Origin of the sequence: Caballeronia sp. LP006, from assembly GCF_031450995.1 — a bacterium.
GTDB lineage: Bacteria > Pseudomonadota > Gammaproteobacteria > Burkholderiales > Burkholderiaceae > Caballeronia.
Window position 1 is genome coordinate 115,343 of the sequence record NZ_JARTVW010000006.1, and the last position, 115,343, is coordinate 230,685.

A 115,343-nucleotide genomic window follows, 5' to 3' on the forward strand; every position below is an offset into this window, starting at 1 on the left:
ATTCCTCTGTCATCTGAATCCGCAAGCGTGATCACCTGTGGCGACGCCCAGAGACCTACGAATTCATCTAATTTGCTGTTGACCTGAGTTAGATAAGACACTTCGATGGTAACGACCCAGCGATCTGCATCGTGTTCATAGTCCAAGCCATGGACACATTCAGTCGGCAATAGCAACGCGCAAGGCCCATCGAAAGGAACGCTGCGACCTTCCAAATTCATCACGCCACGACCGTTTCGTACGAAGATTAACTGGCCGTACTCAGGATGTGCATGTGGTGCAGTTTTCCAGCGACCACGATCCGTCACGTGGCCTACATGTACAAACCACTGCTTTTCTTCGGGGCGCTCTACATAAAGACGAACTTTCGGAACAGTTTTGAGTTCGTGGTATGCGATGGCCTTCGGCTGATGTCTTACCTTCGCCTCATGTGTCATCGAAGTCTCCTTGATGGTTTGCTGCACAACCACCATATTGTTCTGCAATTGCGCATAACGCACGTTGTTAAAGCGGAGACTCGCTCCATCACATCGGGATCGGCCGGACCCGGATGTTCCCGCACAAGAGATGCACGGAATAATCTTGCCACATCGCAAGCGAACTAAGCTGATTAACCTTACAGTTCGCTCCTGCAATCTGCGTTCGCAGGATTGCTGCGACAGACATATGAGTTCTCGACGCTATTCACTTTAGGTTCCCATTCTCGCCGAAGCATCACGATAGTGTTTGTCGCGCCGATCAACAGAAACGCGAAAATCGCCAACATCGGAAGAGTGTAGCTACCGCCGATCTGCAACAGCCAACCGGACAGACTCGCTGATACGCCTCCCGCCAGACTTGTAGCGACCTGCTGCAAGCCAGTGTTAAGACCCACTGCTTGTTTGGGAATGAGGGTTAGCTTGCACAAGGCTAGGTTATTCGCCGTCACGAAACCGAGAAGGGCAAGCGACGTTACATTCCAAAACAGTGACATGCCTAACGTCGGTGCGTAGGCGCCGAGCAGAACCGTTGTGCCCCCGATAAAGCCGGCCACGATAAAGCACTTGCGCACGAATACGGCATCATGGCCGCGAGCAATCAACCAATCCGCGGCGCACCCCGCCAGCGCAGCCACCGTAGCGATTCCCGCAAAACTAAAGAAGGTATAAAGCCCAGAATCCGCAAGCGACAGTCCGCGTTGCTCAACTAGGTACGCGGGCATCCATGTCATGCAGTAAAAAGCGAAATAGCTGTAGCAGAAGTTATTGACAAGTCCGCCCCATACGACAGGACTTGCCAGAAGATTGCGCAATGGAACGGAAGACGCACGCCGACGCGCTTCGATGAGTTCGATATGGTCCGGAAAGTCATTCTTTACGGTCTTTAGCCACGGCAACAGCCAAAGAAGGCCGAGGAGCCCCGTCGCGACGAACATTGCACTCCAAGAGTAAGCAACGATCATCCACGCTGCGATCGGCGCGCCCAGCGCGGGACCCATTTTCCCACCGATCGAGAATATGCCGAGCGCGGTGCCTTTGCGATTCTCTTCAAAGTTATTCGCAAGAAAGCGGTAGGTGGCCGGCACCACCACGGCTTCTGCCACGCCAATAATCAAACGCATGATAATAAGCGCAGAGAGCGTGGTGACCAGACCTGTCGCTGCAGATGCAAGACACCATAAAAGGAAACAGAGCGTGTAGGGCCACTTTACACCATAGCGATCGACGAGCCAGCCCATCGGCATCTGACATGCACCGTAGGACCAGAAGACCGCCGAATTAAGCCAGCCGCGCTGCATGCTCGACAGCGCGAATTCGCGCACGAAGTGCCGGTCCGCCAATGCCGCTGACAAACTCGTTCGATCGACAAACGAGATCATCAGTCCGAGGGCTAGCAGCACCACGATAAGCCAACGATTCTCGGACTTCGGGCGTGACAATGCGGTGTCCTTTTTATTATGCGCCGGAACGTACGGTCGCGGCCAAACTGAGTTTTTCCGTACGCGCAAGCGTCGGAAACAATCTGAGCCACAGCGATACGGTGAGGATCGTCGCCGCGCCGCCGATAACCACAGATGGCACGGCGCCGAACCAGGCCGCAGTCAACCCAGACTCGAATTCGCCGAGTTGATTCGACGCGCCGATGAATATCGAGTTAACCGCGCTCACGCGTCCACGCATGTCATTCGGTGTCTGCAGCTGAACGAGTGATTGGCGCACCACGACGCTCACCATATCGAATGCGCCGCTCAGCGCAAGCGGCCCGATTGACAGCAGCAGATTGCGTGACAGCGCGAAAACCATCGTCGCTAATCCGTACATTGCGACCGCGCCGAACATGATCTTGCCGATCCGCCTTTCGACGGGGTGTCGCGATAAATACAGCGACACGAGCAACGCTCCGATCACTGGCGCGCTACGCAACATGCCGAGTCCCGATGAGCCGACATGCAATACCTCCCTCGCAAAAATCGGTAGAAGCGCGGTCGCACCGCCAAAGAGCACAGCGAATAAATCGAGTGAAATAGCGCCGAGTACTTCCTTTCGATGCCAGATGAAAGTAATCCCTGCAAAACCGCTTTTTATTGTGAGCGGCTCACGACCGACTCGACACCTCTCAGCGCTGATCGACGCAATCATCACGATTGCAAAGACGCTCATGCCTCCGCATGCGCTGTAGACAACCACGCTGCCTGCGACGAAAGCGAAACCCGCTATCGCCGGACCAAGGATATTTGCCAGTTGCGTCCCCCCGGAAGTGAGCGCGAGCCCACGTGGCAGGACGTCCAAGGGAATCAGCGTAGGAAGCAACGCCTGCTGAGCCGGTTGCTGAAACGCACGTACGGTGCCCAGACCGAACGATGCGAGCAGGATGATTCCGCGCCCAAGCCAGGCGCCAATAGTTCCTGATATGAGCAAGCCGCCGATGCTTGCCTGTACCACAAGACAGGCCATTAGCACGCGGCGCTGGTCGCACCGATCCGCGACCTGACCTACCACAAAGCACAATGCGAGGGCCGGAACGAATTGTGCAAGTCCTACCAGGCCGAGATCGAAGGCACTATGCGTGATGCCATACATCTGCCATCCGGCGATCACCATAAGCATCTGCGTGGACAGCGCCATTGCTATTCGACTCAGAAAGAAAAATCGAAAGGGCACGAACGCCCAAACCATTTTCATAGAAATCCGTTTGTTATGTCGGCCGGTACGAAGCCGTACCCTTTTCAATCGCGAGGTATTGCATCAAACCAGCGCCCCCGTCACATCGTCGAAAAGTTCATCCACTGTCAGGCGGTGCGGAATAATCTTCTGATCGAGCGCCCAGTCGATCGCGAGTTGAATGCCTTTGCGGTTCGCTTCGAGTCCGAGAGGGGGAAAGACGGCGGGCAGGTTATCCGCTAACGTGCGGCTCTCGACAATCATCCGGTACAACTCACGCACAATTTCCGGGTGACGCTTAGACATGTCCTGGTGCACCACGAACATGTGGTTGATCGGGACGACACCTTCACGCGCGAACCAGTCTTTCGCGGCCGCTTGCGCGTCAGGCACAAGCGTGCGGACCCTCGGATCCTTCGGCATATCTTCACCGAGTAGTGCAGCGCTAAGTTCTCCGGTCAGCATCATTTGCGGAATTTTTGAGCCGGCAGGCAGACGCTGGCAATTTTGGGGGTCACAATACTCAGCGAGGTGGCCGTCGCCGAGCGTCATCCATGTAACCTTGTCGAGATCGACTCCGTATTCGTGGCGCAGAATGCCGCGAATCCAGAGCGCGGTGGTTTGCGTATAAGTACGCACCCCAACCTTCTTGCCTTCAATGTTTCTGGGATCGAGTGGACCAAAGTCGATGTTGTAACCGGCGCAATGGTGTTGGAAGCGTCCCGATATCGGAGCTGGAAGGAGTACATATGGTTTTCCATATGCCTTTGCCTGCAAGAACGTGACAATGGCCAACTCGCCCGCGTCGAATGCATTTTCCCGCACCATCGCCTTGAAGCCGTTATGCGCGGGTGTCGGCCCGCAGTAATCGAGATTAACTAAATCGGATGTGACCCGGCCATCTCGTAGCGCCTTGGTTACGCCGTATTCGGCGAGGTTAACGCGTAGCGTTGGCGCTTCGGTTTGCGTCGTTGCCATAACGATGTTTCCTTTAATACGTGGAAGGTTTACAGCCTGACTTCGATAAGGCACGGACCGGCTTCTTTCACCGAAGCCCACATGGCCTTGTGAAATGCCTCGGCTGACTCGACAGCGACGGCAGGCACACCCATGCCCTTTGCCATTGAAAGCCAGTCTATACGTGGACGATCGATGTCGATCATCGCCAGCGCGCGTTCTCCCGGCGCGCCAGCGCCCATGTTCGCGTACTCGGCCTTCAAAATGGCGTAGCTGTTATTGGCGAAGATGATCGTCGTGACGTTCAGATTTTCGCGAGCCTGGGTCCACAACGACTGGATGGTGTACATCGCGCTGCCGTCGCCGACCATACAGAAGACGCGCCGGTCCGGACACGCAAGGGCCGCCCCGGTTGCCACCGGAGTGCCGTAGCCGATCGACCCCCCCATATTATTGATGAGGTCGTGAGGCGCCGCGCCGACAGTCAACCCCATTGTTTCGCGCCCGGTAGTAAGCGATTCATCGACCAGGATGCCGTTCTCCGGGAGCGCCGCCGCGAGTGCTTGCGCGATGCTCGTGCGATTAAGCGCGCCGATTGGGGGCGTAGCTTCAGAACGCACTTGCACGGCGGCTGTCTTACGCGATGCGTTAAGTGCTTCAACCAGCATTTCCAGAGCAGCAGTTCCGTCTTCGCCAAGTTCGGCCAAGGCCTGCACGCGCGTGCCTGGTGCTTTTAATAGACTCGGCTTGTCTGGATAGCTGAAGAACGCGACCGGCTCCGTCGTTTCCACTGTAATGATGTGCTTGAACGCCTTGAGATATTCCACCGCCTGACCGACGGCATAAGGAATGCGCTCAAGAGTGACATGTCCAGCGCCGCGCTCGATGCGTGCGCTGAAAAACTGCGTCGAGAGACGGCAATCGGTCGCTGCCTTGAGCTTGCCCGCGAGTTCCAACGCACGACCACGCGTCGCGCGCCCCGCTAGAACGATCACCGCGGGCTCTCCAGAGCGCAGGACCTGAGCTATTAGCTCGACGCGTGACGCGTCCGGCCGTTTTACCGCCTGTGTCTTCTTCGGAGGCGCCGCAGGTTCGCCTGCCTCCAGCCATGATGCATCGCCCGGAAGGATCAGCGTGGCTATCTGGCCGGTGTATTCGCTCGCCTTGGCGACAGCGGCTGTAACGTCCCATGCCACCGCGTGCGGCGACTCCACACGCCGCACCCAATGACTCAACGGCCGCGCGAGTCCCTCGATATCGGACGTCAGCGGCGGATCGTATTTGAGATGCAAAGCTGAATGCTCGCCGACGATATTGACCATCCCCGAGGACGCTCGCTTCGCGTTGTGAATGTTGGCGAGTCCATTGGCAAGACCCGGCCCAAGATGCAACAACGTTGAGGCAGGTATGCCCTTCATTCGATAGTATCCGTCGGCCGCGCCGGTACAAACGCCTTCGAACAGGCAAAGGACACTGCGCATTCGCGGATTCTCTAGTGCCTTGAGAAAGTGCATTTCCGACGTGCCGGGATTGGCGAAGCAGATATCGACGCCATGATCCGTTAGCGTCCGCACGAGGGTCTCAGCGCCGTTCATTCAATACCCCGCCATTTCGCGCGCCATGCCGACGACGCCGTAGCTCTTCAACGGTGCGGATATCATGAAGCGATAACCCTCCTCCAGCAAACGCTTGTGGTTTTTCGCGTTCACATGCGGATTGCCTACGACCACGTTGTGCTTGTGACAAGTATCGACGATCTGTCGCATGGCGTCGACGACGACTGGATGTTCGTAGTCCCGTGGATGACCGAGTTGCTGACTCAAATCTCCTTCGCCAATTAGAATGATTCCGATGCCCGGCACGTTAGCCAAAATGTCGTCGAGATTCTCGATGGCTTCCGTGCTTTCGCACATCAGACCAACGAGGATTTCCCCTTGCGGCGCGAGTGGCCAGACATCGGCGCGCTTGTAATAGTCGGCCATGCCAAGACCCCAGTAACGCGCCGCATTGGCTGGACCGTCTCCGCGTACGCCTTTCGGTTCGTACAACGGCGCGTCTTTAGGACGAGCGTAGCGGCAGGACGCGACGGCGTTGTACGCCTGCTCCACGGTCGATACATGCGGCCAAATCACTCCGTACGCGCCGCGATCGAGTACCTGCTTCGCGAACGACTGATTCATTTCAGCGCCGTTTGCTGGGATACGCGCGATTGGCGTGACGCGCGGCGCGACCGACCCTGCTTCCGCAATCTGCTTGCGGCTCAACAAATATTGCATGGCGTCGCCGAGCGCGGACACGTCGTAGGGGTTGTGCTCCATTTCGAAAATGACGCCGTCGTAAGGCGCGTCGCCCATCTCTATCGCGGTCTGCTTGTCGAGCTTGGAAAACGCGGCGAATGCGGGCTTACCCGATTCGAAGGCGCGGATGATGCCATTGAGGCGGTTGTCGCTCATGTTTTGGCTTCTCTCGATGTCGTGTGTGTGAGTTACTTGGTGGCACGCCAGTACATGAAGCCCATGCCTTCACCGGTGCCCGCAGGCGTGCGCCAGCACGGCACATAGTCCACCAGGGTCATTTCTGCTTCGGTCTGCTCGACCGCCTTCATCACGCTCACATAGAGCTTGATTTCCGATGTGCCCGACTGATAGGAGCGATCATCCACCGCTGCCAGCGCGTCATAGTCGTAGCCGGCCAGCATCTTCATGATGCGATGATCGAACTCCTCGTCGTTGACGAAGTGGGACAGGCCGCCCGACGCAAATATACCCACACGCACGTCCACTGGCCACGCGGCGATAGCATCGCGCAACACCCGTCCGAACTCGATGCAGCGCGACATCGACGGCTGGGTCGGAGGATAGAAGCAGTTCATAATGACGGGTACATGCGGCGGCGGTTCGTCACCCATGATCTGGTGATAGACGAAGCTGTACGCATGCGGCGCCACGGGATACTCCGGCAGCGGCTTCATCCATATGTTGTCGGGCCATGCGAAGAGGTCCGTCAGATCGAAGTTCTCACGTTGAAAGTATTCGATCAGAAACTTGGCCAGAGTCGGATGGCATGGATGTACCACGTGCTGATCCGGTGCATACACTGAACGCTGGGGCGGTCCGTTGTGCACTTCCGCGCCGCTGTAAATGGCGATGGAAGGCGAAAAGTCCGTGAAGATTTCCTTCTGATCCTTGCCGAGAATGATCGCAACATCGATCTTTGCTTCGCGATACGCTTCCGCCATCTTATCCAGTGCAACGCGGCAGCGCGCCGCACGCGCAGTACGTTCTTCAAGCGTCAGAAACGGCTCGAACGCTGCTTCTCGATGCGCTTCCAGTTCGGAATACGTCCAGGTGCGATTGCGAAACCAAAGCTCCGGATTGTTGCGGTCGCGTTCACCGTTTTTGAGCCAGTCTTCGGGTGCTTGGCCCAGCATGCCACTGTGCGGCACAGCCATTCCAAATACGATTTTTGCCATGAATTTGCGTCCCGTTGATTAGATCTATTTGAGTTCAGGCCTGGTGCAACTTACCCCGAGGTTCGGTTACCTTAGGCGCCCATTCCGGGCGATAGAGGAATGCTGTAGCCAGTGCACCGACAACCAGAAAGACAAGAATGATCAGCATCGGAAGGTGATAGCTGCCGCTTACTTGCAGAAGCCATCCCGACAGACTCGCAGTGATGCCACCTGCGAGACTGGTTGCGACGCCCTGAATGCCGGTCACGAGTCCGATGGCCTGTTTGGGAATAAGGGTGAGACGCGAGAGCACGAGATTGTTCGCGGTAACCAGACCGAGCAGCGAGAGCGACAGCACGTTCCAGAACAGCGCCATCTGGACAGTAGCCGCATAAGCGCCAAGCAGTACGGTGCACCCACCCAGAAAGCCCGTCACCGTGAAGACCTTGCGTACCAGAATAGGATTACGTCCACCCGCAATCAGGCGGTCCGCGATCCATCCAGCGAGTGCTGCGACGATCGCAATGCCCGCGAAACTGAAGAAGGTAAAAACGCCCGAACGCGATATCGACAGGTGACGCTGCTCGACCAAGTAAGCCGGCATCCACGTCATGCAATAGAAAGTGAAATAACCGTAGCAGAAGTTGGTGATGATGCCGCCCCACACTACTGGACTACCCAATATGGTGGCAAGCGTGACCGATTGTGTCGTGGAATTGCTACGAAGCACCTCGAGCCCCGATGTAAAGTCGTTGCGTACCATCGTCAGCCAAGGAACCAGCCACATGAGCCCGACCAAACCTGTTGCAAGGAACATTGCTTGCCACGAGTAGTTCACGATGATCCACGCACCGAGCGGTGCACCGAATGCCGGACCAAACTTGTTGCCCATCGCGAGAAGGCCGACAGCGAGACCGTTCTGGCTTTCATCGAAGTTATTGCGAATCCATCTGTAGCTGGCAGGAATCACGATCGCTTCAGCTGCTCCAATAATCAGGCGCATTGCAATCAGACTCGTCAGTGCCGTAACCGCACCCATCAATGCAGTGGCCACGCACCATAACCCGAAACTAATCGCGTACGGCCACTTAACCCCATAGCGATCTGCGATCCATCCCATCGGCACCTGGAACACGCCGTACGACCAGAAGAACGCCGCGTTGATCCAGCCGCGGTCAACGTCATCGAGTGCGAAATGCCTGATGAAGCCCGGGTGAGCAAGCGTGGCCGAAATGCTGGTCCGGTCGATGTACGCGATCAGAACGCCAAGCGCGAGAAGCGCAAGCACGCTCCAGCGATAAGCGTCTGACGACCGTCCGTTGTTGCTTGTCTCCATGCTTTTTCTCTTATGTTGGGTTGGATCACATGCGTCGATCGGGCAGAACGGCGCATCGTGCTATGAAAGCGCCGGATACAATAGCAACGCAGTTTTCCCGAAGATCCATTCCCGGTCTTCGTCGCTCAACGACGACAGACCCGCCCGCGCAGATGCGAGGATTTCCGCAAGCGTGCCGGGTGAAGTGGGAAAGTTCGATCCCCACGCCAAATGCTGTGCATCAAACGCTTCAACAACCGCCAAAAAAAAAGTTTCGGCACTTGCCTTGCCTTTCTTGACGTCGCCGAAGATGCGCGGCGTGAGTTTGAGATAGATATTGTCGAATGCCGCGAGATCAAAAAGACCTTGCGCTGCCGCGTAAGGCATGCCGTCTAGTACGTCTGGACGCCCCAGGTGATCAAGGACGATCGATACGCTCGGAAATCGCTCTGCGAGGCGCGCAACTTGAGGCAGACCGATGGGCCCGGTTTGAATGCACATCGGCAAGCCGAGTTCTCCACACAGCTCCCATGCAGGAAAGGAGCGTTCGTCGTCGAGCTCACTAGGGTCAAACTCCTTGGTACTTCCGCCCGTGAAAAGGCGCAAGCCGCCTAGCCCTTGCCCGACCCATTCGCGGATGCGCTTCGTCGCATCGGGCTCGAGGATATCGACCGAACCAACAGCGACAAGCCGGTCTGCAAAGCGTGCACAACCATCGACCACATAGCTGTTGTCAAAGCCATATGTGGTCGATGAGTGGACTACTGCGGCCTTTTCCACGCCCGCTGCATCCATCGCTTCGATCAGCGTTTCGACGGTCGTCGGGCGCTCCTTCGACCATTCCGAGCGCGTACCAAAAAGCGGCGCGGGCGGATATTGGCTTTCATCGTCAGAGATGATGTGCGGATGAATATCGACGATCTGCATTAGAATCCCTTGGCCTTAAGGCGCTTGTCCAGACGCGGATACACGCGCCGTGCGTTAGCTTCGAAGATCTTGTAGCGGTCTTCACCGCTTAACGCGCTACAGGCATCGACGTACCGCTTCGTGTCGTCGAAGTACTCGCCGGTATTTGGATCCCGACCGCGGACCGCGCCGATCATCTCAGAGCCGAACAATACGTTGTCGGCCGGAATGACCTTCGTCAGCAATTCGACGCCCGGTTGGTGATACACGCACGAGTCGAAGAAAATGTTGTTCAGCAAGCCTTCGAGTGGGCGCTCGCGCATATCCAAAGACATACCGCGATAACGTCCCCAGTGATACGGCACCGCGCCGCCGCCGTGCGGAATCACCAGACGCAGCGTCGGAAAGTCCTTGAAAAGGTCGCTTTGCAGAAGCTGCATGAACACCGACGTATCCGCATTTAGATAGTGCGCGCCCGTGCCGTGAAAACACGGGTTGCACGATGCGGCTACGTGAATCATCGCTGGCACATCGAGGTCGCAGAGCGCTTCGTAAAGCGGATACCACTCGCGATCGGTCATCGGCTTGCCGGTCCAGTAACCGCCGCTCGGATCGGGGTTCAGATTGCAGCCGACAAAACCGAGCTGCTCGATGCATCGGCGCAATTCGGGAATGGAATTCGCGGGCGCCGCGCCCGGCGATTGCGGCAATTGACAGACCGGCGCGAAGTTGTCCGGAAACAGTTCGGTCACGCGAAACACGAGATCATTCGATACTTCGGCCCATTCCAGGCTCGTGCGCTCGTTGCCGAGGTGATGGCTCATCAGGCCGGCGATGGGCGAGAAAAGCGTAAGGTCGCTGCCGCGCTCCTGTTGCAGCTTGAGTTGACCGTTGACGATAGCGTCGCGAATGTCGTCGTCGCTGACGTGCGCGCCTTCGCGCGACGGTGCGTCGGCCGGATCGTTCGCATGTTCGACCTGCTTAGCACGCCATGCGCGGAATGATGGTGGAACGGTCGTGAAGTGACCGTGGCAATCGATGATCATCTTGTCTCCCTTCTTTCAACACGCCTGCGGATCAACGAACAATTCCTCGATCGACATGCGCCGCGGCGTGAGACCTTGCTTGAACGCGGTGGATTCCAGCGTTTCGATTGTCTTGAGGTTTTCGGCAAGACCGTAGGGCAGCGGGTCATATCCCACAATTTTTTGCAGTTCGAGGTATTTCTTATCGCTTGCATTCGTGGCGTCGCCCGAATTGAGACGTTCGAGCCATTGTTTCTTCGCCTGGTCGAAGGCGTCGTAAATGGACTTCGCAATCCACGGATGTTCGGCAAGCACCGAATCCTTCAAGACGATCATGCCGTGCATAGGATAGACGCCAGTTCGCTGGTAATAGTCCGCTTCCAGTTCAGCCGCGTTCGGCAGGAGATCGGGGTAATCGGCTTCCACTTCCTGCCATCCGCCGGTCGGCGCGCCCTTGCGTCCGATGCCCGCGGCCGCGCCGAATCCCGCCGCGAGTTCGCCTTCCGCCATCATGTCGGCAAGCGAGCTTCCTTCAGGCGCGTGCATCACATTCGACGGCAACTTGAGTTGCGTGACGTGCTCTTCGTCATCCACGACCCATGTGACTTTCGACGAGTCGAGTCCGAATTCATCGATCAACACCTGGCGGGTCCATACGCCCGTCGTGACAGAATACGCACGCACCCCTACCTTCTTGCCTTCGAGGTCCTTGGGATTCCGGATTCCCGCATCCGGACGCACCAGCAAGCCGCCATGATGAAAGCGCCGCACGACGAAGATCGGCAAGCCGACAAACGGCGCGCCGTAAGCCCGCGCAATGATGTAAGTCGTCGGAGCCAGTTCGCAGACGTCGAACTCGACATCGCGCACCATACGGCGAAATGCGCCGATCTGCGGTCTCACTGTGATGAACTCGGCATCCACGCCATCGATAGGAATGGTTCCGTTGCGAATGGCAGAAGTGTGCGGATGCTCGGCGATCGCGATCTTGAGCTTGACTTTCCTGGTCAACTTCGTCTCCTTGGGTTTGAACGTCGCGGATGACTTAGAGCGGCACGGGCGACGCGGACAATTTGTCTCGACAGCAACCAGAATAAAAAAAGAACCTGATACTGTCCCTACACAAAAGTGAGTTTCAATGGCACTTTTCTTTGGCGTAGCGAAAAAAAGCCACAGTTGGACCAAGCGGAAAGTCCTGGCGAAACGCAACTTTGTCCAGAGACGTCCGGGCTCGAATCCTTTACCCTCCGCCAAACTGTTCTACCCGTGCCGTCGATATGAGTCGGCCGGCGCAAGCGCTACGGAGGCAGCGTTGTCCAAAAAATTACCGTTGAGCCATATTGGGGCTACTTCGCCGTTGCCGGATACGTCAACATTCGGCAACGGCGCGTCGCGGCGAAATTTCCTGAAACTGTCCGATCGGCCATCGCGCTCGCAGGCATGAACCAAGGGAAGGCGGCACAGGCAGCGACGCCCGCCTTGCAGCAAGCAAACTCCCGCGCCCTTCAAACGGCGCCAGAGACGCCGCCTTCCGGCTTGAACATTCTCTTCATCCTGACGGATCAGGAGCACTATTTCGATCGCTGGCCGTTCCCCGTTCCGGGACGCGAAGAAGTCGTGCGGCGCGGCACCGTTTTCGCCAACCATCAGATCGCATCATGCGTGTGTTCGCCATCCCGCTCGACGATCTACACGGGTCAGCACATCCAGCACACGGGCGTCTTCGACAACGCCGGACTACCGTGGCAAGAGGATATGTCTACCGACATCCGGACGGTTGCAACGATGCTTAAGGACGCGGGTTGCCATACCGCCTATCTCGGCAAATGGCATTTCGGCGCGAACATGCACAAGACACGCGCGCCGTACGGTGCACCACTCCCGACTACAACGCGACGATGAAACAATACGGTTTCGATGATTACTTCGGCGTCGGCGACCTGATTGGCGAAGAGTGCGGCGGCTACAACTACGACGACATCACGGCAGAGTCGGCAGTCACCTGGATGCGAACGCGCGCGCCTGCTTTGAAGCGCGAGAACAAGCCCTGGTTTCTCGCGGTGAATCTGGTCAATCCTCACGACGTGATGTTTCTGGACACCGACCCGCCGGGATCGAATTTGCAGAACACGCCGAGGCCTTTGTGCGGAAATCGACGCCCGCCCGAAGACCGCCTCTATGAAACGACGTGGGACGGAGTACCTCTCGCAGCATCGCGCCGTCAGCCCTATGACGAACCCGGCTGGCCCGAAGCGTATCGCATGTATCTCGCCGCTAGCAGCAATACGGTCGGTGCATTTACGTCCACGGACGAGCGGGTGCGTATCTGTCAGAACTATTACTTCAACTGCATACGCGACTGCGACACCCACGTCGAGAGACTACTCCGCGCGCTAAATTCACTGAATCTCACTGAGCAAACCATAGTTGTACTGACCTCCGATCACGGCGATCATGTCGGGGCACATCAGCTCGTGGGCAAGGGAGAGTGAGTACGTACCGCAAACAGAATCACGTGCCGTTAGTCGTTGCGCATCCGGCTTATCCCGGCGGCAACACGTGTCCCGCGCTCACGTCGCATGTCGACCTCGCCCGACGTTGCTGGGCCTGACGGGATTGATCCGTGCGGAGATCGCACGGATCGCGGGTTCCGCAGCGAAGGGTTCGAGTTTTGCACATCTCCTGCACGATCCCACCGCCGCGCATGCGAATGCGCTGCGCCAAGCCGCGCTATTTAAATATTAGATGCTGACGTTCTACGACAGTGAATGGATGTACGCCGAACTCAAGGTCCTACACGACAGCGCCATACCCGTAGACCAGCGCGAAGCCCGAGCCCGCGCGCTGTCCCCGGACTTCAGGCAGCGCGGCGCCATTCGCAGCGCGTTCGACGGCCGCTATCGCTTCAGCCGATATTTCTCTATGCTGAATTTGAATCAGCCGGAGACGCTCAACGCGCTACTTGCTTCGAACGATATAGAACTCTACGACCTGCACGACGATCCCGGCGAGATGCGCAATCTCGCGTTGGACCGGAAGCGCCATGCCGGATTGTTTGCGATGAACGCGAAATTGAATCGCCTGATTGCGGAAAAAGTCGGTTTCGATTCGATCGACAGTCTGCTCATTCGCGACGGCAAGATACGCATGCGCTTCCAAAAGCGAACATGAACAATCGGACGTTCGCGCGGTCACGCAACTTTGTCGATTCGAGCTATTTGCGCAAGCTAAATGTGCGCGTCACGTGCTTTTTCCCTGCGCGCTCCAGTCATAAGATGTCTCCATGTTTTTGCGAAGCGGATTCGATTGCTCTCGACAGCACTCGATCACGTCTGGCGCAAGACGAATCGATATCGATCCGGGAGACACCGAATGAACGCCCTGCTTGACGAACGCAGCCCGCGTGGGAACGCCACGCAATTTCGTGTATGCACGCCGGTGGAAGCGCGATGAAAGCATTGCGACGCTGGTCCTTGAAACATGCACGCGGCATGCGCACGTTATATGGCGTGTTCGAGCGTACGGCGCCTGCACTCGCGCCAATCGCAAAACTAATTGGACCGAACAGACTGGAAGCGGTCGTGCTCCCGATCGAACGCGCCGCGAAGACAGCCCTGTTCGACTGCCAGATGTGCGGGCAGTGCGGTTTGTCGGTCACCGGCATGGCCTGTCCGACAGGCTGCGCTAAGGGCATGCGCAACGGTCCGTGCGGCGGCGTTCGTCCGGACGGTCAATGCGAAGTCCGGCCCGAACGCCGGTGTACCTGGGTCGATGCGACTGAAGGCGACGCGCGCATCCGCGCCGGACACACGGAGAGCTGGTCACGGCGTGCATCACCACGGGACTTTCGTCTGAACGGAAAATCGACGTGGATGCCGATGATCGCAACTGCTATCCCCGCTACCGCTGGTACGCCCGCTCCCGTGCGCGCATCGGTTGCCGCGGAATCGTCCGCAGCGGACGATCCGGTCGCTAATGACTTCGCGGCATTGTGTCGCGAGCGAAGTCGGTTTATCGTCACTGTTGAAATTTCGCCGCCGGACTCGGCCGATCCTCAGGCGCTGCTGAAACGAGCCGACCTCTTTCGCGGCCTTACCGATGCCATCAACATTACGGACGGCGCAGGTGCGAACTGCCATATGTCGAGCGCCGCAGCCAGCGCGCTACTTATCTCGGCGGGCTTCACGCCGGTGACGCAAGCGAGTTGCCGGGACCGCAATCGCATTGCGCTTCAGGGAGACATACTCGGCGCCGCTGCGCTGGGCGTGCGAAACGTGCTGTGCTTGACCGGCGACGACGTCTCCAAGGGCGATCACGCAGGCGCCAAGCCCGTTTTCGATCTGGATTCGGTGAATCTTCTGCATACGCTTCGAGGCATGAGCGAGCGTGGTGAATACGCTTCGGGCCGCAAGCTGGAGCGTGCACCGCGACTGTTCCTGGGCGCGACGGCCAATCCTTTCGTACCGCCGTACGGCGAGCGGATCGCTAATCTGGAGCGGAAGGTAGATGCAGGCGCGCAGTTCATTCAGACGCAATTCTGCTTCGATCTGAATCTGCTCGAACAATTCATGCATGAGGTGCGTGCGCGTGGTCTTCACGAGCGCACGGCAATTATTGTCGGTGTTGGCGTACTGTCGACGGCGCGCGCGCTGCGTTGGATGGCGGACCATGTGCCGGGCGTGAACGTTCCGATGTCGGTCACCGAGCGCATCGCCGCGGCTGCCGATCAGCGGCTCGAAGGGAAGCAATTCTGCATCGACATGATTCGAAGCCTTCGGTCCGTCGAGGGCGTCGCCGGAGTCCACCTCATGGGTTATAAGAACGAAGAAGTGCTGGCGCAGATCATCGAGGAAGCAGGGCTGCGCGCGCCTGTTCGCGGCGTCGAATCGGTCACGTAAGAATCGGTGACTTCGCGCATGCCCGTTCCGACCGACCCTGCATGATAGGGATACCACATGACGAACGAGCGCCTGGCCGTGAGGGACATCATCGAAGCGTTCGGCATGGAGCGGCATCACTTGGCGGGGTGGTACGCACCGCATTACGCTGATCGCGAGGTTTCGGGACCGCCCCGGCTATCGTCCATGTACTACCTCCTGGCGGGCGATGAGCCGATTCCGCTTCACAAGCTAGAAGGCATAGAGGTGTGGCACTACTATCTCGGCGCGCCCGCAGAAGTCACTGTAACCAACGGAAGCCGTATGCGTGAAGTCAGCATGCTCGGCGTGAATTTGATTGTGGGTCAGCGGCCACAACTCGCCCTTCCGGCTCATTGCTGGCATGCGTGCCGTAGCCTCGGCGAGTGGACGCTGCTCGGCTGCACCTTGTCGCCGGGCTATTCGCCCCACAGTTCCTTCGTGCTCAACGCGGGCGACTGACCGCACTTATTTCGCTGTTTACAGCGGATGCGCGGCGAACCAGTCGACAACGAAATGCATCAGCAGCGAGACCTTCGCCGGCACGCCGCTGCCCGGTGCAATCGCCACATAGAGCGTCTGACTGAACGGAACCCACTCCGGCAAGACGGCTCGAAGTCGCCCGGCAGCCAGATCGTCCCGAATCAGCGGCACGGGAAGCAGCGACAAACCGAGATCATCGATCGCGGCATCGCGCAGTGCGGAGAACGTATTAGTGGAAAAAGCCGGTGTGGGTTGAAAGCGCTCTTCGCGGCCGCTCTGCTCGAATTGCCAGGTGTGGTACGCAAAATGAACTAGCGCGGCATGCTTGGCGATATCTGCCGGATGATCGAGCGCCGCCGCCGATTCCAGGTACGCGGGCGAAGCGCACAGGGAGTACGGGATGTCGGCAATGCGCCGCGCCACGATCCGGCTGTCAGGTATGGGCCGGGTGTGCAGCGCGATGTCGCAGCCCTGTTCGAGAAAACCGTAGGCTGTTTGCGCCACACCGCCAAGCACCAGACGCGGCCGGATCTCGGGATACTGCTTGGCCAAGGCGGTTAGCAAATGAGTCATCGCGGTTTGCAGCCATTTCGGCGCGAGCACGGAAATCTCGCCGCGCGCCTCCGCCGCTTCCGATGAAACCTGACGGTCCATTTCCTCCACGCGCGTCAGGATGTCGTCGCAGAAATGGTAGTAGCTCTGCCCCGCTTCCGTGAGTGACAACGATCGCGTAGTCCGGTTCATCAGACGTACGCCGAGTTCGTCCTCCAGCGCCTGAATATGACGACTGACAAGCGTCCGCGAGATCCCCAGATGCTGCGCCGCGCCGCCCAGACTGCGCTGCTTGACCGCTTCGACGAACGCCTGCATTGCACTCATTCGATCCAATTGTGTCTCCTGAAGGCACCTTGGCTGCGGCATGCTCCAGGAACCGGAATCGCGTCAGTCGAAAGACGGTGGGCAGCCGCCTTCTCTCCAAAAGGCGTCTTCCATGATACTAAAAGTATCGGCGCGTTTTCGCCGCGCGCCCCGCATCGCGCAAACGATGCACGACGGGCGCGTGGCGGCCATCACGCATGCGACCTGCTCAAGGTGACGCATGTGCCGGCAAGGCAGCCAGGCACCGCGCGCGGTTTAGCGATGCGCACCTCGGCCTTGAATACGGCGTCGTGAGCGAGGCACTTTTGCGCCAGCCTCATCGCGAATGTTTCGATGAGCAAGATGCGCTGCGCCGCAAGTTCGATCGCGCAGGCCCGGAAATATGTATAGTCGAACGTCTGAGAAAGTTCGTCCTTCGACGGCGGCACGATGTCCACCGCGACATCGATAAGCAGCGGCTGCGGAACGCCGATCTCAGCTTCATAGACACCGATATCGGCCATGACTTCGATGTTGTTCAGCCGAACCTGACACGAAGCGGAAACGAACGCCGCGAAGCCCCGCAAGTGCGGCGCAAACACGACTTCATCCATGAACCGATCTCCTCGCCGCTTTCAGCGTGTTACTCAGCAGACAGGCAATGGTCATCGGACCGACGCCGCCGGGAACCGGCGTCACCGCGCCCGCATGGTCCATTTCATTGGCGGCGCAATCGCCTACGAGAAGCGCTTTGCCGCCCGGACCGTCCTTTCGCGTAATACCCACATCGATCACCACCGCGCCCGGCTTGATCCAGTCTCCACGAACGAGGCGCGGCGCGCCCGCCGCGACCACGACGATATCCGCGCGGCGAACAATGTCCGGCAAACCAAGCGTAGCGATGTGCGTCACAGTCACGGTGCACTCCCGTTCGAGCAGGAGCAACGCCACCGGCTTACCGACGATATTCGACTTGCCGATGACCACGGCGTGCTTGCCGCGCAGTTCATCGATCACGGTGTCGATGAGCATCATGCAGCCGAGCGGCGTGCAAGGCGTCAGCCCGTCGCTTCCCGTCGAGAGGCGCCCGACGTTTACCGGATGAAAGCCATCGACGTCCTTGTCCGGCGCGATGGCGTCGAGCACCTTGCTGGGGTCGATATGATCCGGCAGCGGAAGTTGCACGAGAATGCCGTGCACCTTCGGGTCCCGGTTGAGGCGCGCAATGAGTCCGAGCAGCTCCGCTTCAAGCGTCACGTGGGGCAATCGATATTTCTCGGAATGAATACCCGCCTTGTCGCACTCGATGACCTTTTGCCTAACATAGACCTCGCTCGCCGGGTTGTCGCCGACGAGCACAACAGCTAGACCTGGCGCGAGATCATGCTCGCGTCTGAACGTGCTGGCTTCGTTCGCTACCTTCTCGCAGAGGTCTCGCGCGATCTGCTTTCCCTGAATGATTTTCGCCATGTCTGCCTCAATCCCGAAAGACGATGGTCTTGCTTCCGGACAGCAGCACACGGTTTTCAACATGCAGACGCACCGCTTCCGAGAGCACACGCCGTTCGATATCGCGGCCTTTGCGAACGAGATCGTCGGGCATGTCCGCGTGATTGATCGGCTCGACATCCTGATGGATGATCGGCCCTTCATCCAGATCGGCCGTCACGTAATGCGCCGTCGCCCCGATCATTTTTACGCCTCGTGCGTGCGCCTGATGATACGGTTTCGCCCCTTTGAATCCCGGCAGAAACGAGTGATGAATGTTGATACAACGGCCACTGAGAAATTGGGTCATCCTGTCGGACAAGACTTGCATGTAACGCGCGAGCACGACGAGTTCCGCACCGGTTTCCTCGATAATGGCGCGAATCTGCGCTTCCTGCTGCGGCTTTGTTTCGCGCGTGACCGGCAGATGATGATACGGAACGCCGCTGCTCAACGAGATGGTGACCGCCTCTCTCGGATGATTTCCGACGATCCCGACAACGTCCATCGCCAGTTCGCCGATACGGCGGCGGTATAGCAGATCGCCCAAACAATGATCCAGCTTGCTCACGAGGAACAGAACCTTGACTGGCGTATTTTTGGCTCTAATGCTCCACTGAATGCCGGCCGATTTCGCTATCTCGCCAAACGCTTTCCCGATCGCGTCTATCGACCCGACCGATGGAACGTCGATCTCCATTCGCATGAAAAAGTGATTGGCCTCACGATCGTTGAACTGCGCCGCGGCGACGATATTTCCACCGTGTGAGGCAAGGCAAGTGGTGACCGCCGCGACAAGTCCTTGGCGGTCTTCACACTGGAGGGTAAGGATGTAGGTTTCAGTCACATCATGCTCTTTCATTCGAAGGGATCAATGCAGCCGGCCGAACCGGCGAACGCGTGGCAGCTCAGGCACATTAGGCCGCCATGCGTCTCGCTCGGCTTACTTGCGATACACAGTGCGTGCGTGCGAGCCGTAGGGTGCCGGTGCGACGATTGCCTTGACCGAAGTCTGCTCGTGCGGCTCGACTTGCGGCTTGGTGGAAATCGGGTTCTCCCCCCACAGCACCGTAACTTCCGTGCCGGTTTCGGCAAACTCTTCGTCGATCACCGCCAGCGAGACGACAGCACGTTCGTTCGCGATATAGCCGCAGTCCATCGAGATTCCCACGCGCTTGCCGCCGATCAGGATTTCGTCCATCTGATAAAGGCCGTAACGCGCTTTCGGCATATTGAAATGCTTGTGCTTGGGCCCGTCCGTCCATGCCGACGACACGATGCGCGCCATGTCCTGCGCGTCCCATACCAGCGTGACCTTCTTGCGGCGTTTGCCTTTAGCGTGCTCTTTCAGCGCCTCGGCGCCAACGAAATCGTGATCGAACGCAACCATCCGCTCATAACCGAGATCGAACGGCGTGACGTAGTAATCGGCAATGTCCTTGGAATTGAGACTGCCTGCGAGACTGCCGGCCGCTTTTGCCGGAAGCCATTCGCGATAGGCTTTCAGTTCATCCTGGCTGAAGATCGCAGGCAGCGGCCCCGGAATCCAGCCCGATTCAAGATTGGCGGTGGAGTAAGCAATCGAGCCGACGCGCAGCAGTCCGAACTCCTGTCCGGCAGAAAGAATCGCATCGCGGATGGCGTCGCCCTCGGCCCACGGTCCGAAGATTTCGAAGCCGACCGCGCCCGCCATACCGTGACGCAGTGCGCGGACGCAATGACCGGCGATCTGAAAGTCCGTCATGCCGAAAAACTTGACGTCCGGAAGCTGCTGACCCGTCATCTTCTCGACGAGCGGCCCGGCGAACGGACCCTGAAGCTCGTAGCGATAGACGACCGGCGGACGTCCGCCGCGATCCATCGACTGCGGATCGCGCTCGGTCGTGACATCCCACTTACCCGTTTCGACATGGTATTGAACCCAGTCGAGCGCGGTCGGACGGCCAACGAGATTAAACAGTTCTTCTTCGAGATAGAAAAGCACGCAGTCACCAAGATAGTGACCGTCCGGCGTGGTAGCGATGAATTGCTTGGCCATGCCCGGCTTGAAATTTTTGAAGCTGTTCACCGCGAGGCTGGAGAGGAGATCGAACGCGCCCGGACCCTTGACATAGTGATCGACCATGTGATGCGACTGGTCCATGAAGCCGACGCCCTCGCGCCAAGCATTAACTTCGCTTTGCCAGTTCGTGAACTGACCGGAAACGGTGCCGTGCGAAAAGGCGCGGCGCTGACTGTTGCGCAACAGATCAACAGCGTTTCCAGCGCGCTTGATAGCGGATTCTAGACTCTCATTCGGTAAAGCGGTCATTTGATGAATTCCTATGTCGTGGTTTGATTTCGTCTCGATCGCTGGTTACCTGCAATCCGACGACGCAGTAGCACCGCGCTTGAAGTCATCTTAAGAGTAAGGGTCGTGCAGAAAAAGCACGTCAGACGCACACTAACTTTGCGGAAATCGCTCGAATTAGGGATCACCATGATGAGCAAGGACTCGAAGGAACGCCGGTGCGATCGACACTGACTTGGCGTACGACGCGTACTGGACAAGGGTTCGCGCGATACGTATTGTAGGTCTGCAGAACTGCGGCAGAGCTGCAGACGTCAGTCTTGATCGCCATACGAGCATGAATACCGAGACTCTTCAGCAAATTTTAAGCAAACTCGATACGCTGACCAATTGGGAACATCGCGCGCGCAGCACGATGAAGATGACGCTCGATCCCATGCGCGATCTCATGACGCGCTTGGGCAATCCCCATATCGGCTTTCGTGCGATCCACATAACGGGCACCAAGGGCAAGGGCTCGGTTGGCGCACTTCTCGAAGTTGCTCTTCTTAAAGCCGGTCTCTCTGTCGGACGATATGCTTCGCCTCATCTCGAACAAGTCAACGAGCGCGTCAGCCTGCAGTGCTCGCCGATTTCGAACGAAGCTTTGTCGAATAGCCTCGCGCTGGCACTCGACGCGCTTGAAGATGCGCGAAGCGCCGGTTCTCCTGGGGAGCATGCAAGCTGGTTCGATGTCTTCACTGCTGCCGCGTTTCTTGCCTTCAAGAAAGCCGAGATAGATGTGGCGGTAGTGGAAGTCGGTATTGGTGGGCTCAAAGATTCCACCAATGTGATTTCAAGCGATGTCGCCGTAGTTACGAATGTCGAACTCGAACATACCGAAGTGCTTGGCGCGACTCGAGCTGCCATTGCTCAAGAAAAGATAGGAATTCTGAAACCGAGAACCCATCTTGTGACCACGCTTTTGCCCACTGATGAAGCGGGCATGGTGCTGCACGATAGTGCGTGCGCGATGGCGTGTAGCGTGGACGTCATATCGATGATCACAGGTGAGCATCTCGAGGACATCAACGTGCGGGTTGCCGGCGCGGTGCTTGACTATCTTGGGCAAAAGAAAGGCTTTCGCGTTTCATCCAATCCCATTCGGTCGCAGCTGATTGACAGGTATGTTCGTGAGGCGGCTCGCCTTCCGGGCCGGATGGAACGTTTCCAGATTTGGGTCGGCAACGAAAAATTGGTCACCGTTGTCATGGACGGCGCACATGTTCCGTTCAACCTGAGCGCGGTGCTTCGCGAACTTAATAGAGACGTCGAACTTGCGGGCCCTTGCATCGCCGTTGTGGGGATCGGAAGGGATAAGGACGCGGAATCGTTGCTTGCGGTCCTCTTGGAATCCGTGTCTTACTGCATTTCTACGGACCTGCCGGGGCCTTCGCGCGGCGTGCCGTGCGATGACTTAAAGCGTATCGCCCAATCGGTAGGCGCGCGCGCCGAAGCTCAACCGGTCATCGCCGTAGCGGTCGATCTCGCAATGGCCACCGCATCAGCAGAATCCGGCTGGGTTCTGATTACCGGCTCTCTGTATCTTGCAGGCGCGGCTCGGGCGCTGCCCGAGTTTCGCCGGGTCTAGATGGACACGGCTATCCTACCGTGTCGGGCTACATATGAAAAATGCGTTTGTATTGCCGGCTCACCCGCTGCTGCGCCATTTGGAACGAGTCGGGATAGGTATCCGCATCGGCCACCGAGTCATAACCCACATTGGTGAGTGCCGCCAGCTCGCTCTTGACGCGCGCTCGCGTAGGATTTTCATCCTGTCCGAGCGCGGTGAGATCCTTGCACTGCTGCGGACTGGTCTGAGCTGCGAAGACCGTTGCAGCCGGCGGACTGCCGCATGCCATCAAAAAGCCAGAGAGAATCATGGTTCCAAGAGTCGCCCTCATCTTTAACTCCATGTTTTTAGAGGCTGGATGTAGTGGTCAACTAATCCCGGACACTGCGTTAAGTTTTTCTTCCGCAACAGCTGGTGCCAGTCCGTCGTTGAACTGATGCGGTCGTATCCAGTTGTACCGGTGCATCAGATAGTGGCTGATATCCCGGTGCGCTTCCTGCGCCGACATGCATCCCACTGACGGCAGCCATTCAGTCTTGACGCTGCGGAACAGCCTTTCCATCGGAGAGTTATCCCAACAATTTCCTCGACGGCTCATGCTCTGCTGTATCCGATAGCGCCAGAGGCGCTGACGGAATTTCCGGCTTGCATATTGGCCGCCTTGATCCGAGTGAAACAGCAAGCCTTGCGGTCGACCACGCTGCACATAGGCCATCTCCAACGCCTGTACGACCAGATCGGCATCAGGGCGTGTCCAGAACGACCAGCCAACAACCCGACGCGTGAACAGGTCGAGTACTACGGCCAAATAATGCCAACGGCCCTGCGCCCAGACATACGTGATGTCACCACACCAGACCTGATTCGGCGTACCAACCTCGATTTCGCGATTGAGATGGTTCGGGATATCGATCCGCTCGACCGTGGCTTGCTTGTAGGTATGGCGCCCCGGCTGCTTGCAGATCAACCCGAGCTCTTCCATCAAGCGGCTGACCTTGAAGCGGCCAATCGCCGTACCTTCCTCACGCATCATGCCCATGATGCTGCGACTGCCAGCAGAACTTCGACTATCGATGAACAGCTCATGTACTCGGCTACGCAGTGCCATGCGCTCGGCATCAACGCGTCGGGCTCGCTCTCGGTGAGCATACAGGCAGGACCGCGATACGTCGAATACCGCGCAGATCAGTGCGACCGATTCGCTTGCGCCAATCTGATCAATTACATCGTACGTTCGATGCCTTCCGACATCAAGAGCGCGGTAGCCTAATGGAATGGTCTGCCCCACCTCCTGCGCGATACTAAGCGCTACCATCTGGGAGAGCGACCATGAACGATCACCGCGTGCACGTAATTGGCATTGATCTCGGCAAGAATTGGTTCCACCTTATAGCCATCGACGAGCGAGGCGGCGAGATCTTTCGCAAGAAGCTCAACCGTGGGCAACTCGCGGAGTTCGCGACTACTGCGCCAAGATGCCTGATCGCGATGGAGGCATGCCCTGGATCTCAATTCTGGGGGCGACGGCTCCAGGAGGCTGGCCATGAATTGCGCATCATTCCGGCTCAGTTCGTGAAGCCGTACCTCAAGTCGAACAAAAACGATTTCAACGACGCGCAGGCAATTGCGGAAGCGGCTAGTCGCGAAAGCATGCGCTGCGTCCCACTAAAAACAATGGATCAAGTCGAACTACAAGCTTTGCATCGAGTACGCCAGAGATTCATTGTCGAGCGAACAGCCGTCGTCAACCAGATGAGAGCGCTGCTTCTCGAGCATGGCATCGTCATCCCGGTTGGACGTGCGCTCTTCGCACGGCGTCTGCCAGCAATATTAGCCGACACCGAGAGCGGCTTGTCGCCACGACTGGGCCTGCTCATTGCGCGGCTGCGTCAGCGATGGCTAGCCCTAGACGAAGAAATCGACACGGCATCAGCTGAAATTACGCAGATCGCGCGGGAGTCGGAGCTCTGCCGACGTGTCAGCACAATACCTGGCGTCGGACCGGTTGTTTCAACCGCACTCATTGCTGCTGTCGGCAACGGCACCGCATTCAAACGGGCGCGCGATATGTCGGCGTGGTTGGGTCTTGTGCCAAAGCAATACTCAACTGGCGGCAAGTCAAATCTTGGTGGCATCAGCAAGCGCGGCAACGCTTATTTGAGAATGATGGTAATCCAGGGCGCGCGAGCCTTGATGATCCACTTGAAGCGCGATCAATCCCGCATAGGCTTATGGCTCCGAGAGGTCGAGCAACGTCGTCACCCACACGTTGCCCTAATCGCTCTGGCCAACAAGATCGTCCGTATCTGCTGGAAGGTGTTGACCAGCCAGCAACCCTATCGGCCATTTGTGGAAACATCCGCAGTTGCATGAGCAACCCGAGCACTACCGTCCTGTTTTGCGAGCCCTGAATAGCTGATGACACAGAACCGTTGACCGGCATGCCGAAAGCCCGGCTAAAAAAGCAATCCTTAAAGACTGAAAGCTTTATTGGGGCATGGTGTGCGCGGATTCCATCACGGCCAGCAGTCTGCGGACTGCAACAACAGGCCGGATACATTGACGCAAACGTTGTTCTGTCGAAACCGCAAACCAGTGACTTGCAAATCTGGGGCAGACCATACATTTTTTAAAATGGCCTTCTCACGCTCGAGGCGTTCGATACGTGCCTCGAGTTCCTGAATACGCTGTTGATCCGGCGTGATTGCCTTGCCCTGTGGCGTGACGCCCTAGCGTTCCATCTGAAGTTGCTGCACCCAGCGGCGCAGCACCATCTCGCCGACGCCGACCGAGCGGCTTGCTTCCATATGGCTATAGCCCTGGTCGAGCATCAGACCGGCGGCTTGCTGTTTGAACTCCGGGGAAAACGTACGTCGTTGCTTGCTCATCAGACACCTCTTCATGGCGACCATTCTCGCCTAAATCAGCGTCCGGATTCATTAGACCACTACAGGACATCTCCTTAGCTTAGTCGCGTCAGCTTGCGGCAGGCTGACGGCAATCTGGCACGCGCGCCAGGCAAGAACGTGTTTCTTACGACCGAATCCCGACGCGACGCGGCGCTGTTACGCGAGAATCGCCAGTGCAATTAGGACTTGGACCAGCGAGGGCAAGACCCGTGTATTCCCTAAGGTAATCGAAAAGTACCAGCGAATCCGTGCTTTGTGCAGGGACCCAAGATGGCGCACCGAATACTCTGCATCTGTGCTCATTGTCGATGATGCACACGAAAGGCCTAACTTGGCGCCCTATTCAATCGATCGCATGATGCGAATTGATTACGATAAGAAGATCCGGAGACAAATGAAAAAGACTCTTCTCGCAGCTTCCGCAGCGGTGTCCTTCGGCACGTTTCATGGTGCCTATGCACAAACCTCGGTGACCCTCTACGGCGTCGTCGATAACGGCATTGAGTATCAAAACGGCGGCGCAAAAAGCGTGGTCCGTGCCTCATCCGGCGGTCTGTTCGCAACCGTCTATGGCATGATTGGTCACGAAGATATCGGCGGGGGCGTCCATGTCAATTTTCAAATGGAGCAAGGCTTTTCCGCCTTCAATGGAACCTCCCAAGTAGCAGGGGCCGCTTTCAACCGGCTCGCTTGGGTCGGCATGTCGGGAGCCTTCGGCGAGTTCCGGGTCGGCCGTCAGAAGAAGCCTCAGTACCTTTTTCTTGACGGCGAACTCGACCCGATCGCGGGCAAATCGATTGCTTCTTCTTTTAGCGATCTAGCGAGCGTTTCAGTTCGCGCCAGTAACGCATTGACGTACTTCACGCCCCGTTATCGCGGCTTTGAAGCGCAGTTCATGGTGGCCATGCGTGACTCCACCACAAAGCCGACGAATGGGCTTCAGCTCTATAACGCAGTCTTCAAGTACATTAACGGCCCGTTGCATCTTGCGGCGGGCTACGAGCGACAAGCGAATGCGACGGGCACTTCGGTTCAACGGAATTTCGTTCTTGCTTCTTCTCTGAGGTTCGATGCCGCGCGATTTCACCTCGTCTACACGACGGAAAAGCAATCTGACCATAGTCTGGATGTCTCCATCTACACTGCGTCCGCATCGGTTCTTCTAAATCCTGCGAATGAAGTTGCGTTGATGTGCGGCTACCTTCACGACCGCAGCGGAAGAGGTAACAACGCCCAACAGGTTGGGCTCGGCTATATGTATTTCCTCTCGAAGAGTTCTATTCTCTATGCATTGGCAGGCCTGGTTGACAATCGTAATCAAGCAACGAATGGACTCGAGGGCACCGAGTACTCAGGGATATCTGTTACGCCTGGAGCCACCGCGCGAGGAATCATCATCGGAATGACGCACAAGTTCTGATGCGCATGCACCATATTTTAATCAACTAGCAATAAATATATTAAATTTCCTTATTATTTAGCCCTTCCGTCACATAAAAGACGAGCGGTGATGATTGGGGCGGCGGAAGGACGATTTTAGGCAATCACCGTGGCCGTTATTGCTTTCCACTTTTACGAGATAAACTTCAACGGGTTGTACGGAAAGGCATCGTGGTGTCAACTGGTACTACTACATTATGCGCTCCCAAATGCTTTTAGCTCCTTCAAATTATGAGGCTCTGCGGCACGGGCATCGATCCTGACCATTGCGTGCGTGCGCGATGGGACGAAGGTCATTGGAAGAATTGCACAAACGATTCTTCGCAAAGGCTTCCAGTGAAATCATGTGGTCTCTGAAGATTGCCGCTCCTTCTTCCATCCGCACTGAACACAGCCATATCGGACAACTATTATCGCGAGCTCTGAAGCGTTGAATACATTGCAAACGTTTAGTTTTGCAAATCCGTTCGCCTCACAAGGCGCTATCGATTCACGGGTAATCCTCAGCCATTTCGTTCTCTACGGTGGTGAACAGGCAATCCGGAGGACTCCTTACCCGATGGCTGGCATTCTGCATGTACTACGGTCCGAAGTTCGCTGGTAAGGTGCTGGATGCGTGGGCTTATAAGGTGGGTGTCACGCTGTCGTTATCCGGCCCGGCAGGCCCGTGGACAACGCCTACATCGAGAGTTTCAACGGGCGATTCGGGACGAATGCCTGAACGAGCACTGGTTCGTTTCCATGCGCCATGCCAGGCATTTGATTGAGGAGTGGCGTATCGAGTACAACACCGAGCGGCCCCACAGCTCGCTCGGTTATCTTGCGCGATGCGATTCGTGCAGGCGCACGAAGCGAAGGAATTATTAACCTCGGACTCTAACTCCACTTCGTACTAAAACGGGGCAGGTTAATAACCGGCCACACCGTCGCGAGCGGCCGACGTCTTCTCGATGCTCATTGCTGGGGCGTTGAGTGGCGTCGGGGTGCCGCTCGTCCCTCGTCTATACGTCCAGCAGGAACTCGCCGAGGGACGCTTGATCATTCCGGTGGGGCGGTCAAAACCGTGGCCTTAAGCGCTATTGCTTCGTTTATCCGGAACATAAAGAGATGTCGCCCTCACTACGAGTGTTAGCTGACTATCTGCTCGAATGCGCTGCCCAAGCACGTACCGCGTTATTGACTAGCTGAACCGGACCCTGATCGCAAATTCTTCGCGTGACAAACCTAGCCCACCCTCACACAAGATTCGCGGCGCAAGCACTTCTACTTGGCACTCCCGCGGTCAGAATAAAACTTGCTAAAGTCCTCGGGCGGAGTAGTCACGCTGATATAAATCAAAGTCTCATTTCCGGAGTTAACTACTCCGTGAATGGCTCCCGCAGGCGTACGGACAACGTCTCCGGCGCGAATTTCTCGAGTAGCGTTATTGGCAAGAAGCAAGGTCCCTTGCCCCTTCTCGACGATCCACTCCTGCTCCGATATGGCATGGCTGTGACGTTCCGAAACGGCCTTGGGCTGCATTGTCACGCGAGTGATCGTCATCTTCGCTTCCGGAGAATTTTTATACCAAAGCAGTTGGACTGAATCTTTGCCCGGATTTTTCAGGGTCGTTGTCGTATTGCTAGGAAGGATTTCGACTGCTGGCACCGACTGATTCGCTGGTTTGTTCTCGGATTGGTTGGATTGCATAGTTTGCGATAACGCAGGGTTTGAACTGGCAAGCGAATAAGATATTGCGACGACGGAAGAACATAAGACGGCGAGGCGCTGTAAACGCTGCATGAGTGCTCCTTAATCTTTGGAGGTGGGGACGTCTTGTGCGTAGGTTTCTGGTTAAGACATTCGTCCGTGAACTTTGTGCGCCACTTGAGTCCAAGCTCAAGTTTCGGTTATCTTCACTGCGCATCCGACACGGGTTTGAGCGAAGGACTTTCGACTGGGCGTGCACTGGATTCGGCAGGCGAGGCTTTCTCACGTATGAAGAGCACGAGCCCGGCACAGATAACAAGGCACCCTGCCATGAGTGCAAATGCAGACCGGTAGCTCCCTCCGGTGGCGCTAATTGAGAAACCGATGACAATCGGCGCGAGGGATCCACCGATCTTTCCCGCTCCATTGATCACCGAGCTGAGAAAGCCCATTGCTTCACTCGGCATTTTTTCGGTGACTAGCGCCCAAAACGGGCCCTGCGCCATGAAGATGCCACACCCAGCCGTCACGGCCATCAATGCAATGCAAGCTTCTGCACTCGACGCCTCAAAGGCGGCATAGAGCGATACTGCGCCAATCATCCATATGGCGCTTAAGAAGTACGCCTTATTCCCACGGAAAATCTTCGTCCCGATGGTGTTTGCCAACATTAGGCCAACGAAACCTGCGAGGTACGGCAGCGAAGCATAGACCCCCATTTTAACCATGGCGAAATGGCGGACGTCTACCAGGTAGGATGGCATCCATGAGAAGAACCCCCAGTAGGTGACATCATAGACAAGGTAGATTACGCACATCATTAACAGCTTCGGCACCTTGAAGGCTTCAATTACGCTAATCTTTTTGGACCGCGCGGCAGCCGATTTGCCTTCATAGATCTCGAGCTTTTCTGCCTCCGTGATCTGTGGGTGTTCACTTGGTTGCGAATACAGATGTCGGTACACAAGGAACGCCACGAGCGCTCCTGGGATCGCAAATGCACAGAACATCACGCGCCAGCCGAAGTTGTGTACGAACCAGACAACAATCAATGGCGTTACAGCCGGAGCCAGCGCGGTAGCGCCAGACATCATCGACGTCGCACGCAGACGCTCCGCTTTCGGGAACCATACCGAAACAGTCTTATATGCAGCGGGTACCTGAAAAGCCTCACCCACACCAAAAAAGAAACGGATAGCAATCATACTCACTATGCCACTGGCCATGCCAGTCGCGGCAGTGAAAGCGGTCCACCAGGTCAGTGCAATCAACATTGTTTTGCGCGACCCGATTCGGTCCGCCATGATGCCTCCGATCACCTGAAACCAGCCGTAGCCGATGATGAAAGCACTCATCGCGAGACCAATTTGGCTAGCGCTCAAATTGAGTTCTTTGGCGATGAAAGGCGCCGCCACACTAAAATTGGCTCTATCGAGAAACGCTACGATGTAAACCAGCCAGAGCATTAACAATGTCCGATTTCTAACTTTCCATTTCTTTGCCACGTTTCCGTCTCCTCTTTATAATCTTGTCGGCCGCAGTAACGCTCGTATTTGACAAGCCCGCGAACCCGTGCCGTGCATTGCAATCAATATGAGTACATTGTCAAAGCCCGCGGCGACGCAGGCTGACTCAAGAAATCAACGCCTCGACCGCGAGGAAAAATCGCCTCTTCTAGGTCGGCACTTAAATGGCTTTCATCTTATTTGCGCGCTTTTCAAGGCGAGCGCTATATTAGGCCCGACGCTTCTTATAAGAAGGGTGCTAGGCCTGACGGGCTTCTGGCTTATTTCTTCGGAGACGAACCCATCTCAATGAAATGCAACATCGGGTTCGTGAGACACAGTGCGGCGACTTGAGAGCGCAATGAGCACCAACATGACAGCTGCGCCGGCAAAAAGCGCGTAACCCAAAATATAGAAGCTGCTTGCAGCGCTCGCGCCTTGAGCGAAATACCCTACTGCCATCGGTCCAACGATGCCTCCGCAACTAGCGAAGATGTTCATCAAACCAACAGCGGCGCCAGCTTGGTTTCGTGGGAACATGCTGATTGCCCAGCTCCACCACGTACCTGCGCCGGAATAGAGGCCCGCACCGGCTACGCTGAACATAACCACACTCCACATCAACGTTTGTGGACCGTAATGTTGAGCCAGCAAAGCGAATCCCGCAACGCTGATCGGAAGCGCTACAAACCAACCTCTCGATACGCGAGTGCGATCCGAAAACCGTGCGTTCAAGTACATCGAGAGCGCACCAAATACAAACGGGATGGCAGTGAACACTCCGGTCGATGAATATCCGTGCGGGAAGAAGCTTTTTATAAGACTCGGCATCCACAGGCCAAAGCTGAAGATAACCATGATCCAGAAGAAGGACGCCAACCCGAGCAACCAAACTGCGGGATGTGTCAGAACCGAAGCGAAGCCAGAGTTCTGGCTCGTGCCATGATTGCGACGACTCAGAATATATTCACGTTCGCGCTCACTGATGCGCTTGTCGGTCGCCGGATCGTCAGATACGTACCGGAGGAAAGCGAGTCCCATCACAATTGCGGGAATGCCCTGAAGAACGAACATCATCTGCCATTGCACCACGTCAATCATCCATCCGGCCAACGGAGCCATAACGACCGTCGAGATGGGCATCGCATACTGCGCGACACTCACAGCACGTCCACGCTCCTCTCCCGGAAACCACTGAATGAACAAGATGGCGAATGACGGCCAGATCACTCCCTCCGCGATGCCCAGAAGAACCCGCACAAAGAGCAAAGCATGAAGATTCGAAATAACCCCTGTCAGGCAGGCGGCGATGCCTGTTGTAATGAGCGCGAAGCCGACAACTCGCCGAGGACCGATGCGTTGAGCTACTGCGCCACCAGGTATCTGCGTTAGCACGTAGCCCCAAAAAAAGGCCGAGAGCAGAGTGCCGATGACTCTCATATCCAGAGCAAGATCTCGGGCGATAAGCGGAGCAGCGACACCGATGTTCGACCGGTCAGCGAATGCCACGAGGTAGCTGATGAACACGATCACGCCGATTCGAGTCCACCGCGATCTGCCGACGGGTCGGTCAACATCATAAGCCTGTGTTGTCATGCTTGTCTCCAGCTCTAATTGTGGTTGCACTTTATTTATGCGTATGGACTTCTTTATGAAACGGAATGCTGCCTCTTAAGCGTTCGGTTCCAATGAACGGGCGTCAGTCCGGGCACTGGACTCTCGAAAGCCCGCACACAATCGTCCAGTAAGCAACCGAGGTATGCGGTTTTCAAAGAAGGTCCTCCGAAAGCGAGACTGGAGATGTTCCCTAGTCGGGAGTTGCCTGCCGAACTCATGTCATGTTGCGTCAAGCTTCCCAAAATAAATTTTTCCTGTAACTCACGTGCGTAATCATCGTCTCTATCCTGTAATACCGTCTGGATTTGCCCGTCCGGGCGAATAACATAGAGTGTGTTGCTACCAATGCAGGTGACCCATGCGCCTCCGAAGGCATCGAACGTCAATCCGTCCGGAAAGTCGGCGTTATCGTAGGTCGCAAGAACCTCCTTCGGACCCACCGTGGCATCGTCATGAAGGGGAAAGCGGCTAGTACGCTGGTTGTACGTCTCATTGACATAAAGCCACTTCCCGTCAGGAGAGAACGCAATCTCGTTGGTGTAACCGAGCCCATCAGCAACAACGCGTACTCCCGTCTCGTCTGCCACCGCGATGTAACCATCGGCAACTTGATGAGTCCACGCAACTGTCCTCGGCCTCTGACGGGTGCTGATCGTGAACCACAGTCGTCCCGCTCGATCGTTGACCAGGTAATTGCTCGGCGGGAGCGGCTCGCCGTTCAAGCTCTCAATTAGTGGTTGTGCAACTCCGAGAGCATTAACCGAAAAAATGCCGCCAAGCTCCGATCCCAGATCGGCGAAGAGCACATCACCACTGATTGAGAGCGCTATGCCGTTCGGCAAAAACTTTCGCAATCTCTGGTCGCTAATGATCACATCCTGCGTGCCGCCCGTTGCACTTACAACTGTGTAGCCACCGTTTCCGTTGGCAACGATTAGATCGCCGTTCGAGAGTGCCAAGACGCACTCGGGACGTTTCAGACCACGGGTGACAACGCGGAGGTCGTCGAAATCAACGCGAAAATCGCGTGGAAGTGGATAATCCATTTGCCGCCTCTTTCTCAATCTATCCAACTGCAAAGGTAAGTTACGCCGGTCGTAAGTCTGCCATCCACTCGAATGATTCTTCGCTGGTGCGAAGAGGCAGGTACTCACACCCGATATAGCCCGCGTAGTTAGCGTCTTGCAAAGCCTTGAACACTGCCTCGAAATTGACTTCTCCCGTCCCCGGCTCATGACGGCCCGGGTTGTCGGCAATCTGGACATGAGCCGCAAAGGGCAGCGACCTCTTCATCCGCTCGATTAGGTTTCCTTCACCTCGCTGGAGATGAAAGAGGTCGAGCATCACTCGTAGGTTGGTCTTTCCGAGGGTTTCAATCGCTTCGAGGGCTTGCGCCTGTGTATTGAGTAGATAGCGTGGACGGTCGATGCTGTTAAGCGGCTCGATCATCACTGTGATACTCGCTTGTGCGGCAAGCAAGCACGCAAAGTCGATGCACTGCAGATAGTTTTCCCACGCCACTGTTCGATCGGCCTGGGGTGCAAGCAGTCCAGCCATGATGTGAACGTTAGAGCAACCTATTTCGCGAGCGTAACCGATCGCTTGTTCAGCACTAGTCTTGAACTCTTCGAACTTGCCTGGATCTGCCGCGAGGCCCCAATCTCCCGCCGTGACGTCTCCTGCGGGAGAATTAATACCCACGCATTGGAGCCGATGCTCAGCGAGCAGTATGGCGACTTCTTTGCTGGCAAGTTCGTAAGGAAACCACACTTCAACCGCATTAAATCCTGCGTGCGTGGCGGCGGCGAAGCGTGAAGCCAGCGGTAATTCTTGAAAAAGAGTCGAGAGATTTGCGGAGAAATTTAGCATGGTTTTTCGCCTAGCGGACATTCGCTTCAGGTACGCCGGTCCGCGCATCACCTGCGCACGCTACATCCCACTCACTGACTATGTCAGACAGGTGCGCACCCTTCTCCGGTGCCGGATGACGGACTACACATGGGGTCTTCGAGAGTTTGACGGGGAAGCCTAACGTCCGGATCGACCCATGCCCGGGATGGTCAACTGATATCACCATCTCGCGGTGCAGCGTCTGTGGGTCGCTGAGGGCCTCCGGGAGGTTCTGTACCACGCCGCAGGGCACGCCCGCTTCGTTGAGGTTTTTTACCCAGTTCGCCTGTGTATCGGTTGATATCTGCTCGTTGATCAGCTGATTGAGCGCATCTCGATTTTTTATCCGCAACACATTCGTCGAAAATCTCGGATCGTTACGTAGCCCTTCCATGCCCAACTGCTCAAGGAATCGATTGAGCACTGCCTCAGTACTTGGGGCGACGGCAATGTCGCCATCGGCCGCTGTGAACATTCCATACGGTGCCGTGATCGGATGATCGTTGCCGCTTCGCTTCGCAGGCTCGCCAGTCGCGAGATGATCAGACGCATACCAGGCGAAGAGGCTCATCAGTGAGTCAACCATCGCCGCTTCTACACGCTGACCCTCTCCGGTCATGTCACGCACGCGCAGTGCGTTCACGATCCCGAACGCAGCGTAGAGACCAGCGACCAGGTCACTGATGGGAATGCCGCTGCGAATAGGATCATCGTCGACCTTGCCGTTCAAGCTCATGAACCCGCTCATTGCCTGAGCGATGAAGTCGAACGCCGGCCGTTGCGCGTACGGACCTGTTGATCCGTACCCATTGATGGAAGCAGTCACGAGCCGTGGGTTAAGTTCCGACAGCCTTTTATCAGTCAAGCCCATCTCATCGAGGACACCAGGGCGGAAGTTCTCGACGAGCACGTCTGCTCGCTCAATCAACGACGAAAGCGTCGCTTTCCCGCTTTCCGTCCTCAAATCCAGCGTGATCGACCGCTTATTGCGATTGAATGAAGCGAAGTAAGTTGAAATCCCATTGACGATCGTTCCTTGACCTCGGATGGGGTCGCCCACGCCGGGCGGCTCGATCTTCACAACGTCAGCGCCCATGTCGCCCAGCAACATCGTGCAAAACGGGCCAGACAGTATACGTGTAAGGTCGACGACCTTGATACCAGCGAGCGGCAGTGTCATGTTTTACCCCGCAGCCGTCGCAACGGCATCGGTAGCGTGCAGCCGGAGTCTTGGCCCAGCCTTCATCACTTGGCCAACCAAGCCCTTGCCGAGGAAGGCCTCCATCTTCTTGGCAACCAAGATGGCTTTTTCCAAATCGACACCAGTTTCGTATCCAGATTCTTGCAACAGAAAGAGCAGATCCTCTGTGCAGATGTTGCCGGTCGCCCCAGCGGCAAACGGGCATCCGCCCAGACCGCCGACGGACGAATCGTAACGGGTGATGCCCTCCTCCAGGCCGACGATGACATTAGCCAGACCAATGCCACGAGTGTTGTGCAGATGAAGCGCCAACTCGATACTGGACGGCAATGCAGCGCGGATCGCGCGTACCAACCGGCGGATGTTCTCCGGGGTAGCCATTCCTGTCGTATCGGAAAGAGTCACTTCAGTCACGCCAACTTCCACGTAGCGCCTCGCAATTTTTTCGACTTGCTCGATAGGGATGTCCCCTTCGAATGGACAGCCGAATGCTGTCGCGACGGCTCCGATCAACGCCTTTGGTTGCCGAGACTCGGTTGGTGCAAGAAGCACTTGCGCCACCTCGTCGAGGCCAGCGAGCGACTCGTCGACACTGCGGTTGAGGTTTTTTCTGTTGTGGGTGTTAGACGCGGAGCACAGCAAGACCGCAGCATCGAGCCCGGTCTGGACAGCGCGTTCTGCTGCGCGGAGATTCGGAACGAGTGCGGAAAGACGAGTGTCGGGACGGCGTTCGATACCTGCCAGCACTTCTTCGGCATCGGCAAGCTGCGGAACGGCTTTCGGTGAAACGAAGGACGTAACCTCAATGTTCTTGATGCCCGCCGCGAGCATATCGTTGATCAGTTCGATCTTTCGCTTCGTGGGCACGAACGTGGGTTCAATCTGCAACCCGTCTCGCGTACCAACCTCGGTCACTGTAACGAACGGCTTATCCGAAAGGACGACGGGGGAGGAATTCTCTTGGATTTGCACTGATTTGTCTCCGACTTTTCGCCCCAGTGAGAGGGGCTCTGGGCGCCCGCCGATATCCGACGGGAGATTTGAGGACTATGATGAACGCCCTTAACAACCGCAAAAAGCGATCGTTCGAGTGCCCCTCCCTCTCGAACGGAGATGCCCCGACGATGCGACATCTGGATACCCGCACAGCACAAATCTTTTTGACGATCGCGCAAGAAGGAAGCATTGCAAAGGCAGCCACACGCGAAAACATGGTGCCATCGGCGGTAAGCAAACGCTTACAAGAGCTCGAGGCGGCAGTTGGCGTCTCGCTCGTTGAACGCAGTCAGAAGGGAATTCAACTGACGCCTGCCGGCGAGGCAATGGCCCACCATGCACGAGTGGTGGTTTTGGCGCTAGAAGCTCTGCAGGCTGAAATGGCCGATTACGTCAATGGCGTTCGCGGACACGTACGGGTGCGCGTCAGCGCCTCGGCCCTCGCGGCAGGCGTGCCGGCGCAAATCCAGAGCTTTTTAGAGAACCATCCCGACATTAAACTTGATCTCGAGGAACAAGAGACTCCCGTCATCGTGCGTGACGTTATCGAAGGCCGAGCAGACGTTGGACTCGGGCCGAACATTTTCGTCCACGAAGGACTCCAACTGAGGCCTTACGGACGCTATGATCTGGCCGTTGCTGTACCTCAGAATCATCCGCTTGCTCGTCATCTCTCGCTGCGATACGAAGAGACGCTTGCTTACGACCATGTTGAGCAGCCGAAGACCACCGCGTTGTCGCAACTGCTGGACTACGCCGCTAAGCAAGCCTCGATGATCAAGAAGACAAGAATCCATGTACGAGGTTTCGACGCGGTATGTCACATGGTTGGGCTAGGCATGGGAATCGGCATTGTGCCCTCGTTCCTTTCCAAGACATACGCCCCGACCTATAGCCTGCGCTTTATTCCACTGACAGACGCATGGGCTCACCCACTGATCTGCATCATGTACCGCGAGCGTTCCACCCTACCTGCGCCAGCACTTGCCTTGGTTGAACATCTCGAACAGAACGCTTCTCGGTGAACATTCGCAACTGCGCACAGCCTTCCACCATGTTCACTAAGCAGTCGCCCGGGCGGCAGCCAGTATCACAGCTGTCGCCAATTCGCTCACCAGCCCTTTAGTTCCGGGCAGCTAGTGGATGTCGCTCAGGCCCGCCTGCTACCGATGGCGCCCAGCGCGGAAGTCGATTGGACCGTTAGAAAGATGATTTCTTGCTCACCGTGTTGCCTCACGTCTTCTCCACTCGCGTTAGTCCAGGATTACGGTCGGCGGTGTATAGGGGAAGGACCACAGACTCGATCAGGCCGATCGCTTCCATCGCCAGATGTGACAACGTGTGCTGGCTGCTGGTTGCGATAGTCAGACGGCTGTGCAGCGTCGGTTGGCGTATACGCGTGACAGAAAACGGGCGCCTGAGCGGATCGGTGGCCGTTGCATTGATGGGCAACACCGCGTACCCATAGCCCTCGCAAACGAGGTCAAGAATTGCCCCCACGGCATCTACCTCCAGTGCGATGGTGAGCTTGACACCCTCCTCGGCGGCGCGTGCTTCTACAATCTGTCGCAGCGCATGCATGCGGCCGGGAATGACAAGCGGGTAGCGCGGAATGTCTTTCAGGCGGATCTGCTTTGGCGCCTCAGCGCCTTTCTCGCCTGCAATGCCAATCAGGAACAATTCCTCTTCGAATACTGCACGCTTCTCGACCAGTGCTGTGAGTGAAGTATCGTAAAGCACCGCTGCGTCTAGGCGGCCCATCATCAGCCACTCCGTCAGATACGTAGATAGCCCTTCGGCCACCGAGATGGTCGCCTCGGGGAACTGCTGCCTGAACTGCCGAATCAGCTCCTGCGTGGCTATCTTGGCAAAACTCGGCGCAAGCCCGACGCTAAAGTGGCCACCGACTGCTCCCTGCAACTGTCGAAGATCGTGCCGCGCACGCTCGGCCTGCAGCAGCATTCCCTTTGCGTGGCCCAACATGACCTGCCCCGCATCACTTGCTACCACACCGCGCCCGTGGCGCACGAGCAGGGTCTGTCTTAATTCGACCTCCAATTGCCGCACTAGGCGGCTCAAGGTCGGCTGATTGGTATCCAGGATCGTGGCTGCGCGCGTAAAACTGCCAAGTTCCACCACATGGACAAAGGCCTCAAGCTGCTTAAGCTCCATTCGACCATCCTATACACAAATCACATATCAGCTAGTCGGTTATATCGATTGTATGAAATAACCTGTAACCCCACAATGGGTGATCGGTTGTCCATCACCGCACCCTTCCGAGTGGAGCTTAATAGACATGAAGTCGTGCCTTCCGCCAGATCCGAACCCCGTCGAGCCCATGTATGCGCTGCCCGCGCTCTCATGCGACGCCCATTGCCACGTGTTCGGTCCCGCCGAACGTTTTCCGTATGCCGATGATCGCACCTATACGCCTCCCGACGCGCCGTTCGAGTCCTTAGTCGCCCTCCACGACCATCTGAGGCTCTCACGCGGCGTGATTGTTCAAGCAAGCTGTCACGGCACTGACAACACCGCAATGCTCGATGCGATCGCGCGTGGCAATGGGCGATATCGGGGTGTTGCAATTGTCGATGCAGGTGTGACCGACGAAAAGCTGAACGCCCTTAACGACGCAGGTGTACGCGGCGTTCGCTTCAATTTTGTTGCGCATCTGGGCGGGGCTCCTGACCTAGATGTGTTCGATCGCGTCCTCCTGCGAATTGAAGCGCTTCGCTGGCACGTCGTGCTGCACCTTGATGCGCAGGACATCGTCAGATATGCCGATCTCATCAGACGAATTCGTGTGCCATTCGTCATCGACCACATGGGACGCGTGCGCGCCGAGGCGGGTCTGGACCAAGAGCCGTTTCGTCAACTGCTCGAACTGATGAAAAACCCGCTGGCGTGGGTGAAGGTGTGCGGCTCCGAAAGAGTTTCTGCCGGCAAGAGGCCGTTCGACGACGCAATTCCTTTTGCGCGTGCACTCGTTCAGGCGGCACCGGATCGAGTTCTTTGGGGCACGGATTGGCCACATCCGAATATCTCGAAGGACATGCCCAACGACGGGGAACTCGTCGACCTACTGTTCCGCATTTGCGACGATCCCAGGCTCATTCACAAAATACTCGTCGAGAATCCTGAGCGACTTTACGATTTCGCCCCAGTCAGATAAAGACGGTCGCAAAGACCGCAAAGACAACATAACGGAGACAAGCATGACCCAAGCCGAAATTCGTTCGCGTATCACGCTTGCCGTGGGGTATTCGCGATGAATGTCGCCTCATCCCCGGAAGCCGTTCCGCGCCCGCGCGTTCCCTTTTATCGCCAACTCTACGTGCATGTGTTGGCCGCGATCCTAATTGGCGTATTGCTCGGTCATTTCGCACCGACGCTGGCGGTCCAGATGAAGCCTCTGGGCGATGCGTTTATCAAGCTCGTCAAGATGGTGATAGGCCCCATCATCTTTTGCACTGTGGTCTCCGGCATCGCAGGCATGGGCGACATGAAGAAGGTAGGACGCGTCGGCGGAAAAGCGCTGCTTTATTTTGAGGTGGTCTCGACGCTCTCCTTGATCATCGGTCTGCTGGCCGGACACCTGCTGCGCCCGGGTGCAGGATTCAACCTTGATCCATCCAGGATCGACGCCTCCGCTCTCTCCGGCTATGCGACTAAAGCTCATGAGCAAAGTACGGTCGAGTTCCTGATGCACATTATCCCGAACACCGTTGTGGATGCGTTCGCGACGGGCAACGTGCTGCAGATTTTGCTCATCTCAGTGCTGTTCGGCGCAGCGCTCGCCAAGTTCGGCGAACGAGGTAAGCCGCTAGCCGACTTCATCGGCGGCATCGCTAATGTATTTTTTGGCATCGTTCACATCATCATGAAGACGGCGGCCATTGGGGCGTTCGGCGCAATCGCCTACACCATCGGAACGTATGGCGTCGGATCGGTCTTGCCGCTCCTCAAACTGATTGGCGCTTTCTATTTGACGCTCTTTGTGTTCGTCGTCGTCGTGCTCGGCGGCATCGGCCGGGTGATGGGCTTCAATATCTTTCGCTTTATGAGCTACATCCGCGAGGAGCTTCTTATTGTTCTCGGAACCAGTTCGTCTGAAGCGGCCTTGCCAGGCATACTCGCAAAGCTCGAACGCCTCGGCTGCTCCAAGCCGGTAGTCGGGCTTGTCGTGCCGGCGGGCTACTCGTTCAATCTCGACGGCACGAATATCTATCTAACAATGGCGGTTCTCTTCATTGCGCAGGCCTTCAATATCCAGCTGACCTTCACGCAGGAAATGACGTTGGTCATTGTCGCGATGCTCACATCGAAGGGGGCAAGCGGCGTGGCTGGCGCTGCGTTCATCATGCTCACCTCGACGCTACTGGTGTTCCCCATCATCCCGGTATCCGGAATGGTGCTGATTCTCGGCATTCACCGCTTCATGGGTACTGGGCTAGCGATCGTCAACACGATTGGCAACGGCGTCGCCACGCTGGTGGTCTCGGCTTGGGAACGAGAACTCGACCGCGACAAACTCGACGCAATTATGAGAAGGCACGTCGTCGTGTAAGGCCCGACTTCGCATTGGAGACCGCCGCTTGAGCGGCTCTCCACCCCGAAACACAATCAAAACATAAGGAGACTGATCGTGAAGATCAGGGGAAACGTACGCCCTCAGGGTTTGGCAGCCAAGAGTTGTCGCTTACACGCGAGCACTTGCGCCGCATTCGTATTGTGCGCAACAAATGCGGCCGCGCAAGTGCAAGCCACGCCGCAGGTGCAAGGTGGCTCGCAGGTACAGCTTTACGGAATCATCGGCACCTACATCGGGAGTGTGAAGCGTAGCGACATGCCACAATCTGCAATACTCATGGGGAGCGGAGGCCTTACCACGTCCTTCTGGGGAATCGGAGGCAAGGAAGACCTTGGTGGTGGCGTCAGTGCCATCTTCGCCCTTGAGAGCTTCTTTCAACCGCAAAACGGAGCGCAAGGTCGCAATGCGACTGACCCATCCTGGTCGCGCAACGCGTACGTGGGCTTCAAAGGTGACTTCGGTCAAGTGACCTTTGGGCGGCACAGAAATCCGACCTACACGGCAGAAGCTCTCGTCAATCCATTCGCATCATCGACCGTCTTTTCGCCGCTCGTGGTCCAGACCTTTGTGGCCAACTATGGCGGCACGATCATCGGAGATACGGTGTGGAATAACACCGCCAAGTATACGACCCCGAGCTTTAAGGGCTTCGGCGCAACAGTAATCTACGGTCTTGGTGGCGTTGCGGGTTCGCCTGGTATCAGTAATCTCGGCGTTCACTTGAATTACCAAGGTCACGGACTTACGGCGGTGCTATCTGGCCAGCGCGTGCGGTACACAGCAGCAGGGCCTGTGGGCGCACAGTACGCCTATCTTGCGGGCGCAGCATACGACTTCAAGGTCGTGACGCTCTACGGGGCGTGGGCGATGACAAGTGATGTAAGCACGCTTACTGGCAGTCATACCTACGAAGCAGGGTTGTCAATCCCCTTCTCGCCCGCGGACTTCCTGCTTGCAGAGTGGGCGCGTACGCGGCGGTCCGGGTCTACGTCTTCGACCAGCAGTCTTCGCAACACTGCCGCGCTCGGTTACGACCATCTACTGTCCAAGCGAACGGATATCTACGCGATTTACTCTTTGGACAAGCTGAGCGACCACCCTATCGGCAACACTTTTGCCGTTGGCGTTCGGCACACGTTTTGACGATCACTTATAGGACGAGCAATGATGATCATCGATTGTTGATTTGGGGATGCGGCTATTTTCTTGGACTGTTTTATGTTGTTAGACCAAGGCTTTTACGGTACTCGATGGGGCTGAGATAGCCAAGGGAGCCCTTAATCCGTTTCTCGTTGTACCAGCGAACGTAGGCGTCCAGTATCTCAACAAACTCCGCGATGGTCGTCGAACGCCAGTCTCCTGGATAGAACATCTCGGTCTTCAGCCTGCCGAAGAATCCCTCGCAGGCAGCATTGTCAGGGGAACAGGCTTTCCGCGACATGGATCGAATCAGATTAGCCTTTGCAACCCGCGATAGCCAGCCCGGCCAACGGTAGTGGCCACCCCGATCGGAATGCACGATCGGCGTTTTATCTTCTTCAGTCACGGTTTCGATAGCCGCATCCAACATGGTATTCACGAGCTCTGCATCAGGGCTTGTGCCAATCGACCAGCTGACTACCATGCCATCGAAGCAGTCGATCATGGGCGACAGATATACCTTACCCGCAGGAATCTGGAACTCGGAGATATCCGTCACCCACTTTTCGTTGGGGGCGTCAGCACGGAAATCGCGATTGATGATGTTATCTGGGGCAGGGCTGATTTCCCCAATATAAGAACGGTATCGGCGCCGCCTGGGCCTGGCTGCATGGAGGCCGCCTTGTTTCATGAGGCGACGCACGACTTTCTCTGATAGAAACACACGTTGTCGGCCGAGCGCTGCCTGCACCCGACGATAGCCGTATGATCGGTGATTGTCCTCGAAGATCTCTGCAACGGTACGACGGACTTCTGCATATTTGTCGGCAATCCGCATGGACGACCGTTGGTAGAAATAGGTGCTGCGCGCGAGGTCCAACCGCGCAAGCAGCTCAGCCAAACTGTATTCGTCTCTCAGGGCGTCAACCAGCGTCGTCTTCTCCCGGTTGTTCAGGAGTGGCAGGTCTACGCCCAGGTCTTTTTTTAGGAGTTCATTCGCCTTCTTCAACAGGTCGTGTTCAAGCTGCAGATTGCGAATGTCGCGCCGGAGTCCTTCGACCTGTCGCTCCAGTTCGTCCCGATCCGTCTCTGCAGGTGTTCGCTTGTCGCGTTTCATGGATGCAGGGGCCTCCCGGCCAAGTAACTGGGTCTTCCAGTTGTACAGCGTCACCCTGTCGACGTCCAGCTTTCGCGCCAACGCCCGCGCACTTCCTTCACGTGTGCAGAGTTCGTACACAGCGGCCTGCCTGGACGCTAATGACGCGGCCGGTCGCCCTCGTTTGCCAACCACGTGTTTCCTGGTTTCCGGATAGCGCTCGCGAACCCACGCCGTCAGTATCTGGCGACAGGGATAGCCTAATGCCCTGAGAGTGAAGGCGACGCAGCGCCCGTGGTTGACGTAGTGCTCGAGTGCTACGTTCTTCTGTTCCTCTGAGTACTTCGGCTTTCCGCGAACATACTCATTCTGCAAATCGCCCCTCTTCTCGAATTCTTCGCACCACGCCTTGAGAGAATTCTTTGCGGGTAACCCAACTGGCGGATTGTCGCCTTGATGCGCTTGCCGAGTTTCAGGTACAGCTCAACCGCCCGAACGCGGTCTTCGTATGAATACATGGACTACCTCCTGGTAGTCCAAGATTTTGTCCGCACCCCCATCGAGAACATGGTGCGGGAGATCGCCGCACGGGACGACGAAATCGAACGCCTGAAGGCGCAGATCGACAAGCTCAGACGGATGTACTTCGGGAGCAAGTCCGAGAAACTGGCCCGGCAGATCGATAAACTCGAGGCGCAGCTGGAAGACCTGACGGCCGGTCAGGGCGCGGCCGAGACGCGAGGACACCGAGACAAGACGTCGACAGCGCCGCCCGGTCGAGCGCCCACGCGAGAGCCGCTGCCGCCGCACTTGCCACGCGATGAAATCGAACTCACGCCGAATCCGGCTTGCCCCAAGTGTGCGACAACGATGCAGCGACTCGGCGAGGATGTCTCCGAACAGCTCGCGCGCGTGGCGGCTGCGTTCAAAGTGATCCGCACGATCCGTCACAAGCTGTGCTGTCCTGACTGCGGCCACATCGAACAGCCCGCGATGCCCAGCCTGCCGATCGAGCACAGCATCGCGCATCCGAGCCTGCTGGCCGACATTGTGGTATCGAAGTTCGCCGATCACCAACCGCTGTATCGCCAATCGGAGATTGCGGCACGCGACGGCGTGACGCTGGATCGCGCCAGCATGGGCCGCTGGATCGGGCAGATCGCCGAGCTCTGCGGGCCGCTTGTTGAAGCAATCCAGCGCTACGTGCTGGTCGCCGGCAAAGTACACGTCGACGACACACCGGTTGCGGTGCTCGCGCCAGGCAACGGAAAGACGGTGACCGGTCGCTTCTGGGTCTACGTGCGTGACGATCACCGCTCGGGCTCGACTGAGCCGGCTGCAGTATGGTTCGACTTCTCGTCGAATCGCAAAGGCGTACATCCCCAGACCCGGCTCGCCGCATTCCGCGGGATCCTGCAGGCCGATGCTTACGCCGGTTTCGATCAATTGTATGCGAGCGGCGAGATCCACGAAGCGGCATGCTGGGATCACGCGAGGAGGTACATCTACGATGTTCACGCGCGCACACCGACTCCAGATACCCAGCAACTGCTCGAGATGATCAGCGAGCTCTACAGTATCGAAGCCGACATCCGGGGCAAGGCGCCTGACGAGCGGCTGCGCTTGAGGCAGGAAAAGACCAAGCCGTTGCTCACGAAGTTCGAAGCGACGATCAGGGCGAAACTCGCGACGCTGTCGACGAAGTCCGCGCTCGCCAAAGCAATCAACTACTCGCTGAACCACTGGGCGGCGCTCGTATTCTACTGCGAAGACGGTCAAGTCGAGATCAGCAACGTGCTTGCCGAGAACGCGCTGCGCTGTGTCGCGCTCGGACGCAAAAACTATCTGTTCGTCGGCTCCGACAGCGGGGGCGAGCGGGCCGCCGCGATGTATAGCTTGATCGGGTCGGCAAAGCTAAATGGGATCAACCCGCGCGCCTACCTCGAATACGTCCTGACCCACATCGCTGATCACAAGATCTCACGCATCGACGAATTGCTGCCCTGGAACGTGGCCGACAAACTGAAGCCGGCCACTCCGCCTACACCTTAACCGGATAGATCTGGAAGATTTGGATGGATCATGTCCACGATCGCCTGTGATCTAAATGATTTCCGGCACGCCATCAACATCACCATCATGCCTCACGCGCGCACGAATGAGGAACTGGCCCAGCCGAGTCGCTTACGACCAACCCGCCTCACTTTTATTTTCTGATATATTTCGCATTGCGAACTACCCTTAGGTTTATGTAAAATTCGCTAACAAGCGGTGGAATATTTTCGGGCTACCCGCTCTAGAGTAACAAGGCTGACCAGCAGCAGTGCGATCGAGCGTTCCGACTATTGCAGACCTATGTATGTGCCCGCGAGCGATCGAAACTTTCGCGCAAGAAAAGACGTGCGCGCACGTTCTTTAGCGTCCAGATACGAGCTGACCTCTCTAACCGCACGTTCCAACGTGAGGCTTCATCTTGCAAGCCGGCGTCGAGCGCGCGCCGGCGAAACAGCTTATTGAGCGTGATTGCCCCGGAGAGAAGTCGCGAAATCTCTGGAGTGCGTCCAGAAGCTTTCTCATCCAATGCGGAGGCAGCGTCTAATAGACCCAATCAAATTCTATTTCGGCTTACCATCAATGGATTAAGGGAGGCGGCCTCAAAAGCGAAGTGCAACACCTGTCTCGTATAAGGTGTTGCAATGCCCGACAAAACTTCGTACCAGCAGCTTCAACCTGAAGAGCGCCTCGCCATCGCAAGCTGCGACTGCAGGATGTGAGCATTCGGGCCATGGCCTGAATGCTCGGGCGCTCGCAGTCCACCGTGAGCCGTGAACTAACGCGAAACAGTTCTCCTGCTGGCTACGCATCAGTGCCGGCCGAAGCACTCAGCGCCGCCCGCCGTAGCGCGGGCTGCCGCCCCGCGAAGCTTTGCCTACAAAGCGTTTCCTGGCGGGTCGTGCTCACCCTGCTCGAATGGAAATAAACACCTCAGCATATATCGGGCGCACTGACGCGCATGTATCCGACCGACCAGACCCAGCACGTATCGCACGAAACCATCTACACGGCTATCTACGCTCAGCCGCGTGGCGAATCGCGCCGCCAGTTGATTGCCTGCCTGCGCCACGGCCACAACACCCGCATGTCCCGCACGCGCGGCACCGACCGGCGCGGGCAGATTCCCGACATGGTGAGTATTCACGTGCGCCCGCCCGAAATCGAGGACCGCCTGCTGCCTGGTCAATGGGGAGGCGACTTTATCAAGGGCGCCGGAAATCAATCGTCTGTCGGCGTCCTGGTCGAACGGACCAGCCGTCTAGTGCTGCTCGCCAAGATGGAAGACGACACCGCCGCTTCAGCGCTGGCGGGCTTCTCCGCCAAACTCAACTCGATTGCAGCACCGCTGCGACAAACCTTTACCTACGACCAGGGAAAAGAAATGTCGCGGCATCAAGAACTCACTGCAGCCACTGGCGTGCGCGTGTACTTCTGCTACCCACATAGCCCCTGGCAGCGCGGGACCTGCGAAAACACCAACGGATTGCTACATCAATATTTGCCTAAGGGCACCGACCTCTCGGTCTACACTCAGGACGAGCTCGATGCCATCGCCGACAGCCTGAACAGCCGGCCGCGCGCAACCCACGCGTTCCATTCGCCATTCGAGGTCCTCGCTGCGACACTTGCCTCAGCGAGCCAATCTCAAAGCGCTAAACATTAACCCCCCGTTGCACTTCGATTTGAAGCCGCCGGACGTTATAAAGTTATCGTCGCCAGACGTTGAGCGCGAGACGCGGGTTCACATCGAGCGTTTAGAAAGATCTTTCAGATCCGATCTGCACGTACCGACAAAGTTACAAGAAAAAAATCTCAGTGATTTACGAACTTAGGTGCGTTTTGTTAATAGCGATGCACGCCTAGTGAATGCTACTGCACTTCAACCCTTTGGAATGTGTCTGTCCCGGAGGAAACATGATTAGCTACCGCCCCCGTCATGCTCTCGCAAAGTAGCCACGTCGTAACGATGCGCTCGATGTTGCCGCGCTCAGCTGCTTTGTACTGTCCAACTGAAGAAGCGACAGCTGCATAGCGTCCCCAGTCAACAGAAAAGCAGATCCGATCACCGCTAACGAATCCGGCAACGCTGAACTCTTCCTCAAAACCCTCCCTACCAACTTGAGTTCGATATTTGCCGAGAACGGAACTCCCTGTGATTGATAGCTCCAACTCCGCGCTAGTTCCGCTTCGCCACCTGCCGTCGAAACGCACAGCCTTTTTTTCGGTGCCGTCACGACGCGGCCTTCCGGATTTCTTGCCATCTATGCGCGGTGGCTTAAGTAGGTCTATAAAGTTCTTAGAGGTTTCCATGATTCGTTTTTACTGCGGACTTGAACTGGTGTAACACAACAGATTGCACGGTAGTGTTGATGGAATTCTTGTTAGATTTCCTTCATTATGCGTCGACCGCCTTCATCATTTCCTCGACCACTTTCTTGGCGTCGCCGAACACCATCATGGTCTTGTCCATGTAGAACAGTTCGTTGTCGAGCCCGGCGTAGCCGGCTGCCATCGATCGCTTGTTCACGATAATCGTGCGCGCCTTGTAAGCCTCCAGAATCGGCATCCCCGCGATCGGCGACTTCGGATCGGTCTTCGCGGAAGGGTTCACCACATCGTTCGCTCCGAGCACGAGCACCACGTCCGTTTGGCCAAACTCGCTGTTGATGTCCTCCATCTCGTGCACCATCTCGTAGGGCACTTCAGCTTCCGCCAGCAGCACGTTCATATGCCCCGGCATGCGCCCCGCGACCGGGTGAATCGCGTAGCGCACCTCGATGCCCTTCTCCACAAGCTTGTCGGTCAGTTCCTTCAGCGCGTGCTGCGCGCGCGCTACGGCCAGGCCATAACCCGGCACGATCACTACGCTCTCCGCGTTGCCGAGCATGAATGCGGCATCATCAGCGGAGCCGGATTTGACCGGGCGCTGTTCCTGCGTACCGCCTGCCGACGCACCGCCCGCCTCGCCCCCAAACCCGCCCAGAATCACGTTGAAGAACGAGCGATTCATCGCACGGCACATGATGTACGACAGAATCGCGCCCGACGAACCCACCAGTGAGCCGGCGATGATCAGCATCGGATTGTTCAGCGAGAAGCCGATGCCTGCTGCCGCCCAGCCCGAGTACGAGTTGAGCATCGACACGACCACCGGCATGTCCGCGCCCCCGATCGGAATGATGATCAGCACACCCAGCGCAAACGCGATCGCCGTCATGACCACAAACGGCAACCAATGCTGCGTGACCATAAAAATGATGCCGAAGACGACCATCGCGATGGCGAGCAGCAGGTTGATCAGATGCTGGCCTGAGTACACGACCGGCGCGCCCTGAAACAACCGGAACTTGTACTTGCCCGAGAGCTTGCCGAAGGCGATCACCGAACCCGAGAACGTGATTGCGCCAACGAACGTGCCAATAAACAATTCGACGCGATTGCCATACGGAATTGGCTCGCCGAGCGCAGCGAGGCCAAACGCCGAAGGCTCAGCGACGACGCCATAGGCAATACACACCGCTGCAAGACCAATCAGCGAGTGCATCGCCGCGACCAGTTCAGGCATCTTGGTCATCTCGACCTTCGCCGCGATGTAGGCGCCTGCCGCTCCACCGACGACGAGCGCCCCGAACAGGAACGCCAGTCCCGTCGACAGGTTGGAACCCAGATAGGCCGCCTGCTTTACGATCAGCGCGAGCGTCGTGAGAATGGCGATGGCCATACCCGCCATGCCGAAGGTGTTGCCAATGCGCGCGGTCTTCGGATTGGACAGGCCCTTGAGCGCCTGAATGAAACACACCGAGGCAACGAGGTACAGGAGTGTGACGACATTTAGGCTCATTTACGCACCTACCTTTGCAGGCCTCTTAGGCTCTTTCTTCTTGAACATCTCCAGCATCCGCCGTGTGACCAGAAAGCCGCCGAACACGTTGACCGCCGCGAGCAGCACGGCAAACGTGCCAAAGAACTTGCCCGCCGCGCCTACCGTGAGGCCGACCGCCAGCATCGCGCCGACGATCACGATCGCCGAAATCGCGTTGGTCACCGCCAACAGCGGCGTATGCAGCGCGGGCGTAACGTTCCAGACGACGTGATAGCCGACGTAGATCGCCAGCACGAAGATAATCAGGTTGATCACCGTGTGATTGATGACATCCATGTTGTTTCCAAATTCAAGCAGTGGCACAGGCGACTTGGCGATCACGGCACTGAAGCGTGGCCGCGACGATGTCGTCTGCAAGGTCGATGTTGAGCGTGCCTTCCTTGGTGATGATCAGCTTCAGGAAGTCCAGAAGGTTGCGTGCATAGAGCGCGGACGCGTCGGCAGCGACCAATGAGGCGAGGTTCGTATGGCCAACGATATGCACGCCATGCTTCATCACCACTTGATCCACCTCGGTCAGCGGACAGTTGCCCCCCTTCCTGCCTTCAAACTCCGGCCCACGCCCGGCGGCCAGATCGACGATCACGGAGCCCGGCTTCATGTTCTTGACCGTTTCGACAGAAAGGAGCGTCGGCGCAGGACGACCCGGGATCAACGCAGTGGAGATGACGATGTCCGCCGCCTTGACACGCTCATGAACCTGCGTGGCTTGGCGCGAGAGCCAGCTTGCTGGCATGGGCCGCGCGTAACCACCGACGCCTTCAGCCGCTTCGCGTTCCTCGTCGGTCTCCAAAGGTACGTCAACGAACTCCGCGCCGAGTGACTCGATCTGTTCCTTCACAGCGGGGCGCACATCGGACGCTTCGACGACCGCGCCAAGCCGCTTGGCAGTCGCGATCGCCTGCAGGCCCGCGACGCCCGCGCCTAGTATTAGCACACGCGCGGCTTTGACGGTACCTGCCGCGGTCATGAGCATCGGCATGAAGCGTTGATAGTACTGGCAGGCCAGCAGCACCGCCTTGTAGCCCGCGATGTTGGCCTGCGAGGAGAGCACGTCGAGGCTTTGCGCCCGGGTCGTGCGCGGTGCTGCCTCCAGCGCAAAGGCGGTGACGCCAGCAGAAGCGAGGCGCGCCGTGTTTTCGGCGTTGAACGGATCGAGCATGCCGACGAGCACGGTGCCCGGTTTGAACAACGCCAGTTCGACTTCGCTGGGCGACTGAACCTTGAGGACAATCTCGCCGGAGAAAGCCCCCTCGGCATCGACAAGATCCGCGCCCGCCTGAGCGTACGCATCATCGATATAGCTCGCACTCAGGCCAGCACCACTTTGTATCGAGACTCGATGTCCTTGCCCAACCAACTTCTTGACCGTCTCAGGCGTGGCGGCAACGCGCGACTCGTTCGCCCGCGTCTCAGCAGGCACACTGATGTGCATAAGTTAAAGCCTCTATAGAAGAGAAGGGAGCTTTGCCGCAAGCTGACACCGGCACTCGCTCATTGCTTAATGTCGTTTCATACACGGCTGCATTAGACACAGCATGCCCTAGCCAGAGTTACGTAGTCCAGCCGCAATGCCATTGAGGGATAGTTGAATCCCCCGTTGTTGTCGAGTCGTGAGTTGCTCTGCGCGGAACCGTCTAAGCAATTCGACTTGCAAGTGGTTCAACGGATCTAGGTAGGGAAACCGATTTTTGATCGAGCGCGCGAGATGCGGGTTATCGGCAAGACGCTCACTTTTCCCAGTAATCTCGGCGAACGCATGGACCGTACGCTTCCATTCGGAAACGATTTTTTCGAAGATCACCAATCGCAACTTTTCATCCTCGACAAGCTGCGCGTATCGGGAAGCAATAGCCAGATCAGTCTTTGCCAGAACCATATCCATATTGGACAAAAGATTCTGGAAAAACGGCCATGTGATATACATGTAACGAAGCGTTTTGAGGCGTGTCATCTGTTCCGCTTCGGAGCCTGCTTCTTCTAGATATGTCATCACAGCGCTACCAAAACCGTACCAGCCCGTGAGCAACAGCCGGCACTGGCCCCATGAAAAGCTCCAAGGGATCGCACGCAGGTCCTCAATTTTGCGATTCTTCGGATCTTGCAGCTTGCGCGATGCCGGTCTGCTGCCAATGTTTAACCCCGCAATCTCGGAAATCGGCGTGGACGCGAAGAAGTAATCGGTGAAGCCAGGCGTTTCATATACGAGCGCGCGATACGCCGTCATTGCCGAGTCAGAGAGCATCTGCATCGCTGCTTCAAACTGTGGGAGTTGCGCGGGCGCATTCTCGTGTGGCAGCAACGAGGCTCCGAGCGTCGCCGCCACCACGGTCTCCAGATTCCGTCGCCCAATCTCTGGATTAGCGAACTTGCTCGCAATCACCTCACCTTGTTCTGTGAGGCGAATCTGACCGTCCACCGTTCCCGGCGGCTGAGAGAGGATTGCTTGATAGGTCGGGCCGCCACCACGCCCAACCGTGCCGCCACGGCCGTGGAAAAGCCGCAGGGTCGTAGCGCGCTTTTTGAAGAGCGCTACCAGCGCAAGCTCGGCACGGTAGAGCTCCCAGTTCGACGTGAGGAAGCCGCCGTCCTTGTTGCTGTCTGAGTAGCCGAGCATGACTTCCTGCTCGTTGCCTTGATTCTTGATGAGCTTGTCGACCCCCGGAAGCTTGAAGAACCCGCCCATAATTACTGGTGCGTTTCGCAAGTCGGGTATGGTCTCAAAGAGGGGAATGACCATTAAGCCATCGCGTAGTGCATCGTCACTGCTGCCCAGGCAGCCTCGCAATAGCCCCGCTTCCTTCTGTAGTAGCAAGACCTCCAGCAAATCGCTGACGGCTTCGGTATGGGAGATGATGTAATTGGTGACGGCACGTTCACCAAATCTTTCACGCACCGAGCGAGCCGCCTCAAAAACCCCTATTTCTCCGGTAGTGAGATCTGAATATTGGCTGTGCGGAAGACGCAGCGGGCGGGGCTGCGCCAATTCTTGAATCAGAACCCGCCGCTTGTCATCTTCAGAGAGGCCAGCGTAATCCACAACTACGCCCGCACGTTCGAGCAGCTCTGACACGACCGCTTCATGCATATCCGAGCTTTGTCGCAGATCTATGCTCGCCAGATGGAAGCCGAACACGTCGACCGCCCGCATGAGTGGGGCAAGCCGTTGTGTGGTTAGGGAAGCGCCGTGCTGTGCGACAAGTGAATGGAAAATGACACTCAAGTCCGCCCCGAACTCCGTTGCTGATGCGTAGGGTCGGTCAACGCTGTAATTCAGGCGCGCGGCGACTGCGCCTTTCCCGAGACGTTCGTCAGCGCTCGCCGCAAGCCGCGCATATACACCGATCAGCGCCCGACGATATGGCTCGTCGGTGCGATGTGGCGACGTATCCGGCGACGCGCTGGCCAACCCCTGAAGCGCTTCACTCGACCCTGCGAGGAGATGGGACACCGACAATTCCGCGCCAAGCTTGTGTATTTCCTCTAGGTAGTATTCAAAGAGGATCGCTGCCTGACGCGTGATCGCATTTTCAAGAGTGGACGCGTTGACGTTCGGATTGCCATCACGGTCGCCGCCGATCCAGCTGCCCATTTGAAAGAAAGGTGGAAGCCGTGTTGCAAGGCCGTGCTCTTCGAGCGCCGCTTCGATGTCGGCATACAGCTCAGGAATCTCACGCAGAAACGTCGATCGGTAATATGACAGCGCGTTCTCTATCTCGTCGGCCACGGATGGTTGCACTTCTCGAAGCATACGCGTTTGCCAAAGTGCAGTGACGCGCGCGCGCAGTTTTTCTTCGTTGCGCGCAAGTTCCCTTGCTGTTAGATTTCCGTCACGCTCGGCGAGCAAATGCGCAATGTCGTGCTGTGCGTCGAGTATGCTCTTTCGTGACACTTCGGTCGGGTGCGCTGTTAGCACCGGAACGACAAGGGCGTTATCGAAGAATTGCTGAAGGGCCCCGTGAGCCTCGCTAGTGTCCAAATGTTCCCGCACTTTCTCAATCGCGTGCGAGACAGTTCCCGGCTGTGGCGCAGATCCGGCTAATGCGTAGATACGTCGCCTGCGGATGTGATGACGATCCTCCGCGATATTCGCAAGATGAGAAAAGTAACTAAAAGCACGGACGACACTGACGGCGTCCTCTGCCGACAATTCGCGCAATTGTGAGCCGAGAGACGCCGCGACACCGTGATCGGCACCGCGACGATAGTTGACAGCAGTTTGACGAACTAACTCGACAAGGTCAAAGACGGCCTCACCTTCCTGCTCCTTCAGAACGTCACCAAGTAAGCGACCCAGTAACCGGATGTCTTCTTGTAGGGGCTTATCCTTATCCTGCCACGGGCCGGAGGCCTCCTTCTGGAATGTCGATGCGAACTGCGCAACGACCTCCGACATGTCATGCTCTTTCCCGACTAGGTCTTCCATATATCACCTTGGTGAAGTTCCGATACAGCAAGGGACGCGGGCTGCTCACTGTATAAATATCGTCAACAGCTCAAAATCTATCGTCCAGTAAATCAGTTCTTGCCGACAGCACACGCGTATATCTCAGGCGGCAGGCAGTGCAGATCCATCCAGTCGAAGCTTCGCACCGTTCGTCGCAATGAATGTCCCGAAGGGTCGCCTTCTTCGCGGCGACCCAGGCTTTCGCCGACGATTTCTTCCAGCGGGAACGACGTGCGATCGATCGCTTCCAGCGGTGCTTTCATAGCTCATGTCCTCGTGATTGAATTCGAATTCGATGCCTGGAAACGAAGGGTCCTGCAGCTGCCAAGCCAACAACGAACGTGAATCCCTCGTTACCATAACGTTAGAAGCTGTGTCGAAGTCCCACACCTTCAGTACTTGCGGAGCCGTGACCGCTTAACTTGTCGTAGGAATAAACCGCGTAGATGTCCGTTCTCTTCGACAAGAAATAGTCATATGCGATCGATGCGGTCGTCCGAGTCGTCGACACCCCTTTCGGTGCATTCGATTTCGTCCGTGCTCCTTCAATCAGGATGGAAGAGAAAGGGGAAATAGGCACGGTCGCACCCAGTTCGTAGGTGTGAGCATTCACATCCGCCCCGTGACTGTTTGTCGCCACGCCAGCTGCGAATAGCTTTAAGAATTCGAAGTCGTAGGTCAGGCCACCGAGATATGCGTATTGTTCGCTAACAGGGGCCGTCACCGGCGTGCGAACACGCTGGGCGGAGAACGCTGCACCAAGTCCCTTGTATGCGTATTGCAAATGCAGACCCGCGTTCGCTATGCCGTTTTGCCCTGGGACCCCTCCGACACCATAGATTGCCTGTCCAGTAACACCATAGAACGATGGAGATGCGTATTGGATTGCGTTATTCCATACGGTGTCTCCGATAATGGTCCCGCCGTAGGTAGTGACAAATGATTGCATTACCAGCGGCGAGAACACCACCGAGTACCCGAACGGGTTCAGCGCGGCCATGCTGTTGTAGGTCGGGTTGGTTTGACGCCCGAACATCAACTTGCCGTACGCGCTATCAAAGCCTACCCACGCGTTTCGCGAAAAAAAAAGGGTCGTTTGTGTTACGTCCCGCCGAGCCGTTGGCCGGTTGAAAGAAGCTTTCAAGACCGAATATTGCCGCGTAGCCACCACCCAGATCCTCACGTCCACGCAGTCCGAAATAGGACGTAGTAAGGCCGCCACTGCCCAGTTGCACGGCAGCCTGTGGACCGCCACTGCGTTTCGCACTATCAATGTAGGTGCCGACAACGCCGTACAGCGTCACCGATGACTGTGCATACGAGACACTTGAAATTTCCGAAATTCCCAAGGCCAGCACGCTGAGTTTGATAAGCCTCATCAACACCTTCATTTTTGTCTCCATTAGTTGTACTTAAGTACTTTATAAGTATAAGAATGCCAACGGTGTAAGTCCGTTGGCATCCGTTTTTTACGAGGCGATTTGTTCCAGGCGCTTTCCGCGCGTCTCGATCATTCCCAACCCGACCAAGCCACCGACTGCACAGACGGTTGCGAACACAATAAACGCCGAGTTAAGTCCCCCTGTTTGGACGATGACGCCCAACAACGCAGGGCCGGCCGCCGAAGCGCCGCGCAACCATGACGTTGCAAGAGCCGTAGCGATGGCGCGCATACGCGTCGGATAGATCTCCGGGGTGTAAAGATAAAGCAACGTGTTGGTCGAGCCGATGACAGCATAGGCGGTGGAGCAGAGGATGATCACAGTCCATACGTTGGCCGATCCCGTCAACCACAGCGCGGCAAGGATAAGACCTGCGACTACAAACGAACCAACTGTCCACGCCCTACGGCCAACACTGTCGACTGCAAATGCACAAATGATTGTCGCAACGACCTGTAGTACGTTAGTCAGGGACGCTGTGCGCAGTGCGTCGGCCAACGGCAGGTGAAACACCGTGTGGTACAACGACGGCAGCCAGTTGTTCAATCCATTCGCGACGAAGTAGGACGATGCCCAGAGGCCCCATACGATCAGAGTTCGGCTACGGAACGTCGATGACAAAACTTCGGTGACGCGTGTTTTTTGCCTAGGCGCATGGGTCGCTGCCTGCAGAGCGACGACCGGGCGCTGCATCGCAACCGGCTCCAGCGGTGTGCCCGAACGCAGCGCGCTCGCTTCCGCTTGCTGAACGATGCTTTCAGCCTCGTCCAATCGACCTTTATTGATAAGCCAACGCGGAGACTCAGGAAGCTTGATCACAAAAAATGAGATCAGCAAAGTCGGCACTGCGCCGAAGAGAAAGAGCGCCTGCCAGCCGAGCGCGGGAACGAGCCACACGGCGAGCTGGCCGGTCAGCATCAATCCGATTGGGAAAATCATCTCGTAAAGCATGAAGAACTTCCCGCGACGATGAGCCTGAGATAATTCGTTGATATAGGCTGCCGCAACCGGAACCTCTCCTCCCACGCCAATGCCCTGAAGGAAGCGAAAGGCGAGCAGCGCCCAGTAGCCGTTCGCAAAGCCGCAAGCAACGCCCATGATTGCCATCAACGCGATTGCTCCGGTTGCGCTTTTGACGCGACCCTTTTTCTCAGCAACGGCACCGAAAAAGATCGCACCGATCAACTGTCCGATGTAGCCTGCCGCGATCAACAGGCCGACGTCGGAGGCTTTGAGGTGCCACATTCCGATGAGCACCGGAAGGGCATAGGCAAGGGACAAGGCCGCGAAGGCATCAAAGAACGTCGCGCTTCCCATCACAATTCGCGCTTTCGCATGCCATCGAGTGAACGGCAGCCTTTCGAGTCTCGCAAGCAAATAGGCTTCCTTCGTGCCTAGGTCCGTCGTTGCTGAGGTCGCCTGCGATTCTGCTTCCACGGTGGATGGCATCTTGCCCGCGGTCATCTCGCCTTTCATGTTGTGTCTCCTACTGCATTGCGAATATGGTTGCAAACGCCACTCGATCACAAGAAAACCGTGTGTTCGATGGCGTTCACTCGGATAAGGCGGCCTTAGCAGAACTCGAGATGGCGCGACTTACAGGTAGTCAGGACCTCGTTCGGGTCTTTTTGCCACCAGTTTTCGGCGGAGAAGATCTCCACTTCATGGAAGCCGTCGTATCCGACCGCTTCTACCGCATGGCGCCACTTTCGAATATCGATCACGCCATCACCCATCATTCCCCGATCCAACAGGAGATCCTTGGTCGGTGCCAGCCAGTCGCAAATATGGAATGCGTAGAGCCGTTCTTTCCCTGCCCGCTTGATCTGTGCTTCCAGATCGGGGTCCCACCAAGTGTGGTACAGGTCGAGTGCGATCCCCAAACCATCACCTAGCTCGTCGCATAGATCGTTCGCGTGCGCCATGGTATTGACGCAAGCGCGATCTGCCGCGTACATCGGGTGCAACGGTTCGATAGCAAGAGGCATATGTTGTTGGCGAGCGTATTCAAGAAGCTCGCCGATGCCGTCTCGAACCTGGCATCTCGCATCTTTCAGGTCTTTTGACCCATCTGGCAGTCCGCCCACAACCAGGACGAGACATTGAGCACCGAGTTCAACTGCTTCGTCGACTGCACGACGATTGTCGTCTCGTGCCTCGACCCTACCTTCGTGCGAGTTGGCAGTAAACATTCCGCCGCGGCAATAGCCGGTCACGACCAATTCGTTCGCGCGGATGGCGCGTGCGGTTTCTTTCAGTCCGAGCGCCTTGACCTGGTCACGCCACGGGGAAATGCCGCGAATCTCGTGTCGAGCGCAGCCGTCGATGATTTCAGCGAGATTCCACTTTTGCCGGACCGTCGCGGTGTTAATCGAAAGCATTCTCGGCTCAGGATTGTGGCTTCCGATAGGCATCACTCAACCCCCTGCGTCGCCATGAAATGGCGCATCCGTGTGGCCGCCAGTTCCGGATCGTCGAACAGCGCAGCGTTGTCAGCCAGACGGAATAGTTCGCTGTAGTGGATCGCGTCCCGCGCGCTTTGCTGGCCACCGACCATCGTAAAGTGGCTTTGATGGTTGTTCAGCCATGCGAGGAAGACGACGCCCGACTTATAGAAGCGCGTCGGTGCAGCGAAGATGTGGCGGGACAGCGGTACAGTCGGAGCAAGAATCGCATTGAATTGCGCGTTGTCACCATTTGCGAGTTCCTGCAACGCGCTTGCTGCAGCAGGTGCAATTGCGTCGAAGATTCCAAGCAGTGCGTGCGAGCAGCCGACGCCATCACCCTGAATCAGCTCGGGATAGTTGAAATCATCGCCCGTATACATCTTTACCGTTGCGGGAAGCCGACGGCGCATGGAGATTTCCTTTTCCTTGTCGAGCAAGGAAATCTTGATGCCGTCGATCTTGTCGGCGTTTTGAGCAATGACTCGCAGACACGTATCCATTGCATCATCAACGTTACTGGAGCCCCAGTAGCCTGCCAGCGCCGGATCGAACATTTCTCCCAGCCAGTGAAGAATCACCGGCTCGCGTGCCTGGCTGAGAATTTTGCCATAGACGTATTCGTAGTCGTCCGCTGAGCGTGCGACCGCCGCCAGCGCGCGACTGGCCATCATGATGAGACGTCCGCCCGCCGTTTCGATTGCCGAAACTTGCTCCTCGTACGCACGCACGACATCATCGATCGTCAAACCCGGGGAAACTGGAAGATGATCGGTGCCTGCGCCCGAGGCGACCTTCGCGCCAGGGTAGTCACGGGCGAGCGTTACGGTGCGCTTGATGAGTTCGAGAGAGGTCGCCCAGTCGAGCCCCATGCCTCGTTGAGCGGTGTCCATTGCCTCGGCCACTCCGAGGCCTAAGGTGAACAGGCGTTCTCGATACTTCATCGTAGTGTCCCAATCGATCGCTGCGGTGAGCCAGGGATCGTGACTCGTACGCGGATCGGCTACGACGTGCGCCGCCGAGTACGCGATGCGATTGAAGTTCGGACTTGCAGCCGGTGTCCAGCTTCGAACTCCCGTCAACTTGAACGACTCTTGTCCGCCGGCCTTCGTCAGTAAGGTAACGTGGGCCATGTTCATGCCTCCAACGGCGTAACGTCGACCCAGCGACGCTCGCGCCAGCTCTGGAGACCGAGTTCGACCAACTGGACGCCCTTCGCGGCTTCGAGCAGATTCCAGCGGAAGTCGCCCTCGCCCCAAACGTGCTTCAAGAAGAGTTCCCATTGAACCTTAAATGCATTGTCGTTTGCACTCGTCTCAGGAACGGCGCTCCAATCGGCCATGAAGTCATGCGTATTACGCAAGTCCGGATTCCACACTGGCTTGGGCGTGTTGACACGGGATTGCGTGTAACAGTCGGTCAATCCCGCGACAGCGGAGCCGTGCGTACCGTCGACTTGGAAGGTGACCAGATCATCGCGGCGAACGCGCACGCACCACGAACTGTTCATCTGCACGATGGCGCCGTTCTCCAGTTCGAACGTCGCGTAGGCCGCATCGTCCGCGCTCGCCTTGTACTCGTTGCCGTTTTCGTCCCAGCGCGCGGGAATATGCGTCGCACCCAAGCACGAAACGCTTCTCACTTTGCCGAATACATTATCGATGACGTAACGCCAATGACAGAGCATGTCGAGGATGATGCCGCCGCCGTCTTCCTCGCGATAGTTCCACGAGGGGCGTTGAGCCGGTTGAAGATCTCCTTCGAAAACCCAGTAACCGAATTCGCCTCGCACGGACAGCACTTTTCCGAAGAAGCCAGCTTCATTGAGCAGTTGGAGCTTCTTAAGTCCTGGCAACCAGAGCTTGTCCTGAACGACACCATGCTTCACCCCAGCCGCTTTGGCAGCGCGATAGAGATCCATCGCCTCTTGAAGGTTGGTCGCAACCGGCTTTTCGCTGTAGATATGCTTGCCTGCTTTCACCGCGCGCTTGAGCAAGTCGGGACGAGCCTGGGTCGTCGCCGCGTCGAAGAAAATAGTGTCTTCCTTGTTGGCCAGCGCCGCGTCCAGATCCGTCGTCCAGCGCTCGATCCCATGCGCCTTCGCCAGCGCCGCAATCTTTTCTTCGTTTCGACCCACCAAAATCGGATCGGGCATCAGACGGTCGCCGTTGCTCAGCGCGACGCCGCCTTGCTTGCGGATGGCAACGATGGAGCGAATCAAATGTTGATTCATACCCATCCGACCGGTTACGCCGTGCATTACCAGTCCAATACGGTGAGTCGTCATAGCTACTCCTTGAAAATGAAATTCTCTGTACGGTGCGTTGATCGTTGTCTCGGAAGCGCTGTGTCGAGGGTCCGCTCTTCCGGTGACTGAATAATTCCACAAACTCTTCTACAATTCACGCTATGGTTAACACTTATCGCTCTTATATCCCGATATGTGAGCTTATATCAAAATTTGTAAGGGTTTATCCGCTGAAGTTCCGCCTTCAGTTTCGCATTGGTTATGGTTTAATGTTACCGAACCGATAGTTACGCAGTTTCCCCAAGGCGTCCTTGATAGGAGCGCACAGGGAAGTAGGACAGCGGGGTGTTACGACGCCTGATCGCTCAACGCATCTGGGTCGCATCAGCGTCCGTGAGTCGCGCCATGTGAAGCTGGTCGCTGCTTCTTGTCAGCTTGCGTCGTTCCGTATGCTGGGACTACGGCTGTCTTGACGCGATACGCTGAGAGCGCTTTATAACTTGGAGGGACAATGAATACGTCGAACAACAATCGAGATCAAGACGAAGGAAATTTCGCCGCCGGTGGTGCTGTGGACTTTGCCAAGCCTTGGAAGGTCGCATTTGAGGAGCACTTCCTCACGCCAAACTTCAGCGATTTGCCCTCCGGCATCACCGCTTCTGGCGTTCCGAAGGTGTATCGAGCCCTCCTTGAAACGGGAGATGGCCGGATAGAACTGATGGATCAGGCGAAGATTCAGTACGCGATCCTCTCGCTCAATTCGCCTGGCCTGCAGGCGGAAGTAGACGGCACGATTAGCCACGATAAGGCACAGCGGGTAAACGACGAACTGCGGCGGATCATCGACGCGCACCCTTCTCGACTTGGTGGCTTTGCTGCCTTGCCGACCCAAGACCCCAAAGCATCAGCGGGAGAACTTGAGAGGACAGTGAAAACGCTAGGTTTCCATGGCGCTCTAATCAACAGTTTCTCCAACGTGGGAGACGCTGATTCGGTACGTTATCTGGATGATCCGTCCTATGACGTCCTCTGGGAGCGTGCGGAAGCGCTGGGCGCCCCTATCTATCTTCATCCACGTAATCCGCTGCCGAGCCAGCAGGGGATGTTCGCTGGACATCCTGAACTTTTGGCTGCGACATGGGCTTTTTTGGTTGAATGTTCGACCCATGCGCTGCGGATGATCACGAGCGGAGTTTTCGACCGCTTCCCGAACCTGACAATCTGTCTTGGTCATCTAGGTGAGGCTTTGCCCGCGTATCAATGGCGGATCACGAAGACCTACTCGCAGAAAGTGCCCCACAGCAAACTGAAGAAGGCCATCGTGGGATACCTGCGGTCAAACTTTGTCTACACAACCTCAGGCTTCTTCGACACCAAGGCAATGATGAACGTAGTGGATATCGTCGGTATCGAGCAGGTTTGCTTCTCGTCCGATCATCCGTGGATGAACATGACTGACGGGGGCGAATGGTTCGACAACGCATCGATTACCGAGCGTGAGCGTTTGCAGATTGGTCGCGACAATGCGATCAAGCTTTTTGGCTTGCCTTTGTGATCGATGGGCTGCCCTGGTCTCGTCGCGAACGAAAAAAGGGCAGCTCCGCCTTACAATTCATCTTTCCCTATGAGACGACGAAAATGATTGGCAATGAAGCTGTAGTGCCTGCGAAGCTTGACAAGGCTACGCGCAACGCGGACCGTACGCGCAGTCTGATTCTGGAAGCAGCCACGCAAGAGTTTGCCGAACTTGGTCTCGCCGGAGCACGGGTGGAGAAGATCGCCGAAAAGGCGGGCACGAACAAACGCATGCTGTATTACTACTTCAACAGCAAAGACGAGTTGTTCATTGCTGTCATGGAACGGGCTTATTTTTCGATCCGCGAGGCCGAAAAAGAGCTTCATATGCATGATCAAACGCCTATCGAAGCAATCCGCAGCTTGGTAAGCTTCACCTGGAACTACTTCTTGGAGCATCCGGAATTTATGGGGCTGCTTAACACCGAAAACGCACACGGTGGAGTACACGTCAAGAACTCCGAGTCGACGGCATTGAATATGCCGCTCATCGACATGATCGGCGAGGTTCTTCATCGTGGGCAGCAAGAAAGCATTTTTCGCGCCGGTGTAGATCCGGTTCAGCTTTACATCTCGATCGCTTCGCTGACCTACTTTTATCTTTCGAATAAGCACACGCTAAGCACAATTTTTTCGCGCGATCTCATGAGTTCGAAGGCAAAAGTAGAGCGTCTGCATCATATGCTAGACGTCATTCTCGGGTACCTCGTTATAAATTAATCAGGCGATGGTCGTTTCTGCAGCTTGTGCAAAGGAGGTTTACACTGAAGCAGTGAATCGCGCGGCAGGAGTGTATGGCAAGAGTAGATTGCACAACCTCCCAACTGTCCTCGGAGAAAAACCATGCGTTGTTTTACCAAATTCGGCGTGCTTATACTAGCCCTGCCACTCGCGCATACGGCGTTCGCCCAAGCGACATCGTCTGGCCTCACCCGCGCCCAAGTCAAGGCGCAACTCATGCAAGCCGAAAATAGCAACTATGACCCTACCGTCAACCATATTTACTATCCCCGTGGCAAGATTAAACGCGCGGTTCCTGGCACAACGCAGCCTGATTCGCCCCGTACTCAATCAACACCGGTTAAGTAACGGCTTTGCTTCCTTCATAGATATTCATTAGGCGATCAGTCAACACCGTTGCACGAGCCATTGCATTCTCGGCACTTGCATACCGAGCGGCACTACTCGCCACGATGCGGATCGAGTCTTGTACGGTTCGTGCTACCAAAAAATATCGGTCGGAATCTATCTCATGACACGCAACAATTTCAGCAAACGCGTCCAAGAGCTAGGGGCCGAGATCGCTCGGCTAACGGGAACTGAGTTATCGGTTTGGTTCACGGAAATCATTTAAATCACCAGACAATCGGCGAAGTTGTCTTTAGAGTGGGGCTACGGCACAACTCAAGCATACTGTCAGTGTAAGCAATTAACGCTATGGTTAACACTAAGAGCCCGTATTTCGCCCGAGCTAATGATAAAGGAGCTGTTCGCGGCCAGGAAATAGATTCCAAGACGCTGAACCATGCCGCTCAGAAGCTCTCCCAATCGAAATTTTCGAATGGAACGTATTTATCCATCCAATCGTGCGGCGAGTGCGGATGTAGAACTCGAGGCCGATCAACGGCAGTCTTGAAAATCCTCTTGTCCGCCGTAGCTTCCTTATAAATATGGCCATCAGAATCCAGCGCTGTATCCCGAGAATTCATGCGTCGACCGCCTTCATCATTTCCTCGACCACTTTCTTGGCGTCGCCGAACACCATCATGGTCTTGTCCATGTAGAACAGTTCGTTGTCGAGCCCGGCGTAGCCGGCTGCCATCGATCGCTTGTTCACGATAATCGTGCGCGCCTTGTAAGCCTCCAGAATCGGCATCCCCGCGATCGGCGACTTCGGATCGGTCTTCGCGGAAGGGTTCACCACATCGTTCGCTCCGAGCACGAGCACCACGTCCGTTTGGCCAAACTCGCTGTTGATGTCCTCCATCTCGTGCACCATCTCGTAGGGCACTTCAGCTTCCGCCAGCAGCACGTTCATATGCCCCGGCATGCGCCCCGCGACCGGGTGAATCGCGTAGCGCACCTCGATGCCCTTCTCCACAAGCTTGTCGGTCAGTTCCTTCAGCGCGTGCTGCGCGCGCTACGGCCAGGCCATAACCCGGCACGATCACTACGCTCTCCGCGTTGCCGAGCATGAATGCGGCATCATCAGCGTGCGTATTTCGGCGAACGTGACCGCCGATTTCGGGAACGTGACCGATTCGGCAAGGTCGGGCGTTGCGCGGTTTCGATTGTAGATTTCCTCGCTAGTTTTGGTCGAGTTCTGGTTCGAGCCCGCCGGGTTTCGGAGATGGTTTTCTGAGAGATTCGCCCGTCAGTTTGATGCGGTGATGTCGCTGCATAAGGCGATCTAGCATTGCGTCGGCGATCGTCTCGTCGCCTATCCAGCCATGCCAGTGTTCGATTGGTAGCTGGCTGGTCACGATCGTGGCTTTGCCGGCAGATCGGTCGTCAATCATCTCGAGCAAATCGTTTCGGACCATCGCGTCGAGCGGAGCCATTCCCCAATCGTCCAACAGGAGAACATCAACGCGAGCAACCTGCAGCAGCCATTTGGTGAAGCCACCGTTGCCGTGGAGGACGCGCAGTTCCTCGCCGAGACGCGGAACGCGCAGGTACAACGCGGAGTGCCCGCGTCGGCAGGCATACTGCGCGAGGGCGCAAGCGAGCCATGATTTACCTGCGCCGGTTGGGCCGCTAATGAGCAGGCTGTATCCAGATTCGACCCAGTCGCCGAGAGCCAGGCTTGTGAGCGAACGCGGGTCCACGCCTCGACCAGCGCGGGTGTCGAGATCTTCGATGGCGGCCTGCGGATACTTCAGGCGTGCTTGCTTGAGCAGTCGGGTGCGGCGACGATCATCGCGCCAACTTGCTTCCCGGTCGACCAGCAACGACAGGCGCTCCTCGAAGCTCAGAGCCGCAGTGCCGGGCTGGGTCAACTGCTCTTCCAATCCGTCAGCGAACCCATCCAACTTCAGGGTGCGTAGTTGCGTCAAGGTTTGGTGCATCATCATGGCGGGTTCTCTTTATTGGTAGTAGCTGGGGCCACGGACATGCGCGTGACTCGGACTGACCCATTCGACAGGCGTGGTCGCTGCCGCGCGGTCGCGGTTGTTGATGAGGATGTCGCGCACGTGGCGGTAACGATGTACACCCAATTCGAGCGCCAACGCGCACGCCGCTTCGAGACGGTCGCGACCATAGCGACGTGAGAGCGAGAGCAAGCCAAGGCACGCCCGATAGCCGTGCTCGGGATGGCGTTGTTCCTGCAGAAGCCGCGCGACGAGCGCGCCGGTGGCGCCGCCAATCTGCTGACCCCAGTGGATAAGCCGCTGCGGAGTCCATTCGAGATGGGCGCGGTGTGCCGCCGGCATGTGCTCGACGGCGGTGGTGTAGCCTCCTACGCGATCATTGCGAGCATGGCTGGCCACACGGCGACCGCGATGCAACAACTCGACAGCGCCCGCAGTGATGCGCGCATCGAGCTTGAGTCCGACAAGCGCGTGCGGGACGCTGTAGCGATGTTTATCGATCTCGATGTGGTAGTCGATGTGGACCGTCACTGCCTTGAACCGCGCGAGCTCATACGGCTGCACCGGCAGTGGCTGTAGGGCCGGCGCGTCTAATTCGGTGAACGCGCTGGCGCGGCATCCAGGCAGCTTCTGAAACGGGCGCTCGTTCAAGTTCTTCAGTAGCGGGCGGATCGCGTCGTCCACCGACTGGACCGACTCAAACTGGCGATGACGCAGGCGCGCCATGATCCAACGTTCGACCACCTGAACCGCCACTTCAACCTTCGGCTTATCCTGCGGGCGATAAACGCGTGCAGGTAGAAATGAGGTGCCGTAGTGACGCGCGAAGTCCAGCACGGTGTCGCCGGCGCGAGGCTCATAGCGATCGGGATCGGCGATCATCGCGCGCGGGTTGTCCGGCACGATCAGTTGGGGAACGCCGCCGTAGAAGGTCAGCGCGCGGGCGATACCACTCAGCCAGTCCTCCATCGTCTCGGCCGGCGTGGCGCATGCGAATGTATAGCTCGATGCGCCCATGGCGGCCACGAAGATGTGCGCGCGGCGCCCTGTGGTCAACGGCAACGTGGGACCGGCGAAGTCGACGAATAGCTTCTCGCCAGCACGGTGGATCTGCCGCATCGAGCGCTTCAGCCGTTTCGCGAACGCCTTATAGTGCTCGCAGAACTGCGTGTAACGGTAAGTCTTCCGATTCGCGAACTCCGCCTGATATTCCTCCCACAACAACGTCAGCGTCACGCCCTTGCGGCGCAGCTCTTGATGAATGCGACCGTAGTCGGGCTGTGCATAGGCTGCGGGTCCGGTGGGCTTGCCAAGAAGCCGTCGCTCGAGCTCGCCTTCGTCCATATCACAGGCGATCGCCCAATCCAGCCCGGCGGCACCCGCCAGTCCGACGTACTTCGTGACCACGCCCTTGGAAATGCCCAGCGACGCGGCGATTCGATCATGCGAGAAGCCGCCGTCGAACTTAAGTCGTAAAACATCCTTGATCATGCGCATGTTCATCCGGTGCGCGGGCATGCTCTCTCCGGCAAAAGCCGGCGAGCATAGCTCGCGTGGTTGATGTCATGCGCAACGCCAGTCCTGCCGTCCGGTTCGTTCGGTCACATTCCCGAAACGGCCGGTCACGTTGCCGAAATCGCCGGTCACGATCCCGAAACGGCCGGTCACCTTCGTCCGAAATACGCAATCAGCAGAGCCGGATTTGACCGGGCGCTGTTCCTGCGTACCGCCTGCCGACGCACCGCCCGCCTCGCCCCCAAACCCGCCCAGAATCACGTTGAAGAACGAGCGCTTCATCGCACGGCACATGATGTACGACAGAATCGCGCCCGACGAACCCACCAGTGAGCCGGCGATGATCAGCATCGGATTGTTCAGCGAGAAGCCGATGCCTGCTGCCGCCCAGCCCGAGTACGAGTTGAGCATCGACACGACCACCTGTCAACGTCGGACCTAGTTTCCCCAAATGAGGAGTATCTATCCGACGCTGACACCACCGGCATGTCCGCGCCCCCCGATCGGAATGATGATCAGCACACCCAGCGCAAACGCGATCGCCGTCATGACCACAAACAGCTGTCAACGTCGGGCGCAATTCCCTCAGAAGGGGTGCTTCTGCACTCGCCCTTCGGGCTCCTTCCGACGCAGCCGATACCTGGCAATTGGCACCTCCGCCAGTCGTCTGTCAGCGTCGGATAGATACTTTCCCGCGCGAAGTAAAGCTGAGCCACCTTTCAATACAGTCGGTCTTTTGGTCTTTTGCGCGCAGAGGCCGGCGATGCTCCAGAAGGAACAGTGGATGCAAATCCATGTGCTCAAAGCTCAGGGCGTAGGCGAACGCGAGATCGCACGTCGCCTGGGCATTTCACGCAACCCGGTGACGCGGTATTTGTCGGCAGAAGAGGTGCCGCGCTATAAGCAGCGAGCTCCCCGGGCTACCAAGCTTGATGCGTTCGAGACGTATGTCGTCGAGCGCATGCGAGCCGCCGCGCCTGAGACGATCGCAGCGCCTGCCCTGCTTCGAGAGTTACGTGCGCTGGGCTACGACGGGCAGTTGCGCAGTCTTCAGGCGCTGATGAAGCTTCACAAGACGGTGGCGAAGTCCGACCCTGTCGTGCGGTTCGAGACCGATCCGGGGCGCCAGATGCAATGTGACTTCGTTGTGTTCCGCCGAGGCGCGCAGCCTCTCTACGCCTTCACGGCGACGCTCGGGTTCAGCCGCTGGCGTTGGGCGCGTTTCACCACGAATGAGAGGGCCGAGACCCTGGTCGCGTGTCACCACGCGTTGTTCGATGCGTTGGGCGGTGTGCCGCGCGAGATCCTGTACGACAACGCCAAGACCATCGTGGTTCAGCGTGATGCCTACCGCGCGGGTCAGCATCGGTGGCACGCTTGACTTCTCGACTTGGCCAGGCGGTACAACTTCATGCCCAGCTTGTGCCAACCGCATCGACCTAGAACAAAGGGCAAGGTTGAACGATTCCACCGATATCTGCGAGGCAACTTCTATGTGCCGCTAACGAGTCAGCTCAAGCAGTCGGAGCTTATGCTCGACGTCGACACCGCCACGCAGAAGTTGGCAAAATGGCTGCGAGACGTTGCCAACCAGCGCGTTCATCCGGTGACAGGCTTTGCGCCCGCAGTTTGGCTGGAGCAGAGGAGCAGAGCGAGCGTCCGTACTTGCAGGACTTGGTTGGCTTTAGCGGAGTGCAGAGGGTTGCGCTTCCCGTTACGCGAGCCCAGGTTGATTCCTCGATGTCGAAACAGCACCCGCCGTCGGTCTATCAGCAACTGCTCACCGAGGTGCGCGCATGAGCTTGCAACAAGAACAATCGATACGCCGTCGACCACCATTGGCTCCGGCTCCCGGGAATTGTGCAGGATTTGCGGCTGATACCGTACGATCCATCGGCGCAGCTGATTCGGATTCACGTCGTGATCCATTGCCGCACGAGCGATCGATACGCCAGGCCTTAGACACAGAGCGACAAGTTCCCGAACGGCATCCTCGTTGAATTCGCGATGTCCGCCCCGCTTCTGGCCAACGACCAGTCTGCTGCGAAGGTCTTGATTTTCGTTCATAAGGTCTGAGTGCTTGTGTCCACGCGGACACTTAGGTTCAGACCTTCAGCCACTCATTGGAAGGACGTTGTTCCTCGACCGCTTACGAATAATCTGGCCTTGCCTGATTTTGAGCATCAGGCCTGGTTGCGTTCCGCCGGTCGGGCAAACATCAATGCGATGGCGGAGACCGCAAGTGCGCCCATTACATACAGTGAGATGAATAACGTCGAGTTGAAGCGCGCATAAAGGGTCGATATCACCAACGGCGCGAACCCGCCTCCCAGCACACCTGCAAAGGTGTATGCGAGAGAGGAACCCGCGAATCTCACACGAGCATCAAATTGCTCAGTTACAAGCGCTGCCTGGACGCCATACATGGCAGCATGTGCGGTCATCCCGAGCACCACAGCAATCGCAATCAATGAAGCATCGCGAGTATTGAAGAGCGTGAACACCGCGAACGACGCGAGGACTCCAGCCGCAATTCCCGCAAAATAGAGGGGCCGTCTGCCAAATCTATCGGACAGCGCTCCGAAGGCCGGAATCAGGAAAAGCTGCGCGGTGGCACCTGAGAGAACGCCAGCAAGTGCAATCGACCTCGGTAGCTTGAGAACTTGAGACACGTAGGTCAGGCTGAATGTAGCAACTACGGCGTACAAGACATCACTACCTATGCGTACACCGCCTGCTACCAGTAAGCTTCTGAGATGCAATCTGAACACTTCTCGAATGGGACTACTTGAGCGCCTCGTTTTCTTTAACGAGCCGGTGGTCGATGCCGGTTCCGCGACAGCTCGTCGAATCCACATTCCGACGAACACTAACAGCACGCTGAGAACAAACGGGATGCGCCAACCCCAGATCGCGAATTCCTCCGAGGTCAATATGGTGGTTACGAGCCACAGCGTCGCGGTCGCGAGCAATGTTCCTGCAGCAGGGCCTGTCTGAGCAAACGAGGCGTTGAATCCCCGCTTCGATGCGCTCCCACTTTCTGAGGACAGAAGCACAGCTGCGGCCCAATCACCTCCAAGCGCCATGCCCTGAAAAAAACGAAGCGCAACCAGCAACAACGGCGCAGCCACCCCAATGGTGTCGTACGTCGGAAGCAGTCCAATAACCAGACTGGACACGCCCATCATCAGCAGAGTCACCAGCAAGACTGCTTTGCGCCCATATTTGTTGCCGGCCCACCCGAAGACAACCCCTCCAATCGGACGGGAGATGTATCCAACCGCGTAGGTCGAAAACGCTAGGATGGTTCCAACAAGCGGGTCGAATTGCGGAAAGAAAAGCCGATTGAACACGAGCGCAGCCATCGCGTTGTACAGCGTGAAGTCATACCACTCGAGCGTCGCGCCAGCCATACTTGCGATGGCAACCTTTACCATCGAGTCTCCGCTGCGAGCAGTCGAAGCTTGGAGCGAGCTCTCGGCTGCTCGAGGGTGTGCGTTCTTCGTGCTTTCCATTCTGTTACTAGCAAACTGAGTGTGAATTGATTGGCACGCTGCCTTCAGTGAAGCTTGACTCGTGGACTCGCTACGCGGCGCAGCGAATGTGCAAGGAGCGCGATGGCCGTATGGCGTAGCCCGGACACTGCTGCCAAGTGCTTCCGATACAGCGCGGCGTACATTACCTTCGCGACTAGACCTTGGACAAAGATGCTCCTGCTCGTAGCTCGGTTCGACAAGCTTCCGACCGCAGTGGATGAACCTAGCGAGATGAGCGACCCGTGGTCCCTATACGCGAAGACCCCCATCGGGCGTCCGCGGATGCGAGCTGTCAACGCTTTGAAAAGAAAGACCGCTTGTTGATGGGCGGCTTGAGCACGCGGCGGCACCATACGGTCATCGGTCCAAGCGCAGCTTGCGCAATCACCCAGTGCGAAGATATCGCCATCAGCGACGCTTTGAAGGGTTTGGGTAACCTTCACTTGATTGATTCTGTTGACCGTAATCCCATCGAGTGACGAAAGAACGTCGGGCGCCTTGATGCCAGCTGCCCAAATCGTGACGTCCGCGGCAATTGAACGACCACTCTTTGTTTTGACAAAGTTTGCTGCAACGTTGTCGACAGGATCCGCGACGGAAACCACGACGCTCATCCGCTCAAGGAGGCTTTGCGTGGCATTTGAAACCTTGTCACTCAGCGCGGGAAGGATACGGCCGCCGGCCTCGAGTAGCGTGATGCGCATCTGGTGCTGCTTTTCGCCGGACAACAATCCGAACTGCCGAAACGTGTCTTCCATTCGACGCAGTTCGGCTGCGAGTTCAACTCCCGTTGCACCGCCGCCGATGATTGCAATGTCGACCGCTTGGTCGCTACTGCCCTGGTTGAACGCACGCTTTCTGAGACAGGCTTGGAGCAAGCGCTTGCGGAGTAACTCGGCCTGCTCGAGTGTATCAAGCGTTATTGCATTTTTCTGAGCCCCGTTAACTCCGAAGAAGTGCGTACGACTTCCAAGAGCTAAGACGAGTGTGTCGTACTGGAGTGTCCTCGCAGGGATAATCTCGACGCCGTCATTGTCGTAGACCGGCGCGACAGAAACTTCTTTATTGGCTCGGCTCAGACCGGTCATCTCACCCTGAACGAAGCCGAAGTGATGCCAATGTGCATGCGCTGCAAACGTAATCTGGTGGGTATTAGTATCGAGGCTGCCAGCAGCAACTTCGTGCAGCAAGGGCTTCCAGACATGCGTCGGCCATCTGTCAACGAGTGTGACCTGCGCACGGTTGCCTGCGCCCAAGCGGTCCCCAAGGCGCGTTGCCAGTTCCAGTCCGCCGGCCCCGCCACCGACGATTACGATGCGATGCATTTCGACCTCGTCTCAGTTGTAACCAAGAATAGCTGCGAACGAGACGTCGGCTCGGTCGGCAGCATTGCTGGCGAGTAAAGACATTGGGGCAGTCAGCAACGTCGCATATGCCGAGAGCGCTACCACTTTCTGTGCAGCGGCATCGGAACCGTGCTTCGGGCCGCGCGGCTCTGCGTTGGCGTGTGCGGAGATGGCTTGATACGTATTCATTTGCATGCCTTCAGAAGTTCGTTGAGAGAGGTTTGTGTATCAATGCCTCGCTCGTACTGATGTCACGGCAGAGGCATGAGAGAAATGTACGAAACCAAAATAAGGAAAAAAAGACGACACATTCTGACTGCATAGGAAACAATAAATTTCCTTTCAAACTGCGTTTTAGGGAGTAGTAGAGCGGAACAGCATGGTATTCACGGCAAGCTGTAGCGTGCGAGAGGGGATGGGCGAATGCGCCCGGAAACAACGGCGGTTGTGGGTCACAGACCCGATGGCCTATGAAATGCAAGGGGCCGCCGTCCAGCATGCTGTGCATGCTTGGCCGGGCAGCTTGTCGCTATCGGAGGGATGAGGGGTGGAGGCAGTGACCCCACTCGGCTTCGGCGTCCAGCGCAGCAAAATGCTGCGCCGGAACCGGCGCTCATGGAGCGTTACTTGAATGCAGGTGCAATGATGGTGGAGATGAGCTGCACGACGGCGTAGTGAGTAGCCTCCGGGATGCCATCGACGTTCCCGTCGATGACATTGGCAACCGAGTTGATAAGACCAACATCGACTCCACGACGCAGCAATGCAACCTCCAGTTGCGGCGTGTGGGCGAGCGACGCTCTGCCCATCCGAGCGGCAAATGCGCCAGCGATGGCATAGCATCCCCAATTCGAGCATGCGGCGGTAACCAGAACATCGGTCCCCGTGACCGCACCGATGCCAGCACTGCCGTCAGGTCGTTTGTCGCCAAACTTCACATATTCCTGCACCGCCTCTGCGACTACGCCCATCCCGATTTCGTTACCGCCGTCACCGACAGCCACTGTCGGCACGTTTTGCGCGATAGCTTCGTCGAACAGGAAGTCGATGCGTGCGCGGCCCATACCGTAGTCGATGCCGCGCATGCTGCAGTAGATACCATCGACGTTGCGGCCAACGCGTTCGGTCGAGAAGAAAAGTGCGGGCTTGTACTTCTCGAGGAGCGACTTCGAAACATCTTTGGCGCCCCCCTCGTCGAGCGGAAACGGTTCGACGCAGACAACGGCCAAGCATCCGTCGTCGCGCGCAATTTTGGCTTGCTCGTACGGCAGCACGGTGAGACCAGCTGTCGTCAAGATGGCCGAAGTAGTTTCAATCAGCGTTTCTTCGACGAACGTAATGCAAAGCGCCTTCTTTGCCAACGACAGCGCACGAACAACGGCCGCAAGACCAGCAGGACCGTCGTTTTCGCCAATAGTGGGGGAAATCCACGCGCGCGACACCGAACCTGTCGTCACAAAGACGTTGGCTTTCTCGGGGATGGCGGCGAGTGCGTCGGCGGCAGCCCCGACCAACGGACCGCCTTGACGCTCTCGCGCCGCGGCGTAGATTTGCTCGACGCCACGGCCGCCCAGGTCGAGAGAAACAAGCGCGTCGAGACGCTCGTCAATTGCAGAGAATTTTGAGTCCGCCATGTTCACTTTCCTACAACGAGACGCGCGATTGCATCGCGGTCGTGGATGATTGCGGCAACTTTCTCGAGCGACTTCTCCACGGCCGAGACTACGGCGTCGAAGCCGCCTGTTCGTCCGAGCGCGTCGAGCGTCGGCTTCAGACGCAGGGACACGCGGGCACCCGGCTGACCATGGGTGTTCACCGTCAAAATGCCGTGGTCTTCGAGAAGAACCATGCCGAGTGCCGATGTAGCCTCACACGGCACGACGACTGGTGTGTCGTTCTCGCGGCCTGCCATCTTCAAAAGGACAGTCAACACTGCGTCTTCGTCCACCATCGGCCCGAGGTCGCTTCGCTTCACCAGGTCCTTACCCATTTTCAGCTCGAGTGCATCGGCGAGCTTCTGTCCGGCGGCCGACTCTTCTCGCAAGTCGCGGGGCTGGTATTTCTGCAAGGACCGCAGCACCGCTGCTGCGATAGGTGCGCGTGCCTCCATGCCGAACTCAGCGCCCTTGGCCGCCGCTGCCGTGACGAATTCGGGACGCCCAACGAGGACACCCGCACGAGGACCAGACAAGCCGGCCTTGTCGCAGTTGGTCACGGAAACATCAGCGCCGAGCTGAAGGCTCAACGCGCCACCGTGTAGGACTGTTCTCAGGCGCGCTCCGTATGCTTCATCTAGGAAGACAATTGCGCCGAGAGCGTGTGCGTATTGGGCAACTTCTCGAGCCACATGGTCTTCGAGCCGCTCAAGGCTGCTCGTGACTGTTGTTATGACAACAAGTGCAGGCCGAGCAGAATCGATAGCCTTGCGCCAGTCCTTATCACCCTGAACTTCTTGGACTGGAACACCGGCGATTTTCGAACCGCGGACAACGGATGCGTGCGAGCGACCACCCGGGGGAACCACGGAAACGACAGGCTTGTCGCCTGCCAATGCAGCGATAGTCGCGATGATGCCCGCGCTTGTCCGGTTGAACACCGCTACCGCGTCATCGGTCTTACCACCCATATGGCCGATGGCAACCTGGCGCAATTCCTCGGCGCACAGGCCCGGGCCCACCCACTCTTCACACAGCGTCGCGATATCTTCAGCCCCAATTGGGAAATCGCGTTGATTTCCCGTGAACACACCAATCGACTCCGCACCCAGCATCTTCACGCGCTTGGCGGCAACAGCCTGCCCGTGACGAAGCCTCAGGGCCTCATCAATACTTGAGCGAATAATCGAGCCTCTCGCAAACCCCACCGTCGGGTCAATCGCGTTTCCGAAGCTATCGACCTTCGCGCCAGCAGCTTGAGCTTTCTTTCCTTCCGCAACGCTACTCATTCAAACCACCTCTTCAAAATTTGGCTTCAAGACTTGGTCGCTTACAGCGCAACCGTAACGATGCTTCGGAGCATCTCGACGAATGCCGTATGTCCTTCCCAGTTGATTCCGTCCACTGCTACTTCTGCGCGTGACGTTGCTCCGTCTCGAGCTCCAGCAGCGACGGTCGCCTCAATCATTCGATGCTCGAGGCTAGGCGTGTGCAGCACGCTGAGGTTGTTCTCTCTTGCAGCAACGGCAGCAGCGATTCCGTGGGCGCCCCAGTTTGATACCGACGCGCTTACGACAACATCGGTCGCGGTGACGGTAATCACGCCAGACGCATGTCCAGCGAGCGACTTGGCGCCAAGCGGATGGACTGCCGCGATTTTGTCGCGAATCGCTCCGAATCCGACTTCGTTTCCGCCATCGCCGATGCCAACGGTGAGTACGCCGCGTTTGCGAGCAAGGTCGGCAAGCAGATAGACGTGACCGACGTCCTCGGGATTGCGGCAGTCGCCACGAACGCCGTGGAAGAAGCCTTCTTTATTAGGACCATCGCGCTCGACGAATACGACTGCAGCAGGTCTGTACTCGCTCATTAGCTCTTCAGCCTTCTCGTGACCTTCCTTAAGACCAAGATTGAAGGAGACGGTCGACAATGCGCCTTCGCGACCCAAGTCATCGTTGATAACGGCGGCGACTGCGCGAACGGGCGCGGCATGAGCTTCTTCCGTAACGAGCACCACGCGCACGCCATAGGCGACCACGAGTGCTCGCGCCAGAGACGCGGCTCCGACCGGCCCATCCGTCTCCCCGAATGGGAGCTTGGGAGCCACGCCGGCACCGGTTGCGATGAAGACCGTATCGCCCTTTGACAATGCCTCGGCCAACCGGCGAGCGGCTAGGGAACTGAGTGGCTCACCGTGATGGGCGCGACATACCTGATACACGGGTACAACAAAGCCCGCAGGTACACCACCCGTAAGCGGCCTCATTTCAACAGTCATCAGTCGGTCGATGCGCTCGCCGGTAATTTGTTCATTTGCTGGTGTCATGGCGAATCCAATCAACGGTCGATAGGTTCGCGGTACGTCTCCTTCACGAGGAGCACGCAGACAAGCGAGATGATTGCTGCCACGACGACGTACCAAGACACGGACATCGAATTGCCGCTTCGTGCGACCAACCAGGCGGCAATCATCGGCGTCGGAGCGCTGGAGATGATGCCGGAGAGCTGGTATGCGGTCGACGAGCCGCTGAAGCGATAGCGCGTCGGATACTGTTCCGCATAAATCACGCCGTGCAAGGAGCCGGTCGAAGCGTGACCAATTCCGAGACCGAGCGACAGCGCAATCGTGATGAGTACGGGATTGCCAGTGTCGAGGAGCGAGAAGAGCGGGAAGGCGTAGACCGCAAAGAAGATAGCGCCGAAGCCATACACCACACGGCGACCGACCTTGTCCGACAACCAGCCAAAGACCGGCTGCATGAAAAGGTCAACCGCAGCCGCGACGAGCAGACCCGTCGAGGCAACGCTGCGAGGCAGATGCAGCGTGTTGGTGATGTAAGTCAGTGCGTAGACTGTAATCAGAAAGTAGCCGACGTTCGCTACTGTCTGGAAAAAGACCATGATGAGAGTCTTCTTCTTCTCGTTCTGCCAAACCTCAAGCAGCGGAGCATTCGATACGTTGCCAGCAGCTTTTGCTTTTTCGAAGTTCGGTGGCTCGCTCACTTGAAGGCGGATATACATGCCGACGAACAGAAGGGCCAAGCTGAAGATGAATGGCAGACGCCAGCCCCAGGCGAAAAACTGCTCATCCGGTAACGCGGAGACAAGTGCGAATGCGCCAGTTGACACTAGCAAGCCGGCGGGCACGCCCATCTGCATCGTCGCGCCGAATAGGCCGCGCCTTCCATCCGGCGCATGTTCGACCGACATCAGCGCTGCGCCACCCCACTCACCACCGAGCGCGAAGCCCTGAACGACTCGCAGCAGGATAAGCAGTCCAGGACTCCAGTAACCAATGGAGTTGTACGAGGGCAGAAAGCCAATCGCTGCTGTACAGAGGCCCATCACGAGCAAGGTAAAAACAAGCATCTGCTTGCGGCCCATGCGGTCACCGAAGTGACCAATAACCATGCCGCCAAGCGGTCGCAGGATAAAAGCGACAGCGAAGGACGCCATCGACGCGAGCGTTGCCAACTCCGGCGTCAACTCGTTGAAAAACACTTTCGGAAACACCAGTGCTGCTGCGGTACCGTACAGAAAGTAGTCGTACCATTCCACCGTGGTCCCAATGAACGAGCTCAGCGCGGCGCGAGCGGGCGAACCGTGCGCTTCGTGTGTGGTCTCTTCGTTGGAAGCTGTGACTTGCTGCGTGCTCATAGTTCCTCCTACCCGTATGCGACGACTCGTCGGCCCGGTCGAACGCCGGGCCAACTTTTACTGCTACTTGCGTTTAGACGTTGATAGTCACGCTCTTACGCGCCGTATAAGCCTCAAGCGCACCTTCGATGGAGTACTCAGCGCCGATGCCACTCTGCTTGGCACCGCCGTACGACATACCCGGAATCTGACCGCCAGCACGGTTGACCTGGAGCCAGCCGGCGTCGATTTGCTCGGTGGCCTTCAGTGCCTTAGTGATGTCATTCGTGAACACGTAAGCCGCGAGACCATAAACAGTGTCGTTCGCCCACTGAATCACTTCCTGTTCGTCCGACCATGGAATGGCGACCAGGACCGGACCGAACACTTCCTCGCGACACACGCGCCAGCTGTTATCGACGCCAGCGAAGATGACCGGCTCGGGGAAGAAGCCTTTGGCGTCTTCGAGCGCCGGCGGCACCGAACCGGTGAGCACTTGCGCGCCGGAATCGATGGCTTCCTTGATGAAGTCACGAACAGCGGTGTAGCGCTCTTCGTTGATGATTGCGCCGATGTCGTTCGATTCGTCGAGCGAGTCGCCCGTCTTCAGTTCTTTGACCTTGGCCACAACCTTGGGCATCACGACATCCCAGACATCCTTATGGACGAAGAGGCGCGAGCCTGCCGTGCACGATTGCCCCTGACGGGCGAAGCGCATTGCGTTGATGATGCCCGTGACCGTAGCGTCGATGTATTCGGGCGTTGCTGCATCCGGATAAACGATGCAAGGGCTCTTGCCGCCCAGTTCCAGCGTCGAACGACCGATACGGTCAGCAACAGCGTGCGCGACGAGCTTGCCGACTTCGAGTGACCCCGTGAACGACACCTTCGCGACATCAGCGTTTTGCGACAATGCCGCGCCTGCTTCAATACCGGTGCCAGTCACGAGATTGAACACGCCAGCCGGGAACAGGCCTGTTGCGAGTTCCGCAATCTTGATAACGGCGAGCGGCGCATCTTCTGCAGGCTTAAGCACGAGCGTGTTGCCGGTGCCGAGAGCCATACCGATTTTTACTGCAGCCAGAACGACCGGCGAGTTCCACGGAATGATTGCACCGACAACGCCCAGCGGCTCACGCGTCGAATAGCTGAAGAGGCCCGGACCGAGCGGGAGGGTCTCGCCCTTCTGCTCAGCGACGACACCACCGTAATAGCGCAGCACTTCTGCGGCACCCAGAACTTCCGGACGGCTTTGCGTGCGCAGTGCATTGCCGCTTTCAGCTGCCAGCACGCGTGCGATTTCTTCAGCGTTCGCCGTAACGCGATTGCCCAGTTCCGTCAGCAGCGCACCACGTGCGCGCGAGGCCATACGGCGCCACGTCGGGAATGCTGCCTTCGCGGCGGCGACGGCAGCTGCCACGTCATCCGCGTCGCTCCCACCAATCGTAGCCAGCTTTTCACGGCGCGAAGGGTTTTCGATGTCGAGCGTCTTGCCCTTTGCCGGGGTACGCCATTCGTTGTTGACGAGCAGACCGGTGATGCCGGCTTGCGGCAGTACAACCTCTGCATTCATAGTTTCGGTACGGGAATTCACAATATCTTCCTTAAATCGAGGGCGAATTACTGCGCAGCGGGCAGGCTCAAACGAACACCGAGCAGCTCTTCGTACAGTTCGTTGACGCTGGTCGAGTCCTTGTCGCCCAAGCCTTTGGCACGAGCTGCGTTGTAGGTCTGCAGAACCAGCTGACCGAGGGGCATCGAATAGTTCGAGAATTCATCGAGGCACAGCTTGATGTCCTTGTGCATGAGGTTGATGGCAAAGTTGCCAGGGCGCTCTTGCGTGAACAGGGTCTTCGGCAGGTAGTCGAGCATCTTGCTGCCAGCCAGGCCGGCGGTCAGCACGTCGCAGAGCACGTCGAGCTTCGCACCAGCCTTGACGCTTGCGGTCAACACTTCGCCCAGGGCAACCGTGTTGATAGCGGTCAACAGGTTATGGCTGAGCTTGGTGAGTTGGCCCGCGCCGACGTCGCCGCAGTGGACAACGCGGCCTGCCAGCACGTCGAAAACCGACTTCAAGTCAGCCAGGGTCTTTTCCGCACCACCGACCATCAGAACGAGCTTGCCGTTCTCGGCACCAGCGACGCCGCCGCTCACCGGCGAGTCAACGAACTCGACCTTTTTCTCTGCCGCTGCGGCGGCGATTTCTTTTGTCGTTGCCGGGTCAACGGTGCTGAAGTCGACGATGATTGCGCCTTCGGATGCGGTCTTGAGAACGCCATCGTTTCCGGTCACTGCGTCGCGCAGCGTCTTCGGGCTCGGCAAGCTCAACAGGATTCGCTCCGCATCCTTCGCAGCGTCAGCCGGACTGGTCGTCGCGATGGCACCCTTGGCTGCGAGCGCGTCCATTGCAGCTTGGCTCGGGTCATAGACGCGGACCTGGTGACCTGCCGCTACCAGGCGCGCGGCCATGCGACTACCCATGCGACCAATACCGATAAATGCAACCTTCATTTGAACTTCCTCCGACGAATTCCGTTGAGTTGAGCCAGCACTTCTCTTAAGTGACTGTTATTTAAGGTTTTTCCCGAGTCAATCGGCTCGGCTAGTGCCAGTGACTTGACTATAAGAAGCCAAATTAAGAAAAAAAAGACGACACTTTTTGACGGTATGCGTAAGTTTTGATTAACATACGCTTGTGGGAGGACATTCCAATGCTGAATTTGAGCCGTTTGCGGTTGCTGCATGAGCTTTCTGTTCTGGGGACGATTTCGGCCGTCGCAGACGCAGTTCACTTGACGCGTCCGGCGGTGTCGCAGCAGCTTGCCCAGTTGGAAGACGAGCTTGAGACTGTGCTCATCGAGCGGTCCGGCCGAGGCGTCCAGCTGACGCCGGCGGGCAGGCGCTTGGTGGCGAGAGCGACCGACTTGTTTCAGATGGTCGAAGAAATCGAGGCTGAAGTCGCGGCCGCCAACGTCGAGGTGAGCGGCGAAGTCCGCATGTCGGCATTTGGCTCCTTGGCCAGCAGCGTCGTGCCGCTCGCTGTCCAGTATTTGCTGGAACAGCATCCGCAGTTGAACGTCATCTTCACGGAGTTGGAGCCGTCTGAAGGGCTTCGAGCGGCGGCGGCTAAGCAAACTGACCTTGCCATCGTTGATGACCTGGTGAGCGCAGAAGCGCTGGCGAACGTGCTTGAATTCCGCCCTCTGTGCGTGGACCACTTTGACGCGGTGGTATCGTCGAGCCACAAACTTGCAGGCCGGAAATCAATTCATCTCTCGGACTTGGCTCACGAGCGCTGGGCGCTGAATCAGTCAGCCGCCACTTATCACACGTTCTTGCTGAATGCCTGTTATGCCGGAGGATTCACACCAAAGGTCACGACCAGCAGTAGAAATATGGCAGTTACGCTTGAAATGGTGAGAACGGGCGGCGCCGTCGCTGTTCTGCCGCGACTCGCACTGCGGCACGCAGAAAAGGACCCTGACTTTTCGGTTCTTCCTATCGACCCCGTGCTCAATCGTCGTGTATTCGTTGCATTGTCTAAAGGGACTGCGAAGCGGCCTGCCGTGGCAGCTGTGCTGGACGCGCTAGTAGACTGCGCTAGAAGGCTCTGAGAGACCGCTCCCTTGGGCAACACAGCTGCCTCTGCAAGAAGACTCTTTCTTGATATTGGAAGAAGCTCGACTACTGTCGAAGAACTTCTTTTATAACTTTAGCGAGTCGCGCTTATATATCGTCTGCGCGCCGATACCGAGAGTCTCATCACATTGAGCCCCTCGAATGAACCGGCATCACCGCCCGCTACACAGCGGGCGGCGTCTTAGTCGAGCTGCATGGTGATTGCCGACAGTTCTTCTTTCTGCCCTGCGCGAATAACCGAGATGAGACGCTCGACATCCTCAACGCTATTGAACATTCCCAGCGATACGCGGATGCCTCCGCGCTCCGGAGAGACACGAACGTCATTGCGTGCGAAGAAATCCGCCCACTCAGTAACAGGCAGGTTTAGAACGTAGATGTGGTTTCGCTTCCCACGCTCGCGCGGCCCAACGACAGTAATACCAAGTTGGTCCAGCTTCCTAAGCAAAAGGTCGCCAAGCTCGTTGACGTGTCCATAAATTGCATTCACGCCGACGCTCTCGATGAGCTTGATGGCGGCATCGAGGGCGTGCAGGTCAGGCAAATTGACGTTGCCGAATTCGAAGCGCTGTGCGTCCCGACGCACCGCCAGGTCCTTTGGTCGCGCAATGTAGTCCGCAGGTGGGTTAAGCATACTCGACATCGCCAGGTAGGCCGGGCGGAGTTCATCGAGACCGTTCGCCACGTAGAGCACTCCAAGCCCTTGCGGCACCAGCAGTCCCTTGTGGGTACCAGCAGCCAGCACAGAGATGTGGAGCGCCTTCACATCAATCGGAATCACACCGACTGACTGCATGGCGTCGATGATTAGGTAGATACCTCTGCCCTTGCAAAGCGAGCCGATGTCCGCAAGGTCATGCACCTGCCCAGCGTGGAAGCTCACGTGCGAGAGTGTGATGACCTTGGTCCGGCCGTCAATGTACGGTTCGAACGTTTTCGCCGTTGCGACCTCGTTGTCTTTTAAGGGCGCGAATCGAATTTCTACGCCCTTGCGCTTTAGATTCAACCAGGCATAGGCGTTGTTGGGATGGTCTCCTTCGATGAGCACGACGTTGTCGCCCGCTTCGAGTGGCACCGCATTGGCCGCGATATTCAGACCTTCGGAGGTATTCTTGGTGAATGCAATCTCGGCCGGCGACGTATTGAACAACCGCGCAACGCTTGCGCGCGTGTCTTCGACTCGACGAACCCACACTGGCTTCGGACCAGCCGTCTCGTAGCCTTCAGTCAAGAATGAAACGAGAGCGTCTCGCACTGGTCCTGACAAAGGCGTTTGATGACTAGAATCTAGGTAGAGCTGGCGCTTGGTCACGGGAAACAGGTCACGGATTGACGCCAGCTTTTCTCTGGGAATCATTGCGTATCTCAATCAAGGTAGCTTCACAGGCACACGCCGGCACGTCTATCCGCTCCGTCGAATAAGGGAGAGATGCACTTCCGGCAAAATTCACGCTTACGCGTGCGACAGGACTTGGCCAAGAAAATCACGCACGCGCGGGTGCGCGCTGTCCCCAAAGAACTCGGCAGGCGTGACGTCCGCGAGAATCTGGCCGCCATCCACGAAGATGATTCTGTCGGCAACACGACGAGCGAATGACATCTCGTGCGTCACGCAGAGCATCGTCATCCCCTCAGCCGCCAGCGTAACCATCGTGTCCAGGACCTCTTTCACCATTTCGGGGTCGAGCGCGGAGGTAGGTTCGTCGAACAACATCACATTCGGGCGCATGCAGAGCGCTCGAGCAATTGCGACGCGCTGCTGCTGTCCGCCGGACAACTGAGGCGGGTACTTTTCTGCCTGGCTCGAGACTCGTACCTTGTCGAGGAGCTGCATCGCCAGCATTTGAGCTGCCTTCGAGTCAACACCATGGACTTTCATTGGCGCCAGCATGCAGTTCTTGAGTACGGTGTAGTGCGGAAAAAGGTTGAAGCTTTGAAAGACCATGCCGACATGCCGCCGCACCTCAGCTGCGCTATACGCTTGGGCCGACTTCAAATCGCGCACAACGACTTCTCCCTCATCTATATCCTCCAGCCCGTTAATACATCGGATGAGAGTGGATTTGCCGGAGCCGGACGGTCCGCAGATGACGACCTTCTCGCCGGCGTTGACCGTCAAATTGATGCCATTCAGAACCGTGTGCCGCCCAAAGCGCTTGACAACGGACTTGAGCTCGACGATGGGGGTAGTGGATGAATTCATGAGTTTGCCTTCACAATCAAATGGGTCGTCAATTTGCTGCTGTCACCGCGACAGGTGCGGCCACGCGCACCGTTTGTTTGAGCTGTCGACGCTTCCTGAGGTGGTCGGCCAACTCAGCAAATCCTGAGCACACGATGAAGTAGACAATCGCGGCGAAGGTGTAGAGCTCGACTAGCTTCCCGTCTCGCTGGGCAATCTTTGCTGCGGCGCCCATGAAGTCGGTGAGCGACAGAACGTAGACCAGTGACGTGTCTTGAAAAAGAATGATGGCCTGCGTCACCATGATGGGCACCACAGCCTTCAGAGCCTGGGGAACAATGACCAGCGAATACGACTGCCACACCGAGAAGCCGAGAGCTTTGGCTCCCTCAAACTGTCCTCTCGGAACGGACAGCAGGCCGGACCGAATGATTTCGCAGAAGTAGGCAGCCTCGAACAGCGTGTACGTGACGAACGCCGTTAGCTGCGGACTGATTGACACTGACATGCCGTCCGGTGAAAACTTCCTGAGCAATAGCGGAACAAGGAAGAAGAACCAGAAGAGCACCATGATGAGCGGTATCGACCGCATCACCGTCACGTAGGCCCAGACAATGCGGTCAAGCACCGGAATGCGAAGGTGCCGGACGATAGCAAGCGCCGTCCCGATGACGAGGCCGCCGACGAATGCCACTACCGTGAGCTTGAGTGTGTACACCATGCCCTCGCCGAGGAACGGCAGAGCTCTTTCAATTGCAGGGAAGTCGAACGTCATTGCAGTCACCACTTAACTTGTCAGCATCAAGATTTCGACACCGTCGCGTGCCTGCTGGTTACGCCAACGGCGCCCCAATAGATAAGCAGCGACAGCACAAAATAAGTCAGCGTCACGACTCCGAACGCTTCAAACGTTCGGAACGTAAATTCGTTCATCTGCTGAGCCTGTGCGGTCAGGTCGAGCAAACCAATCGTCATCGCGACCGACGTGTTCTTCAGCAATGCAAGCGCTTCGCTGGTCAACGATGGGGCCATCGTCCGAAGCGCTTGAGGGATAAGTACGCAGGTATATTGGTTCCACGATGACAAACCGAGAGCGTGTCCCGCTTCACGCTGCCCTTTCGGGAGCGATTGGATGCCGGCTCGAACCTGCTCCGCGACGCGTGCTCCTGTATATAAGCCGATTGCTATCAAAGCAGGTACGAAGCTCGCCCAGGGCGGAGCCATGCTTTTGAGTGCATTGCCCAGCGACGCCGGCACTATCTCTGGGAACACGAAGTACCAGAGGAAGGCTTGCAAAAGCAGTGGGATGTTTCGGAATACCTGGACATAAGTGCGGCTCAGTCCTCGGACGATGCCATTGTTCACAGTCCTTCCGCAGCCAACCAGAACGCCGAAGAACGATGCAATGAGCGCAGCGCCGAACCAGAGCACCACTGTCCACATCAGCCCCGAGAGGAGCCAGTTGATGTAATGGTTGCCATCGACTGTGGTTTCGAACAGCAAGTTCATGGCTTGATGCCTCCATGAGGGGGCGCCACACCGGCGCCCCGGGGCTTAACTTATGAAGGCACCTTGTCGCTCGGATTCTTCACGCGTTCCTTCAAGTCATTGCTCATCGGGAAATCGAGCTTGATGCCGCGGGGAGGAATCGCATCGACGAACCATTTCTTGTAGATTTGGTTGAATTCGCCCGAGGCCATCAGCGACTTGAGTGTTTCATCGACCACCTTTTTGAATGCAGGGTCGTCCTTTGCAATCATCAACCCGTACGCGAGCGAGTTATAGGACTCGGGGAGAAAGGCGAACCCTGCAGGATTAGACGCGTCCGCCTTCTTGGCTGCGAGCAGGATGTCGTCTTCGATGAACGCGGCGGCACGGCCATTGTCGAGGGTAAGCATCGACTCGCCATGGTCGTGGGCCGGGATGAACTTCAGGTCAAGACCGTTCTTTTCGCTAATTTCCTTCGCGAACTGGAGGGCGTTCGAGCCCTGCGTGTACACGACCGTTTTGCCTTTCAGGTCTGCCGCGGTCTTGATACCAGAATCTGCCTTCACGAGCCATTTCGTGTGGCTGATGAACGTTGCGACGGAGAAGCCGACTTGCTTCTGGCGCTCGATGCTGTTGGCAGTGCTCGCGCATTCGATGTCGACGTTGCCATTGTTCACCAGAGCAATGCGGTTGGCCGACGTCACGGGAACGTCCGTGACCTTCAGGTTGGGCACCGATTGCTTCAGCTTGTCCACTACTTTCATGCACAGGTCGACAGAATAGCCGACATATTTCTGGTTCTGGTCGAGATACGAAAATGGCACAGACGCGTCACGCACGCCCAGCCGAATCTCTCCGGTACTTTTGATTTTGGTCAGCGTGTCAGCAGCCTGAGCTTGATGACTGAACAAGAAGCCGACGGACACGAAAAGCGCCGCACGTGAGAGGAAGCGATACAGCATGTTCTAACTCCTTAATCGAACTGCTTGCAAGGGTCTGGTCTCCCGGTGACCGGGTGCGTTTGCGCCGGTGACGAAGCGCGCAGGAAAAATGTAGACACGCAAAAATAATTAGAAAAGACGACTCTTTCTTTCCAAATAGGAAAGTTAATCTAACTATAGGAGTGTCTGTTCGCGCTGAATGAGGCAGACGTGGGGGGCCGTCGCGTGTCGAAGTAAAGAAGATCGAGCCATGCGCCGAAGCGATTTGGATGAACGAAAATTCGAGACCGTCGGATAGCGCTGCTTACTAGAACAGCTATGCGGTAGCGGATTGACCTGACGAGTGGCGAGTGGGGTCCGTCAGGACTTTCGTGTGTGAGGCAGCCGCAATGGAGACGGAGCCGTGATGCCACGGTACCCGAGACGTCCACACTTGAACTGCCGTCGACCCCTAAAGCCTCAATCGACCAATCGACTTTTCATCCGATGACGCCAGGGTTCGACCGACGACCTGTCCGGAGCATTAAAGAAGGCACTTATCAAGCGCGGTCTGGCCGCACAACTCGGTCAGCACCTAGGCTCCGAGCCCCGGGCTGAGAAACCAGCGGCGGCCATAAGTCAGCGCAACGAACACACGCCCAGAATGTCCTGACTTCAGACGCCCCGCTGCTTTGAAGACGCACGAGACCGCAATTCAACGTGAATGGGTATTTCCGATTAGCGGTCAGCGCGACCGTTGCAGGCTCGATCTCAACGACGAAGCGAAAGGGGCCGCCCTCCAGACCCGCCACAGGGAAACAAGTGCTCTGGCTAGGTTCGTCAAATGGTCGATCCGCTCGGTGCAAGCCTGTGGCGCGCGCGTTCGTAGATCGCAAGGTCATCCCCATCGATGATCTAAGCTGCGGCTTGCTGCATAGCACGAACCCTCAATTCCATTGAACCGATATCGTTGATGATGCCCTTGAGGCGGTCGCCGCCCGCGAGTTTCGACACGCTTGCAGATGTGCCTGTTGTGTTCAGTGTGCCCGGCTTAAGCGTTGTCACCGTCGACAGGGAGCCAATCAGTTCGCGTACACCGTTGATCATGTCCGCCGTGTGCGCTCGTATCACCGCCCGGCCGCTTTGCTGCACGTCGATGTGTAGACCCTGGGCTCGCTAATCTCGTCACGTGTGACGAACCACGGACCTGCGCCGCAGAACCTATCGAAGCCCTTGCGGATGTTACGCGTGAAATGGTGCCGGCCCCACGGGTCGCGCAGATTGATGTGGCAGCACATCGTGCAACCGTACACGTGGTCGAGCGCATCGTCAGCATTCATCCTTCGCATGCTTCCGATTACCACACATAGCTCACACGCGAAAGCCACAAGCGTGACAATTCTTAGCAGTATTCCATCAACGATGACTCGCTACATGCACATTGCCGCCGCGCTGGCGACCTGCAGAGCAATTCGGCACCACTTCGTTAGGGCGGTCGTCCACCTTGCGGTGTTTATCAGCCATGGGCTAGTGACCAAGATTCATTTGCTTAAGCTGTGCTGTCGATGTATCGCGAATTCCCGGCATCAACTTCGCACGCGCAGCCGTCGGTATCGGGCTTGATTATTTTTAATCCAGGAGTCGGTCCCAAGACCGTGACAGCGATCATCGCGGCAGTACAAGTTTCGGAGACTTCGAAAACGGCCGCCACGCTTCGCTAGGTCTTGTGCCACAAACACTAGCATGCAGAGCGAACGGGAGCGGGACAGCGCCTCGAAGTTGTAAAAGCACTCCCCAATCTACGATGTCTGATGTCTTCCAAGGCTCCGTATCGATTGCCCGTACCCCCGATTTTTCCTCTGTTGGAAGGTACCCGCCTATCTCGGACTGAGGGTATATACCGCTGTACAAATTAAATGGCGATTTCTACACTCCGGACGTCTGACAACTGATGAGGCAAGTGCCACGTTTAGTTTGAATTTGGATCTGCTTCCGAATTGCACTTCACTTATCGAATTTGCCTGACAAATAGGTAGGCTCACCGAAGTTGGAGATGACAGGTTTCGAGCGGCGTCCCTAGCCGCATCGATCGAGGCAATCGGCAACCTCCCCATAGCGAGTTCTCAACAATGTGCCAATTAACAACCAATTTTCCCTCCGAATTTGTTTGATCACTAAGTCATACTAATAAACTCGGCGTTCCGCATCAGACCGAGTGACGCCGCAAAGAATATAGGGTCATCGTGAAAGCGGCAGCAGTTTGGGTGTTTCAGTTACCAAAACCCGTTTGGTCGGCATGTGAGCGGACATTGCTCTGCTCAGGGTACATAGGGCGGATCGTCAATCGTTGAGGGTTGGCCTTTGCGTCCGTGTGGTTCATCGGTCTAGCGATGTTTGTAAGAGCAGAACGACCAGATTGGCGCAGCGTTTCAACTGGCTAGCATCAGCGAAATGACGTTTGTTTGCTACTGATGTCTTAACCGGGTCTGCCGAACATGACCAACGAACACCAGTTCTATGACTGCAGTTCCGGCTGCAAACTTGTGTTCCATCACTGCAAAGAATTTCTACGCGTTTTAGGAGACGATACGGTATGGACACTTTCAAAAGCAGCATGCTCGTCGCGGCAGCGATATCTTTGCTGCTGTCTGCCTGTGGTGGGGATAGCAACGTAGAGTCAGAGCTCGACCAAGCCAAGACAATGGCTCACCCGTGGATGGACGCGAAGCTAACTGCTGACCAACGCGCTTCTTTATTGGTGTCTGCATTGACACTCGCCCAAAAAGAGCAACAGCTTGTAACGTCAGGTGCCACTATTGTTCCGGAAATTCCGTCCTGCCTTGGAGCCCGCCACGTGAACGGTATTCCCGAACTGGAAATACCGTCGCTACGGATTACCAATGGCCCGGTTGGTATTGGACAGAATGACTGCGTTCCCACAAGCGTTGATCCCAATAACCTACAAGCAGTGCTGGGAAATCCTTCATCTGCAAAAGCTACAGCGCTGCCCTCCGCCATCGCGATGGCTGCGTCATTTGATCCGGGCGTCGCAACGGAATTCGGCAATGTTGTCGGCATGGAAGCGAATCATTTGGCACTACAGGTATTTGAAGCACCCGGTATGAACCTGGCTCGCCTGCCTGTGTTGGGCCGCAATTTTGAATACTTCGGTGAAGACCCATATCTTAGTGGGACGATGGCCGTTGCGGAAACGCTTGCCGTGCAGAGTAACGGCGTCATTGCAATGGCAAAGCATTTTGTCGCTAATGAACAAGAGACGAATCGCACCGGCGGCCTTGCCGAGAACATTGACGATCAGGTCCTGCACGAGTTGTACCTGCTGCCGTTCGAAATGGCAGTAAAAGACGCCAATGTTGCGGCTGTGATGTGTTCGTACAACTCAGTGAACGGTTACCAGTCCTGTCAAAATCCTGACAACCTTACCGGCGTTCTTCGCAAACAATGGGGTTTCAAAGGTTACGTCCAGTCAGACAACGCCGCCGCCAAATCAACGGTGAACACGATGAAGGCTGGCATGGATATGGAAATTTTCCTAATTTCCCAATGGACGCCTGCCAAGCTGAACGCTGCTCTGGTCGCCGGCACGCTCAACGAGACCGACATTAACAACGCGCTCCTGCCTCGTTATACACAAATGTTCCGGATGGGCATCTTCGATCGTCCGCTCGTTCAGACCGCCATCGACTTCACTGCAGGCGGCACGCATGCGCAATCAATCGGCGCAAAGTCGGCAGTGCTTCTTCAAAACAACGGCGCGCTCCCCTTCCCGAACACCGCTCAGAATATCGTTGTGGTGGGCAAGAAGACACAGGTTTACGCGCAGCAGGCAGTGGCAGGCGGTGCTAAAGTAGGCGTGGCTTTCGGCTTCGGTGGCGGCAGTTCTGACGTTGTGCCAACTTACACTGTCACCCCAGTACAAGGTGTGAAAAACGTCCTTGCCTCGCTTGGAAACACCACGGCATCTGTTCGTCTGATCCTGGTTGACGATGCCAACTCGATGGCCACGATAGACGGTGTGCCTTCGAGCTATAAGGCGGCACTATCTGCCGCAGCTAGTGCGGATCAGGTTATTATTTTTGCTGGTACGATATCTGAGGAAGGCGCTGATCGTGCCTCGTTCGCGACGACTGCTGGTACGGCGCTCTCTGCTGTAGGAGACAACCTAGATTGGTACACGAACACCGCCACTTCAGCAACCACGGCTGCCGCAGCCGGTAACAGCAACACCGTCGCGATGATCCAAGGCGTAATGGGCATGTCGTCCACCACCGGCCGGTCAATGGCGGCCAAAACGGCGTTGGTATTGAAAGATGGAGCCGGCGTCACAATGGACGCGTCACTAGTCGGCAGCTCAGGACCAGCCATCGTTGAAGCTTGGTTCCCGGGTCAGGAAGATGGGAACATCGTTGCTGAAGTGCTCTACGGAACGACTAATCCAAGCGGCAAATTGCCCGTAACCTTTCCCCTCGCGGGCAAGGCATTTATGGGCCAGGTAACACCGTATCAGTTTCCGGGAGTCCTCGAAGGCGGCAAGCCGACGGTCAGCTACGACGAGAAGCTGAACATCGGATATCGCTGGTACAACACCAACTCGATCACACCCGCGTTCCCGTTCGGCTTCGGTCTGTCTTATACCAACTTCGAACTAAAATCCACCTTCACGCCGGCCACAGCTTCGGATTCGAGATACTACGTTAAGACCTCCGTGAGAAACAGCGGGCCACTGGACGGCTCGGAAGTGGTTCAAGTCTACCTCGGTATCCCAAGCAGCGATGCCCTCACGCAGCCGCCGAAGCGGCTAGTCGGCTATCAGAAGATCGCTGTGGCGCATGGCTCTTCGGCTGACACGACAATCGCGATCGACCCGGCAGCGTCCAACCATCCGCTAGGTATTTGGGACAAGACTAGTCAGCAGTTCATAACCCCGCCGGGAACTTACACGGTTTACGTTGGTAATTCATCGGCAAACCTGACGACCCTCGGCACATTTACACGCTAACGCCTGAGCGCTAAAGTCTACACACCACGGCCGATCGCGTCGTGGCGTCTTTCATCTGGAATTCAACCCTATGAAACCCGCTGCCCGAATTTTGATTGCGACTCTAGCCGCCGCTGCATGCAGCGGCGCGAATGCTGGCGATGAAGCGTTTATGACGATCAATGGAGTGCCCATATCGCAAACCACTGCGTCTATGTATGCCGACCATCTGCGCGCTAGTGGGATAAGTGATGTAAGGGCAATCCAAAGCCAAATCCGGGAAGTGATAACCCGTCGGGAATTATTGTTTGAGGCAGCTCATCAATCCGGATTCGACATGAAGCCCGATGTCATCGCTGAAGCGAACACGGCGTATCGCAAAGCCCTCGCCGAAGCTGAGGCGACAAGACAAACCATCATCGTTCGCCGTTATGTTGAGAACTTTCTGGACACTCATCCTGCCACCGACGCAAATCTTCGTGCAATCTATGACCGCATGCACGCAGCAGCCGGGACAGGACAGGAATATAAAGTAAGAGAAGTTGTGGTAAAGAACCAGGCTAAAGCGAACGCCGTTGTTCGCGAGATTAGGGCGGGAGCGAAATTTGACGATGCCCTCAGGGATGCAGGATTATCAGGCCCGGGCTTTAATAGACCTGAGAGTCGCTGGAGTTCCCCGGGCCGCTTCATCAAGCCGGTAGCCGATGCAATCCTAAGGCTAAAGAGTGGAGGAGTGACCGACCCCGCGATAAACGCTGACGACGGATACCATGTTTTGCAGGTAGACGCGACCCGCCCTTTGAAAATACCTCCTTTCGAGGAAATGAAACCAATGCTTGCGATCCAAAGCCAACAGGAGCAAGTTATGTCGATTATCGACAATATGCGGCGGTCGGCCGTCATTCGACAATAGAAATTGCGCGCTGCAGGCGTGCCGTCGGAGCTTCTCCGCGTTCTATGTGCGTGTCGCGCGACTGTTCGAAGAACTGAAAATCGCGCAGCGACGGCAGCTTCATACCCAGGCTTGCGCAATTCGTGAAGCTTCGAGGTGCTGATCCCGACGACCGTGGCCTGCAAGATCTCGACCAGGCCGCGCCCACCACACTGCGTGCACCTCCCGGCGGATTCGGGCAAGTGCGTCTGGATCTTGCGCGGCAGATGTTCGGGCAGTGGCTTGCGCGGTGTCTGTTCCACAGCCGTGCGCGGCGTCTTCGGGATTTCGACCGGTGCCGCGCCAATTGGGGCGTTTGGACCGTCTGGATTGCGCAGCGTTGTCCACTATAGCGTCCACCATTCATGAACTGACCCCCGAAGGTTGGACGGTGTGACAGCTATGCTGTTGCGAGCTGAGACCGGTATGCGACTGGGCTCACGCCTCCTAGCTTCATCTTGATACGTTCGTGTTTGTAGTGAATTTAGTTTTTCAGTCCGGCGTGCAGTTCATCAACGTCTCGAAACTTGTTCAGGTGGAAGAATTCTGACTTCAGTGTGCCGAAGAAGCTTTCCATCGCCGCGTTGTCGAGGCAATTGCCCCGGCGCGACATGCTTTGTTTGACAGAATGCTTGTCCAAAGCCTTCCGATAGACCGGCATTCGGTATTGCCAGCCTTGATCCGAGTGGAGTATGGGTCTGTCGTTCGGTCCGAGGCGCGCGAACGCTCTCTTGAGCATGGTCCTGACCATGTCGAACAGAGGTCGTCGGGCTATCTCGAAAGCGATAACCTCGGCGTTGTACAGGTCGAGAACGGGCGAGAGATACAGCTTCTCGCCACCGACATTGAACTCGGTTACGTCAGTTACCCATTTGTCGTTCGGACGCTTCGCATCGAATCGCCGTTCAAGAATGTTCGGCGCCGCAAGGCCCACCTCGCCTCTGAATGCACGGTACTTTTTCAACCGGACGTACGACTTCAGCCGAAGTTCACCCATCAGGCGCTGAATTGTCTTGTGGTTGATCTTGGTGCCTTCTTGCCATATCACGGCAGTGATGCGGCGATTGCCATACCGCCCCTTATGCTCGTCAAAGATCGAGCGAATCCGGACCTTCAGGCTTGCATACTTGTCGGCAATCCCGAGCGCCTTCTTCTGATAGTAGAAGGTACTCCGTGCCAGGCCCGCCACCTTGAGCAAGCCAGCGAGTGGATATTGTTGCCTTAGTTCAAGCACGATTCGCGCTTTTACTGCTGCGCTTCTTGCTTCTTCGCTTGAACTAAGGCGTCGAGTTTTTTAGGTATGCGTTCTCCATTCGAAGATGATCCAGTTCTGCCAGCAACTCTTTGCGGCTAGGGGAGCTGCCATCATATGACTTCGGCTAAGGCTTTTTAGTTGACGGCTTTTTCATTCTTGGGCGGCGCACGGAAGCGTACGGCGACAAGCCGGCCATGCCGCCTTCGTCGTATGCGTGTTCCCAGTTGCCAATGATGTTGAAATTTCGGATATCAAAGAGGGCTGCAACTTGGCGGTAGGACAATTCGTCATCTCGCATACGTTGCAAAACCGATAGCTTGAATTCTAAGCTATAGGTCGCTCTACGCTTCTCCTGCACACCTTCAGCGCCATGTACGCGGTAAAGCGCTGCCCATCTACGCAGCGATTCTACGTTGATGCCATGACGTCGCGCGACGACCTTGAGCCCGTGATGGCCAGCGCAATAATCCTTAACTGCAGCGAGCTTCGCTTGTTCTGTATATTTTCCCAAGACATTCCCCAAAGATAGGTGCAACCTTCGGGGGTCAGTTCATTCATTTGGTGGACACCAAAGTAGCCAAACTCAACGAGGATATCTACACGGTAATGCAGACGCGCTTACGATGGAGCTGCAAACTCCACTACACGACGATCAAGTCAAAGACGGGTAGACGCCGGGTAAGCGTGGCAGCAGCGACGTCTTGACTGGGATCGTGATTGTCAGGCTGGACTGCGGAGCTGCTCGGCGACGACCCACGGTGTGAGTTCGCTAACGCGATTGATCGCATGGTCAGCGATGCGTGCGAGCGCGTAGCGCAGATACGTCTCAGGATCGATGCAATTGAATTTTGCGGTGCCAACCAGGCTGTAGATGGCGGCGGCACGTTCGCCGCCAGAGTCTGCTCCAGCGAACAGATAGTTGCGACGCCCCATGGCCACCCCGCGTAGCGCGCGCTCGACTGGCAGGTTATCAATTTCGAGCTGGCCATCATCGCAGTAGCGTGTGAACGCTTCCCATCGGTTCAACGGATACCTGACGGAACATAACGTCTTGCTCCTCGCCATGGAGTGCACGCCAGTCACGAATACGACGCTCCAGTGTGCGCCGCACGTTGCTCGGAAGTTCGGGGTGGCGCCGAAGCATCTCGTCCAGTACGGCTATCGGCCGGATGCCGGGAGCGGACTGGAGCAGCGGCACGATCTCGGTGTTTAAGATTGCCGCTAGAAGGTCGGGACGCCGACGCCCACGTGGTGCCTTTTTCTGCGATGGCGGTCGCCGATCGTGATAGATGTGATAAGCCGTGGCGGCGCTGAACCCGGCGCGCGCAGCCGCTTGAGCTGGTCCTTCCTTGAGCGTGTACTTCATGTAGAGCCTCATCTGCTGGTCGTTGATGTGTCGGCCGGGCAACTCAGCCTCCCTTCGCTACATGGAAGCGCTGTTCATACCCGATTTACCGCGACCACCGACAAGGCACCCCGCAGCGGGGCAGACTCCTCGGCGCGGCTCTCATCCTGATTGACGCGCTGCTCTCACCTTGTTTGACGCGCGGCACTCAACAGCCCGTTCGTATTCTCGTTAGAGCCGCGTTGCCACGGATGTTTTGGGTCACAGGAATACACGGCAATGTCAGTGGCAATGTTAAACCGCTTGTGCCCCGCCATCTCGGTGCCTCGATCCCGGGTAAGCGATTTGTAGAGCTCTTGCGGAAGCTTGCCGACGTGTTTGATGAGCGCCTTAGCCACAGTTTCACTGTCCTTGCTGTCAATCTTGACTAGCATCACATAGCGTGTGTGTCGCTCGACAAGCGTAGCAATTTGACTGTTACCGCTGCCGCACAAAAGGTCGCCTTCCCAGTGCCCCGGAACGGCGCGGTCTTCAACCGCGGGGGGACGTTCGCTGATCGAAACAGCATCGCGTATATGACCGTGATCTTCGGTCTTCTGCGTGTGATGACGTGAGCGACGCATGGCACGGGTGCGCCGCAGATGCTCCAGCAGCTCTTTCTTCAGCGCGCCGCGTGCTTGAATAAAGAGCGTCCGATAGATCGTTTCGTGAGACACGTGGAAACCCTCGTTGCCCGGCCAAGTTCGCTTTAGCCATCCGGCGACCATTCCAGTTGCAGCTTTGCTGCCACAAGATTTGCCAGCACCGGTGTCGCGACGAGTTGCATGTCTTTGGGCGCAGCGCCCGCTGCCAGGCAAGCTCATCAGCGGGTCGGCCCGATAGCCTTTCTCGCCGCTGTAGCGCTTGATCTCGCGGCAGATCGTAGACGGCGCTCGCGACAGGCGCCGTGCGATCGATTGAATCGACTCATCCGCTGCGAGACCTATTGAGATTTCTTCGCGCTCGGCAGGCGTGAGCGACCGCTTCGATCGCCGTCGCAGTGGAGGCTGAATTACTCCAGTTTGCCCCAGTTTTCCCGCTACGGATGAATGGTTACGATCGAATAGCTGCGCAATATGCTGCAGCGACTCGCCTGCACGCCAGCGCTCCCACATTAGCGCCTTCTGACTCTCACTCTAGTAAATTTGGGGGTCTCTGTTTCATCGCAACACTCCCGCCGCTCACATGGCGTTATTGTGTTGCATCGACCCGTTGAATCCGCCCCCGACAGCGGGCATTCGCAACAGGTTGGTTGCACGACCGAAACCGAAGTCTTGCCAAACAAAAATGCAGATCGTGGACGACTATTTTTAAGACAAAGACCCCGCAGTCACGCCGCACCTCCCTTTCCGCTTCATGCACGCTCGAACTCAATCGCCTTCCGACACCCACTTAAGGGTGGCCAGCCACAGATCATGACCTCGGTGCATCAGGGCTTCATTGTTCTCTCGCAACTTCTTGGCATCGGCTCCTTTGCCAACCTCATCCATCACTACACGGCAGCCACCGCCCTGCGGTTTCAGATACCAGGTGTGATAAAAGCTCGGGGCGGCGCCGGGAGCATAGCCGTACCAGCCTATTCTTGAGTGAGGCGTGTATTCGTTGATCCGACTTTCCAGACGCAAACCGAATGTTGTCCACCGGAACACGCTCTCTGCTCCGAGCGCCGACGTCTTCGGATTACCGGTTTGTCCCATGATCTGCACGTCGTGTGAATTCGGATACCACTCGGGCCAGTCATTTGCGTCGATGATGTGGTCCCACACGCGCTCGCAAGATGCGTCGATATAAATCTGGTTGTGCGAAAAAAGATCGGCGTTCACTGGCTCGAAACCTTTGGGCCAGTGAATTTCGGTGGAACGCCTTGTGAGGTCGTCACTCATGGTCCTTGCGGGAGAGTGATTCGCTGCGGCCGTTGCGGTCTGCTGGCCGATGGCAAATGCGCTGCCCGGCAGTGCGCCAAAATTCAAAAGTACTGCAGCGGAGACAGTCGCCGCGATTGGGCTGTTAAAAATTGAACGGCTAACGTGGAACCTTTGCGATTCTACCTTTTCGTCTACGTTGTCCAATTTCACGTGCGTTGCTTGATTTAATGACATTTTCCTAGCTCCTGCTCTGGGCAGCTTCGCGCTTTCTAGCTAAGCGTCGATGCGCCGGGTATCGGGTTAAATCGAGCCCATTCGATTCGGGACGGTTGCACGCCTTGAAGCGGCATGTGTTCATTTCGCATCCCAATCCGGCTCGAATGGCGGCCGTACATAGCGTTGATTCTTGGGCAGGGCGGCAATTTTCTGACGGTCTTCGTCGTCGAGATTTAGACGGGTCGCGTTGAGGTTCGACTGCTGGCTTTCGAGCCGCTGCGCTTTGGGAATCGCGACGACACCATCCTGTTCCAGCAACCAGGCAAGCGCCACCTGTGCCGCGCTAGCGCCGTGCTTTTTGCCTATTCGCTCGAGCGTTTCATCTTTTGTGGCACGTCCTTGAGCTAGAGGTGCGTACGCGACCAATGGAATGCCTTGACTTCGGAGGTATGTCAGCATTGTCGATTGATCGAGAAACGGGTGATATTCCAATTGCACCGCCGCTATTGGGGCACCCACGATACTCACCGCTTCGCGGATCATCGGCAGGTTAAAGTTGCATACGCCAATCGCTCGGGTTCGGCCCTCCTCGCGTAACGCGGCCAGCGCTTCCATCGTCGCAGCCATATTCATGTCTCTTGCGGGCCAATGCACCATGTACAGATCGATGTAGTCGAGCTTCAGCTTGGCCAAGCTCGCGTCGAATGCTTGCCGCATGGCCTCGGGGCTCAGCTGGTCGTGCCAGACCTTGGTAGTAACGAACAATTCTTCTCGGCCAAGTCCCGAGTTGGAAATAGCAGCGCCTACCGCTTCCTCGTTGTCGTACATGGCGGCGGTGTCGAGATGGCGGTAGCCAATACTTAGTGCGCCTTCGACAACCGGCTGACAGCCACCTCCTGGCATCCGGAAGGTTCCAAAACCAAGATGCGGAATCTCGATACCTTGTGTAGAAATAGTTTTCATGATTGATCCTTTTGGTGAAACGGACCCCATCGGCCTCGTTTGATGCAAGGATTGCATCGTCTCGCGTTAGAATAAAGTAGGTCATAGTCAAATTATTTTTGACTTTATTCATTAACGTGCGCTTGGGAGATAGTGCAATGACCTTTGACGGACAGCTGTTTGCCGGCATCACAGTACTGGCCGCGGTGGCCGAAAGTCAGAGCTTTACACGTGCTGCAGATGCGCTCGGTCTATCACCCTCGGGCGTCAGTAAGGCGATGAAACGCCTTGAGCAACGCATGGGCGTTCGCCTGATTGAACGAACTACCCGTTCGCTCAAGCTTACTGATGAAGGGCAGCGTCTTTATGACGAGGTCGGTACCCATCTGGTCGGCATCGAAGACGCCGCGGCCAGGGCCTCGGGTTCCAAGAACTCCGTTCGCGGAAGGCTACGAGTGAACGTCGACCCGTTTTTTTCGCGGATCGCTTTGGCGCCATCGCTCGCGGGCTTTTTGCAACAATACCCGGACCTTTCGATTGAGCTGATTATGCGCGACGACGTCGGTGATTTAGTTGCTGACGGCTTTGACCTCGCGATCAGATTTGGCGAGCCTCCAGCGGGGTCTTTCGTGGGTCGGCGGCTGAGCGAAACCCGCGTATTGACAGTCGCCTCACCTGCTTACATTAAGGCGTTCGGCAGACCAGAACACCCGTACGACGTGGAGCGTCACCAGCGAATCTTGTTTTATAACGCCGCAGCGGCACGAGCATTCGAATGGCAGTTTTGCCGTGCCGACGAAGTTGTTGAAGTGACGCCCGCAGGTCATCTGCTTGTTTCAGATGTCGGCACCATGCTCGGGGCCTGCGTGGCCGGCGCTGGCATCGCTCAAGTGCTAGAGCTTGGGGCCGAAGACTTGTTAAAGAGCGGTCAGTTGATCGAGCTCTTTCCGGACTGGCCCAACGAACGTTTTCCGCTTTATGCGTTATATCCGTCTCGTCAGCATTTGCCAGCCAAGGTACACACGTTCATTGACTTCTGCCTTGCTAATTTGGTTGCCCGCCGGCAAAGAACTTAATGACGTACATGTCCTGGCAGTGCCACCAGGAAAGCAAACGCTCGCTGCGTAAATGCATGAAAGTCTGCGTGAGTGCTTGATCGCGCGGGTGTCGGGTCTCTACAAAATCCCAGCAGCCGCCTAGGTCCAGACTAGACGCGCAATTGTTGACGATCTGGGTAAGCGTGTCGAATGTCCCAACTTTACCAATTGGGTTAAGGTCGCCAACGTTGACGTGCGGAAGGCCGGAAAGCGGTGGTCAGCTGCCAGTCCACAGCCGGTGCTCGAATGACGGCAAAGGCCGATGATCCGACGTCGGCGGCAGCGAGCGAATGACCGTTGCACTCAAAAAATCACTTAACGCAGCGGCTTTCGCACGGCCGAGTTGGGTGAGAACTCGGCCCCAACTCCAAAAAATCCGACTTTCAAACGACGGCGTGCCAACGCCCGTTGGAGCGAGGTTCGTCAAGCTTTCGCATCGGGCAGCCAACGTTCCCTCGTCTATAATCCGGCTGATGGTCAATCCGCGTCACTGGAGCCTAAGCTATGAGCCAAACCCGCGGTCGCAGTGCGGGGTACCGAGACAAGGCAAATGGGCGGCAGCCTCACCACCTGTCTAAATCCACTTCTTCGCCCCGCAGCCGTACGCCCTCTCAGTTGCCTTCGAAAGAGCCTACTTCAACGGCGTCAATTATTAAGACGCGATCGTTTCAGTTTCTCGTGAATGCGGTCGGCGCAGAGAATATTGCGTTGGCGCTGGACTCCACGCTGCCACGGGTAGCGGAACTGATGAAAGGCGAAAGATTCACGCCCGAGACTGCTTTCCACATGGAGACCACACTTGGTCTGCCTCATGGGTATTTCGATCAGCCTTACCCCGCTCTTTCGCCCGAACTCCTTCTTCGCTTGAAATCGCCTCTTGAGTTTGCCCGAGCGGACGACGACGCGGACGATGACGTCAAGACGCAGACGCCACCGATGGCGGCCATCCCAGTTATACAAGACCAGCTGTTTGTTGCGGACAGTTCATCCGAGGATGCAAAAATGCCATCTCAGAAAACGAAGAGCTCGCACAGCAATGCGAAAGCCGGTCGAGCTCAACTCGCCAAGCAGCCAGCCGATAAAACTGCTGCAAAAGTGGCTTCCGGTCGACGCGTAGCAATCGAAGCAACGGCGCCTCAGCAACTCAGTCTGCCCGAAGGCGCCACGGTCGAGAACATCCGACGCGCTAACCTTCATCTGCTCACTAAGCGCAACGGATCGAAAGCCAAACTTGGTGTTGTAATGGGAATGAGCGGGTCGAACATGGCGCATCGACTGTATGGCAAGAAGCGCATGGACGAGGCAGAAGCGAATCGCTTCACCAAGCAGCTTGGCTTGCCAGCTGGCTGGTTGGACCAGCCGCGCTCTGAAACGGAGATACCCAAGTCCGTCTCGGCTTTACTCGCGCCCGCATCACGCGTTCGTGCAAACGCTGAAGGACAAGCGTCTCGCGCTGCCACGCTTAATGTCGACGCACCGGATGGATCGGCTCCAGCTGCGTTGGCAAGCGAGACATCGTCCGCTACTGCCAAGCGCGCAAAGGCGCCTGTTGTACCCGAACCTCAGCTCAACAGTGTCGTGGCGGCGGCTGCTCCAATGAACGAAACCGAACAGCCTGATGCAATCGATGTACATACGATCGAAGAGAACAGCCAGCGCGTACCGGCACCTGCGCTTGCAAATGCTGAATCTCTACCAGCTTCGGCAACAACTCTGCAAAGTCTGGACGGTATCTCGCCAATCGCCGAAGCGCTGCTCAAGACATTGGCGGGTAAAGCACGAACAGGTCGACTCGACGAGTTGACGGCACTCGAGCTCCTGCACAAAGCCGTATTGCTTTGACTTGATCCGCGTCGGTTTCAAAAAGCAGTCGTCCGTTTGTCGCGTCCGTCGCGCCTGGATCAGGCCAATCGCGCTGCGGGCGCTATCGCGATTAACGAAGAGAAACCCCGATAAGTGGTCGCCCGTACGCCTGCAGTCCGTCATCCAAACGCTCAATTGCCGTGAAAGCTAGAAGCGTTTGCACCCTTAAGCGTCGAGCACACCGTCTGCGCCGCCTGGTAGCCGTATCCGGCATCCATGCATCGCAAAGTGCACAATCCACAAGCCATCGCGAATGGCGCCCGCTCCACGGAAAACGCGTAGCGGGCGCGTGATCATGATCATTTGGGACTGTCGGGTGTTAGTCGGACGCAAAGGCGCGACATGCAGCAAGCCCGCAACTTTCACAGCGGCGAGCTATGCTGCTGAACAATGTCGACGCTGATGGTGTCGTTGAAAGTGCAAGGTCTCTTATCCGGTTGTAATGATCTGGATAACGCCGTGGCCGCTTCGTGCAGCGGCATCTAAACCGCCGCGCGTGCGAGTGCCGTTCAAACTGCCAACATGGTGCCCCGGCAGCCTGCCGCGCCGCATCGGCAGGCATACAGCTTTTTCAGCGCTAATGTCTTCCGGCCTTCAACGAATAGTCGATAGTTGATGAAAAGCTCCTCGCCCGGCTCAATATCTCGCAACGCTTGGAAGAAGACGCGACTGCCTTGTCGATTGGCTTCACAGTTTGGTTCACAGCTATGATTCACCCAACGCGCTGAGTTGCCGCCCTGCGCCCCGTCGATCACGCGTCCATCTTCCAGATCGAAATAGAAAGTATGGCCGTCTTCCGCCGCTGAACGTTCATAGCGCCGCTGGGCTGTCGCCCAGGAGATGAGCTTGCCTTTGTACTCAAGAATTGTTGCGCCCGCGTTGATTGTGACCAAGGCAAAGACGCCGCGCCCGTCCACGGGCGAGCGACGAGCAAGGAAACGACGTATAGGCATTTGACGATGGAATAATTGTGGCCAGGCAGTCACGACTACACGCGGCCGACTAAGAGCTTGGCATAATGAGATCGAAGCATCCTACTATTTCGTTCATGCTCTCATCGACCGGCCGTCCCTCAAAGCGAAAAGCGTCGCGCGGAACACTCGCCCGCTATCAGGATCGCATTGTTGAGATTTTGGGCGAAGCCCGCGGTCAGCGCGTGATGATTCGATCCATCCACCCCGATGGGCGCGAACGGCTGACGGCGGTGAAGATGACAAATCTCCTACCGCTAGAGAGTCAGCTGTTTTGATTTAGCCTCGCAAGCGTCGCTCGTTCAGCTTTGATTGACGGCATCCTTGAAGCTCTTTCCCGCCGTGAACTTGACGGTCTTGGCTGCCGCAATCTCGATTGCCGCGCCAGTTGAAGGGTTGCGTCCGGTGCGCGCAGCGCGTTCGCCGCTGCCGAAGGTGCCGAAGCCGATCAGTTGTACGGCGTTGCCCGCAGCGACCTCTTTTGAAATTGTGGCTAACACCGCATTAACTGTTTCCTCCGTGGCACCTTTGTTCGTCCCTGCCTGTGTCGCGACGGCATCGATCAATTCCTGCTTGTTCATTGCGATTCTCTCCAAAGTGGTTGAGCGTCATCATACCGAACCTTGAAGGCGGGCGAACCATAGCTCGCGTATCAATCGATACACATTGGTGAGACATCCACGAGATGTGGCGTGCTTTTGAACAGCAGTTGGTGCCTCCCTCTGCGCCTAGCTAACGGCAACGGACCTCTAAATTGGCTTGCCGCCGAGCCTCGTTCATTGCAAGCATAGCCTTCAGGCGTCTGGCATACCGCTTGACTACGTTGGGAAGTTCGGTATTTAGCCACGCGACCCACAAATGGGCGCTCAATCCAAATTCAATGGTGATAAGTCGTATTATCACGCTTGCATTTAATGGCGGTGGTTTGCCGCAGACATCTAGTGTCGTGGGAGCGAAGCCATTCGGTAGTCCAGCGATCATACTCATACATGATGCGAATCGGTCTTTCCTCGTGACTCAATGGGTGCCGCGAATCTACGCCACGCGGAGTTCGTCGCTCGCGCCGACGTCCACCTGTTTCTGTGCGAGCTCTTCGACATCAAGCTCAAGTGTAGACAGCCGGGAAACTTGGACGGGAAGCAACGCGTAGGCGATGCGAAGCTCATGAAGGCGTGCCTTCCAGTAACCAACGCTTATCGGCAAGGGAGCTGATGCTGTACGTACTGCCCCATCACCACTTCCCGCAAATGAGCGAGTTCACGGTCAGCTTCCAGAGAGGTTCGCTTGAGCATGCCGGGCGAAGGAGCGGGGACGTGATGTTTTTGGTCAACTGCGATTGTCTTCATACGCTGTGCATCTCCTGATTCATTGAGACCATCGTATCGAGGCTCTCGAAAAGTCAAGGAAGGATGCGGGCGCGTAACCGGCCACACTCCACTGCGAACCTGGTTCGCAGCGAGCCCTGATCGGAAGGCAAGTGGTTCGCTGCAGCGCCGCGCGGATGAGCGTTTTCGATCGGTGTGACTTGGCTGGATAGCGGGACCGCTTGATCGAAGAGGTCAGCGTCTTTTGCAAAGATGGCTTCCTGCGATCTCTGGATATTTTGATCGACACCAATCGACACATACGCCTTATACACGGGTCCTTGCGGTGCTCGGCGCCTTGGGCACGATCGTCAACGACCAAACTTCTCGAGCGGCATTTCCCATCGCATCGCCCCTATTGTTTAGCCACCCCCATGTAGCCGCTTTCGCGCGGCCGGTTGTGTCATCCTGCGTTCGTTGTCGTTAGCCGCGCGCATCTTCCGGGAAGAATTGATGGGGCTGCGCTCACGATGCGTGGACCGCTGGACTCAAATCGGCGGAAGCCGACGCCTGACGGCGGCGGCAGACAGAGGCTTAATATTCAGCGAACACGACGCGCTCCTGTGACACTCTAATCCTGATAACTCGTATTATCAGGATTACGTTTAATGGGTAAAATTAGGGGGTAAGGCGTCTACGCCCCGTCCCGACGGCCCTCCGAACCACGATAAGAAGCCGCCGCCATGGCTAACCAGCCGCAAATCGTCACGAAAAGCCGCGCCGCGTACACGCGCAATCACTTCGCCGCGTTGCGGGCGTTCGTCCAGCGCGTGCCCGCCGCGACGATCACGCGGCTGTACTTCTCCGAGGACGACGATGGCAACGAGGCGACGCCCGGCTGGGTCGAGTCATTTCTGCGTCGCATGCAGGCGGATTTGGTCGAACTGGCGCTCGAGCACGGCTCGTCGGTGCTGGCCGATCACCTGAAGTCCTCGGCCAAAGCGCACGGCAGCGCGAAGCTGACGGCCGTGACGCTCAAGATGGTCGAACAGGCCGCGCTGTTGGCCGTTGCCAAGCCCGAACCGACGCACGGCGTGGGCATGTGGTTCCGGCCGCTGGTGGCGCGACGGCTGAAAGACGCGGGTATCGGCACACTGGCCGAACTGGTGGACTTCTGTAACCGCCGAGGCGGCAGTTGGTGGCGGGCGGTGCCGCGCATCGGACCGGGCCGCGCACAGCGGGTCGTCTCGTGGCTGCAACGGCATGAGGCCGAACTCGGGCTTCAAGTCGTACCGGACGTCGTGCTGGACGATCCGCTACGCGCGTCCGAGGCGGAGCTTGTCACGCTCGATACGGATTCGCGCGCCCTCGTCCCCCTTGAACGGCTGAGCCTGGCGCACGACCTGGCGGGTGCGAACGGCGTGAACCGCCACAGCAGCTTTCCGTACATCCGAGCGAGTCACGATCTCGACGCCGTCCGGGCGTACTTGCATCACTACCGCGATCAGCCGAAGACGCTGCGGGCCTATACCAAGGAACTCGAGCGTTTCCTGCTCTGGTCGGTCACCGTGAGGCGCAAGCCCCTGAGCTCGCTGCTGGCCGACGACTGCGAGGCCTACAAAGACTTCTTGCGCGCACCTGCGCCCGACTTCGTGGGTCCCCGCGCGTCGCGCGTCAGCGGCCGCTGGAAGCCGTTCGCGACCACGGAACTGAGCTTGGAGAGCCAGCGGTATGCGGTGCGGGCGTTGCGCGCGGCTTTTGCGTGGCTCGTCAACGTGCGCTACCTCGCCGGCAATCCGTGGACGGCCGTCTCAGACCCGATCGTTGTACAGCGTGAGGACCTGATCAAGGTGGACCGCGCCCTGCCGCCCGCGCTGTGGCAGCGCATCCGCGCACACATCGACGCGCAGTGCGGGCGGGAAGACGGCGCCTACTGGCGGTCAATCCGGGTCGCGCTCCTCCTGAGCGGCGACTCGGGTCTGCGTCGAGAAGAGCTGGTCAACGCCAGGCGCGACGCGATGTCCCCGACGCATCATGGCGACGACGAAGAAACGGTCTGGCAACTGTCCGTCGTGGGCAAGCGCAACAAACAACGGACAGTTCCGGTCAGCCCCGCGACGATTGCGGCGCTGACGGCGCATTGGCGCGATCGCGGGCTTGAGTTCGAAACGGCGAAAGACGGCCCGCTCTTATCGACGCTTTTCATTCCTCGAACGACCCTAGGCCAAAAGAAGTACGCCAACGGCACCGCCCTCGCCTACCACGTCGACGGCATCAATAAGATGATCGAATGGGCGATGAGGCGGCTGATTGCCGAGACGAGCAAAGACTTGTCAGTGGACGAAATTAAGCTACTGGCGGGCACGTCGCCACATGCTTTTCGCCATACGTTCGGCACGCACGCGGCAGCCGAGGACGTCCCTCTCGACGTCGTCCAGAAGATCCTCGGACATGCGTCGCTGCAGACCACATCAATCTACGTTCAGGCAGAAAAGCAGCGCATGCTAAGGGAAGCGGCCTCCTTCTACAGCCGCCCTAAAACTCCGACTTCGGTTCAATGACATCGCCCTGGGCGGCGGAACGAGCCCCACTTTCCTGATAAGACGAGGCAGCGATTGATAGAGATCCAATACCTAGAAAGTACTGATAATCTAAGGCGCGCCATCGAGAAGAATCATGGCTGGCGGCCGAACTTGGAACAGGCGCGCGGTATCGCAGCATGTCTCCGGCAAGGCCGACTCTTTTTTGAGGCTGCTAGGCGCAGTCCACTAGAAATACGGCCGCTGGAGCTTTATTACGGCTCATCAGCCTACGCGAAGGCACTCGTACTTTCGAGCGACCGGACGCTAAGACTCGACTCTCTCGAGCAGTCACACGGGGTTGCCGACAAGTCCCCCCACAACGCTCGACTAGGTGATCTTGTCGTACAGATCAACGGGAAAGGTACGTTCGCCCAGTTTAATGATTGCCTCCGACAGTTCCGCCCGTCCGTCCAGACTCTAGGGTTACGGTATAACGGCACGGGTTCGTCCAGTCTTTCTGGAACGCAGATTCGCCTAAAGGACATCCTCGGGCGGATTCCCGGCATCGAAGGAATTTACGGCGCAACGTTTCATGAGCCCGCGAACGTCGACTTCTTGCAGGTGAATGATCGCGATAACAACAATAACGAAGTGTGGGCCATCGCTGCACCAGCGCCTGCTTGGCAAGCCCTCCATTACTTGAAATGGCGGAAAAACGTAGAAGACTTCCTGGTGAGCCTCTCACATTGCCTGAACCGCTTCCCGTTCCTTCGGCGTTGGTTACCGAGAGATGCGTCTTTGTCTGCATCGGGGGGAACGATTACCTTTGTCAATATCGAGGATAGGGGCGAGTCGACCGCAACGGAGTGGCACGGAGGTCCTCTCAAACTGACCCGACAGCTTGTTTACCCGTTCGCAACGTTTGAGCCCAGTCACGACCTAGTGGGGCCCCTATTCGCAGTGCCCGGTCGATTGGATGGCGGGTACTACATCCAGCCGATTAAGGACCACCATATCGCTATTCCGTCTGTCCAGTTTCTCGGGCTCCACCTACTTAGCAGCCTGGTACGTTACCGCCCCGCTACGTGGATGCACTCTCTTTCCGGCTCGTCAGGTGACGCTCGGCCGGCAGACGATGCGATGCTTGCTCTGATAGAGGCTTTCTTGCAGGACGTCCAACGGACAATTCCAGTATTTGTCGCGGAAATCATTAGACCAGGTTTGACTAATTAGACTTTTCGAAAAGCAGGCTTTCGAGCGACATGCGAATCGTTGAGCGTATCTTTTTGCTGCTGGCCATGTCGGCTCCCCTGTCAGTTAAGACGTTCTCAACGCTTGGCAACGCCCTTGCCCGTCTACGCCGCGCCTCCGCCGCCGGCTTTTTACGCCCCGCCTCCCCCGCCGGCCGTTGTCTATCAGACAGCGCCCGCATCGGTCGTCTATGGCGAGGACTGGCGAGACGCGAGTTGCGAGAACATGAATGGCGCGAGCGTCGGGAATGGCGGGAGCGCCAAGAGCACGAGCGCCGACGGGCGTATTACGGCTATTGAGCACCGCGTCCATTCCCAGGTGAGTAAATGGCTTGATGCAGTAGACCGCCCACGGGGCAACGCCTGTCTATTGCGCCTCGCGGCCGTTGCGTCGTTCATTGGTTATTCGCCCCCCCAAGGACCGATACTCACCCCTGTCGCGTCAAGTCGCCGCGTAGAATCCACACCTTTTGGGACTTGCCATGACACCGCACGCCCTGCGTCTGATGTACCGCGACGCGATCGAACGCTTCGACGATGTCCAAGCGCTGCGATCGGTACGCCTTTCGTCGAACGCAACTCATCTGTTCGAGCTTTTGGCCTTCGAACTGCTGCTTAAATTCGTCCACAATACGACCACGCCGGAGAGCGGCTTGGCGGCCACCGCTACCATGAGATTTTTGCAGCGCTCCCGCAGGAACTTCAGGTCGATCTCATTCGCGTCGCCGGAGAACGCATCGGGCCATCGGATCTCCGGGACCATGCCCCGGTGCTAGCCGACTGGTCCCATAATTTCGTCGCTTTGCGGTACCCCTACGAGAAATTTCTCAACGACACAGCTGAGGCGTACTTGAAGCGCGGTGACGACTGGCATGCAGCCGGCTCACCGCTAGAAACCGCCGACTTCCGATTCCATCCAGAGGAGTTGCTGGGGATGCTCCACGCGCTTCGCGTAGAGGCTGAGAGGCGTTTCGCCGAACTACCTCCGGATTGATCAGGCGTCTTCCAAAGCCAGGCGAGCGTTAGGTACGATGATTGCAATTGAGGGAGCGTCTCCTCCATTGTCCTACCTCTCGGACATGGAATTAGCCCGCCCCTTGTGAGCGGGCATTTTTCTTCACAGATCGTTGTGTGATCCGTGCACCGAGCGAGCGGCGCACGGACGATGCTGACGAAACGCTTGATAATAGTTGATAAGCGTTGCACTATTGGGGTGCTTACTACATCGCCCGCGACAATCCACGCCGTGCTTTGAGCTTCGTTCGTGAGCTGCGTAACAAGTGCGTGAGCCTCGCAGACATGCCCCTCGCCTACCCGCTCGTGCCTCGCTACGGAGATCGCGGCGTGCGCCATCGGGTTCACGGCAGCTACCAGATTTTCTACCGTGTCACCGGGCACCCCGAGCGCATCGACGTCATTCACGTCCTGCATAGCGCCCGCGACATCGCCGCTATCCTCTTCCCGTAGACACACGAAGAAGTGCAAAGCGCAAAAAAAGCCCAGGACCTTGCCGGTGCTGGGCAAGCCATCGGCTATGCCGGTGGCGGAGGTCCTAATAAGCAAACTGGCCGTCTGCGGTATCCCGGCAGCGGCCAGTTCTCTAGTACCTAGCGCGAGCCACTTGGCTCGCTCGGCCGATTAGCGACCGAAATACACCGGAGCGATGCTATTACCGGTGTGAGCCGGGCCGCCCGATGCCGATGCAGTGTCGGCGACGCCACCGTAGCTATTCTGTCCGTTCTGCGCAGCGACCTTAGCTTCGGCAGCTTGGAGCTGCGCCGGATAGGTCGTGCGATCCATGCTCGGGTTGTAACCAGCGCGTTCAAGCTGAACCAGTTCCGCCTTCACTTGCGCGCGCGTCACCGGTTGGCTTTGCGCGAAGGACGAGACTGCGGGGACAGCGAGTGCAGCCGCGACGATAAAAGTTGCGAGTTTCATGATGCTTACCTCCGGATCTTTGTTCTTCGCAAACAGCCCTGTTTGCGTTTCAGTAATCTCAGTATAGGTAAGCGTCCGCTTAATATTAATGAGCGAGTGAACAACAGATTATTGCTGTATTAGGGATAACCCTATAGCCGTCTGTCGACACAGGTGTTTTGACTCGCACCGTTTGGCCGGGCAGCGACATCGTTTCAATTCGTCGCGGTGATGCGGCCGTGTACTTAACCAGAAAGACGACCGTGGTCTCGGTCGCAGAGTGCTGGATTCGACCTTTGAACGGGCTGTCCAGGGCCCCGGAATCGATGGTGCACGGACCGTACTCGCATGGGCTGCGGCCTTCAACAAACCTCTCGCTCGAATCAGCACGCCGACGGGGAGCGCGGCGCTGGTTCCAAATCATCCGCCCCGGTTGCGCCTTGACCCTTGCCGGGACCACCTTTGGGCCCGCGACCTTCCAACTGAAAGGCCGGGCCCTTGGAAGGCCGCAGCCTGGGCCGAGCACGCTAGTCACCTTTGCCTTTGTGCCGTGGATGGCCCCGACACGGCACCCCTGTTTCCACGTGGAAACCGTTGGAAGACGCAGGCCTTCTACCGGGTCCGCTCGTTATTCAATAAGAGACGTAGCTTTTCGAGAGCGACGAGCTGGCCATGGCCTTCCTCCCGCCAGCACTTGTCAATCACCTGTTGAAGCTGATACGCCTCATCGACTACTCCGCGGAACCGCTGTACCTCCAGAACCAGACGCTGTACGTCAGCGTCGCGCCCTCGGTAGCGGCTCCAAAGAAGCCTGAGTTCGTGATAACTGACAGGTAGGAAGGTCGGAAGAGACATGATGACGGACCGGCACTGTATATATATACAGTATCGTAACCGCATTCTGCTGCAAAGGTTACGGCGCCGGGACCTTGCCGCTATTTGTCAGGGTAGGCACAAATTCAGTATATCTACTTTGGCCCACCGCTTTTGGACCGGGAGTTAAGCAATTTTGATTTACGCCTGCTGTTCGCTTCACCGGGATTTGACATCGACGAGCGATGAATCCGCCTTGGGAAAAAGCAGAATTATGGCTAACCGATTCGGGCGATTTCGTCAGAAAAGCGGCTAGCAGATTCGGACGCTTGGCTGCGAACAGAAGTTTGCACCGCATCTTCGGCAGACGCCCCGCGCGAACTGTCAGATAACCGTTAGTCTTGTCACCGCAACGGCGAAATCATGGCCGCCGTTGACCCGAATCTAGCGGATCTGACAGTTATTGTGACGAAAACGGTGAGTAAGAAGTCACCCAGCGCGGCGTATGCGACCGGAGGGCGAATGCCGCCGTGACTCGCGAACTCGCGGAACTCCTCTCACCAAAAAGGGTGCCCACGCGCGCCGCTGCGTTCCCCGGAAAGCAAAGAACGAAGCGCAAGCCGCCTATCGTCGACGTCGGTTTCCACGTGGAAACCGGGCCTGCCGCTGCACCGTTGCCGCCGCGTTCCCTATAGTTCACCAGCCTACAACTGTAATTCGGACGTCATACGGACGGTTGCGGGCATAGCGAAACCCTCAGACGCAAAATCGCGTGCATTTGAGGAAGGTTTCCACGTGGAAACCGCGGGGTCATCGCGGAATTTCCACCGAGTTCGCCAATGCAGAGATCGCTAATGCTCGCAGTTGGTCGACATCGATGAGATTCCGCCGGGTTGCATGCGCTTTAAAGCTAAAGGAAAAAGTAACAGCGTCCCCGACGAGGTTCACCTTTACCGTGCAGTCGGTATCAGCAGGACCACCAGCAAGATAGTTCAAGATTGCAGCTGCGGACCGGCGACGGGGCTGTTCCGAAAGTGCCTTGGCATTTTGAGCAACTTTGGAGACGCCAAGCGTCCTAACCAGTGCCATTAGCGTCTCCGCGTTACCGTGAGAAAAACGCTTCTCGTCAAACAGCTCGGTAATCACTGTCGGAAGCGTGGAGAGGGCCGTCGCAACAGACAACCGTCCCTTTCCCCAGCCCTGCTGCCTCGCCGCCTCGGTCTTCGTTTTCCATTTGTTGGCCGCGACACCCTCGGCGAATTGTCGTGCCCGAACCAAAGGGAGATCGACTTGCGGCGTGCGTCCGCGCTGTGGCGCGGGCGGCTGCTTTTTGTCTAGGAGGTGAACGATCTCGGTCCATGACTTTCCCTCCTTCGCAATCGCGCGTGCTCGCTGCTCCAGCGCCTCGCGCCCGATGGCCCGCTCGATCCGAATAAGCTGTCGCGCCGTCCTCCCGATCAAGCCGGTTTCAGTGAAGAGGAGAAGTACGTCGGCAGGCAACGCCGAGACGCGCAGCGCTCTATTAACGTGTTCGCGTTGAACCCCGAACCTTGCCAGGGACTCTGCAGCCTCCGTTTGGTTTTGCCACAGGCGTCCCAAGCCGTCTTTGTACACGGTAGCGAGGGCCAGTGGATTCCGGCTCAACGGCTTTCCGACATAAGTGTCCAAATCCTTCCTCCGTTTCGACTGTTTGTCGGCACGCTGCGCGACGCTCTTTAGCATGTATTTTCCACCTCGCCGATGCGGGAAAGCTAATGGTTCTTGTGGCGAGCAGGAGCTAATGCTGACAAGGATTGCCCCACCGGAAATCTCGGAAGACGCTTCCTACTCGCATAGCCTCAAACTTTAATATTCACGCGTTGAACTTGCGGGGACGATCGCTCAACGGGGGGGGGAAATGCGACTGGCCCTGGCCGCCGACGCTGGCTGCGGGACCACTCAGCGCGACCGACGCCGCCTCGGGAGGTTGTAGCTGATACCGGCTTACCCTTACGCGAAACCCTCCCGGCCATTCTCCGTCTCAGAACTGTCAGCGCGCAAGCGCTTCTCGGACAGCTCGAACGAAATATACGGTGCGAGGTAGCGGATATTTCTTGCAACCCGTTCATCGCCAACGACGCGTCAGCCGCCCCGACCTCGCGTAGTTTCTACGTAGAAACAAGGGGCCGTACAGTTGTCCGCGTTTCGATTCCGGCAACCGCGAACCGAAAGGGACCCAACGGGAAATTGACATCGCGTTGTGACGCGCAATGCCGCCAGAGTTCAACGCTTAAAATCATAATGTCGATCGTGTAGCGCCAATGCTTAACCGGTCGGCCACCCCTCAAGGCCGAGGGGTGTCTTCGCAATAGGCATGCATTCCAGTTTCTACGCAGAAACTCCCATCAACCTAGTGTGAAAATAGATCGTTATGGCCGGTTGCAGAACCGATAGCAACAATTCCTTACCTGCCGTTTTAACGGAGGCGGTCGACAATAGACTTTTGAGTGCCAACTGCGGACTTGTGATCTCCACCTTTCGCGTCGAAAGCGGTCAGGACCATTCGTGTCAGAGAAAATTTCGAGCCCTGGCTGCCAGCTTCCGCGTACTCGACCTGATTGGGCAATTCCCATCAACCGTTAAAACTAAACCCTAGCTGCTTACCTTTCATCGTTGAATCCCGTCGAATTCGTGCAGGCGCATGCCCTTCTGCGCGCAAGTCTGTGCAAGTGGTTCGAATATTCGAACACATTTTGTTTGAAATTTTTTGGTGAATTTCGTATCATTGGGTCGTTGCGGTTTCTACGTAGAAACCGGGCTCGCGCTGGACTTCTCCCGCAAGGAACCGATTCGATGACCGCAAAGATAATCACCGTCTTCAATCAAAAGGGCGGTTCCGGTAAAACAACCACTTCCTGCAACCTGGCTGGCGTTTTGGGGCTGCGCGGCTATAAGACGCTTCTAGTTGATCTGGACGAACAAGGCACGGCAACGCTGTCCGTCGGTGCCGCATCAGATGACCGACCGTTCCCAGCCGCGCTGACTAACCTGTCGCTCAGTCCACGTCCTGATCGCGAGATCGCGAAATTCGTTGAAGACTTCCAGTACATCGTCATTGACTGCCCGCCAGCCATTCGGTCCAGCGCACCCTCCGTTGCACTTCTAATCTCCGATCTTGGTCTAATCCCAGTCGGAGCATCTGGCGGGAATCTGTGGGCGGTTCAGGAAGCCAAGAAGCTGGGCCTGACCGCGCGAATGTCAAACCCCGAGTTGAAGTTGTGGTCCGTTGCCAATATGGATCAAAAAGTCACGATCGTTCAGCAGATTTTCGAAGCAGCCGAAAAAGACGAGGAACTCAGCATGTTAAGAACCCGACTTGGCTTTCGAACTGCATATAAGGAGGCCGAAGTCTCTGGGACTACGGTTTTGCAGATACGCGGAGCGAAGGCCGCTCATAAGGAAATCAACGCTTTCGTTGATGAAGTCCTTGAAATCGTAGGGGGGTAAGCATGGCAAAAAAGAATTTCTCCGCTGCGCTGAACGCCGGCGTGACAAGGGACCAAAAGCTACGAGACGGCGTCGTGTCCTCGCGATTCGACCGTGTTGAGGCTGCGCTTGGTGGTAGGACGACGTTGCTGGACAACGCGCCTGCTGGTCAGCTGCTTTCTCAGAAGTCCGCCCCGGCAAGCTCCTATATTGAAACTTTGGAGAAGGCTGGCAAGGTCAAGGCGACATATGCCGCGTGGCCAATCGATAAAATCGACGACAACCCTCTGAACAGCCGGACTGTGTATCGCGAAGAGCTTATCTCTGCTCGCGCGGCGTCGATGGCAAAGGATGGGCAGTTAGTTCCGGCGCTGGCAGCACGCCATCCAACCGATCCAGAGCGCGCGATACTGATCGATGGGCATTACCGCAAGCAAGGCGCGCTTCGTAATCGTACGCACACCTTAGACCTGAAGTTGCTCGACGGTCTTGAACCTATAGACTTCTATCGGCTTGCTCGGGCTGCGAACAACGAGCGAGAACAAGAAACTGTACTCGACGTTGCACTGGGTTACAAAAAGCTTTTGGACGAAGGTTACGCCAAGACTAATGACGACCTAGCTCTCCTCGTTGAGGAGGGAAAGTCCAAGGTCAGCAAAACGCTGGCTATTCTCGAACTCCCTTCGTCGATCCACGAGTTCATTTCGCTCTATCCTCAGCAACTGGGTATCAACATCTCGTACGAACTCACCCTGTACTTCAAGTTGGCAGGGGAGAGCAAGACACGCGATCTTGTACAGAAGATCGTTGACGAAGGCTTGTCATTTCAGAAGGTAAAGGCGATCCGGGAGGGGCTATCTCAAGAACGCGCACCGAGACGAACCTTCTCGCGGCAGTACAAGGTTTCTGACGCCGACGGCTCTTCGATCGGAGCAATCAAAGAGTGGGGCAACGGGAATATTCAGGTAAGTCTTGCCCTCAACGATCGTGAGAGGGCAGAGACCTATATAGAAGCGCTCAAGGTACTGCTCGCCGAAGACGGACACAAAGCCATCTGAGGACTACACGTGTCCTACCTAGCCTGTGACAAGACGTACTCAAGTAGATCGTCGGCCGTAGGTTCACCCCACGTTTCGCGCGAAAGCCACTTGAAAAAGCCGGTTTCCGCGAGCTTCGTGGGCTTCTTGGACGGGTTCAACTTTAAGTTATTTGCGTCGACCGACTCGTTGTAGCGTTCGATCAATTTCGACTGGTCGTTGAAGTCCAACTCCTGAAAATAGCCTTTTGCTTCTCCAATCTTCCAAGCGTCATAGCGGGCACGCAATTGTGCCTCTTGCTCGGCCCTCCCGGTGGCCGGTCTTCGCGATAGGTCTTCAACGGACTCTGTGATTGGGCCGTACTCGTTTAGCAACGCCTTCCGAAAATAGGCGGGGATGTTATCGACTGGTGGTGCGCCTCGTTTATTTACCCGGCCGTTCGTGTACGAAATAGCCGAACGAACGCGCTGATCACCGTACTGGGAGAGTAGCCTTTTCGCCTCTGAACGCGGGACGCCTAGCTTGGTCATCTCCTCTATCAGCCCATCGTCCCGACCGTTACCATCAAGATCAAGAGTAACGCTTTTCTTCCGGGTCACCCGAAACTGCACTGCCTCGACTTTTCTCCCAGCCTTGTGTTCGATGAGTTCGAGCATATGGTCAGAAAGTTCATTGACCTCGCGAATGCAGGGCAAGAGCACCTTGCTCTTGAAAAGCTTGTACTCTTGGTATGTCTGCGCGCCCTTGTCTTGCCCGAGGATCAAATCCCTAAACTTGCTAAGCGGAATTCTCGCGGTTAAGCCAACACCTTCGTACCTTACGGTGTTCTCCCACAACGCAAGTGAATGGGAACGCCGAAACTCTCGCGCGATACGCATGTCGATCAACGCGAAAACCTCAGGATTGAGCAACTCGCCACGAATCTGTTCAGAAAAGCTGTATCTCAGGGTCGCCTGCTTCAGTTCAGCGCCAGCAAGCAAGCCAGAAGCGCGCCAGACCGTGCTGCTGTCGGGCGAAAGATAGTCCCAGTTCACAACCGTACTGATAAGTGAATTTACGGTGTCCTTAACATATTGCGTGTTATTGCTGTTCAGCCCGCTGTCCTGTGACAGAGCGCTGATGGTGATTGTGAAGCTGGAGCGACCTGGCTCCACAGACTCCTGTTTGATCGCGTTCTTGATTAGGGAACTGAACATTTTTCGCTGCTGCAAGCCGATCTTTCCGGACCGTGGAGCGATGTGAATTGCCTGAACGGCTTTTCTCAGCAGGTCAGGGGGTTGTACCGCATTGAAGAGAGAGGCCTGATTTTCTTTTCCTTCGACCGATTTGGAGCGCGCCATAATGGGATAGGTAACCAAGTACCGTTCCGACTTTATACCTCAGGTCCTGTGAGCGCAAGGCCTTCGAAATTTAATTAGCTCCATCGGGTAAGCCATTGAACCCAGACAATTCTGTGGCTGGGCCGACCCTTTGCCTAACACCATAACTAGCTACCTAAATTTCCGAGAGATGGGTGATTAACTGCGTCTAAGGTAGGCCTTTATGGGAAATTCCCACAGAAGGGTACCCATTCGCTCCGTGACCCAGGGAATTTAGAGTGTGCGAGCAAACCCGACCCATAGCGCACTACCTTTCGACTCTCCCATCGGTTGCCACCCTCCCTTCGGTCCGGACAAAGGCGCACAAATAATCGCACCATGCCCGGCTACCTTTTCGCAATCCCACAGACGGCTACCGTATGAACGCAAATCGCCACGGCGTCGGGAAGGTTGCCATTGCGCCGCTTGACATTTTGTTGGAGCCGGCATGTGGCTCTCATAAACGGCTACCAAACGGGCCTTCCCAGAGATGGCTACCTGAAGTGTCGAACTGAGGCTAATGCTCAACCCATAGACCGTTACCCATCGATGTTCCCATACGCGACTACCGTCCGTTGGACTCCGTCACGATCCTATAGAGAGCTACGTTCTTCCCATATCCAGAGGCCGTTTCCCCCATATCAGGGGTCCGGATTTCCCATATCCACAACCCGTTCTACCCATCAATGGCTACCGTCTGCCCCATAGGCTGAGACCATATCGCTCGGAAACCCTTGTGCAGCAAGGCTCTCCGAGCGCTAAAGGTTTACTAAAGGTGTAAAAGTGTCTTTAAATCTGTAAACACGCGGCGTGTTTCAATAAAAAGTACACGGACAAACAGTCATTCCCCGGCTTGCCACAAAGGCCGCACCGCGACGTCTTGAAAAGGTAGCCAAATTTGGGAGGCTTCCGCCGATTGGCATAGTTCATCCATCGCATAGCGGTGATCGCCCGCACGGCAAGCCCCTCGCTGAGAAGCTCGAATGCATTCGAGAGACGTACCTGCATAGCGGAATGACGTGATCGACTTCGACGTCTCCGAGTGTAGCAATCGCCGACAGCCCACAAGAAGATGCAGCAATTGAGCTAAAGGTTTGCGGCCGTCACGACTTAAATTCGCTTATGCCTGTGTACGTAGCTAGTGGGGGCCATATCGTCCTAAAGCTCCGGACGCTTCGGCGCTATTGAAGTGAAGTGATGTTTGACCAGTGGTTGTTCGATCAGCACCGCATCACGCGGTCAAAATTGGACGATAGTGAGTTCTCTGCTTTGCCAGCAGCGCTGCCCTTTCTCTTAGCAACCCCTAACCAGCGGTGGATCGGCGCGCCTTATCACTGATAATTCACTTTATCGGAGCGACCCCACTCTAACCCTCTGTTTATAAAACAAAAAACCAAAAACACACTGGTGTGACAATCCGGGTCTTCCTGCAGTTTTCACACACGAAGCCTCAGTCGCCGCTAAAAGGCTCATCTTCCGATATCGCCGTGCAGCAGAAAGACGCCAAAAAACAGCGTCTTTGTGGGAAACGGGCTTCATCATGATAATTCTCCTACATGAAGGGCTGGCAGAGGTGGTTGGTCGTAGCCGTGCAATGACGCACAAAACCATCCTCCTTTCCGCGAAAAAAAGGACGCTCGCGCTGTTTCAATGGTGACCATTCCAAAGGGTTGCCATGCGTCTTTTCAAGAACAAGCGTCGGGCCGCGCTGTCCACGGCCCCCGGCTCATATGCCGAGGAAGATCCGAGCAAGGTGATTTTCGAGACGAGCACGAGGCTCACGCTCGAAGCTAACCGCTGGATGCTCATCTCGTTCGGCCTCGCATTTGTCGCGGCCGGCGCTGTGTGGACGCGCCAACCGCCGCCTTCGGTCACGCGCGTCGTAGGCGTCTCTGCCGACACCGGCGGCCATCCGATCGTGATAGAGCTCGTCGCCTACAAGCCAGACTCGCAAGCTGTGCGGACGACCGTCAAAGATATGGCGGTTCGTTGGTTCACGATCGAGCCGGTGCTGACGGACCGGCTCGAGACGTCGCGTATGACGGCTAACATTAATGCGGTGAAAGCTCAGATGATCGGCGCGGCAGCCGGTCAGTTCCGTGACTGGTTGAAGGCCGACACCCCCTTTCAGCAGATAACTGCCAACCCGAAGCTGATCCGCGAAGTCGACGTGCGCAATATCGCGTTGCTCGAAGACTCGACGGTTCTCGTTGAGTTCACGACGACCACCTCGCAGGCTGGCGCGACCGGCAGGCCGGACGTGAAGTCATATGCGCTCACGTTGCGCTATCAAATCGTCGCACCGACTGCTGAGCAGGCGTTGACGACGAACCCCTTCGGCATCTTCATTCCGTTCTTCCGCCTCGAGCGGACCGCATAAGCATGACCGCAACCATTCTCAACAAACGGCCGGTCATCGGCATGTGCGTTCTCGCTGCGTGCGCAGCGTTCCTTGCTCAACCGGCTGCTGCGAAAAAAGCCGCCAGCGATTCGTCGTTTAATGCCGCGATGGTCGCAGGCGACCCGATGAGCC

General features: G+C 57.0%; 93 protein-coding genes and 12 pseudogenes (2 of these 105 running past the window's edge). 33 read left to right on the forward strand and 72 right to left on the reverse strand.

The window, feature by feature from the left end; translation table 11 throughout:
- From P9250_RS31045 to P9250_RS31095, 11 genes are all read right to left on the reverse strand, one after another.
- Positions 1-437 carry the beginning of a helix-turn-helix domain-containing protein gene (locus P9250_RS31045; protein WP_310397132.1) on the reverse strand. It extends 487 nt beyond the left edge of the window, so the window shows 437 of its 924 coding nt (coding positions 1-437); it begins with the start codon at positions 435-437; the stop codon falls past the left edge of the window.
- A 179-nt stretch (positions 438-616) separates the two neighbouring features.
- A complete protein-coding gene (locus tag P9250_RS31050) occupies positions 617-1,918 on the reverse strand; it encodes an MFS transporter (protein ID WP_310397134.1) in 1,302 nt (433 codons plus the stop codon).
- Positions 1,919-1,934: 16 nt separating this feature from the next.
- Complete coding sequence (locus P9250_RS31055) at positions 1,935-3,161, reverse strand: MFS transporter (RefSeq protein WP_310397136.1); 1,227 nt, start codon at positions 3,159-3,161, stop codon at positions 1,935-1,937.
- Positions 3,162-3,224: 63 nt separating this feature from the next.
- The gene (locus P9250_RS31060; protein WP_310397138.1) at positions 3,225-4,118 is read right to left on the reverse strand and encodes a phosphate ABC transporter substrate-binding protein; all 894 of its coding nucleotides are present in this window, start codon (positions 4,116-4,118) and stop codon (positions 3,225-3,227) included.
- A 29-nt stretch (positions 4,119-4,147) separates the two neighbouring features.
- A complete protein-coding gene (locus P9250_RS31065; RefSeq protein ID WP_310397140.1) occupies positions 4,148-5,692 on the reverse strand; it encodes an acetolactate synthase large subunit in 1,545 nt (514 codons plus the stop codon).
- On the reverse strand, positions 5,693-6,550 hold the full coding sequence (locus P9250_RS31070) for an aldolase/citrate lyase family protein (protein ID WP_310397142.1): 858 nt from the start codon (positions 6,548-6,550) through the stop codon (positions 5,693-5,695).
- 32 nt (positions 6,551-6,582) lie between these two features.
- Entirely contained in the window at positions 6,583-7,569 is a 987-nt protein-coding gene (locus tag P9250_RS31075) for a protocatechuate 3,4-dioxygenase (protein WP_310397144.1), read from the reverse strand.
- Between the two features lie 34 nt (positions 7,570-7,603).
- Positions 7,604-8,884 carry an MFS transporter gene (locus tag P9250_RS31080; RefSeq protein WP_310397146.1) on the reverse strand — a complete coding sequence of 427 codons (1,281 nt, stop codon included), beginning with the start codon at positions 8,882-8,884 and terminating at the stop codon, positions 7,604-7,606.
- Positions 8,885-8,944: 60 nt separating this feature from the next.
- Positions 8,945-9,790: an amidohydrolase family protein gene (locus tag P9250_RS31085; RefSeq protein WP_310397148.1), complete on the reverse strand. Its 846-nt coding sequence runs from the start codon at positions 9,788-9,790 to the stop codon at positions 8,945-8,947.
- Entirely contained in the window at positions 9,790-10,815 is a 1,026-nt protein-coding gene (locus tag P9250_RS31090) for an amidohydrolase family protein (protein WP_310397150.1), read from the reverse strand. The genes P9250_RS31085 and P9250_RS31090 overlap by 1 nt, the downstream gene beginning before the upstream one ends.
- Before the next feature lie 15 nt (positions 10,816-10,830).
- Positions 10,831-11,805 carry a PhnD/SsuA/transferrin family substrate-binding protein gene (locus tag P9250_RS31095; protein ID WP_310397152.1) on the reverse strand — a complete coding sequence of 325 codons (975 nt, stop codon included), beginning with the start codon at positions 11,803-11,805 and terminating at the stop codon, positions 10,831-10,833.
- A gap of 429 nt (positions 11,806-12,234) precedes the next feature.
- Here P9250_RS31095 and P9250_RS31100 point away from each other — a divergent pair, with 429 nt between their 5' ends.
- From P9250_RS31100 to P9250_RS31120, 5 genes are all read left to right on the forward strand, one after another.
- Positions 12,235-12,696, forward strand: a complete 462-nt coding sequence (locus P9250_RS31100; RefSeq protein ID WP_310397155.1) for a sulfatase-like hydrolase/transferase — start codon at positions 12,235-12,237, stop codon at positions 12,694-12,696.
- Positions 12,693-13,286, forward strand: coding sequence for a sulfatase-like hydrolase/transferase (locus tag P9250_RS31105; RefSeq protein WP_310397157.1), 594 nt, complete (start codon positions 12,693-12,695; stop codon positions 13,284-13,286). The genes P9250_RS31100 and P9250_RS31105 overlap by 4 nt, the downstream gene beginning before the upstream one ends.
- A 253-nt stretch (positions 13,287-13,539) precedes the next feature.
- Positions 13,540-13,965 (forward strand): hypothetical protein, encoded by a 426-nt coding sequence (locus P9250_RS31110; RefSeq protein WP_310397159.1) that lies wholly within the window; start codon positions 13,540-13,542, stop codon positions 13,963-13,965.
- A 278-nt stretch (positions 13,966-14,243) separates the two neighbouring features.
- Entirely contained in the window at positions 14,244-15,692 is a 1,449-nt protein-coding gene (locus P9250_RS31115; RefSeq protein WP_310397161.1) for a methylenetetrahydrofolate reductase C-terminal domain-containing protein, read from the forward strand.
- Between the two features lie 57 nt (positions 15,693-15,749).
- The gene (locus P9250_RS31120; RefSeq protein WP_310397163.1) at positions 15,750-16,172 is read left to right on the forward strand and encodes a cupin domain-containing protein; all 423 of its coding nucleotides are present in this window, start codon (positions 15,750-15,752) and stop codon (positions 16,170-16,172) included.
- 18 nt (positions 16,173-16,190) lie between these two features.
- Here P9250_RS31120 and P9250_RS31125 read toward each other — a convergent pair whose 3' ends face one another.
- From P9250_RS31125 to P9250_RS31145, 5 genes are all read right to left on the reverse strand, one after another.
- Entirely contained in the window at positions 16,191-17,063 is an 873-nt protein-coding gene (locus tag P9250_RS31125) for a LysR family transcriptional regulator (RefSeq protein WP_310397165.1), read from the reverse strand.
- A 200-nt stretch (positions 17,064-17,263) separates the two neighbouring features.
- Positions 17,264-17,665, reverse strand: coding sequence for a dihydroneopterin aldolase (locus tag P9250_RS31130; protein WP_310397167.1), 402 nt, complete (start codon positions 17,663-17,665; stop codon positions 17,264-17,266).
- Positions 17,658-18,521: a bifunctional methylenetetrahydrofolate dehydrogenase/methenyltetrahydrofolate cyclohydrolase FolD gene (locus P9250_RS31135; protein WP_310397169.1), complete on the reverse strand. Its 864-nt coding sequence runs from the start codon at positions 18,519-18,521 to the stop codon at positions 17,658-17,660. The genes P9250_RS31130 and P9250_RS31135 overlap by 8 nt, the downstream gene beginning before the upstream one ends.
- 7 nt (positions 18,522-18,528) lie before the next feature.
- Positions 18,529-19,386, reverse strand: coding sequence for a formyltetrahydrofolate deformylase (gene purU, locus P9250_RS31140; RefSeq protein WP_310397171.1), 858 nt, complete (start codon positions 19,384-19,386; stop codon positions 18,529-18,531).
- A 96-nt stretch (positions 19,387-19,482) separates the two neighbouring features.
- Positions 19,483-20,850, reverse strand: coding sequence for a hypothetical protein (locus P9250_RS31145; RefSeq protein WP_310397173.1), 1,368 nt, complete (start codon positions 20,848-20,850; stop codon positions 19,483-19,485).
- A 316-nt stretch (positions 20,851-21,166) separates the two neighbouring features.
- Between P9250_RS31145 and P9250_RS31150 the strand changes: the two genes are divergently transcribed.
- The gene (locus P9250_RS31150) at positions 21,167-22,459 is read left to right on the forward strand and encodes a glutamate ligase domain-containing protein (protein ID WP_310397175.1); all 1,293 of its coding nucleotides are present in this window, start codon (positions 21,167-21,169) and stop codon (positions 22,457-22,459) included.
- Positions 22,460-22,487: 28 nt separating this feature from the next.
- Here P9250_RS31150 and P9250_RS31155 read toward each other — a convergent pair whose 3' ends face one another.
- Complete coding sequence (locus tag P9250_RS31155) at positions 22,488-22,772, reverse strand: DUF4148 domain-containing protein (protein ID WP_310397177.1); 285 nt, start codon at positions 22,770-22,772, stop codon at positions 22,488-22,490.
- Positions 22,773-22,808: 36 nt separating this feature from the next.
- Positions 22,809-23,708 (reverse strand): annotated as a pseudogene (locus P9250_RS31160) (IS3 family transposase); the annotation flags it as partial.
- Between the two features lie 62 nt (positions 23,709-23,770).
- Between P9250_RS31160 and P9250_RS31165 the strand changes: the two are divergent.
- Positions 23,771-24,814 carry an IS110 family transposase gene (locus tag P9250_RS31165; RefSeq protein WP_310397179.1) on the forward strand — a complete coding sequence of 348 codons (1,044 nt, stop codon included), beginning with the start codon at positions 23,771-23,773 and terminating at the stop codon, positions 24,812-24,814.
- A gap of 233 nt (positions 24,815-25,047) precedes the next feature.
- Here the strand turns inward: P9250_RS31165 and P9250_RS31170 are convergent.
- Positions 25,048-25,329 (reverse strand): annotated as a pseudogene (locus tag P9250_RS31170) (transposase); the annotation flags it as partial.
- Positions 25,330-25,744: 415 nt separating this feature from the next.
- Here P9250_RS31170 and P9250_RS31175 point away from each other — a divergent pair.
- Both P9250_RS31175 and P9250_RS31180 read left to right on the forward strand, forming a co-directional pair.
- Positions 25,745-26,770 carry a porin gene (locus tag P9250_RS31175; RefSeq protein WP_310397181.1) on the forward strand — a complete coding sequence of 342 codons (1,026 nt, stop codon included), beginning with the start codon at positions 25,745-25,747 and terminating at the stop codon, positions 26,768-26,770.
- Between the two features lie 632 nt (positions 26,771-27,402).
- A complete protein-coding gene (locus P9250_RS31180; RefSeq protein WP_409014992.1) occupies positions 27,403-27,657 on the forward strand; it encodes a transposase in 255 nt (84 codons plus the stop codon).
- A gap of 396 nt (positions 27,658-28,053) precedes the next feature.
- On the opposite strand, the gene P9250_RS31185 is transcribed toward P9250_RS31180, so the two are convergent.
- The 7 genes from P9250_RS31185 to P9250_RS31215 form a co-directional block, all read right to left on the reverse strand.
- Positions 28,054-28,572: a cupin domain-containing protein gene (locus P9250_RS31185; RefSeq protein ID WP_310397183.1), complete on the reverse strand. Its 519-nt coding sequence runs from the start codon at positions 28,570-28,572 to the stop codon at positions 28,054-28,056.
- A gap of 113 nt (positions 28,573-28,685) precedes the next feature.
- Positions 28,686-29,984 (reverse strand): MFS transporter, encoded by a 1,299-nt coding sequence (locus P9250_RS31190; protein WP_310397185.1) that lies wholly within the window; start codon positions 29,982-29,984, stop codon positions 28,686-28,688.
- Between the two features lie 306 nt (positions 29,985-30,290).
- On the reverse strand, positions 30,291-31,580 hold the full coding sequence (locus P9250_RS31195) for an MFS transporter (protein WP_310397188.1): 1,290 nt from the start codon (positions 31,578-31,580) through the stop codon (positions 30,291-30,293).
- Between the two features lie 53 nt (positions 31,581-31,633).
- The gene (locus tag P9250_RS31200) at positions 31,634-32,647 is read right to left on the reverse strand and encodes an SMP-30/gluconolactonase/LRE family protein (protein WP_310397191.1); all 1,014 of its coding nucleotides are present in this window, start codon (positions 32,645-32,647) and stop codon (positions 31,634-31,636) included.
- 40 nt (positions 32,648-32,687) lie between these two features.
- The gene (locus P9250_RS31205; protein ID WP_310397193.1) at positions 32,688-33,470 is read right to left on the reverse strand and encodes a TIM barrel protein; all 783 of its coding nucleotides are present in this window, start codon (positions 33,468-33,470) and stop codon (positions 32,688-32,690) included.
- A 10-nt stretch (positions 33,471-33,480) separates the two neighbouring features.
- Complete coding sequence (locus tag P9250_RS31210; RefSeq protein WP_310397195.1) at positions 33,481-34,671, reverse strand: CoA transferase; 1,191 nt, start codon at positions 34,669-34,671, stop codon at positions 33,481-33,483.
- Positions 34,672-34,674: 3 nt separating this feature from the next.
- A complete protein-coding gene (locus tag P9250_RS31215) occupies positions 34,675-35,664 on the reverse strand; it encodes a hydroxymethylglutaryl-CoA lyase (RefSeq protein WP_310397197.1) in 990 nt (329 codons plus the stop codon).
- Positions 35,665-35,816: 152 nt separating this feature from the next.
- Here P9250_RS31215 and P9250_RS31220 point away from each other — a divergent pair, with 152 nt between their 5' ends.
- Positions 35,817-36,713 (forward strand): LysR family transcriptional regulator, encoded by an 897-nt coding sequence (locus P9250_RS31220; RefSeq protein WP_310397198.1) that lies wholly within the window; start codon positions 35,817-35,819, stop codon positions 36,711-36,713.
- A 208-nt stretch (positions 36,714-36,921) separates the two neighbouring features.
- Here the strand turns inward: P9250_RS31220 and P9250_RS31225 are convergent, their stop codons facing one another.
- On the reverse strand, positions 36,922-37,860 hold the full coding sequence (locus P9250_RS31225; RefSeq protein ID WP_310397199.1) for a LysR substrate-binding domain-containing protein: 939 nt from the start codon (positions 37,858-37,860) through the stop codon (positions 36,922-36,924).
- Positions 37,861-37,987: 127 nt separating this feature from the next.
- Between P9250_RS31225 and P9250_RS31230 the strand changes: the two genes are divergently transcribed.
- The 3 genes from P9250_RS31230 (at position 37,988) to P9250_RS31240 (ending at position 41,425) form a co-directional block, all read left to right on the forward strand.
- Positions 37,988-38,863 (forward strand): amidohydrolase family protein, encoded by an 876-nt coding sequence (locus tag P9250_RS31230; protein WP_310397200.1) that lies wholly within the window; start codon positions 37,988-37,990, stop codon positions 38,861-38,863.
- 96 nt (positions 38,864-38,959) lie between these two features.
- Positions 38,960-40,258, forward strand: a complete 1,299-nt coding sequence (locus P9250_RS31235; RefSeq protein ID WP_310397202.1) for a dicarboxylate/amino acid:cation symporter — start codon at positions 38,960-38,962, stop codon at positions 40,256-40,258.
- 162 nt (positions 40,259-40,420) lie between these two features.
- A complete protein-coding gene (locus P9250_RS31240) occupies positions 40,421-41,425 on the forward strand; it encodes a porin (protein WP_409015005.1) in 1,005 nt (334 codons plus the stop codon).
- A 73-nt stretch (positions 41,426-41,498) separates the two neighbouring features.
- On the opposite strand, the gene P9250_RS31245 is transcribed toward P9250_RS31240, so the two are convergent.
- A protein-coding gene (locus P9250_RS31245) for an IS3 family transposase (RefSeq protein WP_310397206.1) occupies positions 41,499-43,036 on the reverse strand; the annotation gives its coding sequence in 2 pieces (ribosomal slippage) (positions 41,499-42,943 and positions 42,943-43,036; 1,539 coding nt in all).
- Positions 43,037-43,085: 49 nt separating this feature from the next.
- Here P9250_RS31245 and tnpC point away from each other — a divergent pair.
- From tnpC to P9250_RS31260, 3 genes and pseudogenes are all read left to right on the forward strand, one after another.
- Positions 43,086-44,570, forward strand: coding sequence for an IS66 family transposase (gene tnpC / locus P9250_RS31250; RefSeq protein WP_310397647.1), 1,485 nt, complete (start codon positions 43,086-43,088; stop codon positions 44,568-44,570).
- A 30-nt stretch (positions 44,571-44,600) separates the two neighbouring features.
- A complete protein-coding gene (locus P9250_RS31255; protein ID WP_310397208.1) occupies positions 44,601-44,735 on the forward strand; it encodes a hypothetical protein in 135 nt (44 codons plus the stop codon).
- Positions 44,736-45,214: 479 nt separating this feature from the next.
- A pseudogene (locus P9250_RS31260) lies at positions 45,215-46,236 on the forward strand (IS30 family transposase).
- 206 nt (positions 46,237-46,442) lie between these two features.
- Here P9250_RS31260 and P9250_RS31265 read toward each other — a convergent pair.
- From P9250_RS31265 to P9250_RS31320, 12 genes are all read right to left on the reverse strand, one after another.
- Positions 46,443-46,883 carry an avidin/streptavidin family protein gene (locus tag P9250_RS31265; RefSeq protein WP_310397209.1) on the reverse strand — a complete coding sequence of 147 codons (441 nt, stop codon included), beginning with the start codon at positions 46,881-46,883 and terminating at the stop codon, positions 46,443-46,445.
- 85 nt (positions 46,884-46,968) lie between these two features.
- The gene (locus tag P9250_RS31270) at positions 46,969-48,414 is read right to left on the reverse strand and encodes an NAD(P)(+) transhydrogenase (Re/Si-specific) subunit beta (RefSeq protein WP_310397210.1); all 1,446 of its coding nucleotides are present in this window, start codon (positions 48,412-48,414) and stop codon (positions 46,969-46,971) included.
- The gene (locus tag P9250_RS31275; RefSeq protein WP_310397212.1) at positions 48,415-48,732 is read right to left on the reverse strand and encodes an NAD(P) transhydrogenase subunit alpha; all 318 of its coding nucleotides are present in this window, start codon (positions 48,730-48,732) and stop codon (positions 48,415-48,417) included.
- Between the two features lie 13 nt (positions 48,733-48,745).
- The gene (locus P9250_RS31280; RefSeq protein ID WP_310397214.1) at positions 48,746-49,891 is read right to left on the reverse strand and encodes a Re/Si-specific NAD(P)(+) transhydrogenase subunit alpha; all 1,146 of its coding nucleotides are present in this window, start codon (positions 49,889-49,891) and stop codon (positions 48,746-48,748) included.
- A 108-nt stretch (positions 49,892-49,999) separates the two neighbouring features.
- The gene (gene ppc / locus P9250_RS31285) at positions 50,000-52,852 is read right to left on the reverse strand and encodes a phosphoenolpyruvate carboxylase (RefSeq protein ID WP_310397218.1); all 2,853 of its coding nucleotides are present in this window, start codon (positions 52,850-52,852) and stop codon (positions 50,000-50,002) included.
- A gap of 122 nt (positions 52,853-52,974) precedes the next feature.
- Positions 52,975-53,166, reverse strand: a complete 192-nt coding sequence (locus tag P9250_RS31290; RefSeq protein ID WP_310397220.1) for a hypothetical protein — start codon at positions 53,164-53,166, stop codon at positions 52,975-52,977.
- 101 nt (positions 53,167-53,267) lie between these two features.
- Complete coding sequence (locus P9250_RS31295; protein WP_409014994.1) at positions 53,268-53,939, reverse strand: porin; 672 nt, start codon at positions 53,937-53,939, stop codon at positions 53,268-53,270.
- A 19-nt stretch (positions 53,940-53,958) separates the two neighbouring features.
- Positions 53,959-54,294, reverse strand: a complete 336-nt coding sequence (locus P9250_RS31300) for a porin (RefSeq protein WP_310397222.1) — start codon at positions 54,292-54,294, stop codon at positions 53,959-53,961.
- A 78-nt stretch (positions 54,295-54,372) separates the two neighbouring features.
- On the reverse strand, positions 54,373-55,821 hold the full coding sequence (locus P9250_RS31305) for an MFS transporter (protein ID WP_310397225.1): 1,449 nt from the start codon (positions 55,819-55,821) through the stop codon (positions 54,373-54,375).
- Between the two features lie 95 nt (positions 55,822-55,916).
- A complete protein-coding gene (locus P9250_RS31310) occupies positions 55,917-56,726 on the reverse strand; it encodes a sugar phosphate isomerase/epimerase family protein (protein ID WP_310397227.1) in 810 nt (269 codons plus the stop codon).
- 32 nt (positions 56,727-56,758) lie between these two features.
- A complete protein-coding gene (locus P9250_RS31315) occupies positions 56,759-57,922 on the reverse strand; it encodes a dihydrodipicolinate synthase family protein (RefSeq protein WP_310397228.1) in 1,164 nt (387 codons plus the stop codon).
- Positions 57,923-57,924: 2 nt separating this feature from the next.
- Positions 57,925-59,076, reverse strand: coding sequence for a Gfo/Idh/MocA family oxidoreductase (locus P9250_RS31320; RefSeq protein ID WP_310397651.1), 1,152 nt, complete (start codon positions 59,074-59,076; stop codon positions 57,925-57,927).
- A gap of 472 nt (positions 59,077-59,548) precedes the next feature.
- Between P9250_RS31320 and P9250_RS31325 the strand changes: the two genes are divergently transcribed.
- From P9250_RS31325 to P9250_RS32680, 3 genes are all read left to right on the forward strand, one after another.
- Positions 59,549-60,592, forward strand: coding sequence for an amidohydrolase family protein (locus tag P9250_RS31325; protein WP_310397231.1), 1,044 nt, complete (start codon positions 59,549-59,551; stop codon positions 60,590-60,592).
- Between the two features lie 83 nt (positions 60,593-60,675).
- The gene (locus tag P9250_RS31330) at positions 60,676-61,332 is read left to right on the forward strand and encodes a TetR/AcrR family transcriptional regulator (RefSeq protein ID WP_310397654.1); all 657 of its coding nucleotides are present in this window, start codon (positions 60,676-60,678) and stop codon (positions 61,330-61,332) included.
- A gap of 123 nt (positions 61,333-61,455) precedes the next feature.
- A complete protein-coding gene (locus P9250_RS32680; protein ID WP_409014995.1) occupies positions 61,456-61,701 on the forward strand; it encodes a DUF4148 domain-containing protein in 246 nt (81 codons plus the stop codon).
- A 616-nt stretch (positions 61,702-62,317) separates the two neighbouring features.
- Here P9250_RS32680 and P9250_RS31335 read toward each other — a convergent pair.
- The 4 genes and pseudogenes from P9250_RS31335 to P9250_RS31350 form a co-directional block, all read right to left on the reverse strand.
- Positions 62,318-62,825, reverse strand: a pseudogene (locus P9250_RS31335) (NAD(P)(+) transhydrogenase (Re/Si-specific) subunit beta); the annotation flags it as partial.
- A gap of 93 nt (positions 62,826-62,918) precedes the next feature.
- Positions 62,919-63,686, reverse strand: coding sequence for an IS21-like element helper ATPase IstB (gene istB, locus P9250_RS31340; RefSeq protein WP_309807758.1), 768 nt, complete (start codon positions 63,684-63,686; stop codon positions 62,919-62,921).
- A gap of 12 nt (positions 63,687-63,698) precedes the next feature.
- Positions 63,699-65,222: an IS21 family transposase gene (gene istA / locus P9250_RS31345; protein ID WP_310397235.1), complete on the reverse strand. Its 1,524-nt coding sequence runs from the start codon at positions 65,220-65,222 to the stop codon at positions 63,699-63,701.
- A 168-nt stretch (positions 65,223-65,390) separates the two neighbouring features.
- Positions 65,391-65,777 (reverse strand): annotated as a pseudogene (locus tag P9250_RS31350) (NAD(P)(+) transhydrogenase (Re/Si-specific) subunit beta); the annotation flags it as partial.
- Positions 65,778-65,982: 205 nt separating this feature from the next.
- Here P9250_RS31350 and istA (P9250_RS31355) point away from each other — a divergent pair.
- A pseudogene (gene istA / locus P9250_RS31355) lies at positions 65,983-67,019 on the forward strand (IS21 family transposase).
- A gap of 135 nt (positions 67,020-67,154) precedes the next feature.
- Here istA (P9250_RS31355) and P9250_RS31360 read toward each other — a convergent pair.
- From P9250_RS31360 to P9250_RS31410, 11 genes and pseudogenes are all read right to left on the reverse strand, one after another.
- A pseudogene (locus P9250_RS31360) lies at positions 67,155-67,286 on the reverse strand (IS66 family insertion sequence element accessory protein TnpB); the annotation flags it as partial.
- Between the two features lie 116 nt (positions 67,287-67,402).
- Positions 67,403-68,656: an MFS transporter gene (locus P9250_RS31365; RefSeq protein ID WP_310397238.1), complete on the reverse strand. Its 1,254-nt coding sequence runs from the start codon at positions 68,654-68,656 to the stop codon at positions 67,403-67,405.
- Positions 68,657-68,778: 122 nt separating this feature from the next.
- Positions 68,779-70,080 (reverse strand): NAD(P)/FAD-dependent oxidoreductase, encoded by a 1,302-nt coding sequence (locus P9250_RS31370; protein ID WP_310397241.1) that lies wholly within the window; start codon positions 70,078-70,080, stop codon positions 68,779-68,781.
- Positions 70,081-70,092: 12 nt separating this feature from the next.
- Positions 70,093-70,290: a hypothetical protein gene (locus P9250_RS31375; protein WP_310397244.1), complete on the reverse strand. Its 198-nt coding sequence runs from the start codon at positions 70,288-70,290 to the stop codon at positions 70,093-70,095.
- 434 nt (positions 70,291-70,724) lie between these two features.
- Entirely contained in the window at positions 70,725-71,735 is a 1,011-nt protein-coding gene (locus tag P9250_RS31380; RefSeq protein WP_310397247.1) for a glutamate cyclase domain-containing protein, read from the reverse strand.
- Positions 71,736-71,737: 2 nt separating this feature from the next.
- Positions 71,738-73,045, reverse strand: coding sequence for an aminotransferase class I/II-fold pyridoxal phosphate-dependent enzyme (locus P9250_RS31385; protein WP_310397250.1), 1,308 nt, complete (start codon positions 73,043-73,045; stop codon positions 71,738-71,740).
- A 41-nt stretch (positions 73,046-73,086) separates the two neighbouring features.
- The gene (locus tag P9250_RS31390; protein WP_310397252.1) at positions 73,087-74,082 is read right to left on the reverse strand and encodes a glutamate cyclase domain-containing protein; all 996 of its coding nucleotides are present in this window, start codon (positions 74,080-74,082) and stop codon (positions 73,087-73,089) included.
- Positions 74,083-74,093: 11 nt separating this feature from the next.
- Complete coding sequence (locus tag P9250_RS31395; RefSeq protein ID WP_310397255.1) at positions 74,094-75,413, reverse strand: MFS transporter; 1,320 nt, start codon at positions 75,411-75,413, stop codon at positions 74,094-74,096.
- A gap of 73 nt (positions 75,414-75,486) precedes the next feature.
- On the reverse strand, positions 75,487-76,965 hold the full coding sequence (locus P9250_RS31400; RefSeq protein ID WP_310397258.1) for an aldehyde dehydrogenase family protein: 1,479 nt from the start codon (positions 76,963-76,965) through the stop codon (positions 75,487-75,489).
- A gap of 47 nt (positions 76,966-77,012) precedes the next feature.
- Entirely contained in the window at positions 77,013-77,450 is a 438-nt protein-coding gene (locus P9250_RS31405; protein WP_310397656.1) for an NAD-binding protein, read from the reverse strand.
- Positions 77,433-77,912 (reverse strand): annotated as a pseudogene (locus P9250_RS31410) (NAD(P)-dependent oxidoreductase); the annotation flags it as partial. The gene P9250_RS31405 and the pseudogene P9250_RS31410, both read right to left, overlap by 18 nt.
- A 191-nt stretch (positions 77,913-78,103) precedes the next feature.
- Here P9250_RS31410 and P9250_RS31415 point away from each other — a divergent pair.
- A complete protein-coding gene (locus P9250_RS31415) occupies positions 78,104-79,006 on the forward strand; it encodes a LysR family transcriptional regulator (RefSeq protein ID WP_310397261.1) in 903 nt (300 codons plus the stop codon).
- A 206-nt stretch (positions 79,007-79,212) separates the two neighbouring features.
- Here P9250_RS31415 and P9250_RS31420 read toward each other — a convergent pair whose 3' ends face one another.
- From P9250_RS31420 to P9250_RS32685, 6 genes and pseudogenes are all read right to left on the reverse strand, one after another.
- A complete protein-coding gene (locus tag P9250_RS31420) occupies positions 79,213-80,388 on the reverse strand; it encodes an aminotransferase class V-fold PLP-dependent enzyme (protein WP_310397264.1) in 1,176 nt (391 codons plus the stop codon).
- Positions 80,389-80,484: 96 nt separating this feature from the next.
- On the reverse strand, positions 80,485-81,234 hold the full coding sequence (locus tag P9250_RS31425; protein WP_310397267.1) for an amino acid ABC transporter ATP-binding protein: 750 nt from the start codon (positions 81,232-81,234) through the stop codon (positions 80,485-80,487).
- Positions 81,235-81,262: 28 nt separating this feature from the next.
- On the reverse strand, positions 81,263-81,988 hold the full coding sequence (locus P9250_RS31430; RefSeq protein WP_310397270.1) for an amino acid ABC transporter permease: 726 nt from the start codon (positions 81,986-81,988) through the stop codon (positions 81,263-81,265).
- Between the two features lie 26 nt (positions 81,989-82,014).
- Positions 82,015-82,722, reverse strand: coding sequence for an amino acid ABC transporter permease (locus P9250_RS31435; protein WP_310397274.1), 708 nt, complete (start codon positions 82,720-82,722; stop codon positions 82,015-82,017).
- Positions 82,723-82,772: 50 nt separating this feature from the next.
- Positions 82,773-83,663, reverse strand: a complete 891-nt coding sequence (locus P9250_RS31440; protein ID WP_310397276.1) for an amino acid ABC transporter substrate-binding protein — start codon at positions 83,661-83,663, stop codon at positions 82,773-82,775.
- A gap of 873 nt (positions 83,664-84,536) precedes the next feature.
- A pseudogene (locus P9250_RS32685) lies at positions 84,537-84,970 on the reverse strand (fumarylacetoacetate hydrolase family protein).
- A gap of 1,244 nt (positions 84,971-86,214) precedes the next feature.
- On the opposite strand from P9250_RS32685, the gene P9250_RS31450 reads away from it, so the two are divergent.
- Positions 86,215-88,641 carry a glycoside hydrolase family 3 N-terminal domain-containing protein gene (locus tag P9250_RS31450; protein WP_310397279.1) on the forward strand — a complete coding sequence of 809 codons (2,427 nt, stop codon included), beginning with the start codon at positions 86,215-86,217 and terminating at the stop codon, positions 88,639-88,641.
- Between the two features lie 70 nt (positions 88,642-88,711).
- A complete protein-coding gene (locus tag P9250_RS31455) occupies positions 88,712-89,533 on the forward strand; it encodes a peptidylprolyl isomerase (protein ID WP_310397281.1) in 822 nt (273 codons plus the stop codon).
- A gap of 418 nt (positions 89,534-89,951) precedes the next feature.
- Here the strand turns inward: P9250_RS31455 and P9250_RS31460 are convergent.
- From P9250_RS31460 to P9250_RS31485, 6 genes and pseudogenes are all read right to left on the reverse strand, one after another.
- Positions 89,952-91,317, reverse strand: a pseudogene (locus tag P9250_RS31460) (IS3 family transposase).
- A gap of 209 nt (positions 91,318-91,526) precedes the next feature.
- Positions 91,527-91,841 (reverse strand): annotated as a pseudogene (locus P9250_RS31465) (transposase); the annotation flags it as partial.
- Positions 91,837-92,184 (reverse strand): annotated as a pseudogene (locus P9250_RS31470) (IS21 family transposase); the annotation flags it as partial. The pseudogenes P9250_RS31470 and P9250_RS31465, both read right to left, overlap by 5 nt.
- A 152-nt stretch (positions 92,185-92,336) precedes the next feature.
- Positions 92,337-93,305 (reverse strand): IS30 family transposase, encoded by a 969-nt coding sequence (locus tag P9250_RS31475; protein ID WP_310397284.1) that lies wholly within the window; start codon positions 93,303-93,305, stop codon positions 92,337-92,339.
- Between the two features lie 255 nt (positions 93,306-93,560).
- The gene (locus P9250_RS31480; RefSeq protein WP_310397287.1) at positions 93,561-94,289 is read right to left on the reverse strand and encodes an SRPBCC family protein; all 729 of its coding nucleotides are present in this window, start codon (positions 94,287-94,289) and stop codon (positions 93,561-93,563) included.
- 120 nt (positions 94,290-94,409) lie between these two features.
- Positions 94,410-95,234, reverse strand: a complete 825-nt coding sequence (locus tag P9250_RS31485; protein WP_310397289.1) for an aldo/keto reductase — start codon at positions 95,232-95,234, stop codon at positions 94,410-94,412.
- A 137-nt stretch (positions 95,235-95,371) separates the two neighbouring features.
- Between P9250_RS31485 and P9250_RS31490 the strand changes: the two genes are divergently transcribed.
- Both P9250_RS31490 and P9250_RS31495 read left to right on the forward strand, forming a co-directional pair.
- On the forward strand, positions 95,372-96,289 hold the full coding sequence (locus P9250_RS31490; RefSeq protein ID WP_310397291.1) for a LysR family transcriptional regulator: 918 nt from the start codon (positions 95,372-95,374) through the stop codon (positions 96,287-96,289).
- Positions 96,290-96,814: 525 nt separating this feature from the next.
- Positions 96,815-98,152, forward strand: a complete 1,338-nt coding sequence (locus P9250_RS31495) for a hypothetical protein (protein ID WP_310397293.1) — start codon at positions 96,815-96,817, stop codon at positions 98,150-98,152.
- A 530-nt stretch (positions 98,153-98,682) separates the two neighbouring features.
- Here the strand turns inward: P9250_RS31495 and P9250_RS31500 are convergent.
- On the reverse strand, positions 98,683-99,120 hold the full coding sequence (locus tag P9250_RS31500; RefSeq protein ID WP_310397661.1) for an SET domain-containing protein-lysine N-methyltransferase: 438 nt from the start codon (positions 99,118-99,120) through the stop codon (positions 98,683-98,685).
- 326 nt (positions 99,121-99,446) lie between these two features.
- Positions 99,447-99,725: an HU family DNA-binding protein gene (locus P9250_RS31505; protein WP_310397296.1), complete on the reverse strand. Its 279-nt coding sequence runs from the start codon at positions 99,723-99,725 to the stop codon at positions 99,447-99,449.
- Positions 99,726-101,191: 1,466 nt separating this feature from the next.
- Between P9250_RS31505 and P9250_RS31510 the strand changes: the two genes are divergently transcribed.
- The 4 genes from P9250_RS31510 (at position 101,192) to P9250_RS31525 (ending at position 105,687) form a co-directional block, all read left to right on the forward strand.
- Positions 101,192-103,009 (forward strand): site-specific integrase, encoded by a 1,818-nt coding sequence (locus P9250_RS31510; protein ID WP_310397299.1) that lies wholly within the window; start codon positions 101,192-101,194, stop codon positions 103,007-103,009.
- A gap of 54 nt (positions 103,010-103,063) precedes the next feature.
- Positions 103,064-104,203, forward strand: a complete 1,140-nt coding sequence (locus P9250_RS32690; RefSeq protein WP_409014996.1) for a YaaC family protein — start codon at positions 103,064-103,066, stop codon at positions 104,201-104,203.
- Positions 104,204-104,702: 499 nt separating this feature from the next.
- The gene (locus P9250_RS31520; protein WP_310397301.1) at positions 104,703-104,996 is read left to right on the forward strand and encodes a hypothetical protein; all 294 of its coding nucleotides are present in this window, start codon (positions 104,703-104,705) and stop codon (positions 104,994-104,996) included.
- A 424-nt stretch (positions 104,997-105,420) separates the two neighbouring features.
- Complete coding sequence (locus P9250_RS31525; RefSeq protein WP_310397304.1) at positions 105,421-105,687, forward strand: type II toxin-antitoxin system RelE/ParE family toxin; 267 nt, start codon at positions 105,421-105,423, stop codon at positions 105,685-105,687.
- Positions 105,688-105,858: 171 nt separating this feature from the next.
- Here P9250_RS31525 and P9250_RS31530 read toward each other — a convergent pair whose 3' ends face one another.
- Positions 105,859-106,158, reverse strand: a complete 300-nt coding sequence (locus P9250_RS31530) for a DUF4148 domain-containing protein (RefSeq protein ID WP_310397305.1) — start codon at positions 106,156-106,158, stop codon at positions 105,859-105,861.
- 1,602 nt (positions 106,159-107,760) lie between these two features.
- Positions 107,761-108,672, reverse strand: coding sequence for a hypothetical protein (locus P9250_RS31535; protein ID WP_310397307.1), 912 nt, complete (start codon positions 108,670-108,672; stop codon positions 107,761-107,763).
- 1,110 nt (positions 108,673-109,782) lie between these two features.
- Here P9250_RS31535 and P9250_RS31540 point away from each other — a divergent pair.
- A complete protein-coding gene (locus tag P9250_RS31540) occupies positions 109,783-110,436 on the forward strand; it encodes an AAA family ATPase (RefSeq protein WP_310397309.1) in 654 nt (217 codons plus the stop codon).
- 2 nt (positions 110,437-110,438) lie between these two features.
- Positions 110,439-111,473, forward strand: a complete 1,035-nt coding sequence (locus P9250_RS31545; protein WP_310397311.1) for a ParB/RepB/Spo0J family partition protein — start codon at positions 110,439-110,441, stop codon at positions 111,471-111,473.
- 14 nt (positions 111,474-111,487) lie between these two features.
- Here the strand turns inward: P9250_RS31545 and P9250_RS31550 are convergent, their stop codons facing one another.
- The gene (locus tag P9250_RS31550) at positions 111,488-112,792 is read right to left on the reverse strand and encodes a RepB family plasmid replication initiator protein (protein WP_310397663.1); all 1,305 of its coding nucleotides are present in this window, start codon (positions 112,790-112,792) and stop codon (positions 111,488-111,490) included.
- Positions 112,793-114,485: 1,693 nt separating this feature from the next.
- On the opposite strand from P9250_RS31550, the gene P9250_RS31555 reads away from it, so the two are divergent.
- Positions 114,486-115,190 carry a type IV secretion system protein gene (locus P9250_RS31555; protein ID WP_310397313.1) on the forward strand — a complete coding sequence of 235 codons (705 nt, stop codon included), beginning with the start codon at positions 114,486-114,488 and terminating at the stop codon, positions 115,188-115,190.
- Between the two features lie 2 nt (positions 115,191-115,192).
- Positions 115,193-115,343, forward strand: partial view of a TrbG/VirB9 family P-type conjugative transfer protein gene (locus tag P9250_RS31560; protein WP_310397315.1) — the 5' portion only. Its footprint extends 722 nt past the window's final position; only the first 151 of its 873 coding nucleotides appear in the window; it begins with the start codon at positions 115,193-115,195; its stop codon lies beyond the right edge, outside the window.

Bases quoted from the DNA above. Each gene is read 5' to 3' on its own strand.
- P9250_RS31480 (WP_310397287.1), bottom strand. From the start codon at position 94,289: ATGTCATTAAATCAAGCAACGCACGTGAAATTGGACAACGTAGACGAA.
- P9250_RS31485 (WP_310397289.1), bottom strand. From the start codon at position 95,234: ATGAAAACTATTTCTACACAAGGTATCGAGATTCCGCATCTTGGTTTT.
- P9250_RS31085 (WP_310397148.1), bottom strand. From the start codon at position 9,790: ATGCAGATCGTCGATATTCATCCGCACATCATCTCTGACGATGAAAGC.
- P9250_RS31150 (WP_310397175.1), top strand. From the start codon at position 21,167: ATGAATACCGAGACTCTTCAGCAAATTTTAAGCAAACTCGATACGCTG.
- P9250_RS31550 (WP_310397663.1), bottom strand. From the start codon at position 112,792: ATGGCGCGCTCCAAATCGGTCGAAGGAAAAGAAAATCAGGCCTCTCTC.
- P9250_RS31385 (WP_310397250.1), bottom strand. From the start codon at position 73,045: ATGAGTAGCGTTGCGGAAGGAAAGAAAGCTCAAGCTGCTGGCGCGAAG.
- P9250_RS31230 (WP_310397200.1), top strand. From the start codon at position 37,988: ATGAAGTCGTGCCTTCCGCCAGATCCGAACCCCGTCGAGCCCATGTAT.
- P9250_RS31370 (WP_310397241.1), bottom strand. From the start codon at position 70,080: ATGCATCGCATCGTAATCGTCGGTGGCGGGGCCGGCGGACTGGAACTG.
- P9250_RS31310 (WP_310397227.1), bottom strand. From the start codon at position 56,726: ATGCTTTCGATTAACACCGCGACGGTCCGGCAAAAGTGGAATCTCGCT.
- P9250_RS31255 (WP_310397208.1), top strand. From the start codon at position 44,601: ATGTCCACGATCGCCTGTGATCTAAATGATTTCCGGCACGCCATCAAC.
- P9250_RS31155 (WP_310397177.1), bottom strand. From the start codon at position 22,772: ATGAGGGCGACTCTTGGAACCATGATTCTCTCTGGCTTTTTGATGGCA.
- P9250_RS31435 (WP_310397274.1), bottom strand. From the start codon at position 82,722: ATGAACTTGCTGTTCGAAACCACAGTCGATGGCAACCATTACATCAAC.
- istA (WP_310397235.1), bottom strand. From the start codon at position 65,222: ATGCCCGCGCACCGGATGAACATGCGCATGATCAAGGATGTTTTACGA.
- P9250_RS31425 (WP_310397267.1), bottom strand. From the start codon at position 81,234: ATGAATTCATCCACTACCCCCATCGTCGAGCTCAAGTCCGTTGTCAAG.
- P9250_RS31415 (WP_310397261.1), top strand. From the start codon at position 78,104: ATGCTGAATTTGAGCCGTTTGCGGTTGCTGCATGAGCTTTCTGTTCTG.
- P9250_RS31200 (WP_310397191.1), bottom strand. From the start codon at position 32,647: ATGGATTATCCACTTCCACGCGATTTTCGCGTTGATTTCGACGACCTC.
- P9250_RS31545 (WP_310397311.1), top strand. From the start codon at position 110,439: ATGGCAAAAAAGAATTTCTCCGCTGCGCTGAACGCCGGCGTGACAAGG.
- P9250_RS31375 (WP_310397244.1), bottom strand. From the start codon at position 70,290: ATGAATACGTATCAAGCCATCTCCGCACACGCCAACGCAGAGCCGCGC.
- P9250_RS32680 (WP_409014995.1), top strand. From the start codon at position 61,456: ATGCGTTGTTTTACCAAATTCGGCGTGCTTATACTAGCCCTGCCACTC.
- P9250_RS31315 (WP_310397228.1), bottom strand. From the start codon at position 57,922: ATGGCCCACGTTACCTTACTGACGAAGGCCGGCGGACAAGAGTCGTTC.
- P9250_RS31275 (WP_310397212.1), bottom strand. From the start codon at position 48,732: ATGGATGTCATCAATCACACGGTGATCAACCTGATTATCTTCGTGCTG.
- P9250_RS31295 (WP_409014994.1), bottom strand. From the start codon at position 53,939: ATGTTCGGGCGTCAAACCAACCCGACCTACAACAGCATGGCCGCGCTG.
- P9250_RS31220 (WP_310397198.1), top strand. From the start codon at position 35,817: ATGCGACATCTGGATACCCGCACAGCACAAATCTTTTTGACGATCGCG.
- P9250_RS31520 (WP_310397301.1), top strand. From the start codon at position 104,703: ATGACACCGCACGCCCTGCGTCTGATGTACCGCGACGCGATCGAACGC.
- P9250_RS31195 (WP_310397188.1), bottom strand. From the start codon at position 31,580: ATGACAACACAGGCTTATGATGTTGACCGACCCGTCGGCAGATCGCGG.
- P9250_RS31225 (WP_310397199.1), bottom strand. From the start codon at position 37,860: ATGGAGCTTAAGCAGCTTGAGGCCTTTGTCCATGTGGTGGAACTTGGC.
- P9250_RS31290 (WP_310397220.1), bottom strand. From the start codon at position 53,166: ATGAAAGCACCGCTGGAAGCGATCGATCGCACGTCGTTCCCGCTGGAA.
- P9250_RS31110 (WP_310397159.1), top strand. From the start codon at position 13,540: ATGCTGACGTTCTACGACAGTGAATGGATGTACGCCGAACTCAAGGTC.
- P9250_RS31530 (WP_310397305.1), bottom strand. From the start codon at position 106,158: ATGAAACTCGCAACTTTTATCGTCGCGGCTGCACTCGCTGTCCCCGCA.
- P9250_RS31300 (WP_310397222.1), bottom strand. From the start codon at position 54,294: ATGAAGGTGTTGATGAGGCTTATCAAACTCAGCGTGCTGGCCTTGGGA.
- P9250_RS31390 (WP_310397252.1), bottom strand. From the start codon at position 74,082: ATGACACCAGCAAATGAACAAATTACCGGCGAGCGCATCGACCGACTG.
- P9250_RS31535 (WP_310397307.1), bottom strand. From the start codon at position 108,672: ATGCTAAAGAGCGTCGCGCAGCGTGCCGACAAACAGTCGAAACGGAGG.
- P9250_RS31105 (WP_310397157.1), top strand. From the start codon at position 12,693: ATGAAACAATACGGTTTCGATGATTACTTCGGCGTCGGCGACCTGATT.
- P9250_RS31115 (WP_310397161.1), top strand. From the start codon at position 14,244: ATGAAAGCATTGCGACGCTGGTCCTTGAAACATGCACGCGGCATGCGC.
- P9250_RS31280 (WP_310397214.1), bottom strand. From the start codon at position 49,891: ATGCACATCAGTGTGCCTGCTGAGACGCGGGCGAACGAGTCGCGCGTT.
- P9250_RS31210 (WP_310397195.1), bottom strand. From the start codon at position 34,671: ATGACACTGCCGCTCGCTGGTATCAAGGTCGTCGACCTTACACGTATA.
- P9250_RS31475 (WP_310397284.1), bottom strand. From the start codon at position 93,305: ATGTGGGAGCGCTGGCGTGCAGGCGAGTCGCTGCAGCATATTGCGCAG.
- P9250_RS31145 (WP_310397173.1), bottom strand. From the start codon at position 20,850: ATGACCGCTTTACCGAATGAGAGTCTAGAATCCGCTATCAAGCGCGCT.
- P9250_RS31490 (WP_310397291.1), top strand. From the start codon at position 95,372: ATGACCTTTGACGGACAGCTGTTTGCCGGCATCACAGTACTGGCCGCG.
- P9250_RS31325 (WP_310397231.1), top strand. From the start codon at position 59,549: ATGAATACGTCGAACAACAATCGAGATCAAGACGAAGGAAATTTCGCC.
- P9250_RS31505 (WP_310397296.1), bottom strand. From the start codon at position 99,725: ATGAACAAGCAGGAATTGATCGATGCCGTCGCGACACAGGCAGGGACG.
- P9250_RS31070 (WP_310397142.1), bottom strand. From the start codon at position 6,550: ATGAGCGACAACCGCCTCAATGGCATCATCCGCGCCTTCGAATCGGGT.
- P9250_RS31180 (WP_409014992.1), top strand. From the start codon at position 27,403: ATGCGTGGGCTTATAAGGTGGGTGTCACGCTGTCGTTATCCGGCCCGG.
- P9250_RS31130 (WP_310397167.1), bottom strand. From the start codon at position 17,665: ATGGATGAAGTCGTGTTTGCGCCGCACTTGCGGGGCTTCGCGGCGTTC.
- tnpC (WP_310397647.1), top strand. From the start codon at position 43,086: ATGGTGCGGGAGATCGCCGCACGGGACGACGAAATCGAACGCCTGAAG.
- P9250_RS31125 (WP_310397165.1), bottom strand. From the start codon at position 17,063: ATGCAGGCGTTCGTCGAAGCGGTCAAGCAGCGCAGTCTGGGCGGCGCG.
- P9250_RS31380 (WP_310397247.1), bottom strand. From the start codon at position 71,735: ATGGCGGACTCAAAATTCTCTGCAATTGACGAGCGTCTCGACGCGCTT.
- P9250_RS31455 (WP_310397281.1), top strand. From the start codon at position 88,712: ATGAAACCCGCTGCCCGAATTTTGATTGCGACTCTAGCCGCCGCTGCA.
- P9250_RS31235 (WP_310397202.1), top strand. From the start codon at position 38,960: ATGAATGTCGCCTCATCCCCGGAAGCCGTTCCGCGCCCGCGCGTTCCC.
- P9250_RS31320 (WP_310397651.1), bottom strand. From the start codon at position 59,076: ATGACGACTCACCGTATTGGACTGGTAATGCACGGCGTAACCGGTCGG.
- P9250_RS31075 (WP_310397144.1), bottom strand. From the start codon at position 7,569: ATGGCAAAAATCGTATTTGGAATGGCTGTGCCGCACAGTGGCATGCTG.
- P9250_RS31430 (WP_310397270.1), bottom strand. From the start codon at position 81,988: ATGACGTTCGACTTCCCTGCAATTGAAAGAGCTCTGCCGTTCCTCGGC.
- P9250_RS31510 (WP_310397299.1), top strand. From the start codon at position 101,192: ATGGCTAACCAGCCGCAAATCGTCACGAAAAGCCGCGCCGCGTACACG.
- istB (WP_309807758.1), bottom strand. From the start codon at position 63,686: ATGATGATGCACCAAACCTTGACGCAACTACGCACCCTGAAGTTGGAT.
- P9250_RS31185 (WP_310397183.1), bottom strand. From the start codon at position 28,572: ATGCAGCGTTTACAGCGCCTCGCCGTCTTATGTTCTTCCGTCGTCGCA.
- P9250_RS31065 (WP_310397140.1), bottom strand. From the start codon at position 5,692: ATGAACGGCGCTGAGACCCTCGTGCGGACGCTAACGGATCATGGCGTC.
- P9250_RS31100 (WP_310397155.1), top strand. From the start codon at position 12,235: ATGAACCAAGGGAAGGCGGCACAGGCAGCGACGCCCGCCTTGCAGCAA.
- P9250_RS31305 (WP_310397225.1), bottom strand. From the start codon at position 55,821: ATGAAAGGCGAGATGACCGCGGGCAAGATGCCATCCACCGTGGAAGCA.
- P9250_RS31400 (WP_310397258.1), bottom strand. From the start codon at position 76,965: ATGAATGCAGAGGTTGTACTGCCGCAAGCCGGCATCACCGGTCTGCTC.
- ppc (WP_310397218.1), bottom strand. From the start codon at position 52,852: ATGTCGGAGGTCGTTGCGCAGTTCGCATCGACATTCCAGAAGGAGGCC.
- P9250_RS31365 (WP_310397238.1), bottom strand. From the start codon at position 68,656: ATGGTAAAGGTTGCCATCGCAAGTATGGCTGGCGCGACGCTCGAGTGG.
- P9250_RS31450 (WP_310397279.1), top strand. From the start codon at position 86,215: ATGGACACTTTCAAAAGCAGCATGCTCGTCGCGGCAGCGATATCTTTG.
- P9250_RS31270 (WP_310397210.1), bottom strand. From the start codon at position 48,414: ATGAGCCTAAATGTCGTCACACTCCTGTACCTCGTTGCCTCGGTGTGT.
- P9250_RS31175 (WP_310397181.1), top strand. From the start codon at position 25,745: ATGAAAAAGACTCTTCTCGCAGCTTCCGCAGCGGTGTCCTTCGGCACG.
- P9250_RS31440 (WP_310397276.1), bottom strand. From the start codon at position 83,663: ATGCTGTATCGCTTCCTCTCACGTGCGGCGCTTTTCGTGTCCGTCGGC.
- P9250_RS31265 (WP_310397209.1), bottom strand. From the start codon at position 46,883: ATGGAAACCTCTAAGAACTTTATAGACCTACTTAAGCCACCGCGCATA.
- P9250_RS31540 (WP_310397309.1), top strand. From the start codon at position 109,783: ATGACCGCAAAGATAATCACCGTCTTCAATCAAAAGGGCGGTTCCGGT.
- P9250_RS31495 (WP_310397293.1), top strand. From the start codon at position 96,815: ATGAGCCAAACCCGCGGTCGCAGTGCGGGGTACCGAGACAAGGCAAAT.
- P9250_RS31120 (WP_310397163.1), top strand. From the start codon at position 15,750: ATGACGAACGAGCGCCTGGCCGTGAGGGACATCATCGAAGCGTTCGGC.
- P9250_RS31555 (WP_310397313.1), top strand. From the start codon at position 114,486: ATGCGTCTTTTCAAGAACAAGCGTCGGGCCGCGCTGTCCACGGCCCCC.
- P9250_RS31135 (WP_310397169.1), bottom strand. From the start codon at position 18,521: ATGGCGAAAATCATTCAGGGAAAGCAGATCGCGCGAGACCTCTGCGAG.
- P9250_RS31330 (WP_310397654.1), top strand. From the start codon at position 60,676: ATGATTGGCAATGAAGCTGTAGTGCCTGCGAAGCTTGACAAGGCTACG.
- P9250_RS31060 (WP_310397138.1), bottom strand. From the start codon at position 4,118: ATGGCAACGACGCAAACCGAAGCGCCAACGCTACGCGTTAACCTCGCC.
- P9250_RS31205 (WP_310397193.1), bottom strand. From the start codon at position 33,470: ATGCTAAATTTCTCCGCAAATCTCTCGACTCTTTTTCAAGAATTACCG.
- P9250_RS31420 (WP_310397264.1), bottom strand. From the start codon at position 80,388: ATGATTCCCAGAGAAAAGCTGGCGTCAATCCGTGACCTGTTTCCCGTG.
- P9250_RS31080 (WP_310397146.1), bottom strand. From the start codon at position 8,884: ATGGAGACAAGCAACAACGGACGGTCGTCAGACGCTTATCGCTGGAGC.
- P9250_RS31055 (WP_310397136.1), bottom strand. From the start codon at position 3,161: ATGAAAATGGTTTGGGCGTTCGTGCCCTTTCGATTTTTCTTTCTGAGT.
- P9250_RS31165 (WP_310397179.1), top strand. From the start codon at position 23,771: ATGAACGATCACCGCGTGCACGTAATTGGCATTGATCTCGGCAAGAAT.
- P9250_RS31090 (WP_310397150.1), bottom strand. From the start codon at position 10,815: ATGATCATCGATTGCCACGGTCACTTCACGACCGTTCCACCATCATTC.
- P9250_RS31395 (WP_310397255.1), bottom strand. From the start codon at position 75,413: ATGAGCACGCAGCAAGTCACAGCTTCCAACGAAGAGACCACACACGAA.